We start from the raw sequence: 114,140 nt of genomic DNA, 5'->3' as shown, positions 1-114,140 counted from the left end.
GTACCGGCCGTCGACGCCCCCCGCTACACCGGTCCCATCGCGCTGCTCACCGCCGGCTCCACCGTGAGCGCCGGTGAGACCTTCACCAAGGCACTGGCCGAACGGCCCCTGCCCACCACCCTGATCGGGGAGAACACCCAGGGCATCCTCTCCGACGTCCATGGCCGCACCCTGCCCAACGGCTGGCAACTCGGTCTGTCCAACGAGAAATACACCACCCCTCGGGGAGTCTCCTACGAGGGGCCGGGGATCTCGCCGGACGTGCGCACACCGGTCTTCACCGACGCGGAGTTCGCGGCCGACCGTGACTCGGCGTTCGACCGGGCGAAGGCGCTGCTCACCCGGCGTCGCTGAGCCGGGCGCACGGTCGGGGCAGAGCCACCTGGACCGGAAGCCCCGACCGCTGAACCGCTGAGTAGCCCGTGCGGACACCGGACGGTGCACCGCAGTGGTGCAGGCGCCATGCATCACCAACACCGGGGCCACTGTCCCCTCGCCCGACCACCCCGGTGGTCGCCGGCGGGGCAGTGGTCCCGACCCCGTCGCACGGCGGTTCCGGTGCGCGTTCTCCCGTACGGATCAGGTCCGGATCAGGTCCGGGTCACGCACGGATCAGGCACGGATCAGGCACGGATCAGGAGTCGAATCCCAACCCCAACCGGTCCAGCGTCCGCAGCCACAGATCGCGACGGCCGCCGTTGCGGTCCGACCGGTCCAGGGAGCGACGGGTGAGCTCGACCCCCACGTAGCGCACGGGCTCCGGGGGGAACGGCAGCGGCTTGCTGCGCACCATCTCCAGACGCGTCCGTGCGGTCTCCTCGCCGGAGAGCAGATCGAGCATCACCTGAGCCCCGAACCGGCTGGCCGCCACCCCGAGGCCCGTGTAGCCGAGGGCATAGGCCACCCGACCGCCCATGGCCTTCCCGTAGAACGCCGTGAACCGTGTGCACGTATCGATCGCACCACCCCAGGCGTGGCTGAACTTCACACCCTCCAACTGGGGGAACGTGGTGAAGAAGTGCTCCGCGAGTCGGGCGAAGGTCTCCGGCCGCTGGTCGAGCTCGTCGCGCAGCCCGTTGCCGTAGTGGTAGATCGCGTCGTAGCCGCCCCACAGGATCCGGTGGTCGTCGGTGAGCCGGTAGTAGTGGAACTGGTTCCCCATGTCCGACATGCCCTGCCGGCCCTTCCAACCCAACGAGGCCAACTGGTCGTCGGTCAGGGGCTGGGTGGTCAGGACGTAGTCGTAGACGGGCACCGTGTACAGGCGCAGCCTGCGCAGCAAGGAGGGGAAGACATTGGTCGCCAGTGCCACGCGGCGGGCGCCGATCCGCCCGTACGGAGTGTCGAGGAGCACGCTGAACGACCCCTCGCGCATCGACTGCACCGGTGTGTTCTCGTAGATCCGCACACCGAGACGGAGACAGACCTCCCGCAGCCCCCACACCAACCTGGCCGGGTCGGTGAGTGCGTATCCCTCGCTGTCGTACGCGCCCGCGAGGAACGTGGGGGAGTGCACCTCGGCCCGGATCTCGTCCTGGCTCAGGAAGTCGATCCGACGACCGTGCGCAGCGGCGAGATCGCACATCGACTGGATCTCGTGGACCTGGTGGGGCTCGGTAGCGGCCCACAATTTGCCGTCACGGCGGAAGCCGCAGTCGATGCCGTACCGGCGCAGGGTGTCCTCGATCTCATCGAGGTTGTCCAGGCCCATCCGCTCCAACTCGGCCAACTCCCGCGGCCAGCGTTCGGCACCGTTGCCGATGCCGTGGGTGAGGCTGGACGAGACGAAACCACCGTTGCGACCCGAGGCGGCCCAGCCCGCCGTGCGCGCTTCGACCAGGACGACATCGGACGAGGGGTCTCGCTCCTTGGCGAGCAGAGCGGTCCACAACCCGCTGAAACCACCGCCCACCACCGCGAGATCGCAGGTTGTGTCCTCGGCGAGCGCCGGGGAGGCCGTGGGTGCCTCCTCGCTGTCAAGCCAGTGGCTTCGGGGTGTGGCCTCGGCGAGTGCGCTCGCGTACGGGACGCTCACGGGAATGCCTCCATTCAACGGCGGTGGTGGGGTGAAGGTGGAGAGGTGTGGGGCGGGGGATCGGGCATCGGGGCTCCGACACCCCGCCCCGGTCGCGGGCCGGTCGTCAGTCGGCGATGTGGAGGCCGTGCGACAGCCTCGACATGCTCCGGGCACCGGATTCGGTACACAACACCGTGTCCCCCATCTTGATGCCGAAGCCCTCGTCCGGCAGGTGCAGATTGGGTTCGATGGTGAAGGACATGCCCGGTGCCAGGATGTGGTCGTCGCCTTCGACGAGCGTCATCGGCTCCAGCCAGCCGGGCGGGTAGGCCACGCCGAGGCTGTAGCCGATGCGGTGACAGCGGCGGCGCACCAGGTCGAGTTCGCCGAGGACCGCGTTGCAGGCGTCGTCCGGCGCGGGAGCGGGCGCACCCGGGGTAGATGCGGCAATCGCCGCCTCCGTGGCGCGCCCCACGCACTCCGCCACCTCCCGCACCCGCTCGGTGGGTCGGCCCACGACGGCCGTGCGCATCAGCACGGCGTGATAGCGGTGCACCACGCCGGCGAACTCGATGCACACCACGTCGCCGCGGGACAGGGTCCGCCGCGAAGCCATGCCGTGGACCATGGCACTGCGTTCACCGGACACGACCATCGGCGGGATCGCCGCATACTCACTGCCCGCCTCGCCGAGCGCCCTGCTGGCTATGCCGGCGAGTTCGGTCTCGGAGACACCGGGGCGAATTGCGGCGAAGACCTGCTCCATGGCGTAGTCGGCCATCTCGGCGGCCTGCATCTGGTAGGCGATCTCGGCGGGCGACTTGATGAGCCGCTCCTCCGGTACGAGATCGGTCGCGTCGACCCAACGGACACCCGGCAGCAGCGCGCGCAGTCGGTCCCAGTTGCCCGGCAGGAGGGTGAAGGCCCCCAACTCGATGCCGAGCGTGCCCTGGTCGAGACCGCGCTTGCGCACACTGTCCGCCATCACCTCGATCGAGTCCTCGGTGGCGATGTCGTACACCCGGGGGGAACGCAGCCACGACAGCATGTGCACCCCCGGCTCCTCGGTGGTGCGCGTGATGTACTCCGGCTCCGCATCGCTGGTGTCGATGACCAGGACCTGGGGCCACAGATATCCCACGGAGCTGACGCCGGTCAGCCAGTGGACGACGTCCGGCATGCTGACGAGGAGGCCGTCGAGCCCCTGTTCGGTCATCCGGGCACGGACCCGACGCAGTCGGTCGTCGTACGTGGGCAGGCTGAAGGGGAGTTCCATGGTGGACCTCTCTGTTGTGCGGTGGGGGAGGGGCTTCCGGGGGGCTTTGGCTACAGCGCCCAGTGCGGCGCGAGCACCGCGCGGACCCGGTCGATCGCGGCGTCGCCGCGGGTGATGTCGTCGGGGACGTACGCGATCGGATCGGCGAGCGAGGCTTCCTGGCCGAGCAGTCCTTCCAGCGTGGCGTGCAGACAGTAGGCGGCGTAGCTGCGCGCGTAGCCGCCCTCCTGGGTGAGGACGAGACGTCCGTCCGTCAGCTCCCTGCTGATCTCGCCGAGCAGGCTGCCGATCCGGTGGAACCCGGCCATGGTGACGTTGTGCTGTCCGTTGGCGTCGAAGGTGGCCGCGTCCTGCCCCGACGCTGCCACGATCAACTCCGGTTGGAACTGTCGCAGTATGGGCAGCACGACCCGCTCGAACGCATCCGCGTAGGCCCGGTCACCGGCTCCGACCGGCAGTTCGACGTTGACGTTGTATCCGAGGCCGGTGCCGCGTCCGAGCTCGTCGGGGGAGCCGGTCTGCGGATGGGACGCCCCCCAGGCGCCGTGCGCCATGTGGAGGGAGAACGTCAGCACGTCGGACCGACCGTAGAAGCACTCCTGGGTGCCGTTGCCGTGGTGGACGTCCCAGTCGACGACGGCGACGCGCTCGACACCGCGCTCACGTGCCCGCTGCGCCGCCAGTGCGGCATGGCCGAAGACGCAGTAGCCGTCGGCCTGCGTCGGTTGGGCATGGTGTCCGGGCGGGCGGATCAGCGCGTACGCCATGTCACAGGAACCGTCGAGAACGGCGTCGGTGGCGGCGAGAGCGGTGCCCGCGGCGGCGAGCAGAGGTTCCCATGAACCACCGGTGACGGTGGTCGTGGACGTCAGCCAGGAACGGGTGCCCGCCTCGGCGGCGCAGAACGCGCGCACCCGGTCCACGTACGCCCGGTCGTGGACGGTGGTGAGCTCCGCCTCGGTGGCGAGCCGGCCGGGATGCCAGACGATTCGCTCCGCGATCGGGCCCCGCTCCAGTACGGACTTCATGTTGCGGATGCGGGGCGCGCTCTCGGGGTGCAGTTCGGATTCGGCGAGCAGCGCGGACGGGGCGGCCTCCCAGAAACCCGCGCCTGTGTCGTGGTCCAGGACGCGGGCGTCCCAGAACACGTGAACGGTGTCACTCACGGGCCTACTCCTGAGAAGGGGTCATCGAATAGGTGAAGAAGGCCGGCTCGCTGCCGGTGTTCTCCAGGTGGTAGGTCCAGCCGGGTGCGAGATAGACGCAGTCGTCGGGCCCGAGGTCGAAATGGCCCTCGTCCCAGGTCAGGCGCAGCTGCCCCCGGATGATGAAGTACGTCTCCTCGACCGGCCCGTACCAGTGGTCGCCCTCGGAAACATCGTTGTCACCGCGCGACGACCAGACGTTGGTGCGCTCGCCCGGGTCCATCCAGGCGGCGCCGAGCATCAGATTGGATCCGTTGCGCTGCTTGGTGATGAGTCGGGCGATCCGTACCTTGGTCACGGCCTCGGCCGCCGGGGTCACGGGGACGTCGGAGAGTGCGACGACACTGGGCGGGACCCGGCCGGGCACGTCGGTGGCGGTGGGGGAGTTGCTCATATCGGATTCCTCGTACGTGTGGGTTCTACTGGGTGGTTCGTGCCGGTGGGGTGACCGGCACGAGGGCCGCGTGGTCCACGGGCCAGACGATCCGCGCCGCACCTCCGGGCGCCGCGGCCCCTTCCTGGCCCGCCGGTTCGCGCAGTTGTGCGCGCACGCCGCACTCCAACTCGACGGAGATGCGTCGGTGGGCCCCGAAGTAGACGACCTCGGTGACCGTGCCCTGCAAGGCGTTGTGCGCGGGAGGTACGGGGTCGGTGGCGGCCAGCAGCCGCATCCGCTCCGGGCGTACGACGAGGGCGACCTCCTCCGCGGAGGCATCGGACGCACCGCCCTTCGGCACCGCGAGTTCATAGCCGTCCCCGGTGAGGACGCCCGGCGCGGCGCAACGGCCCGGGAACACATTGGACTCGCCGAGGAACTGCGCCACGAACAGCGTCGCCGGCCGCTCGTACAACTCCTCGGGGGTGCCGACCTGCTCGATCCGGCCGTCGTTGAACACGGCGATCCGGTCCGAGAGGGCGAGCGCCTCCTCCTGGTCGTGGGTGACGAAGACGAAGGTGATGCCCAACTCCCGGTGCATCCGGGAGATCTCCGTCTGGAGCTGCTCGCGCAGCTTCTTGTCCAAGGCGCCCAGCGGCTCGTCCATCAGCAGGACGCGCGGATTGAAGACGACGGCCCGGGCGAGCGCGACCCGCTGCTGCTGGCCGCCGGACAGCCCGCTCGGCAGCCGCTCCGCCATGGCTTCCAACTGCACCATGCGCAGCGCCTCGGTGACCCGGCGTGCGATCTCGGGCTTGGACACCTTGCGCTGCTCCAGCGGGAAGGCGACGTTCTTCGCCACCGTCATATGGGGGAAGAGCGCATAGTGCTGGAAGACCATGCCCAGGTCACGCCGGTGCGGAGGGAGATCGGCGACATTGGTGTCGTCGACCGTGATGGACCCCTCGGTCGCCTTGGTGAAGCCGGCGATCATGTTGAGCGTGGTGGTCTTCCCCGAGCCGGACGGACCGAGGAAGGTCATGAACTCCCCCACCTCGATGTCCAGCGAGACCTCGTCCACGGCGGCACGGCCCGCGTACCGCTTGGTGAGCCCCCGGAGTCGGACCGCTGCGCCAGTACGGGAGGAGACGGGTGGGGTGGACCCGGCGGGGGCGTCGGACGAAGTGGCGGTCGTGCCGGCGGTGTCGGCCATGTCAGCTCTTCCCCTCGCGCTTGCTGCGCCGCAGCAGTTGCGGTAGCAGGATCAGCGCGGTCGTGGCGACGAGCACGATGCTCGACGCGGCGGCGATCGTCGGGTCGGTCTCCACGGTGACGCTGCTGAACATCGTCACCGGGAGGGTGTGGAGGGTGGGGCTCTGGAGGTAGAAGGCGATGACGACCTCGTCGAGTGAGGTGACGAAGGCGAAGACCGCTCCCGAGAGCACACCGGGCGCGATGAGCGGTGCGGTGACCCGTCGGAAGGTGGTGAAGGGTCCGGCACCGAGCATGGCGGCGGCCCGGTCCAAGCCCCGGTCGTAGCCGCGCAGACTGGTGGAGACGGCGACCACCACGAACGGCACGGCCAGCACGGTGTGCGCCACCACGAATCCGATGAGCGTGCCCGACAGGCCCCAGTTCAAGAAGGCCGCGTACACGGCGATGGCGGCCACGATCTGCGGCACCACCATCGGGGCCATCAGCAGCCCCTGGATCAACCCCTTGCCGGGGATGCGACCGCGGTCCAGGGCCATGGCCGCCAGTGTCCCGAGCACCGTGGCCAGCACGGCAACCGCCAGGGCGATCTGGAGCGAGGTGAGCAGGGAGTCGCGCCACAGCGGATTGGAGAAGAAGTTCCGGTACCACTGGAGCGACCACTCCTCGGGGGGAAAGGTGAAGCTGCGCTTTCCGGTGAAGGACAGCGGAATCACGATGAGGGTGGGGGCGACCAGAACGGCGCCCACCATCGCCGCCCAGAGGCGCAGCCCTATCCCACCGCGGAACTGGTGGTTCTCCATCGGTCAGTCCTCCTTCGCGGACAGGCCGAGCGCGGCCCCGGCACGGCTGACCCGGGAGACCAGCACCAGCAGCAGTGCGGTCAGGGCGAGCAGGATCACGGAGAACGCTCCCGCGCCCCCGAAGTCGAGCAGCTTCTCGACTTTGGTGCCGATCACCTGCGCCACCATGGACTCCTTCGGCGAACCGAGGAGCTTGGGAGTGACGTAGAAGCCGAGCGCCAGGACGAACACCAGCGTCGTACCGGAGATCACTCCGGGCATGGACAGCGGCAGGTACACCCGCCGGAAGCAGGTGAAGCGTCCCGCTCCGAGACCCGACGCGGCACTCATCAGACGCCGGTCGATCCCGCTCATCACGCTGTACAGGGGCAGCACCATGTACGGCAGCAGCACCTGAATCATGCCGATGGCCACGCCCGGTGCGGTACCCAACAGCCCGCCGTCCCGTCCGAAGAGCGATCCGAGCATCCCGAGCGGCCCGCCGTCCTGGAGCAGCACGATCCAGGCGAAGTTGCGCGCCATCAGGCTCGTCCAGAAGGGCAGCAGCACCAGTGCCATCAACACGGCCCGTGTCCGCGGCCCCGTCACCGTCATCAGATAGGCGTAGGGGTACGCGAGCAGCAGTGTGGTCACCGCCACCACCAGGGAGGTGAGGAGCGTACGTCCCATCACCCGACCGGTGGTCGGATCGGCCAGCAGATCGGAGAAGTTGCCGAGCCCCGGCTCCGGGTCGGTGAAGGCCCGCCACACGATGTCCGCCAGCGGATAGGCGAAGAACACCAGCAGCATCAGCACGGCAGGTGCCAGCAGGAGCCACTGTCTGCCCTGCCCGCCGAGCGCCCGTTGCAGCAGGCTCTTGGCGGGGCGGTTGCCGCGGTCCGGGGCCGGGCCGGGTGCCCGGGCCGCGGTACCGCTCAGGAGGTCGGTCATGGCTCAGCCCGTCGCCCAGCCGGTCCAGCGCTTCGTCGCTTCGTCCTGGTTCTTGGCCCACCAGGCGACGTCCTGGTAGAAGCCCTTCTCCTGGATGTCGTCCCGAGCGGTGTTCCACTCCTCGGCGAGCGGCTCCAACTGCGGCTTGGCGTCGGAGTTGACGGCCGCGTACGGCTGGTCCTCGGCGAACGCCGCCTGGGACTTGGCGTTGGTGGCGTAGGCGATGAAGTCCATCGCGAGGTCCTTGTTCGGAGCGCCCTTGGGCACCATGAGGACCGCGTACGCCAGCATGTTGTCCTGCCAGATCGGGACGTACTCGGTGCCGTTCTTGGCGGCCATGTACGCACGGCCGGACCAGACGAGGGCCATGTCCGCCTGCTGGGACTCCAGGGCCTGCTGGCTCTGGGCCGAGGTCTCCCAGAAGCTGAGGTTCTTGCCGAGGGTGTCGAGCTTCTTGAAGGCGCGGTCGTAGTCCAGCGGGTACAGCGCGTTCGAGGCGACGCCGTCACCGAGCAGTGCGGCTTCGATCGCACCTCCGGTGGCGAAACCGGGGGCGAGGCGCTTGCCGGGGAACTTCTTGGTGTCGAAGAAGTCCGCGACCGAGGCGGGCTTGGCGTCCGGGTACTTCTTGGGGTTGTAGACGAGGACGAGCGAGTACATCGCGTCCGGTACGGCGCAGTCCGAGACGGTGCCCTCGGGGAACTTCGACTTGTCGATCTTCTTGAAGTCGAGCTTCTCGGCGTACTTGTCGCACGCCCCGACCGGGAAGAACGGCTCGGTGTCCACGACGTCCCAGGTGACGCGCTTCGACTCGACCATCGTCTTGATCTTGGCGTAGTCGGTCGGCTGGTCCTGGACCGCCTTGACCTTCGCTTCTTTGGCCCACGGCGCGAGCCACGCCTTGGCCTGTGCTTCCTGGTAGCCGCTGCCGTAGGAGGTGAAGGTGAGTTCCTTGCCCCCGCCGTCGGAGCCGGAGCCGCTGGAACAGCCTGCGGTGATCATGGTGAGGGCGATGGCGACAGTCGCCGCGCCTAGGCGTCGCGATGGGAAGTGCACGTCCGGTCCTCCATCGAAGTGGCAATAAGCGCTTATTATTGCGATGGAGTTCGGGTTGGCAATACCCTCCACCCAACTCGTGAGATTCGGGAGGACACACAGATGGCTCCACAGAGCGCGCACGTCGAGGGCCGAACAAGCTCCGTACGCGCCCAAGACGCAGCGGCCGAGGTCGACCTCACCGCCCTGCGCAGACTCCAACTCATCGGTGCGGCCAGCGAAGTGATCTGTCGCAACGGTGTGGACGGGGCCAGGTTGAAGGACATCGCCCAGGAGGCGGGCGTCTCCCTCGGGATGGTCCAGCACTACTTCCGGCGTCGGGAAGAACTGATCAGCGAGACGATCAGCGCGATGCTTGAGCTGACCCTCGCCACCTGGCGCTCGGTGTCGGAGCGGGAGCCCGACCCGGTGCGGAGGCTGTTCGCCCTGCTGCGGTTCCAGGTCGCAGGCTGGGCCCCCTTCCCCAAGCGCTGGTCCTTCTGGATCGAGTTCTGGTCGGCAGCCAACCGCGACGCCACCCTGCGCACCTATGCGCAGGATGTCTACCAGCGCTGGGAATTCCCGTTCCGTTCGGCGGTTGACGCCGGGTTGGCCAGTGGCGACTTCACGCCGTCGGTGCCGGTCGACCGGGTCAGCGTCATCCTGATGTCCCTGGCCGACGGGGCGGCCGTGCACGTGCTGATGGCGGGCGACACGCTCGACGACGAGGGCATGTTCGACCTGCTCATCGACATGGCGTGCCGCATCCTCGGCATCAGCGACACGGCCCGCGACCGTGCGCTCCAGGACCTGCCGCGGATCATCAGTCCGCACTATCCCGAGGAGCCCGAACCGAGCGACGGCATTGACTGGAGCCCGCTGATCGGCGAACTGCCCGCCTGACCGCCTTGCCTGCGGCCGTCCGGCAGGGGGCCACCCGGCGGGCCCGGGCTGCCGTGGTGGAGTCTCGGCCGCCCGCCCCGACCGCCCGCCGATCGGCGGTTCCCCGGGTTGACCGTGCCGTGGTTGGCTGCCTGCCATGCGACCGATCGGTGCGGCACTGATGACGCACGGCAGCCGAGCCGTGCACGAGGCGTACGAAGGCGTGGCGGACGAGACGACGGGAGCGGTCTGCGGCCCTGACACCCGCTTTCAGATCGCGTCGCTGAGCAAGCAGTTCGCCGCCGCCGCTGCCCTGCTCCTCGTCGAGGACGGCGTTCTGGCTCTGTCCGATCCGGTGTCCGCCTGGTTGGTCGGTGCTCCGGCACAGTGGGCGGAGATCACCCTGCACCACCTCCTGACCCACACCTCGGGTCTGCCGCACTGGGACGCACTGCCCGAACTCGACCGGGAGGGTCCACCGTCCCGCGAAGAGGTGGTGGCCGCCGTGATGGGACTGCTTCCCCTGCCCGGGGAGCCGACCTGGCACTACAGCAGCCCGGGATACGTCGTGGTCGCCCTGGTGGTCGAACGGGCCGGCGGGTGCGCGTACGCGGACTTCCTGCGTACGCGCATCCTGCTGCCCCTGGGCCTGGCGGCCACGTCCGTCGGGTCGGCTCCTGCCGCGGTCGCGGCCCGCGGCCACCGGGGTCGAGCGCTCCACGGGGCCGAGGACGTGTCCTGGTTGCCCGGCTCCGGAGACCTCTGGTCAACGGTTCGTGACCTGGCCCGCTGGGCGCGTGCCGTGGAGACGGGAGAGGTGGTGCACGGACGGTCGCTGCGAGCCATGGTCACCCGACAGTGCGTGGTGGAGACGTCCCGAGAGCCGCTCGTCGTCACCGGCTACGGCTATGGAGTGTTCCTGGGGGAGTTGGCCGGGACCCCCGCCCGATTCCACGACGGCGACAACCGGGGCTTCCGATCGTTGCTCGTTCGGCTGCCGGAGCACGACACGGGGATCGTGGTGCTCGCCCACGACGAGCTGGCGGATCCGTACGCGACCCTGGCGGAACTGGTCCGCCTGCCGGTGTTTCCTCCCCGGCGCGCTGGGGGGCGACGCCCGTGAGCCGTCACCCACCGTCCGGAGCCGCCGCAGGACCTGCGGCAAGGGCCTCGTCGACCGAGTCATGGAGGTGCAGTACGCAATCCAGGCCGAGGAGGTCCATCAGTCGGCGCAGCGAGGGCGAAGGGGCGGCCAGGTGGAAGCGGGCACCGAGTTCCCGATGCGCTCGAATGAGGAGGTTCACCATGGTGGAGTCGGCGAAGGAGACCCCCGCTAGGTCGACCACCACCAGCCCCGGTTCCGTCGAGGCGCGCTCGAAGGCTGCGGCGACCGGAGCCACGGTGTCCAGGTCGAACTCTCCGCTCAGGGTGAGGATCATGGCTCCGCCGTCCCGTCGGGACATGACATGCGGTTTCTGCTCGGCGCTTTGAGGCACGTACACCTTTCGGTGGATATCTAGCGCCTTGCGGCGTTCGGGCGATACCTCGCGTGGCTCCTGGAGCCGGCGAGGTCCACGCTAAAAGTAACAGTTGCCATTTGACAACATTATCCGTGAGGCAACAATCTGCTGTCATGAGTCACCTGATGACCGACCGCGGCGCACCGAGCGCACGCGGACACCAACGCGCGTGCGGTTACGCGCTGTCCGCGATGGGATGAGGGTCATGTTCCAGCAGTGGACGGCCATCGCTGCCCCGAAGCTCGGCAGCAGCCGCCTCCTGGAAGGCGGCGAGCCCCTCCGAGAGAGCCTTCAGGGACGCCGGTTCCATGACCGCGAGGACCGCGGCGACCTCGTCCATCCGGATCGCGCGATGCTCCTCCAACAGTGCCCGCCCGCGCGGACTCAGCCGCAGTTCGACCTCGCGCCGACTCGTCGGACTGGGGCACCGCTCGACCAGACCCATCGCCTCCATGCGGTCGCACAGCCGACTCACCGAGGGCGGACGCGACCCGATCGCGTCGCCGAGCGCACGCAGATTCGTCCCCTCATGCTTCTCGATGACCAACAGGGCGCGCAGCTGAGAGGGCGAGACCGTCCCCGACGGGGCAGCATCCTGGCCGCGTCCCCACAGGACTTCAAGCAGCTCGGAGGCGGCGCAGACTGCCTCGGACAGTTGCTCGCGCGGACGGGACGGACCGGTGAAACGGGACACCCGCCCACTGTGTCACCCGACAGCCGAGTCTGTCAGCCCAGGATCGCTCCCAACCAAGAACGAAGGATTCCCGAGAGACCGTGACCGAAAGCTCAGAGATCGAGAGAGCGGTGCGCGCCGCAGCGCCGTACGCCCTGGTGGAGACGGTGCGCGGCCAGCTCGCCGCATCCCACGGAGCCACCTCCGTGCGGCTGCTCCTAGCGGACTACGGGCTGACGGTGCTCAATCCGCTGGAGGCTCTCGACCAGGTCGCCGACCCGCCACAGCCGCTGTCGATCCACAACAGCCCCGAAGGCCGGGCCTTCGGCAGCCAAGAACCGCGCGAACGCCAGATCCGCCACCCGGACGCCGTCGACCACCATCTGCCGGTGACGGTCCGCGGTGAGCGTCTCGGCATCCTGACCGTACGACTCCCCGGCGACCGTTCCACCCGACAAGCGGTGGACGAGCTGACCCAGGTGGCCGACCTCCTCGGCCACGAGATCCTCGTCGCCGAACGGGACACCGATCTCTACCGCCGCGCCCGCCGCACCAGCCGGCTCACGCTGGCCGCCGAGATGCAGTGGCAGCTGCTGCCGGCCCGCGCGTGCAGTGCACAGGAGTACGCGATCGGGGCACAGCTGGAGCCCGCCTACGCCATCCACGGCGACAACTACGACTGGGCGGCCGACCGGGACGAGCTCACCCTGGCGCTCACCAACGGAATGGGCGACGGCATCCAGGCATCGCTGCTGACCAATCTCGCGGTCAACGCGCTGCGCAACGCACGACGCGCCGGCATCCCCATCGCCGACCAGGCGGCACTGGCCGACCAGGCGCTCTACGAGCAGTACCGCGGGGCGTCCTACGTCTCCACCCTGCTGCTGCGCTTCGAGTTGGCCACCGGTCGGGTCGAGATCGTGGACGCGGGCTCCCCCCAGCTCTGGCGGCGCCGCGGTAGGACGGTCGAACGGATCGATCTTGAGCCTCAGCTTCCGCTCGGCATGTTCGAGGAGACGCACTACGTCACGCAGGAGCTGCGAGTCCTGCCCGGCGATCGACTGCTCGTCGTGAGCGACGGTGTCTTCGACGCCCCCTCGCCGACCGGAGAGTTCTACGGGGAACGGGCGCTGGCCCTCGCGATCCACGCCACGAGTCTGCTGCCGGCCGCCAACGTCCCGCGAGCCGTGCTGCGCGAGCTGGCGGAGTACCGCGAGACGGACACGACCGACGACGCACTGGTGTTGTGCCTCGACTGGTTCGGCCGGGAGGAAGCCGCGACACCGAGCGAACGCTGACAGAAGACTGAGCGAAGTCTGAGGGGTATCCGACGGAACGGGGACGCGCCCCTGGAGCGCCGTGCCGCTCCCTGTGCTCCAGGGGCGCGCTCCACGGGGTTGCCCTCGGTGACATCCAACGTACGGGGAAGTGCCATCGGGGGCCGAGCACCGCGGCAGAGGCCCCCGGCTGTTCCCCGGACGTATCGCGGTCACATCACACCGAGGCGCTCCAGCAGGGGCTCACGGTTGCTCCGTCGATTCGCATGGCCGCGCCAGCCGGCCAGCAGCACCATGCCCGTCCAGATGTACCCACCCCACAGCAGCATGGTAAGCCGGCCCTCTGCGTCCACCTTCGACGCGTCCTGCAACGGAGCCACCCCTTCGGGGTCGTAGACGACTTCGATGCGGTCGCCCACCGCGTAGTCGGGGGACTGCCCCCGGTACAGCAGCTTCTCCCGCAACTCTCCGTCGCTGCCGAGGAGGGTGAACTCATGGCGTTTGCTCGTGGTGCCGGCCGCGCTGTCGGCGGTGATCGTCACCTGTTCATGGATGCCGCGGCGCTCCAGCGCACTGGAGGGTGCATGGCCGACGGAGCCGATGAGCACCATCAACGCGGGTACCACGGAGAGGGCGGCGAGCCACCACGCCTCGTGGAGTATGCGTAGGGCAACGGCGAACGCAACCCCGAAGAGGACACCGGTGAAGATCGGTATGAAGTCGGTCGTCCCCAACGCGAGGTAGGCGATCAGGGAGTTGGCCCCGATGAAGGCCCAGGCGAGCCCCACCATGAAGAGGGTGTTGCGCAGTGACTTCCACGGGCTCACACGCCCACCGCCATGGCTCTCCGGGCGGTGGGGAGCGACTCGCCCGGGGCTCGGGTGCTGTTCACATCACACATTGGAGCAGCATAGTCCGCATGAACCGGCCGCTTCGGGGCGGGCCATGACGGGCCGTTGAGTGGGGATGGGACGGGCGTCCCGGCCACCGTGGGCGCTTCGGCCGGCGGCGTGTCGGACCCGCAGGCCGGGTCTTCGACGCCTTGGTCAAGTCCTCGCACCTGACTCGCCTCCGCGGACGGGTACCGGAGGAGTGCCACCCGCACGGGCGACTCGCGTGTCCGCACGGCAGGTCCCGTCGTTGGTCGCTTCGACCCCGGGGATCCGCGGCCGGAGTGCCTCCGGCCGCGGCCGGGAACCGAAAGGCGGACGACAATGGCGGGAACAGCGCGAGGAACGATGGAGAGCGGCGCCGCGAGGGTGACAAAGCGCGTGGCCGTGGTCGGCACGGCGCTCGGAGCCGCGCTGGTGCCCGCCGGCGCGGCCCACGCGAGCATCATCGGAATCGGGAACCCGGCCTTCGGCAACTCCTGCGCCAACCAGGGCGGGGCACAGTCGGCGGGTGCCACCATCGCCGGCAGCGGGGCGGCCAGCGGAAACCAGGCCGGTCTGCCACTGAGCCTGCCCCGGAACCAGTGCGGCAACAGCGGCATCATCTGTACCGCCTTGATCCGCGCCAGTGTCTAACAGTCCTCAGGCACCCGCGCTCATCGGGACACATCGGGGCGCCCAGATCGGCGTCACCGGCCGGGAACCGGCGGTGCGGGAACTCCTCGCCCTGAGCGGACGGGCGCTGCCGCTCCTGCGTGCCTGGGTCGACGAGAACCCCCGACTGGGCGTCGCCCGCGCCCTGCTGACCTTGGCGACGGGCGACTCCCTCAGCGATGCCGAGCTCCGGGAGGAGTTGGTCGTCGCCCATCGCGACGCACAGGAGGCGGACCAGCGATCGGTCAGCCTGGTGTACGGGGTCTTCCTCCACACCCACCGCCAGTACCGATTGACCGCCGATCACCTCGTGGAACACTTCGCCCACTGGCCCGGCGACGAGGTGGCTTCGCTGCTGCTCGATGCCTTCGCCGCCTGCGGGGACCCTGCCCAGCGGGCGCACGGCGATGAACTGGTGGAACGCCAGTGCGCCCGCACGGGATCCGACGACTGGCCCTGGCTCGGCCGACTGGCCTGGACCCGAGCGGAACAGGGACGTCAGGAGGAGGCGCTCGAACTCGCGGCGCTGGCCCTGGACCGCCATCCCCGTGCGGGTCTCGCCGCCCACGCACGGGCCCATGCAGAACAGGAAGAAGGAGCGGGCCCCGCCTCCACGGCCTTCCTCGACGACTGGTTGGCCGCAGACCCCCAAGCGGTCCAGTTCAAGCACCTGAACTGGCACGCCGCCTTGCAGTCGATCGCCTGCGGCGACTTCGCGGACGCCCGACGAAGGGCGGACGAGGTCCTGGGGCGCGCCGATGTCGGTATGCGCTCGGCGACCAACTGGCGTCTGCTCCTGGCAGGTCAGCAACCCGCCGGACGCTGCGATCTCGACCACGTCCGCGCGCTGTTGGCCGCCCCCGGCGGCATGGCGGAGGTCTTCCACACCTTCAATCTGGCCCTCGCCCTGGCCGTCGAGGCAGCCACCGACGACCTCGCGGCACTGGCCCGCCGCGCCGCTGACGACGAACGCCCCGCGTACCAGGACGTGCTGGCCCCCGTCGTCCGGTCCCTCGCTGCCATCACGGCAGGCCGTTCCCGTCAGGCGGTGGAACTGCTGACACCTCTCGGCGCTGCGGTGGAGCAACTCGGGGGAGTACGGGTGGAGCGCGAAATCGTCCAGGACACCCTGGCCCGCGCCCTGGCCGACGTGGGGGAACACACCCGCGCGGCCGAGCTTCTGCACCAGCGCGTCACCACCCGGCGCCACCACGTCTACGAGGACCTGCTCCTTGCTTCGGCCAGCTGACCGATCGTCGCCCAGCAGCCCCACGAACCCCCGGAGACCACCCATGGTCAGGCCCCAGGTCGTCGTCGTCTCCCTGCGCGGCAGCGGCACCCAACTCCTCGCCCAGGCCACGACCGCCCTCGGCTACACCCCGTACGGCACCATGGCAGACACCCCGTCCCCACACGACGACCGCCCCGGCCCCGGAGAGGTCCACCCGCTCCTCACGGCCGCCTTCGGACCCGACCGGGCCCACCAACTCCTCCGGGGCCGACACGAGGACCTGTCCACACTGGAGGTCGCCTTCCAAGAGGCCGTCACCGCCCTGTGGCGGGTCTGGTGGCTGCGTCTGGGCCAACCCGTCAGCCTCGCCTCTCCCGTCGACCCCGCTCTGGAGAGTCGCCTCGCCCGGGTCCCCGACGGTGACCTCGTCCGACTGCTCCCCGGCCGCGGCTGCTGGTACGTCAACGGACTGGACCTCCAACGCGTCGACGGGGGCCTGCTGCGCGCATGGCACGCGACCGGGGAGCCGGCACTCGTCTTCCACCACCGCGATGTGCGCGATCGGATCATCAGTCAGATCACGTTGCTCTCCCAACCCACCGGCCGGGTCGGAACCCAGCCCGAACACCTCATCTACCGCGACATCGTGAGCGCCCTGCCCTCCCTGGACGAGCGGATCACCCTCGCTCTGACCGACCCGGACTTCCCCGGGATGCGCGAAGCACGGCAGTGCCGATGGCTGCTGCGCCACCCCGCCGTGCGCGTGATCACCCACGAGGAGTTGGCTGGGCCCGACCACGGCGGCACCGATGGGGGACGGACGGCCGCCTTGACCACCCTGCTGGACGCCCTCGGACATCCCCGCCCCCGCGAGACCCTCGCCGCGATGCCCACGGCGACCCCACCCTACGCAGACGTGGAAGACCTGAGGGTGGGCGCCTGGCGCACCTGTTTCACACCCCACCACGAACGCCTCCTGCGCCAGCACCACGGCGATCTGCTCGACGACGCGTCCACGCCGCTCCCTGCGCCGGCGTAGCCTGCGACGATCGTGCTCCCGGAGGCCGACGGACGCACCCGCGGCCCGCCGGATAGGGGCCGGATGGCTGGCCGCTGACCGGCGCGCACAGCAGTGTCCCGGGGCGCAACGGGCCGGCTCGTACGGTGGGTCCCATGGTCGTTCAGCATCGTGGGAACAGACGGCCCGGCTATCTGCTGGCCGCCGGGGTGTTCGCCGTGGGAATGGCGGGCACCACCTTGCCGACCCCGCTCTACGGGCTCTACCAGGCCGAAATCGGATTCTCCGAGTTGATCGTCACGGTGGTGTTCGCCGTGTACGCGGTCGGGGTCATCGCCGCACTGCTCCTGGCGGGAGACCAGTCCGACCGGGTGGGACGCCGTCCCGTCATCCTGGTTGCGTTGGGGCTGTCCGCGACCAGCGATCTGTGCTTCCTCTTCCAGGACGGACTGCCCCTGCTGTTCGTGGGGCGCCTGGTGTCCGGGCTGTCCGCAGGTCTGCTGAGCGGTGCGGCGACCGCCGCCGTGTTGGAACTCGCGCCCCCGCACCGCAGAACACGCGCAGGCTTCGCGGCCACCGCGGCGAACCTCGGCGGAGTGGGGTGCGGCCCCCTGCTCGCGGGAGTGCTCGCGCAGTACGCGCCCGAGCCGTTGCACCTGCCGTTCGTGGTCCATCTCCTGCTGCTGGCGTTGGCGTGCATCCCGGCCTGGCTGCTGCCGGAGACGGTCGCCCATCCACAACGTCGACCGCGGTGGCACCCGCAGGGCATGGCCGTGCCGCCCGAGGTCCGCGGAGTGTTCCCCTCGGCGGCCGTCGCCGCGTTCGCGGGTTTCGCCCTCCTAGGCCTGTTCACCGCCGTGGCCCCGAGCTTCGTGGCCGAGACCCTCGACATCCACGATCTGGCGCTGTCAGGTGCGGTGACGTTCTCGGCTTTCCTCGCCTCGACCCTGGGGCAGTCCCTGACCAACCGGATCGGTGCCCGTCGATCCCTGCCCGTGGGGTGCCTGACACTCGTGGTGGGGTTCCTGCTGGTGGGTTCGTCCCTCGTCGTGGAGACCCTGGCACTGCTTCTGGCGGGGGCGTTGATCGGCGGACTCGGTCAGGGCCTCGCCTTCCGGGCGGGTCTGACGGCGGTCGGGGAGGCCGCGCCGAGCGAGCACCGAGGCGGAGCCATCTCGGCCTTCTTCGTCGTCGCCTACGCCGGCATCGCGCTGCCCGTCGTCGGGGTGGGAGCGCTCACCCTCGCACTCGGACTGCGCAACGCGGGCCTCGTCTTCACCGTCGTGTTGACCGTCCTCGCCCTGGGCGTGGGGCTGTACCTCCTCTACCGACCGGTCCCCGACGGCAGCACGTCGACGGACGGGAGTGCATAAACCAACCGGGCAGGGGTGGTGCCGCACCCCGAAGGGACATCCCGGCAGCCTCCCCCGGCCACGCGGCCACGCGACTGAGAGGCGGGTCAACGGCATGTCCGTCTCGTTGACCCGTTGTTGATCGAGTGCCGATCCATCTCTGGCAGCCTGATGGTCATCCGCCTCGGAAGTCCCACTCCTCCGCCGAGTCGGAGGTGCGTGGACGGCCCCCAAACCGTCCACGCACCCAACCCCTCTCCGTCCACGTCGCCTCCCGCCCGCAAGTACACGCGCACCAGCCCCGTGCGCCCCGGGACGAACTGCCACGAGGCCCGTCCACGACTGCGCCACCGCCACCCACCTCCGTCCCGTCCCGTCCCGCCCCGCACTGATCCGTCGTCGACTCCCTGCCCGTACACCCGTCGCCGCTCCCAGGAGGTCGCGCGTGGCAGCACCCCCGCAGTCCCCGCCCCAGGCCGTCACCGCCCAGCCCGGCGCCACCTTCGACAGGCTGCGACGCCATCTGTCGCGCAGTGCGGCGCTGACCGCGGAATCGATGGGCAAGGGGGCCGTGGAGACCTCCGCCACCGGGGCTTCCATCACCCTCTCCGACGAGCGCACCGCCCTTGACTTCGGGTCCTACGCGGTCGCCCTCCTCGGACACCGTCACCCCGGTGTCGTCGACGCCGTGCACCGTCAGTTGGCGACGATGCCCACCTCCACCCGGACGCTTGCCAACCCGGTCACCGCAGAGGCAGCGGCCACCCTCGTCGACTACTTCGGCGGCGTTCTGCCCAAGGTCCACTTCGGCCTGAACGGCTCCGACGCCGTGGAAGCAGCCGTCAAACTCGCCCGCCTCGCAACCGGCAGGGACCGGGTACTGGCGGTGCGGGGCGGCTACCACGGCACCTCGCTCGGCGCACTGGCCCTGACGCACCACCCCGGTCTGCGGGCCGGCTTGCGCGGCTGCGCGTCACCGACCGTCCACCTCGACCCGCTGGATCCCACCGCCGTCGTGCAGGAGATCGCCCGGGGACCCGTCGCAGCCCTCGTGTTCGAACCCGTCCAGGGGGAGAACGGTGCCGTTCCCCTGCCGAAGGACGTGCTGCACCGTTGGGCCCTCGACGCCAAAGCCCACGGCGCCTTCGTCATCGCCGACGAGATCCAGAGCGGGCTGCGCCGGTGCGGTGAACGCTCGGTCGCCCTCGCCGATGGCCTTCCCGTGGACGCCGTCCTGACCGGCGGGCCCCTGGGCGGGGGAGTGATGCCCCTGTCCGCCGTGGTCTGCACGGAGGTGCTCTACCGACCGCTCGGGGCGGACCCCCTGTTGCACACCACCACCTTCGGCGGACACCCCCTCAGCTGCGCCGCGCTCCCCGCGGCGCTGGACGCCATCGAAGGGCTCGCTGACCACGGCCGCTCACTGGCCGACGGGTTGGTCAACGGACTGCGCGGACTCCATGACCTCCATCCCCGGCTGCTCAGCGGATTCAGGGGCCGCGGACTGCTCTGGAGCATCGGTTTCACCGCCCCGCAGTTGGCCGGTGAGGTGATGGTGAGGCTGGCCGATGCCGGCCTCCTGGTGTCGCCGTGCCTCAGCGACCCCCGGAGCGTACGACTCCTTCCGCCCCTCACCACCACCCACGCCGAACTCGATCAGGCACTCGGCATCCTCGACGGCGCTCTGACCGAGGTGGCTCGCTGCGGAAGGCTCTGACCGTCACCGTCCGCGGTCACCGTTCGCCCCTCGTTGTCCTCGGTTCACTGCCGCTCGGTCAGCCGCAACAGGGTCTGCTCGACCTTCTCCCCCTCGGCCAGCCCGAGCCTGCCGTACAGCGCCACGGATTCCCGTACGCAGGCGATCGCCCGGTCACGTTGCCCGAGTTCGGCGAGCGCCTCGCCGAGCGTGGCCAGCGCCCGGGCCTCGGCCCTCGTCATCGCCGTCTCCCGACTGATCTCCACGGCCTGCTCGGCGACGCCTGCCGCGGCCTGGGCATCCGCGCACAACAGATGGGTCTCGGCGATCCGGTGCAGGATGTTGGCCTCCAGATACCGCATGTCCAACTCCCGGCTCAGCTCCAGCGTCGCCGCATAGCACCGCATGGCCGCCTCGGTGTCACCGAGCTGTTTCCACGCGGTGCCGCGATGGATCAGTATCTGGGCCTCGCCCATGGGGTCACCGAGCCTTCGGTACAGCGCGAGTCCGTCGTCGCTCGCGGCGATCGCCTCGGCGGGTTCCTCCCTCATGATGTGGGTGAACGTGAGATTCCCGAGCGTGTTCGCCTCCGCCGAGAGATTGCCGGTGGAGTGCTGGCAGGCGCGCGCCTCGGTCAGCACGGCGAGGGTCCGTTCGTCGTGGCCGTCGAGGTTGGCCGCCACCAGCGCCCGTACGGTGAGCACTTCGGCGAGCACGAGGAGGTCGTCATGGTCCCGGCAGATTGCCTCGGCCCGCTCGATGTGGGCCGTGGCCTCGGCGGAGCGGCTGATCTGCCACAGCCCGCCCGCCAGCATGTAGAGCGCGCCCGCCTCCTCCCGGGCCAGGCCGGCACACCGGGCGGCCTCGGCGATCGCCTGGGCCAACTCCACGATGTCGTACCAGGCGTAGGTGCGTTCGAACAGCGGGTCCAGCCCCAGCAGCACGTCCGCGGCGGTACCCACCAGCGAGGGCGCCCGCCGTACGGTCTGTCCCAAGACGCTCAGCAGGAAGTCCCGTTCGCGGTCGAACCAGGCGTGGGCGGCCGGTGCGTCCGGGAACTCGATTCCGGGCGATGCGACGGGGGCCAACCGGTCGGCGATCCGGTGCCCCGGTCTCACCACGCGATAGGCGTTGCGGACGGTGGCCAGCAGGAAGTCCAACAGATTCGCCAGACACCGGGTGGTCTCCTCCTCGGAGTCAACCTCAGCGCTCAGACGGCGTGCGAACAGCCGCAAGAGATCGTGGTAGCGGTAGCTGCCGGATCGCGGTGATTGCACCAGACTGGCGTCGAGGAGCGCGTCGAGCACGTCTTCGGCTTCGTACGCGTCGACTCCGAGCAGCGCGGCGGCGCAGCTCAGCGAGACGGTGGCCGCATCGGGCAGCGCCAGCAGCCGAAACGCCCTCGCCAGTGAGGGATCGAGCTGGTCGTAGCCCAGTCGGAAGCACGCCTGCACATTGAGGTCCCCGGTGCGGAGTTCATCGAGGCCGCGGCGTTCGTCCCCGAGCCTGCGGAGGCACTCGGCGATGCTCGTGCCGGGGCGGGCGAGCAGCCGGCAGGCGATCACACGGACCGCGAGGGGCAGATGACCACAGCTGGCCAGCAACTCCTGGGCGGCCTCCGGCTCGGCGGCCACCCGTTCACGGCCGACCACGGCGGTGAACAACTCCATCGCCTCGGCGGGTGCGAGCGGGTCGAGATCGACCGGATGCGAGGGCACGGCGGTCATCCGGGCGCGGCTGGTGACGATCACCGCGCAGCCCGGATAGCCGGGGAGCAACTGTCTGATCTGTTCCGCGTCCGTCGCGTTGTCCAGCACCACCAGCACCCTGCGGCCGTGGAGCGTGGTGCGGTAGAGCGCAGAGCGGGCCGCCAGACCGTCGGGGACGGCCGTCTCGGGGACACCGAGCGCATGGAGGAACGAAGCCAGCACGGCAGCGGGGTCCGCAGGACTCTCCTGGACGCCGGCGAGGTCCACGAAGAGTTGGCCCGCGGGGAAGAGGGGACGCAACGCATGGGCCACGTGGACCGCGAGCGAGGTCTTGCCCGCCCCGCCGATGCCGGAGATCGCACAGATCCGAACCGCCGGCCCGGACGGTTGGGTGAGGCGGTCCGTCAGTTCGGCGACCAACTCGGTCCGGCCCGTGAAGTCGACGATGTCGGTGGGGAGCTGAGCGGGCACCGAGACGGTCGCGGGGGCGGGCGCCCCGGAGACCACGCCGAGGAGATCCGGGTCCGAGCGGAGGATCCGCTCATGGAGTTCGCCGAGGCGCGGGTCGGGGTCGATGCCCAGTTCGGCGGCGAGCGTCGTCCGGGTGTCAGCGAACACCGCGAGCGCCTCGGCCTGTCTCCCGCACTGGTAGAGCGCCCGCATCAGCAGGAGGCGCAGGCTCTCCCGCAGAGGGTGCCCCGCGATGGCCGCGGTCAGGTCGGCGACCGCGGCGCCGGCATGGCCCAGTTCCAGATCGAGCTCTATCCGCGATTCCAGGAGATCCAGATACCGCTGGGTCAGCCGCTCCCGCTGCGCCACGGCGAACGGCCCGGTCAGCCCGGTCAGCGGCACCCCCTGCCAACGACCGACCGCCCGGCGCAGCAGCCGGTGCGCCACGGCGGCTTCGCCTCCCTGCCGTGCGTCGGCCGCTGCCGCCGCCTCGCGGTCGGCCTCGATCACGTCGGAGGCACCGGGCGGCAACTGGAGCGCGTAGGTGGTACCGACCGAAACCAGCAGGCCGGGGCCTGCCGCGGCGCGGTGTTCCGGGGCCAAGACCGTACGTATGCGCGAGATGTAGGTGCGGACCGTGGTGGCGGCGGCCTTGGGTGCATGATCGCCCCACAGCCCGTCGATGAGTTCCTCGATGGCGACCGGTTGGCCCGCGGCCACCACCAGCATGGCGAGCGTCGCCCGCTGCTGGGGCCCCGCGAGCGCCAACTCCTCGCCGCCGCGCCAGCCGCGTACCGCTCCGAGAAGGGAGAACCGCACCGCGGCGGAGTCGCTCATGCCGATTCCCTCCCCCGGACCGGCGCCCCTGTCCGGGGCGTTCGCGGCCGGAGTCCCCACCGGGGGGCGCCGACCGAGATCGACAGCCGCGACCTCGTGGCCTGCTTCACCGTGCACCGGTCGTCCCCGGAACGCTCATACGACCACCACCCCATTCTCCGCGCATGCAGCACCGGATCATCTCAACGATCAACGGATCGGTGCGGTCGGTTCCACGGGGAATGGCCGGTTGGCGTACGTCGGCACCGGCTGAAGGCGCGCCCAAGTCGCGGCGGACGGACACCTCGTACCCGAGTCCCGGAACACCTCCTCGGAACTCCCCGCCTCGATGGGAAGCGCTCGCTCTCCGTGGCAGCGCCCGAACCCACCACTTCAGCCCCATCCGACGCGCGGTTCCGTGCCGCACTCCCTCGCAACGCGGTGCCAGGTCACATCTTGAGAGCGATGGGGCGACTTGACCCCGCCACGAGCCCCTCGACGTACAGACTGCGCAGCCAGGAGGCCATACTGGAGTGCCGGGGAGGGCGGCAGTGGAGCAACGGGGGCGACAGGACGCGATGGCGGAATCCAGGCTGATCCAAGGCCGGTACCGGCTTCTCGACGTCATCGGGCGCGGGGGCATGGGCGAGGTCTGGCGGGCCGTCGACGAGTCATTGGGCCGACGGGTCGCGGTCAAGTGCCTCAAGCCCATGGGCGCACAGCCCGACACAGGCATTGCACCCGTGCTGAGGGAGCGATTCCGGCGAGAGGCCCGGGTCGCCGCATCCCTCCAGCACCGCGGGGTGACCGTCGTCCACGACTTCGGAGAGTCCGACGGCGTCCTCTACCTCGTCATGGAACTGCTCGAAGGGCGCAACCTCGGCCAGTTGCTGGAGGAGAACAGACAGCGCCCGCTGCCCGTCCACGACGTCGTCGACATCGCGGAGCAGGTGGCCGACGCCCTCGCATACACCCATGAGCGGGGGATCGTCCACCGCGACCTCAAGCCCGCCAACATCATGCGGCTCACCGACGGAGAGGTGAAGATCTGCGACTTCGGCATCGCCCGCCTCGGCGAGAGCATGGGACTGACGTCGCGCCTCACCGGCACCGGCATCGCCATGGGCACCCCGCACTACATGTCACCCGAGCAGATCGGTGGCGGTCCCGTCGACCACCGCAGCGACCTCTACTCGCTGGGCTGCGTCCTCTACGAGATCGCCACGGGTGTGCCCCCCTTCGACCACGAGGACGCCTGGGCCGTTCTGGTGGGGCACCGGGACACCCCGCCCCAGCCCCTGCGCACCCATCGCGACGACATCCCCGACCCCTTGCAGCGCATCGTGCTCGATCTGCTCGCCAAGGCCCCCGACGGGCGCCCCGCGGACGCCAAGGACCTGCGCCGCCGCATCAGCACCTCGATCGATCGAACAGCGCCGTCACTGGCCCACGCGACGCACGCACCACCGCTGGACGGCCGCTTCGACCCGCACTCCGGGGCGCTACCGGCACTGCCGACCTGGACCAGGGGCATGACCGGCGGCCATCGCGCGACCGGTGGGGTGGTGCGCCCCGAGCCCGTGGACCCTTCGGCCGGACTGACGGGTGAGTGGACGACGGGGATCGACAGCCGTCGGGTCACCGCCCCACCGGTACTCACCGCACCGAGGCGTCCCACCCCGTCTCCGGAGGCGCTGGCCGTTCTCGCTAGTCGGCACAGCGCGGGTCTGAGCCTCGGCCGTCTCGGCCGCTGGGAGGAAGCGGGCGAAGTGCACCGGGCTGTCGCCGCCGAGCGCGAACACGCCCTGGGCCCCGACCACCCCGACACGCTCGCCAGCCGCTACGAAGTCGCCTTCACCCTCAGCAGGACGGGACGGGCGGCGGACGCCCTCCGTGAGTTCGAACGGGTGGCCGACGGTCGTACGCAGGTGCTCGGGGCCGACCATGCGGACACCCTGGCGGCGCGTCAGGAAACGGCGTACGTGCTCGGCCAACTCGGCCGCCACTTCGAAGCCCACGAGATCTACACGGCCGTGCTCGCCTCCCGTGAACGCACCATGGGCCCCGACCACCCCGACACCCTGCGCTGTCGTCACAACCTCGCCTTCAGCCTCAGCCGCCTCGGACGGTTGGAGGACTCGTTCACGATGGCCGGCGACGTCGCATCCGCCAGGGCCCGAGTGCTCGGGCCCGACCATCCCGACACCCTGGTCACCCGCTACGAGGTGGCGTACACCCTCGGTCAGCTGGGGCGCTGGCCCGAGGCGTTGGAGAGCTATCGGCAGGTCGCAGCGGCGCGTGCCCGGGCGCTCGGCGCGGACCATCCCGACACGCTCGCCGCCCGCTACGAGGTGGGCATCGGCCTCGGCCGCCTCGGCCACACCGACCAGGCGCTGGAGCTCTACCGGGGCTTGGTCGCGGACCGCAGCCGACTCAGCGGCCCGCACCACCCCGAAACGCTCCGCGCCCGACACGGCCTCGGGGTGAACCTGGGCCGTCTGGGCCGTTGGGAGGAGGCGCTCACTGAGGCCAGGGACGTCAGCTCCCTCCGATCCCGGGCTCTGGGCGCCGACCATCCCGACACCCTGGTGAGCCGCAGGGAGGTCGCCGTCTGTCTCGGCTGGTTGGGCCGCTGGACCGATGCACTGACCGTGTACGAGGGCGTGGCCGGGGCCCGTGAGCGCGTGCTGGGAATCGACCACCCCGAAGCGTTGGCCAGCCGCAACGACGAGGCGCACTGCCTGGAGCAATTGGGGAGGCGCACCGAGGCCGTAGAGCTCTACCGCCGTGTCGCCGCGCTGCGCGAAGGCCGCGGCGGTTAGGCGGCGGCTGCGAAGCCCCCGCCGACCGCCCCCCGCGGGGGAAGTGAGCACCCGTCCGACACACCACCGCAAAGGTGTCGCCGTCCGTTGTGGTTCGACAGCGGCCCCAGCGGTTATGTTCCGGCCATGCCCGCACACACTTCGTACGACGTCGTGATCGTCGGCGGCGGCCACAACGGTCTGGTCGCCGCCGCCTATCTGGCCCGCGCCGGGCGCTCCGTCCTCGTGCTGGAACGCGGCACGCACACCGGAGGCGCCGCGGTCTCCGCCCGCCCCTTCGCCGGAATCGACGCCCGACTGTCCCGCTACTCCTATCTGGTCTCGCTGCTGCCGGAGAAGATCGTGCGTGACCTCGGGCTGCGCTTCTCCGTACGGCGGCGGCGGGTGTCCTCGTACACCCCGAGCGGCAGCAGTGGACTCCTGGTGGGTGCGGGCCGCACCCGGGATTCCTTTGCGCAACTCACCGGCGGTGAGAGGGAATTCGCGGCGTGGCAGGAGTTCTACGGTATGACCGGTCAACTGGCCGCCCGGGTCTTCCCCACCCTGATCGAACCGTTGCCCACCCGCGCCGAACTCAAGGCGCGCATCGACGACGAAGCCGCCTGGCGGATCCTGTTCGAAGAGCCCATCGGCACCGCGATCGAAACGCACTTCCAGCACGACCTGGTGCGGGGCGTGGTGCTCACCGACGCCCTGATCGGCACCTTCGCCGATGCCAATGACCCCGACCTGCTCCAGAACCGCTGTTTCCTCTACCACGTGATCGGCGGTGGCACCGGTGAGTGGGACGTGCCCATCGGTGGCATGGGTGCGCTCACCGATGCGCTCGCCCTCGCGGCCAAGAACGCCGGGGCCACGATCGCGACCCTCCACGAGGCCACCCGCATCGACACGGACGGCGAACGGGCCGAAGTCACGTGCCGTTCCCCCCACGCCGAGGTCACGGTGGCCGCCCGTCACGTCCTGGTGAACGCCTCGCCGCAGGAGTTGGCCGTCTTGCTGGGCCGAGATACCCCGGACCCCGTGGAGGGCGCACAGTTCAAGGTGAACATGGTGTTGCGACGACTGCCGGGGTTGAGGGACCGTACGGTCGACCCCGCCGACGCCTTCGCGGGCACCTTCCACGTCTCCGAGGGATACGGACAGTTGGCAGCGGCCTACCGGCAAGCCGCCTCGGGGACCATGCCCAGCGCGCCCCCGTCCGAGATCTACTGCCACACGCTCACCGACCCCTCGATCCTCAGCTCGGATCTCGCGGCCCGCGGGTATCACACCCTGACCCTCTTCGGACTCCACACGCCGGCGCGGTTGTTCGCCGCCGATCCCGCGCGGGCCCGTGCCGAACTCCTCACGGCGACCCTCGCGGAACTCGACACCCATCTCGACGAGTCCATCCGCGACTGCCTCGCCACCGACGAGCGGGGCGAACCCTGCATCGAGGCCCGCAGCCCCCTCGACCTGGAGCGGGAACTACGCCTGCCGGGCGGGCACATCTTCCACCGCGACCTCAGCTTCCCCTACGCCACCGACACCAGCGGGCGTTGGGGAGTGGAGACCGAGCACCCCAACGTGCTGTTGTGCGGTGCGGGCGCGGTACGCGGCGGGGGAGTCAGCGGAGTGCCCGGACACAACGCGGCCATGGCGGTGCTGGGTCGGTGAGACGCCGTACGGCCCCGACCGTGGGCGGGCCCCACGCGACCCGTCGCCATCCTGGTGCCCACCCCGCCCGACCCGTGCACCCTCAGTCCAACGACGCGATCCAGCCCACGGCCTCGATCCGCGCCAGATCCGTCGAGCGTCGCTCGTCGAAGACCGTACGTCCCCTGTCCTCGACCCTGATCGCATCCACGTACACGCCCCGACCCACCAGCCGCGAATCGGTCGTGTACCGCCACCGCACCCGTACCGTGGTCTCCCGCCACGGCGCGAGATCGGCCGTCAACCGGTGCCACACCCGTTCGGACCAGCCGCCAGCGGAACCGTCCGGATGGTGCCCCGCCGGCTGACGCGCCCCCAGGCGTACGGTGTCGAAGGGCACCGGACGCCAGGTGACGCCGTCGTCGTTCGATGCCTCCAGCAGGAGCCGGTCCGCACCGGGGGCGATGTCCCACCACACGGAACTGACCAACCGTGTCGACGACTCCACGGGCAGCGCGGGCAGGGTCAGCGTGACATCGGACGCGTTCGCCAACCCTGAGAACCAGGCGGTACGGCCCCTTCGGGGACGCACGGCGACCGCCCGCGCCAACCGGTCGGCTGTGGCGACCCGCGGCGCACTGCCCGACCGCCAGGTGCGCACGGGGTGGACGGAGTTGCCCAGGACGATCAGGAACGAGTCGGTACTGGGGTCGAGCACCAGGCTGGTGCCCGTGAACCCGGTGTGCCCGGCGCTGCGCGGTGTCGCCATCGCCCCCATGTACCAGTGCTGGTACAACTCGAATCCCAGGCCGTGCGCATTCCCCGGGAACTCCGTGTTGGCGTCCGTGAACATCAGCTCGACCGATTCCGGTCGAAGGATGCGTGCAGTTCCGTAGCTGCCGCCGTTGAGGAGCGTACGGGCCAGCACCGCCAGGTCCCACGCACAGGAGAACACTCCCGCGTGCCCCGCGACACCGCCGAACGCAAAGGCGTTCTCGTCGTGCACCTCGCCCCAGACCAGCCCCCGGTCCAGGCCGGACCACGGCGGTCGGGAGTCCTCGGTGGCGGCGATCTTCGGCTTCCAGGACGGCGGGGGATTGAACCGCGTGCGCTGCATCCCCAGCGGAGCGGTGATGTCCTCACGGAGGAGGACGTCCAACGAACGGCCGGTGATGCGCTCCAACACCAACTGCAGGGCGATCAGATTCAGATCGGAGTAGAGGTAGGTGACGCCCGGCGGACTCACCGGGGCCTCCTGCCACAGCAGCCGCAACATGCCCTCCCGAGTCGGCTCGCGGTGGAAGGGGATCCAAGGCCGAAGCCCCGAGGTGTGCGTCAGCACCTGGAGCACGGTGATCTCCTGCTTGCCCGCCGCCGCGAACTCCGGCACATGGGATGCGACGGTGTCGTCGAGCTTCAGCTCCCCCCTCTCGATCCGCTGCACCGCCAGCAGAGAGGTGAACAGCTTGGAGACCGAAGCCAGATCGAAGACGGTGTCCTCGGCCATGGGGATCTGCCGTTCGGCGGGCAGTTCGATGCCCGTGTCGGACTTCTCGTCATAACCGGAGTAGCGCACGGCCATTCCGATGGGTCGGTGCAGTGCGACCGTGCCGCCGCGGCCCGCGAGGAGCACCGCTCCCGCATACCAGGGCTTTCGAGGAGAGGGTCGGAGGAACGCCTCGGCTTCGGTGACCAACTGCTCCAGATGCGCGCCGATCAGACCGGCCCGCCCAGGGGTACCGCGACGCAGAGTGGGACCCTGCCCCGGGAGGGCGCCGGGCCCGTCGAGGGGCTCACCCTCCGCTCCCGCACCGCCGACCGTCGCCGCGTCCGCGAAGGAAGCCGGTGACAGGGCGAACGCTCCGCCGAGAGCCAGCGCCCCGCTCCCGAGCCATCGTCTGCTGATCCCCGCGCCTGTCGTGTCCTCGGTCACCCGGAACCCCTCTCCTCTGTGAATCCGCCGAGAATTCGCGGGTCCTCGAATAGCAGTGAAGCTTTCTTGCGGAAGTCGTGCGCTGTCAACACTCCGACCGGTCCGACACCGGCCGTGAGATCGCGGCTCCCGTCGGGTACCGAAGGGCGCAGGCCCCGGGCCGCGACCCGATCTCGCCCGTGGGATCGGGTGCCCCGAGCCGTCCGCGGAAACACGTCCGCACGCCTTTATCGCTCCCGTGGCGGTGGGCGCAACACCGCGTCCCGTTACGGACCGTGCGTATAGCCTGGCGACACAGAGCGGTGCCGCCGATGAGCTGACGGCGGGTAGGGCGGACTCCAGGGGGCGGGGATCGATGGGCAGGGCGACACCAGTCTGCTTCGGGGACAGATTCTTCTGGGCCTACGACGTCGGGCTGGGCGTCCTCTTCGCCGAGGCGATCCACTTCGCCGAAGAGTCCGCCCCGGATCGCCGTCCGCTGTGGTGGAGCGAGTTGGTGCACCAGATGCGGGTGCACGCGGTGGTGGGGGCGAGCATGGCCGTACTGCTGGACGAGTTCAGTGCCGAGGAGCAACGGGCACTCCTGGGCTGGGTGTCGCGAGCGGGCACGCGACTCGCCGAGCGTGGCGGTGTTGACCTCGCCGAGGTCGCCGGGTGGAACGTCCTCGACGGCCAGACCATCGATCTGCGCGGTGCCCGACATGTGGCCGCCGGGCCGCTGGTGGAGTTGGGGCGGGCCATGTCCGATCTGGTGGACGACGTCCTGGACCCACCGCCGCAAGGGCGCCACTGGTACTTCGGCACACCGGCCGGTCGGGTCCTCCACGGGGGGTGAGCGACCCCGTGCGCCCGGTCCCGACCGCGCCCCTGCGACTGATCCGATGCAGGTGGAAACAGTCCTGCATCGACACCGAACGTACATTCGGGCATTTATCCATTATTGCCGTGGTATTGCGGCAGTGTGGCGAAACGGGCGCCACCCTTCCCGCTTTCACTCCGGGTCGTTACGTTGCAGTGGACGATCTCCCGGGGCACCTCGGCCCCGGCAGCGGGAAGGGCACGCGGTTGAACGACGGCACCTCACGACGACGGCGATCCGCGCGCCGGCCCTCCGCACGCGACGGCCCCCTGTCCGCCGGGTTATCCCCGTGCCCGTAGGGGCTTTCACTTCTGCGTCTGACCGGGCGGCCGAGCGGTGGGCTGCGTCCGTCGGCTCGGCCGACGCTTCGAGTCCCGTTTCCAAGCGCCGCCCCGGACGTCCCAGGACCACCCCGCGTCCTTCCGACGCACGGCCCCGCTGTCACCTCCGGTCCACCACGCCCGTTCACCACATCCGGTCCATCACATCCCGTCCATCACATCCGAAGGAAGAACCATGAGCCAGCCCATCGACTCGGTGGCCGCCGGTCACACCCCCGACGACACCGCCTCCGTACCCGGCCCGGGCTGGTCGTTCGAGACCAAGCAGGTCCACGCCGGCACCTCGCCCGACCCCACCACCGGCGCGCGGGCCGTACCGATCTACCAGACGACGTCCTTCGTCTTCCGTGACACCCAGCACGCGGCCGACCTCTTCTCGCTCGCGGAGCCCGGGAACATCTACACCCGGATCCACAACCCCACGCAGGACGCACTGGAGCAGCGGATCGCAGCTCTGGAGGGCGGCGTCGCCGCCGTCGCGCTCGCCTCCGGACAGGCCGCCGAAACCCTGGCCATCCTGACCCTGGCAAGTGCCGGTGACCACATCGTCTCCAGTACCTCCCTCTACGGCGGCACCTACAACCTCTTCCGCCACACCCTGCCCCGCTTCGGCATCGAGGTCTCCTTCGTCGACGACCCGGATGACCTCGACGCCTGGCGCGCCGCCATCCGCCCCAACACCAAGGCGCTCTTCGCCGAAACCCTCGGCAACCCGCGGGGCAACGTCCTCGACGTCCAGGGAGTGGCGGACACCGCCCACGCCGCAGGCGTCCCGCTGATCGTCGACAACACCGTCCCCACGCCCTATCTGCTGCGCCCCATCGAGCACGGCGCCGACATCGTCGTCCACTCGGCGACCAAGTTCCTCGGCGGACACGGCACCACCCTCGGCGGTGTCGTCGTGGACGGCGGCACCTTCGACTTCGGGGCACACGCCGAGCGCTTCCCCGACTTCAACGAGCCCGACCCCAGCTACCACGGCCTGCGCTACTGGCCTGCGCTTGGACCCAGTGCCTTCGCGATCAAGCTCCGCGTCCAACTGCTGCGGGACATCGGCCCCGCCATCGCACCGCACTCCGCGTTCCTCCTGCTCCAGGGCATCGAAACGCTCAGCCTGCGCATCGAGCGACACTCCGCCAACGCCCAGGCGCTCGCCGAATGGCTGTCCCAGCGCGACGAGGTGGCCGCCGTGCACTACCCCGGCCTGCCCGGCAACCGTTGGCACGACGCGGCCCAGCGCTACCTTCCGCGGGGTGCCGGTGCCGTCCTCTCCTTCGAACTGCGTGACGGCGTCGAGGCCGGCAAGCGTTTCGTCGATGCCGTGGAGCTCTTCAGCCACCTCGCCAACATCGGCGACGTGCGCAGCCTGATCATCCACCCGGCGTCCACCACGCACAGTCAGCTCGCGCCCGAACAACTCGCCGCGACCGGAACCTCGCCGGGGCTGGTCCGACTCTCCGTGGGCATCGAGAACCTCGCCGACCTCAAGGCGGATCTGGAAGCAGGGTTCCGCGCGGCGAAGGGCGCGTCCTGAACCCTCAGGCCCACACGGTGTCCCGGGAAGCCCTCCTGCCCCCCGCCACCGGGGCGTGGCAGGAGGGCGACCCGCCCGGCCGGCGCCAGTGGGCCCGATTGCGTTCGGCGCTTCCCCTGGAGAGCGGCGGGGAACTCCCCGGGGTCCGGATGGCGTACGAGACATGGGGGCGGTTGGCGCCCGACGCGTCCAACGCCGTCCTCGTCCTCCATGCGCTGACCGGCGACAGTCACGTCAGCGGCCCGGCCGGTCCCGGCCATGTCACCGCCGGCTGGTGGGACGGGCTGATCGGGCCGGGCCGTGCCCTCGACACCGACCACTGGTTCGTGGTCGCCCCGAACGTGCTCGGGGGCTGCCAGGGCAGTACCGGCCCGTCCTCGCCCCACCCCGAAGGCGGTCGTTGGGGCGGCGCCTTCCCCTTTGTGACCACCCGTGACCAGACTGAGGCCGAGGTGCGCCTCGCCGATCTGCTGGGAATCGACCGCTGGGCCCTCGTGGTCGGCGGCTCGATGGGCGGAATGCGGGCGTTGGAGTGGGCGGTGTCCTGGCCGGAGCGGGTGGACTCGCTCCTCGTGCTCGCCTCCACGGCGGCGGCGAGTGCGGAGCAGATAGCCTGGGCCAGCGTCCAGGTGGGGGCGATCCGTACGGACGCCAACTGGCGTGGCGGCGACTACCACGACGCAGGACCCGGCCGCGGGCCCCACCAGGGCCTGGGACTCGCCCGGCGACTGGCCCATGTGACCTACCGCAGCGAGAGCGAACTCGACCTCAGGTTCGGTCGCTCGGCGCAGGGAGCGGAAGACCCCTGGCGCGGCGGTCGCTATCAGGTGGAGTCCTATCTCGACCACCACGCGGGCAAACTGGTCCACCGCTTCGACGCCGGCAGCTACGTCGTCCTCACCGAGGCGATGAACAGCCATGACCTCGGCCGAGGCCGGGGCGGAACGGCCGCCGCCCTGAGCCGGGTCAGCGCCCGCACCCTGATTGCCGGAGTCGATTCCGACCGGCTCTATCCCCTTGCACAACAGGGCCACCTGGCCGCGCACATCCCCGGGGCCGACCGGGTGCGCACCATAGCCTCCGCCTCCGGCCACGACGGATTCCTCATGGAGGTCGAGCAGGTCGCCGCCTTGGTCGGGGAACTGCTCGACGCCGGGTGACGCCCAGCGCCACCGACCCACACGACGCCCTAGGAAGTGGTAAGGACGGCCCGGGCCCGCGCGTTCTTCCGCGTGCGGGTCAGGGGCTGAAGGAGAGGAAGATAAAGGCGGCGAACAGCACCAGGTGCACTCCGCCCTGGAGCAGGGTCGCCCGCCCCGGCACCACAGTCAGGGCGCTGACCACCGCGGTGAGCACCAGCAGCACCATGTGGGTGGCGTCCTCACCCAGCACCAGTGGACCTTCGAGCCAGATCGTGGCCAGCGCAATGGCGGGAATCGTCAGACCGATGCTGGCGATGGCCGATCCGTAGGCGAGGTTCAGGCTGGTCTGCATCCGGCCCAGCCGGGCCGCTCGTACCGCCGCGAGGGTTTCCGGGGCGAGCACCAACAAAGCGATCACGACACCGACCACCGCCGTGGGCAACCCCGCCGACTCCACACCGTCCTCGATGGCCGGTGAGACCAGCTTCGCATTGCCGACAACGGCCACCAGCGCCAGCAACAACAGCGCGACACTCGACCAGGTCGCACGGTCGCTCGGTAGGGGAGCGTGGTCATCGGGATCGGCGGACTGGTCCTGGGACCGCACCGGGAGGAAGTAGTCCCGGTGCCGGACGGTCTGGACTCCGACGAACAGTGCGTACAGACACAGGGACGCACCGGCGGCGAACGCCAACTGGCTGCCGGTGAACTCGGGGCCAGGCTGGCCCGTCGTGAACGTCGGCAGCACCAGGGTCATGGTGGCGAGCGTGCAGACGGTCGCCAGGGCACCGCCCGAACCCTCCGCATTGAAGACGGCCACACGATTGCGCAGGGCACCGACCAGCACGGAGAAGCCCACGATCCCATTGCACGTGATCATGACGGCGGCGAAGACGGTGTCCCTGGCATAGGTGGATGCCTTGTCCCCGCCACCGGCCATCAGCGTCACGATCAGGCCCACTTCGATGACGGTCACCGCGACGGCGAGCACGAGTGATCCGAACGGCTCACCGACGCGATGGGCCACCACCTCGGCATGGTGCACCGCGGCCAGCACGGCACCGATCAGACACACCCCGATGATCACGACGGCGGCACCGGACAGCTCTCGACCCCAGCCCAACACGAGGGCGATCACCGCAATGGGCGGCACCCACGTGGTCCACTGGGATCTCAGCCGTGGTGCGCCAGTCTTCATGCAGCCAACGCTGCCAGCAGCAGGGGCCGGGCGCGCGGGGTGCTGCGCCAACGGGGTGCGACACGCCACCGACCCACCCGGCCATCTGGAACGTCGGACATGACGTGGCGTTCGCGCACCCGCACCACCCCGTCTCCGCGCCTCGGGCTCTCTCGTCTGAGAACAGCCGACGTGCCGCGTCGGCCGCTTCGGGGGAACGGTCGCCGGGCTGCCCGTGCGCCAGGGCGGCTGCGCCGAGGTGATGCTGTCGACCCGTTGTCCCTGGCCGCCGAGCACGGTGGGTGCATGACCCGGCGGGCGTCGATGATGGACACCGGACGGACCTAGGTAGCGTTCCGGCAGACCGGATCGGTGATCTGACGTTGTATCAGTCATGCGTTGTATCCGACTGCCCAGCCGCGCATCAACTCCTTCGATGCCTTGCCGGGTCCCCGCGGTGCCGGCGCGGCGAGGAGTCCTTCGACCGTGCCGCTGTCGTGCACTCCTCGGAGGTGCAGATCGCTGGAACGCCTGCGCTGAGTGTCCGGAACCCATTGTCCGCGGGCCTCAGGGACCGAGCCGCCGATGCGTTCGCTCGGTTGACGACGCTCCCTTCGATGCACCCGTCGAATCCCCGTTCCCCTCGCTTTCCATGACTCTGGCCCATGGAGTCTCAACCTCAAGTCTAGGGTGAGAGTTATGGTGATGGTTCTCCGCTCGTGTACGCGATGGGACGCATCCCCGCTGCTTGCCCTGGACGCACATCAGGCGCCTTCGTTGCGCTGCCCGTGTCACTGTCGAACGCCAGATCCACTCCCTGTCAGCGCGACCGCAACACTCCCCGGGCGGCGGTTCGTCGGTCCGCTCACCAGCGTGTCGGGACGACTCCGCTGGTAGCCGCGCCGACGACGCAACTGCGGGGCATTCGGCCCGGTGCCGGGCGCGTCGGTGGCCTGTGCGGGAGGGCAACGGGTGGCTACTCTGACTCGGAACCCATGCGGGAGGAGCACGGACGTGGCGGAGAGCACCACAACCACGCAGATGTTTTCGAGTTGGGAGAAGCCCGAGCTCGACCTCAGCAGAGCCGATTGGCGGTCCGGTACCCAGGGGGCGGGGGACGTGCAGATCGCCTTCGTCGAAGGCTTCATCGCCATGCGCAACGGCGGCCGTCCCGAGAGCCCGTCGCTGATCTTCACCCCGGCGGAGTGGCGAGCGTTCGTGTTGAACGCTCGGGAGGGGGAGTTCGACCTCACCTGACCCGCTGCGTCACCCTTCGACCCTCGGGCGCGTTGTCGCTTCGCACGTGGACCGTTGGGCGGAGCGACTGTTCGCCCTGTCGGTGGGACGCGGCCAACAGTCCGCGCCGCCACCAACCAGTGTGATAGGCACGGGCACATGGCGGATCTGATCACCACACGACTGGTTCTCCATCCGTTGGGCATCGAAGAGGCCCGGCGGTTGGTGGCGGGGACACCGCAGGTCGACGACCGTTGGGAGGAGGGGTATCCCACCGACGGCGATGTGACCGGAGCCCGGAAGTTCCTCGACATCTGTGCCAGGGTGGGCGATCCACAACCCTTCGGCCCGTATGAGGTCCGTCGCGGGGACAACGGTCGGGCGATCGGCGGGCTGGGCTTCCACGGACGCCCGAACGCCATCGGTACGGTGACGATCGGCTACGGTCTGATCCCCTCGGCACAAGGCAAGGGATATGCCTCGGAGGCGCTGCGCGGCCTGGTGGCTGCCGCGCGCGACTGGGGTGTGACGGGTGTCGAAGGCGATGCCGATCTGGACAACATCGCATCCCGACGCGTGATGGAAGCCGTCGGGATGCGATGCGTCGCAGAGGACGGACGATGTGCGTACTACCGGATCGACTGGACCGACGGTGCCGGGTGAGGCTCGGGGTGGGCCGTGACCCGCCGAGGCGTTGGCCGCCGGGGGAGGGCCACGGCCCGGTCGTACCCCGGTGAGCGGCCCGCCCGGGTGACGACCTGTACGGGACCGTCAGGCGTCGACGGGAAAGCCGTAGCTGATCACGGTGCTCGGGCTCTTGAGCGCTGACACGTCGTCGAGCGGATCGCGGTCGATGAGCACGGCGTCCCCGCGGAAGCCGCGCGCCAGTCGCCCGGCGCTCCGCGACAGGCCCACGAGCCGTGCCGCACCCGTGGTGGCCGTGCGGATCGCGTCCAGCGCGGGCAGTCCTGCCTCGCGCAGCAATTCGACCTCCCGGCCGATCGGGTCGACCGCACCCGCGGAGGAGTCGGTGCCGGCCGCGATGGGGACCCCCAGCTCATGGGCGCGCAGCGCTGCGCGCTGTGCGATGGGGAGGAAGCGTCTGCCGCGCTCGGCGAGTATCGGGTCGGGATCGGCGGCGAGGCTGGCCATGGCGGCGAGGGTGGGCGTGAAGTACGTACCCCTCTTCCGCATTTCCCGCATGGTGCGCTCGCCTAGGTACACCCCGTGCTCGATGCTGCTGACCCCTGCCATCACCGCGTCGTGGATGCCCTTCTCGCTGTAGCTGTGGCACAGGACGGTCGCACCGCCGCGCCGGGCCGCCGCCACGGTGGTGGAGAGCTGGTCACGGTCGTACACCTGGGTCAGCGGGTCCTCTGTGGGCGATCCGGCCCGCTCGTTGACCCGTGTCTTGATCACGTCGACGCCTCGGGACAGGTTCACCTCCACCACCCGACGCAGCGCCTCGGCCGTGCGCACGCCGTCCTTGAGACGGCTGAGCGGTGCGAGGTCCGGGTCGGCCAGGATCGTGTCCCCGAGCTTGGGCGTGACGAAGACACCGGCCGCCCGTATCCGCGGCACTCGACCCGGCGCCCAGCGCGCCAGCTCCCTCAGGGCGATGTCCTGGTAGAAGCTGGTGCTTCCACTGCGGATGCTCGTCGCTCCGAGCTTGATGGCCCGGTGGGCATCGGTCTGCGTGCTCAAGTGGATGTGGGCGTCGACGAGTCCGGGCAGGATCCAGCGGCCGTTCGCCTTGATGACCCGAGCGACCTTACGGACGGCCGCCACGTCGTTCCTCGTTGCCTTGCGGGTGCCTGCCGCACGGACGGAACCGTCTTCGATGACCACGACGGCGTCCTCGGTGACCCTGCCCGTCAGCGGGTCCAGCAGCGTACCGCCGTCGATGATCAAGGTGCCGCCGCGCGGTGGACGGGACGGCGTGGTCCGAGCGCGGTCCGCTGCCGAGGCGGTCCCCGTGGCCGTTCCCGTCAGTGCCGCCCCTCCTGCGAGCACGGCCGCACCGGCGAGTACGCCGCGCCGGGTGACCCGGGACGGCGGGGGAGGGGTGGTGGGGTCAATGCACATGGACATAGCTCCTTGAGGGTGTGGCTACGGCTCCGCGCTCGCTCTCCTGCTGCGCGATCAGTGCTCGGTGGCCAGGACCCTAGCCGCATGTATACGTGCAGACAACAGTTACTGCATGGACATGTGCATGGAGTCCTCGTCGGCTCAAGTGGCGACGAACCCAGACGTTCCTCGTCGTCCGTCCGCGTGGACCGCAGCCGGTTCACACGGCTCGTGGCCTGCCGGCGCGACGCCTCGGAGCATCCGTACGTCTGGTGATCGAAAGGGCCGACAGTGCGGCGTCGACCGTCAACCCGGTGATGACCTGCACACCTTCCCGCCTGACTCGATCGCACCTTGAAGAATGCACTGTGCATTGTCGTCAAGTGCTCTGTGCACCCCACCTCACTCATGGCAAACTGCATCCCAACGGGCCCATGTGCAAAGGAGTTTGACGGTGTACCGGAGGGTTCGGAGCGCGCGCTCCCCAGGCCATCGACCGGCCGAAGGGCTTGGCGCGATGGATCGCCCGCCGACACCGTGCGCCCCTGTCGCAGGGCGGACCGCAGACCACCCCCCCAGCAAGTTCAGCGATGTCCCGGGGACGGACATCCACAAGGAGATGCAATGACCGCGCGTATCCACCATGTCGACCACGCCGCCGCCGACCTGGGCGATGAGAACTGGAACCGACCGTGGAGCGGACCCAACGGGGCCTCCTGCGTGGAGGCCAAGAAGCTCCCCGGAGGCAGGATCGCCCTGCGCCAGTCCAGCGATCCACACGGCCCGGCCCTGGTCTGCACCACGGAGGAGATGCGGGTCTTCATCCAGTGGGCGAAGGACGGCGGTGCCGACTTCCTGCTCTCCTGAGCCCGTGGCTCAAGAGGACGGCAGCGGCACGAAAAACCATTGGCACGCTCGAAAGGCCACTTGCTAGCGTGCTCACCGCCTCATCAGGCAGCCCGTTCCACCATGTCACCGGACCGCTCGGCCCGAGAAAGTAGTTGATGTATGCCCCGGCCCGTGCCGAGAAGGCCCCGCCGAACCGTGTACCGGTCCGGTCGCTGACCACAGCCTGATCACCGCTCCGACCCCGCCGTCTCCTCGGCGTGCGGTCGGCCGGTCCATCGAGGTCTCCGACACCGCATCCGCACCGGTGCGTCGCTCCGTCGCGCCCCGAGAACCGCGGCTCCCACCGCGCCTCACGGCCACGATTCGCCCAGGGCCGCTCGGCCTCCTCCTGCTGTCATCGCTTCATCACTTCAGCAAGGAGCACCGAGGGTGTCTTCACACAACTCGCATTCCCACGCCTCTGGCGGACCCACTTCCCACCCGAGCCCCGTCCAGCGGACGAAGACGTTCGACTGCGTACGCTGCGGACTTACCGTCAGTGAACTCGGACCCGATGGCACCGGGCGCAACCACTGCCCCAGCTGCCTGCACTCCCGGCACGTGCACGACCACGTCGAAGGCGGCGCTTCCGACTGCCGATCACGGATGACGCCCATCTCCATCGCCGTCCTCAGGAACGGCGACTGGATGGTGATCCACCGCTGCACCCGCTGCGACGAGCTCACCTCCAGCGCCATCTGCACCGACGACAACCAACTGATCCTCATGCGGATGGCCGTCCGACCGCTGGCACAGCCGCCCTTCCCCCTCGAACTCTTCGCCGAGCTGTGAGGGAACCGGAAGGACGGAGGACGACCATGCCACGACGCAAGGCACCGAACCACCGACAGCGCCCTGCACGCGCCCAACGGCACAAAGACGTGCTCCACGGACGCAACGGCAGCCAGGGAGAGGCGTTCAGATGTGTCGGCTGTCGGCTCGACGTGTCCGTGAGCGCGCCCGGAACGGCTCACCGCAACCACTGCCCGCACTGTCTGACCAGCCGCCACGTCGACCGTCGCGTACCCGGCGACCGCGATGCGACGTGCCGAGGACGGATGACGGCGCTGAGCATGGCGACACGGACCGACGGCGAATGGATGATCATCCATCAATGTCTGTCGTGCGGTGAACTCAGCTCCAATCGGATCGCTGGGGATGACAACGCCCTGGCCCTGGTGCGGATCGCGGTACGGCCACTGGCAGACGGCACCGTGCCGCTGCGGGTGCTGCTCACGCTCTGAAGCGCCATGACCTCCGGGTGCGCCGCGCCACCGCGGCCCGACGCGCCCGGAACGCTCGGCTGAGGACGACGCCACCATCGTGCGTACGTCCTCGGCCGAGCCCCATCCGGGAGGCACCCCCTGCCTCCCGGAAGCCCACTGCGGGCAGCTTCTTCCTCCCACCGCGGAATGGCATGACACGGCCCGTCAGGTGGGGGAGAGATCATTCTGTGCGCGAGCCCGGTCGTGACGGCCCGGCCGATGGTGTCGCTCCCGCTCCCTCGTACTGCTGGAAAGAGACTCACGATGACCAACTGGACCACCCATTCCGAAGCCCCCGAGGACAGGGCGGCGATCCACGAGATCAATGCCGCGGCCTTCTCCACCACGGCCGAAGCGGACCTGGTGGACGCACTCCGTGCAGACCCCGACGCATGGATCGACGGGCTGTCCTGGGTGGCCGCCGCCCCCGACGGGACACTTGCGGCACACGCCCTGCTCACGCGCTGTCATGTGGGCGGTCAGCCCGCACTGGCTCTCGCACCCTGTGCCGTGCTGCCCGCCCACCAGCGCAAGGGCGCGGGTTCCGCGGCCATTCGCGCCGCGCTCGCCGCCGCCGTCGAGCAGGGCGAGAGCCTGGTGGTCGTCCTCGGGCACGCCGACTACTATCCGCGCTTCGGATTCCTTCCGGCTTCCCGTTGGGGGATCCGTGCCCCGTTCGAGGTACCGGACGAGGCGATGATGGCGCTCGTCCTGGACTCGGACCGGCCCGTTCCATCCGGTGTGATCCGATACGCCGCGGCGTTCGGCGTGTGAACGACCCGACCCGTCTCCCCGTGCACGGCGGCCATGCACGGTGAGACGGGTCGCTCCCGGGTGTTCCTCGCGCGATGCGATGCCCGGCCGGTCCTCCGAAACAAAGACCCCCGACGCCGGGGCGGTGCCCGGACATCGGAGGTCTCGGCCGTGCTCAGTGCCGCCGAGATCGACGGCTGACCTGATCGGGTCGGCTACGGCTTGGTGGCCACGAAGCCCCACTGCTCCACCGGCTCCCCGGTGGGCGGCTCCTCGGGCCGCCACAGGCTGATCGAGCCGAAGCCCGGCTCCACGAGGTCGAGTCCGTCACTGAAGGAGCGCACCACATCGGCCTGGCGGGACTTGTAGGGCAGCGCCCCGCCGCTTTCGTACTCGTCCGATCCCGCGCTGGTCTCCGGCGTTTCGATCGTGTCGCACAGGATGAGGCAACTGCCGGAGGGGAAGGCTCCGAGATAGCTGTTCAACAAGGCCGCCGCTGCTTCGTCGTCCGTGACGTGGCCGAGGGTCGACAGGAGCATCAGGGCCACGGGCTGCTTGAGGTCGAGGGTCTTCTCCGCCTCGCGCAGCACGGTCTGGGAATCCGTGAGATCGGCGTGGATGTAGTTGGTCGAGCCCTCGGGCTTGCTGACCAACAGGGCACGGGCATGGGCGAGCACGATGGGATCGTTGTCCACATAGACGATGCGTGACTCCGGTGCGGACGCCTGGGCCACTTCGTGAGTGGAGTTGGCGGTGGGCAGCCCCGTACCCAGATCCAGGAACTGTCGTATGCCGCGCTCTTCGGCAACGTACCGCACAGCACGTGCCTGGAAGGCGCGGGAAGCACGGGCGATATCGATGATCTGCGGGAACATCTCCTCCATCCGTGCGCCCAGGGCCTGGTCGACGGGGTAGTTGTCCTTCCCACCCAGCCAGTAGTTCCACACCCGCGCCGAATGCGGCGTACTCGTGTCGATCCGATCTGCCGTGGGCTGAGCCTGCTGCTCCGCGTTCATCGAACTCTCCTTGTGTCAGCCCCCGCAGCACATACGGAGGCAGACCCATGGTTCCCCAGACTTCCTGCATAAGCCAGCGGCAAAGGCACACAACTCCGTTACGACAGCGCTCATCTGAGCTGTCGCAGGGTTCTCAAGGGCTCTGTGGCAAGGGCCTTGGGGCAGGCGGAACGGATCGAGACCGGTACGGGCGACAACCGGAACCCGGGGAGGCGGACGGTCGCTGGTGCCTCAACGGCGTTTGCCGAAGGATGGGCGGCCTCGCTGGCTACACATCGAGACCTTCGGTCAAGCGGGATCCCTGGCGAAAGCGTGGCCGGATCTCCTATCGACGGGGGACGGTAGGGAAGCACCGGGTGGCCACCCGCCCCGGTCCCCTCTACGGCGCTCAGCCATCTCGGGTACGAGGGATTCCACCAGCCCGGGGGATGCCGAACGGCCGAGCGGGGGCACCGCGGAAATCCCGTTCAATTCTGCAATGGTCCGGACCGGGGAAGCCGGGAGCTGGAATGGCAGGGCGCCTCGTCAGCGATCTGGACGAGGGGCCCGCATCCGGTGACGGACTTCTGCCGGGCGTCGGGACGGTTGAGGATGCACGAGCCGATCCGGCCCTGCGGAACGCAGACGCACTACGGCCGTGAATTAGAACGGTGAAGCATGAGCGGTAACCGGCTCCGTGCCGACTTTGAGATCATCGAGGCGAAGGACAATACCAGTCCATTGGACACCCCGAGAGCAACTCGGTCGCGAGAGCCCCGACCGCCACGGAGAGCGCATATGACACAAGGTCAAGTTCCGTCACCCAACGGAGTGTTGGGGCGCTCAGACCGTTCCGTTCGTGCGGGTTTCAAGGGTAGTCTCGTCGTCCCGGGGGCAGCCCCTGGTCTGATGAGGAAGAAAGGCGGAGCACGCAGCCGTGGCCAATGACCAAGGGGTCGAGAAGAACTCCATTCCCTTTGATGTACCCACCTCTGCCCGGGCCTATGGTTGGATGTTGGGCGGCAAGGACAACTACGAAGTAGATCGAAAATTTCTCCTCTCCACGCTTGCGGACTTCCCCGAGTGTGTGGACATCGCTCGCCAGAACCGTGAGTTCCTTTACCGGGCAGTCCGTTATCTGGCCCAAGAGCAGGGAATTCGTCAATTCATCGACATGGGCTGCGGGCTGCCGACCGACAACAACGTGCATCAGGTCGCCCAGAGATTCCAACCGGACGCCAAGGTCGTCTATGTGGACATCGATCCCATCGTCCTGGCCCACGGCCAAGCCCTCCTCGCCGACGACGCGAGCACCACGGTCATCACCGGCGACATGCGGAACCAGCAGACCATTCTTGGCCATCCCGAAGTGAACCGACTGATCGACTTCAAGGAGCCGGTCGCCGTCCTGTTCCTGTCCGTGGTGCACCACCTGGCCGATGTGGACGACCCGCGCAGCGTTCTCCGAACGGTCGTCGACAACGCCGCCCCGGGAAGCTACCTCTGCCTGTCCCAGGTGGTCTGCGACGATCCGGTGGCCGGTGCCGCGATGTCCGCCCACATCTCGGGACTGGGCATCCCCTGGCAGACCCGCACCCCCGGTGAGTTGGACGCCCTGCTGGACGGGCTGGAGCCGGTCGAACCCGGGTTGGTGAACCTGGCCGACTGGCGTCCCGACCCCGACCAGCCGGCGCTCGCCCCCGTACACCCGGCCCTCGCTCCTTACCTGGGTGCGACCTCGTCCACCCAGCGGGTCTATGAGTACGGCGGGGTGCTGCGCAAGGCATAGCCCTCTCGGGCAGCGTTTTCCGTTTGTGCGGCAAGCGGGAAGCGGTGTCCACCGTCGTCCGGACAGGCTGGCCGCCCGGTGTGAGGTGCACCTGACGACGCCCGGTCCACAGGGTGACGTCCGGGGACAGCAGTTCCATCAGGGTGTTGATGTCACCGCCGGTGGTGGCGGCGAAGGACCGCTCGGTGGCCTCGCGCTGGCGGGTCCGGTCGGCTGCTAAGCGCGGGCGCCGGGCCCGCACGTGCTTGCGGGCCCGGTGCGCTGCCTGACGCACCGCAGGTTCGGAACGTTCCACCGCCTCGGCGGATTTCGGCAGGGCTGAAGTCGAAGACCTCCTTGAGCACGAACACCGCGCGCTCCAGCGGGCTGAGCGTCTCCCCAACGCGTAACACGAGTGCACCAGGAGTGGATACCCCGCGTTCTCGGCCACTGTGCACACCCCCTGGCCAGGCGGAACCGGCCCAGGCGTGCCGATGGATCAGGTGGGGAAGGGATCGTCGCGTCCGACTCCGTTCCGTCGCGGGGCATATGGGTGCCACCCGGACGGGGTGCTCCCGGCCCGGGTCGGGCGGAGGCTGCTACCGACGAGAACAGCACCAGCCGTTTCCCGTGAAAGGAACTTCGCCTGTGCACAGGAAGTCGTCCATCGGTGTCGTCGAACCATCGCCCAGTCTGTTGGAGCGGATGCCGATCCTCCGTCGGTCGCTCGACCGGCTGGAGAGCAAGCCCCTCGCCTTCGGCCTGGTGATGTGGGCGTTCGGGCTGGCCCGACCGGTCTTCCTGGACCACGTCATCACTCCGGAGCCGGGCCGTGAGCTCAGCGAGGTACGGGCCCTGTTGGAGAACGGGCGCGAAGGGTACGCCGAACGCCTCACCGGCTTTCTGAAGCACTCCGAGCAGTTGGCGCGCATACCCCTCGACGGAGTGGAGAAGGGAGCCGTTCCGTACTGGGGCAACACCTGGTTGCCACCGCTCGACGCCTTGTCGCTCTACGGCATCCTGGCCGATGAACGCCCGGCCCGCTATCTGGAGATCGGGTCCGGCAACTCCACGAAGTTCGCCCGCCGCGCGATCGAGGACCTGGGGTTGGCCACGCACGTCACCTCCGTCGATCCCCAACCCCGCGCCGCCATCGACCACCTCTGCGACCGGGTCCTGCGCGTTCCCCTCCAGGACGTCGACCTGTCGGTCTTCGACGAACTGGAGGCGGGGGACGTCCTCTTCCTCGACGGCTCGCACCGGCTGCACATGGGATCGGACGTGATGAGGTTCTTCTTCGACGTCCTGCCGCGGCTGGCGCCCGGAGTCATCGTCCAGATCCACGACATCATGCTTCCCGGGGACTATCCGCCGTCGTGGCGTTGGCGCTACTACTCCGAGCAGTATCTGCTCGCGGCGCTCCTCACCGCAGCCCCCGAACGGTTCGACGTCCAACTGCCCAATGCGTTCATCCACACCGATCCCGAACTCAGCCGCATCGCGGAGCCGCTCTGGCGCACCCTGGGGGTGACGGATCACCAGAACCCCGGCTCGTTCTGGTGGCGCCACGCCGGTTGACGCCGGCATCGATCCGGATGCCGCCCGGGCTGCCGCACCTCGTGCGCGCGGTGGCCCGGCAGGCAGCGGCGGTGTCCGCTCCGGCCGGGGCGCGCACCCCTCTGTCCCCGCGCTAGCGCGAGCCGCTCCAGGCGGCCGGTACGAACGTCCAGAGCACTTCCGCCACCGACGCTCCCGTGTTGCGCCAGTTGTGCGGCTCGCGACCGGAGAAGGTGAGCGTGTCCCCTGAGGTCAGGGCGACCGTCCGACTGGTGAAGAAAACCGTGAGTTCCCCACTGATCACATGGAGCACCTCGACCTCGCAGTTGATCGTGTACAGGTCCTCGCCGCCGTCCGCCCCGGGTTCCAGTACGGAGCGCAGTAGCTGCACCCGTGACTGTCCGCGAGGTGTGATCATGCGGTCGACGACGCCACGCCCGCCCATGTTGATGTGGGGAGCGTCCGCCAAACGGACCACTTCGGTCTCCGCGTCCTCGAAGAGCGAACCCACGGGCAAGGAGAGCACCTGGCAGAGGGTGACCAGTGTCGCCACGCTCGGTGATGTCTCATCTCTTTCGACCCGGCTGACGAAACCCCTGGTCAGATTGGTTGCAGCCGCGACCTGCTCAATGGTGAGGCCCTGGGCCTGACGGCAGGCCCGCAGTCGCGCGCCGACGCGGACCGGGAGCGCGGACGGCGTTGGATGCAGCGCTTTCATGAAGTCCTCGCGTCGGTCGATCGATCGTCGACCACCCTTGACAGGGTGATAACCCAGAGCAACACTACCGGAATGTGAGTTGTCTAATAGGCATTCTTTGTTGTCTATGAGTGACTCCCCGTACGTAGAGATCCGAGGCTCCGATGAACGCTCCCGAATCCCCCATCGGCCCACCCGACGCCAGCGTCAATCCCCGCTATGCCGGGATTGCCACGTTTGCTCGGCTACCGCGTCTGGAGGACGTGCCACGGGCGGACATCGCCGTCGTCGGAGTCCCCTTCGACAGCGGGGTGAGCTATCGCCCCGGAGCCCGGTTCGGCCCCGCGCACATCCGCGAAGCGTCCCGACTCCTGCGCCCGTACAACCCGGCACAGGACGTCGAGCCCTTCTCCCAGCAGCAGATCGCCGACGCCGGCGACATCTCCGCCAATCCGTTCAACCTGACGGAGGCCGTCCAGCAGATCGAAGCCGCAGCGGAACAGCTCTCGGCCGACGGCAAGCGACTGCTGACCCTCGGCGGCGACCACACCATCGCGCTTCCGCTGCTGCGCGTCGCCGCCCGTCGCCACGGACCGGTCGCCGTCCTCCACTTCGACGCACACCTCGACACCTGGGACACCTACTTCGGGGCGCCCGTCACCCATGGCACCCCGTTCCGCCGTGCGTCGGAGGAAGGGCTCATCGACCTCACGGCCAGCACCCACGTCGGCATCCGCGGACCGCTGTACTCCCGCGACGACCTGCGGGACGACGAGCGACTCGGCTTCGCCGTCATCTCCAGCGTCGACATCGAGTCCGAAGGGCTTCCCCGAGCCGTCGAGCGTATGCTCGCCCGTCTCGGTGACCGTCCGGTCTACCTCTCCATCGACATCGACGTGCTCGATCCGGCCCATGCGCCCGGCACGGGAACCCCCGAGGCCGGCGGTATGACGAGTCGCGAACTGCTCGCCATGATCCGCGCACTGCGGGCGGTCAACCTCGTCGGTGCCGATGTCGTCGAGGTCGCCCCGGCCTATGACCACGCACAGCTCACGGCCGTAGCCGCCTCGCACGTCGCCTACGAGATCCTCTCGGCCATGACCCCAGCCAGCTCCGTCCACGCCGGCTAGCCGGCCTGTTCACCGGGAGGACAACGATGTCTTCACCAGAGATCGCACCCCAGCGCGACAGCGTGATCGAGCAACACTCGATCGACTACGTACCCAGTTCGGAGCGCCACGGGAAGGTGTGGCACCAGGGCCCCTTCTGGTTCACGGGCAACTTCGTCCTGCCGACCATGGTCGCCGGATTCGTCGGACCCGCCATGGGACTCAGCGTCGGATTCAGCGTGCTCGCCATCGTCCTTGGCGTCGGGTTCGGCACCTTCTTCATGGCCTTCCACGCCAACCAGGGCCCGCGGATGGGCCTGCCGCAGATGATCCAGTCGCGAGCGCAGTTCGGCAGCCGCGGTGCCTCCGTGCCGTTCGCCGCGACCGTGTTCGTCTACGTCGGCTTCCTCGTCTTCGACACCGTCCTCGCGGCCCAGGGCATCGGGCTGCTGCTCCCCGACAACAAACTCTTCTGGTACCCGCTGCTCATCGCGGTCTCCATCGTCATCGCGGTGGTCGGCCACGATCTGCTCCACTTCGTCCAGCGCTGGTTGACCTACGCGCTGATCGTGGTGTTCGCGATCCTCACCGTGGTCGCCATCGTGCACTACTCCTCCAACCCGCTCGTCGAGGGCGCCCCCGCCGCCGACGCGGGATGGGACACCACGGCGTTCCTCGTGCAGATCTCCCTCGCCGCCGGGTACAACATCAGCTACTCGGTGTACGTCTCCGACTACACCCGCTACCTGCCGGCGAAGGTGCCCGCGGGCAAGCTGATCACCGCGGTGTACGCGGGCGCCACCTTCTCCGCGGTCTGGCTGATGTCCCTCGGCTCGATCCTCGCCAGCTACATCCCGAACCCCGACCCGATCCTCGCCCTGCGCGAAGTGGGAGACCTCGTCTTCCCCGGCTTCGGACTGATCGCGGTGATGGTCTCCGTCCTGGCGCTGATCTCCATCATGGGAGTCAACGCCTACGGCGCCATGCTCACGGGAACCAGTGCGGTCGACGGGTTCAAGAAGGTCCGCCCGACGGTAGGCCTGCGGGTCATCGGCCTCACCGTCGTCGGCATCGCCACCCTCATCGTGGCCCTGCTGATCCCCGACGACTACATCGGAAGCTTCAACAACTTCGTCCTGTTGATGCTGTACTTCCTCGTCCCGTGGACCGCGGTCAACCTCGTCGACTTCTACTTCGTACGCCGGGGTGGATACGCCATTGCGGAGATCCTCAAGCCGAACGGCATCTACGGCTACTGGGCGTGGCAAGGCGTCGTCGCGTACATCGTGGGATTCGCGGCGATGATCCCGTTCTTCTCGACCAGCTTCTACGTGGGCCCGGTCGCTGACGCCCTGGGCGGAGCGGACTTCTCGTTCGCCATCGGACTCGTCGTCGCCGGCGGGCTCTACCTCCTCCTGGCGCGCACCATCGACCACGACGCGGAGACCGCGGCGCGCGCCGCCAGCGAGGCCGAACTGGAGGGAACGCACCGATGACCGCGGCATCCGCACCCAGCACCGTCACCGTCGCCTGCTGTCAGCTCGCCCCGGAGGTCGGTCGGACGACTGACAACCGGGCGCGCATCGAGACGGCCGTTCGGGCTGCTGCCGGGAAGGGCGCCGACATCGTCGTCCTTCCCGAGCTCGCCAACTCGGGCTATGTCTTCGAGAGCGCCGACGAACTGCTCTCACTGGCCGAGCCGATCGACGGTCCCACCATCCGGGAGTGGGAAGCACTGGCGAGGGAACTGCGGCTGGTGATCGTCAGTGGCTTCGCCGAACTGGGTGCGGACGGCCGCGCCTACAACAGCGGCGTCCTCATCGACGAGACCGGGCTCCGCGCGGCCTACCGCAAGGCACACCTGTGGAACGCCGAGAAGACCTGGGGCTTCACTCCCGGCGACGGCCTCCCCCCGGTCGTCGACACGCCCTTCGGTCGGATCGGCCTGATGGTCTGCTACGACCTGGAGTTTCCGGAGTGGGTCCGCAAGGTGGCCTTGGCCGGCGCCGAGCTGCTGTGCGGACCGGTGAACTGGCCGCTGTACCCCCGTCCGGAAGGTGAACGTCCCGGTGAGGTCGTCCGGATCCAGGCCGATGCCGCGGTGAACCGGATGTTCGTTGCGGTCGCGGACCGCGTGGGCCCGGAGCGCGGGCAGCACTGGCTCGGCGGCACGGTGATCGTGGACCCGGACGGCTACCCCCTCACCCCACTGCACCTGGGAGAGGAAGCCATCGTCACGGCGTCGGTGGTGCTGACCGAGGCCCGGAACAAGGCCATCAGCGAACGCAACGATGTGCACGGCGACCGGCGTCCGGAACTGTACGAGCAGATCGGATCGGAACCGTCATGACCACCACGACCATCGCCATCGTCCAACAGCCACCCGCACTCCTCGACCTGGACGAGTCACTGCGCCGCGCGGCCGTCCATGTGACGGCCGCCGCGGAGGCGGGTGCGGCACTCGTCGTGTTCCCCGAGACCTGGTTGACCTGCTACCCCGCCTGGGTGTTCGGCCTGGCGGGTTGGCGCGACACCACCGCCCAGCACTGGCACGCGCGACTGCTGGAACAGAGTCCCGTGCTCGACCACACCGGGGGAGTGGACGACGACCTCGCCCCCGTGCGCGCGGCGGCGCGCGATGCCGGTGTGACCGTGGTGCTGGGGCTGAACGAGCGCCCGGCGCGGACCAGCGGCTCGCTCTACAACTCCCTCATCACCATCGGCCCGGACGGCCGCACCCTCAACCTGCACCGCAAGCTCACACCGACCCACACCGAACGCATCGTCTGGGCCCCGGGCGACGGGGCCGGCCTGCAAGTCGTCGAGACCCCGGCGGGGCGGGTCGGCGGACTCATCTGCTGGGAGCACTTCAGCCCGCTGACACGGCAGGCGCTGCACGCACAGAACGAGGAGCTCCACGTCGCGGCCTGGCCGGACATGCCCGACAGCCACACGATCGCAGCCCGCTCGTACGCATTGGAGGGGCGCTGCTTCGTCGTCTCCGCGGGACAGATCCTGTCGACGGACGACCTGCCGGCGGATCTGCTCGACGCCTATCGTGCGGGTGTCGGCCCGGACGCCGTGGACGACGGACTGATCTTCACGGGCGGCTCCAGCGTGGCCGCGCCCGATGGTTCCTGGCTGGTCGAGCCGGTCTTCGACCAGGCACGCATCATCACGGCGACGGTCGAGCTCGACCGCCGGTACCGGGAATCGCTCGATCTCGACGTCGCGGGTCACTACGCACGGCCGGACGTGTTCCAGCTCTCCATCGACCGCCGTAGGCGCGACACCGGAGTCACCTTCACCGACTGACGCCCCGGCGGCCGGCTCCGCACGGAAGGAGGTGGGTCCTGTCCCGACCGGGACGGGCCCCACCCCCATGACGTCGGGCTCGGACAGCCAGCCCGGCGGCGAACGCTGTCGGACGCTCCGGTCCGATGCCGTTCGCTCCGCCCGGGTCAGATCACGCCCTGCGCCAACATAGCCTCCGCGACCCGTTCGAAGCCGGCGATGTTCGCCCCGGTGACGTAGTTGCCGGGCTGCCCGTACCGCTCGGCCGTTTCGTGGCACCCGTCGTGGATGTGCCGCATGATCTCCGCGAGCCGTTCCTCCGTGTGCTCGAACGACCACGAGTCCCGGGACGCGTTCTGCTGCATCTCCAGCGCACTGGTCGCCACCCCGCCAGCGTTGGCCGCCTTGCCGGGACCGAAGGCGATGCCTGCCTGCTGGAGCACCCGCACGCCCTCGGGCGTGGTGGGCATGTTCGCGCCCTCCGCGACGGCCTTGACACCGTTGCGAACCAGGGCCAGCGCATCGGTCTCGTACAGCTCGTTCTGGGTCGCGCACGGCAGGGCGACGTCGCACGGAACCTGCCACACCCCGGCACCCGCGATGAAGCGGGCGCTGGTGCCGCGCCGCTCCGCGTAGTCCGCCACCCGGCCCCGCTCCACGTTCTTGATCTGCTTGAGCAGGTCGAGGTCGATGCCCTTCTCGTCCACCACGAACCCGTCGGAGTCCGAGCACGTGACCACGGTGGCACCCAGCTGCTGGGCCTTCTCGATCGCGTAGACGGCGACGTTGCCCGAACCGGACACCGTGACCCGCTGCCCGTCGAAGTCCTCTCCGAACGTCTGCAACATCTGCTGGGTGAAGAGGACACAGCCGTATCCCGTGGCTTCGGTGCGGGCCTGCGCCCCTCCCCAGCCTGTGCCCTTGCCGGTGAGGACGCCCGACTCGTAGCGGTTGGTGATCCGCTTGTACTGTCCGAACAGATAGCCGATCTCACGCTGGCCCACCCCGATGTCACCCGCCGGCACATCGGTGTACTCGCCGAGATGGCGATGGAGCTCGGTCATCAACGACTGACAGAACCGCATGATCTCGGCGTCCGAGCGGTTCTTGGGGTCGAAGTCGCTGCCGCCCTTGCCGCCGCCGAGGGGCATTCCGGTCAGCGCGTTCTTGAAGATCTGCTCGAAGCCCAGGAACTTGACGATTCCGAGGTTCACCGAAGGGTGGAACCGCAGACCGCCCTTGAAGGGGCCCAGAGCGCTGTTGAACTCGATTCGAAAGCCCCGGTTGACCTGTACCTCGCCGGAGTCGTCCACCCACGGCACCCGGAAGATCAGCTGCCGCTCCGGCTCGCAGATCCGCTCAATGATCTTTGCATCGGCGAACTCCGGGCGTTGGGTGAAAACCGGCCCCAAACTGTCCAGGACCTCCCGCACGGTCTGGTGGAATTCGGCTTCTCCGGGGTTGCGGCTGAGTACCTGCGCATACAGGGGTTCGAGTGCACGGGTCTGTGCTTCGCTCGACGATCCGGCGGGGGAAAGGGGGGATTGCGCCATCGGCTATCGGACTCCTCGGCACGTCAGTGAGGAGAGCCGCGGCTGTGTGGCTCGACCGGTCGTCGTTGACCGGGACCGCCCGTCCGCCCGGTGGACCGGGGCCGACGGCACAGGAGCGGCTCTCCAGAGAAAGGATGTGCGTTGAAACGATACGCGCAGATGTCGCGATTGCAGCGGATGGACGGAGTTTGTGCGATGGCGAACGGAGAGGTCGACCACGGGGGAGAGCCGCCGGACCCGGACGAAGGGTGCCCGGACCGGCGGGGTCGCCGCGGTCAGAGGTTGCGATAGGGCGGGGCGGCCGGTGGCGGTCCCAGAGTGGTGGTGCCGGGTGCCGCGCGATGACCGAGCCCCGTGCGATACACGTCCAGGGCCGCTTCGACGCGTCCGCTGCGGCGTAGGAGGTCGCCGAGCAGCCGGCAGAGATCGGCGAGATCACCGGTGGCACCGCTGCGCTCCAACAGCGCCAGCGCCACGACGTAGTGCTCCTCGGCCTCCTCGATGTCCCCGCGCTCCTCGGCGATCAACCCCAGCAGGCGGCGGGCCCCGCCCGCATGGACCGCCCCGTGCCGGTCGCCGAGTTCCAGCAGCGTCGCCACCAGCTCGGCCGCTTCGTCGTACCGGCCCAAACGGCGCAGGACATCGGCCAGCTCCACCTCCACTTGGGCGGTGTAGAGCGTGGCGCGCTTCTCGGTGAGCATGTCCCTCGCGATGCGCAACTCATGCTCGGCCGGGTCGAGTTCACCGTTCTGGGCGTGGACGTAGCCGCGCATCCAGTGGCAGTGCGCCAGATCGGTGTGCAGTCTCAGTTGGCGGTAGATCGCCTGAGCCTTGGCCAGCGAAGCATCGGCGTCGGCGGTGCGCCCTTCGGCGAGGAAGGTGCGGGCGACCTGTCGGTACATGCCCGCCACGAGCGCCGGGTCGTTGACGTGAGGCGTCAGCGCCAGGGCGAGTTCGGCCGCGTGGGCGGCACGGGCATGGGCGCCCATGTCGATGTAGGGCCCGATGACGGCGGTGTAGAGCAGTACGAGCGCCTCGGGGTCGGCCAGACCGCTCGCACTGAGCTCATCGATGGTGGATTCCAGCAGGTAACAGGCGTACCGCAGTTCACCGGCCAGTAAATGCGCCACGGCCCGGCCACGGATCGCCCGGCATCTGCGCGGCAGCGATTGATCCCCCAGCAGCCGTTCCGCTTCCTCGAAGTGAAGCCGGGCGGCCTCCAGCTCACCGGTCTCCAGCCCGCAGTCACCGAGCCCGAGCAGGGCTTCGGCCTGTTCGGGTACGAGGGCGAGGTGCTCGGCGTCCGTCAGGAGTCGGCGGTAGCGGACGGCGGCCTCGTCGGCGGCGCCGGTGGCGAGTTGCTGCTGTGCGTCCGTCAGGGCGAGGCGCAACTCCGTGGCCAGCCGCGCGGGGCGCCCGGTGGACAGTTCCTCGAATGACGTCCCGAGTCGTTCGGCGAAGAACCTCAGGGCGGTCTCCGACGGTCGGACCTTGCCGGACTCCAGGGTGGAGACGTACGCGGGTGTGTAGGAGGGGTGGGCCAGTTGTCGCTGTGTCAGACCCAGTTCCTTGCGCAGTCGCTGTACGCGGCGACCGATCTCGGCCGGTTCGTCCATGGGGACCCCCTCGTAGCGTGACTGCCCAGTATTCAGGGCTGGCAGACCATTGCGCATGTCCCACCCACCGCCCTAACTTAAGCATCCAGTTCATTTGAGTTAACACGCTACTTAACTTCTTCTTGGGGAGAGGAACCGATGCGCTCAGCTCTGCGCAGAGCCATGACCGCGGCCGGAGTGGTCACCGCGGTCACCGCCGTACTGGCCGCCGTACCCGGTGCGGCGACTGCCGCTCCGACTCCGCCGGCCCCGGCCACCGTCGAGGTGGAGATACCCGGTCCGGAGCACGGCACGGCAGCTGGCTCCGGCCACACTCTCGTCCCCCAAAGTGGCCAGAACCGACCGCAAGCACGTCTCTCCGCTGCCGAGAAGGCGGAGGACGGGCAGATCAGCAAGCTGATGGACAACGGTTCCACGGCCGACCGCCTGGACATCGTCATCGTCGGCGACGGCTACACGGCCGCGGAACTGCCCCAGTTCCACACCGACGCCAAGGAGATCTGGGCCGAGACGGCAGCCGTGGAGCCGTACACGACGTACCGGAACCTCTTCAACATCTGGACGGTGGACGCCGTGTCCAACCAGTCCGGGGTCACCGGTGACCCCGACCGGGGCACGGTCCGAGACACCGCACTCGGCTCGTACTTCTGGTGCGGCGACATCGAGCGGCTGCTCTGCATCGACCAGGAGAAGGTCGACCGGTACGTCGCCAAGGCCCCCGAGGCCGATCTGGTGATCGTCCTCGCCAACAGCACCAAATACGGCGGCGCCGGCTACAACGTGCCCAGCGCAACCCTCGGATACGAAGGCATCTCCACCGCATCGGCCGGCAACGACAAGTCCGGCCAGGTGGCCATCCACGAGACCGGGCACTCGCTTGGCAAGCTCGCCGACGAGTACTTCTACCCCGGTTACCCGGGCTACGAGCGCTACACAGGACCCGAGCCCGCCGACTCCAACATCTCCACGCTCACGGCCGCGGACATCGCAGCCCAGCGCACCAAGTGGCACCGTTGGCTCGGCGAGCCGTCACCGGACGGCGGGACGATCGGCGCCTTCGAAGGCGGCGGCTACTTCGTCCAGGGCCTGTACCGGCCCACGGACAACTCCCTGATGCGCTCGGTCGGCAAGCCGTTCAACCTGCCCGGTGTCGAAGCCATGATCGCCGGCTTCTACCGCCATGCGAAGCCGCTCACCGCCGTGACCCCGACGGACCGCACCCTGCGCTTGCGGCACACCGTCAAGACGACGGTCCCCGCGCTCACAGGAGCGGACGGACGCCAGTTGAAGATCCGCTGGTTCCTCGACGGCAAGGAACTCAAGCGCCTCGCGGGCCGCACCCAGGTACGGGTCTCCGACGTGGCCCTGCGCCTGCTCGACTTGCGTACCCACAAGCTGACGGTCACCGTCGACGACCGCACCCCTGCGGTCCGCGACCCCGAGATCGCGGCGACCATGAAGTCCGCGATCACATGGAAGGTCCGTCTATGACCTCCGCCCACCAACTCGTCGGCCGGTGGCAGCACCGCCACCGGCCGACGGCCTTGCTGTGGGACGCTCGAACCAGCCGACCCGCCCGAGTGCCCGGGAGGCCGCGCATCCGGTCGTCGAGCGGCACCGGCCACGACGTTCGGCGCCCACGGTTCGACCCCCGCGCGGACGCCGATGCCGAAGTGCGGAAACACGCTCGGATGATGGCAGTATCAGGGGATGACTGAGTTGATCGCGGCGTGCGACGGTGCGTCGAAGGGCAACCCCGGCCCCGCCGCCTGGGCATGGGTGATCGCCGACGAGACAGCGCACGCAGTGCACCGCTGGCAGGCGGGGCCGTTGGGGAAGGCCACCAACAACGTGGCGGAGTTGACCGCACTGCGGGAACTGCTCCGGGCGACCGAACCCACGGTGGCACTCCAGGTGCGCATGGACTCGCAGTACGCGATGAAGGCGGTTACCACCTGGCTGCCGGGCTGGCGCCGCAACAACTGGCGCACTTCGTCAGGGAAGCCGGTGGCCAATCAGGAACTGGTCGTCGAGATCGACGCGCTGTTGGCCGGGCGCGAGGTCGACTTCGTCTTCACGCCCGCCCACCAGGTCGACGGCGACCCCCTGAACGCAGCCGCCGACCGCGCTGCCAGCCACTGCGCCCGCACTCAGGAGCCGATCGGATCCGCACTCGGATCTCCGCTGCCGCCACCCGAATCCGCGTCCGCACCTCGTGCGGGGGCTCCTGACGGCGGTGTGCCCCGCCCGGCGCGGTCGCGCCCGGCTCGCTCCGGTGCGTCGTTGAAGGCCAGGTTCGCCGGCCGCTGCCGCTGTGGTCAGCCCTATGCGAAGGGCGAGAGCATCAGCAAGAACCCGGAAGGTTGGGGCCATCCCGCCTGTGCCGCCTCCGGATAGGCGGTACGGGCTCGTCGCCGGCTATGGAGGCCGTACCGTTGCTGCTACCGACCGCCTGACACCTCCAGCACCGTGCCCGTCACGTAGGAGGCACCTTCCGAGAGCAGCCAGGCCACCGCTTCGGCGACTTCCTCCGGACGGCCGGGGCGGCCCATCGGAATGGTCGACGACAGACGTTCGGGCCGCCCGGGCTCCCCGGCGCGGGCGTGGATGGTGGTGTCGATGATCCCGGGGGCGACCACGTTGACGCGGATGTTCTCGCCGGCGAGTTCTTTGGCGAGGCCCACGCTCAACGTTTCTAGGGCGGCCTTGCTCGCCGCGTAGCTGACGTACTCGCCCGGAGAGCCGAGACGGGCGGCGATCGACGAGACATTGACGATGGACGCGCTCCCGGTGCGTCCGGACCACCGCCTGGCGGCCTCGCGACAGAGCCGTACGGGCCCGATCAGGTTGACATCGACGATCCGGCGCAGGTCGACGTCGGTGAGATCCACGAGGGGACCGAGACGTCCGGTGATCCCGGCGTTGTTCACCAATCCGACCACCGACCCCAACCGTTCGGCCGCGTCGAAGATCCGTACGGGCGCGTCGTCATCGGTGACGTCGGCCTTCACCGCGACTGCGGAACGACCGACGGCCGTCAACTCGCGTTCGAAAGACTGGGCCTCGTCATCCGAGGCGGAGTGTGTGAAGGCGACGGCGAGTCCATCGGCACCGAGCCGTTCCACGATGCTGCGTCCGATGCCCCGACTGCCACCCGTGACGATCACGACAGGACTCGGGGTCGCCCCTGGGCTTACGTTCATGGTGGGGACCACTTTCCGTTCGATCCGGCCGTGCAGTCCGGAGCCCGACACATGCACCTTGCGGAATGGATGATGCCGCAGTGGTGGCGACTCACCGCACATGAGGTGGGTGCGGGGGGGCGTTATGTCATGACGCCGACGCGTGTTGATCGCGGATCGATGGGACGGGACGGTCGGAGGCGAACCGTGGGGTCGACGGAAATGTCCCTGCGACAGTGTTCGTACGGTGGGGGCGCACGGGTCCGGCCGCGCGTGCGGCGCGTCCGGACCCGCCCAACTGCTGGCTGTCCGCCCCCGGTGTTCGACGGTTCCTTAGAACTTCACGTCGGAGCAGGAGTAGAAGGCGTTGGCGGTGTCCGCGATGGTCCACACACCGAGGATCAGGTGCCTGCCGGTCTTCTGCGGCAGCGTGCCGGTGTGGGTGACCACCGCGCCGGGCTGACGACCGCCGAAGGGCACGGTCAGGAACGGCTGGGGCTCCAGGTCCGCCCGGGTCAGCTTCTTGTTCGGGTTGAAGCCGTTCTTGGTGATGTAGTAGCTGAAGTTGGTCGTGGCGTGGCGAGCCCTGATGTTCCACTTGAACGTGAGGCTCTGACCACTGCTCAACGAGGTGGTGGGCCAGGCTCCGCCGCGCGGGTCGTCGAGCTCGGAGAAGCGGCCGTTGTCACCCGAGCAGATGCTGCCGTCGGCAGCTCCGCGGGCCGGGAAGCCCTTGGGGCCCTCGACGCTCCACGGCTCCCACTCGATCTGACCGCAGTCCTGCACGACTCCGTCGTAGCAGAGCTGCTGGCGGCTGATGGGCGAGTCGGGGGCGCCGTGGCCCTGCGCACTGCCGGATGCGGCGAGGAGTGAGGCACCGACCATGCCGATGCCGAGCAGTGACGAGGTGATCTTTCTGCGCATACTTCGCTCCTGGTGGAGGTGTGGGGGTGCTGCGAGTCTGGTGGGGCAGACGAGCTCACGCAGTGGGGGCTAGCCCTTCTCAGGTCTAGACCAAGTTCGAGACTATCCACGCCTGTTGGGCGTGTCCACCACAAGTCTCAGGGGTGATGCATCGCTCGGAGACGCTTGCAGGCGGGGGTGAGAGGGGCGCTCCGCGATCCAGAATCAATGATTCCAGTTCGATGGGCGCGAGGTACTCCAAAGGGCGGAACTGCCCGCATGTACCGGGGGCGAATCAGCCTGAGTCAGTGCAAAGAGCCTAGGTGAAAGCCGAGACGGGTGTTCCCTATGAGGCTTCATGGGGGTTCATCGGTCGCCTTCTGTGCGAGCGTGCCGACGCTTCGGAAGACAAATCCACGTACGCTGCGGCACCTTGTCGACAGCCGGACTCCGTAGCCGAACTCAGCCATTCGCGACAGTCGCAGGCAGGAGAAGGGCGACGCGGACCCCGGGCCGAAGGCGACCACCGGAGACGCTGGACCTCCCTGGCTCACCGCGCCCGGTCGCGCCCGGTCGCGCTCGGGGAGGGAGGTGTCTCGGGTCCGCGCTGCGGGCTGCTCAACCGGAGTTCGAGCGCCGCCCGCGTGGTTTGCGAGGGGTTGCCCAGCGGCCGGACGGCCTTTGACGGGTCCTCTCCCGCATCACCTCGTCGTACTCCGCCTTGCTCATGGCCCGATCCGCCGGGGGCTCCAGGACCGCCGTACGAGAGCGCCAAGCGGGTGCGACGGGCCAGCCGATCCGGGCTGCAACGCTGTCGTAGCGCGGACCGAAATCGGCGCACACCAAGGGTTGCATCCGGTAGGAGAGTCCGCGGACACGGTGGAGGAAGGGCAGGGGAAGTAGCACGTGGTGGGATTCCAGATAGTGTGAAAAGTCCTTGCGCCACAACCATGCGCCATCGGTGCAGTGTGATGATCCACCGCCGGAATGACGGTGCGCGATCCCGGTCAGCACATCGACGACGCCCTCGGTGACATCGAGTACGCAGTGCCCGGCGTCCAGATAGGCGACCACTGCGCTCTCGTCCCCCGTGCCCAGGGCACTGACGGCGTCCGACAGTGGCCCGTTCGGCTGGTGGCCGCCCTCGGCGAGTTCGTCGTAGAAGCCCAAGAGCCCCAACACGGAAAGCCTCCTTTCCTGTCCAACGGGCATCGTGGCCCGCTGGTTTCGATGGCTCTTGGACAAACCATGCCCCGGGAGTGCCACACGATGTCGTGTTCCGTCCCGAGATCCTGGGGCTTGTGGCGGGGTGTGCGCGGTGAGAGCCTGCTGAGGTTCAGGGAGATGCACCGGAAGAAGGGGGAAACGATGAACAGGCGAGTGACCACCGTACTGTCCGCCGTCCTCGTGGCGGCCGTCGCCGTCCTGGGGTTGGGCTCACCGGCATGGGCGAAGTCTGCGGGTGACAAGAAGGTGGAAGTCATCAAGGGCGTGGTCACACCGGACGCATGACAAGGTGCTTCCGCCCACCGGAGACAGGGATCGCGGACGCGTTCGACGTGCCGTCCGGAGGCTGGGGGGTCGGGACCCGCGCCGACCGGCCTTCACCGCGGCGATGGTGTGGAGGCAGAACGGCCTACCTCGGCCGGGCTCGCATGCACCGAGGGTCCGGTGTGGACAGAACCGCGCCGGCCGTTGATGTCGGCCGGCGCAGTTCTGTCGGACCGGCGGTCCATGGCGAAGGTTGCATGAGCAGCCGACGCCACGGGACCGGGGGTCAGTTGCCGGAAGCCTGGTAGAGGCCGCGGCCCGCGCGGTGTGCCCGGGACGTGGCGACCAGCCGGTCGAGCGTGCTGCGGACCGTGTTGATGGCTCCGGCGGACTCGTCGCGCCCCAGTGCCTGAGCCACGTCCCTGGCGCGCAGGGGCTTGTCCGCGTGCTGCACCAGGACCGCAATGACCTGGTCGGTCAGACCGCTTGAGTCCTGAAGCGCTGCGGCGGACTCCACTGCCGCTGCCGCGGTCGCCTTCTTGGCCTTTGCGGGCTTCGCTTCGACGACCTTCTTCGCCGTACGACGCTTGGGCGCGGGGGCGACCTTGGTCTCGGTCTTCTTCGTGGCGGGTGCCTTGCGGGACTTGCGGGGGGCCGCCGCCTTCGTGGGTGCTGCGCTCTCCTCCACGACCGGAGCCGCTTCCGGCTCCGAAGGTGCGGAGACCTCGGGTACGGCGACGGGCTCGACGGCCGCGGGCGCAGGCTCAGCAACAACCTCGGCGCGCGGGGCCGGGATGGCGGCGGTGGAGAGGTTCTGGAGCGCGGAGAGCGCACCACGGACCGATTCGAGCCGCTCGGTGACCGCGGCGAGTTCCTTCTCCAAGGACTGCTGCTGCTCTTCCAGCTGCGGCAGTTCGTCCTGGAGCAACGCGGTGGTTGTCTCGATGCTGCCAGTTGCACTGTTCGACGATGTCATGGTGCCTTCCCGTGGGGGTCTTGTAGCGCGTGTTGAGCGAGTTGTGATGCAGAGTAGAGCTGAGGTGTTGTGACCGGCAAACGGCCGGTGCGCCCGATCGTGCCGTGCGGGGCCGCAGTGACTGCCGAAGCGAGCCCCTGTCGGCACACGAGCCGTGCAAGGAGGTGAAGGGGGCGAGTGGATCGTAGCGACACGGAACCGATCCCCATGGGTGGGGACGATGCGCAGCCAGCTTCTCACAGATACCTGCCCACAGTGGCAAGATGCCCCAGCCTCTCGAAAAGCCTCGTTGAGCTGGGGTTTCTCGGAGTGGGTCGGAGACCTTGAGCGGCCCGGCGACGAGTTGAGCCGTTCCACCCGGCCTTCTGTACCTCCCGTCCATGCTCGGGAAATCATGTGACTTGTTGTCTTGGGGGGCGCCGAGATGCCTCCTGGATGACGAACACAGAAGCGAGGGGGATGGGGAATCAGTCGTCCCCCGGTGTGGCGTTCGCACCCACATCCCCTTCGAGTGAACGTGCTGCAACTCACTTCCGGAAGCTGATGTACTGTCAACCGGAAGCTCCCCATCGCGCTCGACGTGAACCTTTTGCGGTGAAGGGCATCGCTCTTCGACCGTAAGTGAAGAACGACAGGGGCGACTCTTGCGGACCGCCGTGCGTCCCGTTCCGAGGGGCGGTACGGAATGTTGCCCCACGCGTTCCGCCATCGGAAATCCGCGGCGCCACAAGGTGAGTCGCCGTGTCCGGCCCGGGTCCGATGGCTTCTTTCACGGTAAGCGTCGGCCCCATCTGGGAAGAGGTGGGGTCGAGGGATCCGCTGCATTCGAGGCATCTGCTCGATGGGTCGCAAGCTGCGTTGGCCATCCCGTCCCCCGTACCGCGTGTGCAGAAGCGGAACGTGCTGTCGGTCGACGATCTGGACACAATGCCCCGGGCGGCCGCATTCACCACACTGCTTCAACACGCAACGAGATGGTTGTAGCGACACCGCACCCGACGCCACCGACGACACGTGGCAGCAGCGGCCGGCGCGCCAGCAGGAACGTGAATGCAACCGGGCACCGGCCGTGCGGACTGCAATGGACCGGGGCACCCGGCTGGGTGCCCACCGGCTCTCAGAAGCCGGCCGGACTACGGCGGGGCGGTCCAACTGGGCTACGACGACGTGGCCCGGCCGGAGTGTGACAACCGAACCCGCCCTCTGGTCGCAGCGAAGCCGCCCAGGACCACCAGCGAGTGAGGCCCGTGACGTCGGGTCCACCCGCACGACTTTGACAGGGAGTTCCCGTGCCCGTCACGTCCACGATCGACCACCACGCCACCGGTCACAGCCCCGCACACGCCTACGCCCTGGTGCAGGTGGCCGCCTTGGCCTACCAGAACGAGTCCGTCGTCGCGGAGCAGGCCGAGGAGTGGGGCTTCCACCACGTGCGGCACCACCGTTCACGGTTCACCCCGCCGTTTCCCCTCACCGACACCCAGGCGTTCACCATGGCCAGCGACCGTATGATCATCACGGCGTTCCGCGGCACGGAGCCCCTACAGATCCGCGACTGGCTGTCGGACGCGACCACCCCGCCGTGGCCGGGGCCGGCGCGTACCGGTTACATCCACTACGGTTTCGGTGAGGCACTCGAATCCGTGTACCCGGTCGTGCGGAGCACCCTCGAAGAGTTCCGCACCGATCGGCAGACGGTGTGGTTCACCGGCCACAGTCTGGGCGGTGCGCTCGCGCTGCTGGCCGGTGCCCGCCTGCACTTGGAAGAACCGAAGCTGACCGCGGACGGCATCTACACCTTCGGCCAACCCCGGGCCTGCGACCGACTCCTGGCCGCGGCCTGCAACCGGGGGTTCGCGCAGCGCCTCCATCGATTCGTCAATAACAACGACATCGTGCCCCACTTGCCGCCCGAGCCGGCATACACCCATACGGCGGGCATCCGGTACATCGACTCCCGCGGTGCGATCCACACTTCGACCTCCCCGCTCGCGAAGATCGCGGACCGGGCCAGAGGGATGACCGCCGACCCCCTGGCCCCGGCCTGTGACGGTGTTCGTGACCATGCCGTGCTCAACTACGTCACGGCGCTCAAGAACAGCATCGGGTGACGGGGCGCAACCCCCTCTCGCTTCTCGGCGCGGTGCGGTCGGCGCGCCGTGCGGGCGTCATCGCAGCAGAACCTTCACCTGCTGCGGGTGTTCTGGTCACCCGGGATCGCCGCGGTCGACGAGCAGGGCACCACGGTTACCGGCGTCACGACGTGGGCAGCGGAGTGTCGATGAGGTCACCCACGAAGGTGCGTAACACGCCGCGTCTGACCGGGGAGACGCCGGAAACCAGCCGGGCCCCATACGCGATGGCCACGCCGGGACCCGCGTAGCAGGTCCACCGGGTGCGGACCAGGGACGGGGTCGCCGAGGGGTCGCTCCCGTACGAGAGCGGCCCCGCCACCGGGCGCCGCGCGACCCGTACCTGTTCCGAGCCGTCCGGATGACCTCCGGCCCGCAGGGCCTCTTCGGTCGGAGGCTCCAGGGAGAACCGGCCGCCTTCGTCCGCCTCGGAGATGACCACACCGATGCGCCCGACCCGGGCGGGAGCCACGGCCGGATCGAGGATGCCGTCGAGGTTCGCGGGTATCTCCTGCCCGGCCGACAGATGCGTGTACGCCCACGAGGCCGCATCCGCGATCGACGGCATCGCCCGTTGGATGGTCGGAAGGGCCCGTGTCATCGCCTGGTTGAGGATGTCCACCGCAAGGGCGGGAGCGGGGAGCACCGCCGCATGGATCTCCGGTTCCCATGCGGCTGCCTCCCCGTCCATGATCTTGTTCAGACGGGAGAGCTCTTCCCCGCCGAGGAAGCCCTCGACGCTCTGTAGAGCGAACATCTCACTGCGGTGGTTCATCAGTCTCCTTCGAACGGCCGGTGGGGCTGTGCATCGCCCCCCTACGATGATGTGACGCAGCCCCGAGGCGGCAGGGCGCACATGGCGGCGTGCGGTGGTGTGTCACGAGCCGCGCAGAGCCCCCGGCACATGTACGGATCCGTCGGCCGCGAGTCACGCAGTGGGATCGCGTCCTCAAGACGGCCGGTACACGTCCTCCTGAACACGCCGTCCGTGCCGGACGCCCGGTGGGCGTACGCCTGCGCGAACTGCTCCGCCCACCGTCGTCCGATGTGATGTCGCCCGCGGAGGCGCGGCCGGGCTCAAGGGCGCGTCGTCGGGGCGCGGGGGACGACGGGGTCGGGCCGCAGCAGGGGCGTGCATATGCCGGCGAGGACGCCACGGCAGGCCATGGCTAGGCCGGCCGCCTGTGCGCGACGACCGGACAGCGGTCCAGCCGTGCACCACGCGAGGAGGCACGCCTCAAGAATGCAACCGCACTGAAGTGCACCGTCCTATCCCAGTGCACCGTCCTATCAGCCGGGAGAGCCGTTGCCCATCGGTGGTGCAGATCGAGAACTCCGTCAGCCTGCGGCAACGAGGAGGGCGACCCTCAGTTCGCCAGGGAAGCCGTGGGGAGGTCTCCGTCATGGGCCTGACGAGCCCGTTTCGTGAACATCTCCGCCAGCGCTGTGAGTTGCTTGTCGGTGTGAGGGGTGTGTGCGACCCCGGTGTTCGTCTTGATCGATAGCAAGGTGGGGCCCACCCGGATCTGGATGTAGGCGCCGAGGCCGCCGTCGTGCTCGCCGCGTTGGGCGCCGCTCTGGTCTCCCAGACGCCCGACCTCGGCCTTCTCCGAAGGAATGATCCATGCCGTGCCGGCGTCCTTCCAGAGGAAGGGATAGGCCTTCGAGGCTGCCTCGGTGTCCCGGTGTGCGAAGACGGTGAAACTGAAGTCACCCTCACCCTCCTTCGTCAGGACGGTGGTTCCCACTCCCTGCGCCGCCACGCACTTCCCCAGCTCACCGCCGGCACACGGCCGCTTGTCCGAGCCCGCACTCAAGTCCAGTACGCCCGAGTTGTTCCTCTTGGAACCCGGAAGGTCGGCCGCTTGGGGCAGCACGGCCTTGATCTCGGCCTGAGTCAGTGTCTTCGCCCGGTCGTAGGGGCTCGAACCCTTCGCGTCGGCGCTCTTCTCCGTGCCACCACAGCCTGTCACCAGCAGCGCCGCCACCAATGCGGCTGCCGCCCCGCGCGGTGCCTCGAGCCTGACCATCATCCGCCCCCTGGGTTGCGTCGTTCGCACATACGGACGCCCCATCATCCTCAGCGGTTGCAGGGGGAACACAGTGGGGCGTCGGTGAGGAGGCATCGGCGTTCGTCCACGGTCGGTGCGTCGCGGCGTTCCGGGTGGCCGCCGACCGTCCGACTTCGCGATCTCGTCCCCTCTCGGCGCGACTGCCGTGGGCATCTGTCATGAATCCGCACTCTTCGTCTGCTGATCCGAACTGCCTAATATGAGAACGGAGTTCGAGAATTTCGTCCAAGGGTGAATGATGTGCCGCAACGGCCCCCGCCCCACCAGGGCCGACCTGTTTGACATGCCCAACGGAAGGATCGACGTCGTGCAGGTAAGACGTATGGCCCCCGCGCTAGCGGTGAGTGTGTTGGCGACACTGGCGCCCGCGCTCGCCTCGGCCCCGGCCTCGGCCGCACCCACTCCGGGCGCGGTCCCCCCACTTGCCCACTCCCCCCAGAAGCTCGTCTGGAAGGGATGCGACCCCGCCCTGCCGGCCTCGCTGGAGTGCGCCACCGTCAAGGTGCCGCTGGACTACCGGCGCCCGAGCGGCAAGAAGCTCGACATAGCGATATCCAGGATCAGCGCGACCGACCCGGCCAAGCGCCGGGGCGTGCTGCTCATCAACCCCGGCGGCCCCGGCACCTGGGGCCTGGACATGCCCGCCTACCTCCAGGGCGCCTTCCCCGCCTCCGTGCTGGAGCGGTACGACCTGATCGGGTTCGATCCCCGCGGCGTCGGCAGCAGCAGCCCCCTCACCTGTGGGCTCTCTCCCGCGGAACTCGACGGAGAACGCGCGTACACACCCGCGACCTTCGACCAGCACATCGCCCTGACCCGCAGCATCGCCGACAAGTGCCGGACCAAGTACGGTTCCGATCACCTCGCGCAGTTCACCACCCGCAACACTGCCCGTGACCTGGAGGTGATCCGGGCCGCCCTGGGCGAGCGCAAGATCAGCCTCCTCGGATACTCGTACGGCACCTACCTCGGCGCGGTCTACGCCCAGATGTTCCCCCGGCGCGTCGACCGGTTCGTCCTCGACAGCGCGGTCAACCCCGCCGACGTGTGGCGCGGCAGCTTCCAGATCTGGGCACCCGCCGTCGAGCAGGCGTTCAAGCGGTGGACCGAATGGACCGCCGCGCGGTCGAGCACCTACGGACTCGGCACCACCCCGGCCGAGGTCTCCCGCAGCTTCTGGAACATCGTCGCCCAGGCCGACCGGGAGCCCATCCGGGTGGGGAGCACCCTCCTCAACGGCACCCAGATCCGCGCCAACACGCGCACCACGTTCTTCAAGCTGCGTGCCGGAGCCGAGGCCGTCGTCAACCTCAAGAAGGCCGCGGCCGGCGAGACCGTACCGGAACTGCCGCCCCTGTATGGGTGGGACGACAACGGCACCACCATGTTCTGGACGGTCGCCTGCGGCGACGTGTCGTGGCAGAAGGACCCCGAGAGCTACCGCAAGGACGCGGTCCGCGATGCGACCCGCTACCCCCTCTACGGGGACTACAACTCCAACATCGCGCCGTGCGCGTTCTGGGGGAAGCCGGCCGAGCCCACCACCGTCATCGACAACGACGTGCCGGCGCTGATCCTTCAGAACGAGTGGGACTCCCAGACCCCCCTGAGCAACGGGCACGGACTGCGTCGGACACTGGACGGCGCGCGCATGGTGACCGTCGACGAGGGCGAGGGCCACGGCGTCTACGGAACGGGTGTCAGCACCTGTGCCGAGGGCATCGCGAACACCTTCCTGGTCACCGGTCAACTGCCGGCGAAGGACACCACCTGCCAGGCGAACCCGGCCCCACAACTGCGCAAGGGTGCGGGCGGGCCGATCCCGCTACCGATCCGCTGACCCACCTGCACCACTCTGACCGCCCGGCCGGCCCGCCTGCACATCAGGGCGCCCAGTGACGAAGGAGCCGGTCGCGAACCTCATCTGAGGCCGTGACCGGCTCCGCTGTGCACCCGGCCCACCGCGCCGGCGAGCCGAACGCCCTCAGGACCGGTCGGCCGGACCTTCGGGGATGCGGTCGCTGACCGCTTCGGCCATGGCGTCCATCCCCGCGTCATTGGGATGCAGGCCGTCTCCGGAGTCGTAGACCGGGGCCAGTTCATCACCGTGCCCCGGACGGGGATCGGTCAGCACCCGGTCCAGGTCCACCACCTCGTCGTACGCCCCGCTGCTCCTGATCCAACGGTTCACGGCGTCGCGGACCTCCTCCTTCTGCGGGGTGTAGTAGCCGGCGTACGCCTTGAACGGTGTGAGCGTGGCGCCGATCACCGTGATTCCGCGTTGCCTGGCCGCCCGGATCAGCGCACGATGACCGTCGATGACCTCGTCCGCGCTGACGACGGGACGGGTTCCGCACCCCCCGTCGGGGAGCCCACCGCCCCCGATGTCGTTGATGCCGATCAGAACGACGGCCGTACGGACCCCGGCCTGCCCCAGCACGTCATGGCGAAATCGAGTGACGCCCTTGTCGCCGTAGCAGAGCGAGTCGGTGAGCAGCATGTTTCCGCTGACGCCCGCATTGACGACACCGAGGCGCCGTCCGTCCGCCAGCAGTCGCTCGCCGAGCCGGTCGGGATAGCGGCGATCGGTGTCGGGAGTGGAACCCCATCCGTCGGTGATGGAGTCCCCGAACGCGACGACACCGCCCTCGTTGCGCACTCCCCGCACCTCGACCCCCGAGACGAGGTAGTGGGACTGGCCCGTGTCGTTGGCGAAGGCCGTGCCCGACGTGTCACGCGTGAGGTTGCCCGCCGCGCGGTAGGAGGTGGCGAGGCCGTCTTCGTGGTAGCTGACGGGGCCGGTGCCACCGGCGAAGTGGAGGGTGATGGTGAGTCTCTCCCGGGGTCGTACCGGCAGCCGTACGGATTCCGAGTACCGTTCGGCCCCGATGGGCACGACTACGTCGTCGCGATGCTCGAACCGCAACGGGCGAACGGTTCCGGGAACCACTGCCGCTCCCTCGGCGGTCCTCGCCACGCTCGCCCCGGTCAGACGGAGCGGCTGCTGTCCAAACCGGTTCGACACCCGGACCCTCACCTCCGAGCCCGCGGCACTGACGCGCACCACCTGGCGGAGGCTCTGGTCGGTGAATCCGTCCCAGGACCAGTTGGGCCAGGACCACGGCAGGGGCGCCAGCGGGCGGTAGAGGCTGGAGCCCCAGGCTCCCGTCCAACTCTGCTGCCGCGTGGCCCTGTCCGCGTCGGACGTGACCGAAGCGGCCGAGGCTGGGGTCGCAGTGACCAGCACGACGAGGGCTGCGGTACCCAGGGCAGAGAGGCGGACGCACCGGTTCGACATGCGCAAGGGGACTCCTTCGGGGGACTGGATGCAGCGAACCTATCGGGCCCGTGTCCGCGAGGGGAACGGTCCACGGCGACGCGTGTACACCGGGCCGTACGCCCGCCACTCATGGGGGAGTTGGTGTGCCCGGAACATCCGGGTCCGGGTTCCCACAGGCCGAGACTCGCTCCTCATGCTCGGAAGGTACCGCCTCCTGTAAAAGCGCGCACAAACACCACCAAACGCTAACTAACACCAGTGAATGCTGACGAAAACCTACGCCGTGGAGCCTTCGCCGTACCGAATCCGCCCCGCGGCACGTCGAGACGCTTCACCCCTCACTCCGCGACCCCACGGGACGTAACCGCGAAGAGCGGACCGACGTTGGCCCTACATGCGTCCACGTCACGCCCCGCTGCCCGTGCCCGGGCCGCGCCGGCCTCCCTCCATGCTGCGCCTCGCGTTCGCCTCGCTCGCGGGTACGGCCATCGAGTTCTACGACTTTTTCGCCTACGGCACGGCCGCCGCCCTCGTACTGGGGCCGTTGTTCTTTCCGTCCTTCTCGCCCTTGGCCGGAACCCTGGCAGCCTTCGGAACCTTCGCCATCGGATTCATCGCCCGCCCCGTCGGCTCCGTACTCTTCGGCCACATCGGCGACCGCTACGGTCGGCGCCCTGTGCTGTTCGCCTCCCTGCTCACCACCGGATGTGCGACCGTGGCCGTGGGATGCGTCCCGTCGTACGCATCCATCGGCCTGGCCGCTCCGATCCTGCTGCTTGCCTTCCGCTTCCTCCAGGGGCTGGGGCTCGGGGGAGAATGGGGCGGAGCGGTGCTCTTGGTGGCCGAACACGCGCCGCCCGGGCGGCGAGCGCTGTGGGGCAGCTTTCCGCAGATGGGACCGCCCCTCGGCTTCCTCCTCGCCAACGGCATGATGCTCACGCTCTCCGCCGTGCTCACCGACCGTCAATTCCTCGAATGGGGTTGGAGGGTTCCGTTCTGGGCCGCAGGTGTCCTGGCCATCGGTGGATTGCTCCTGCGGAGCTCGCTGACCGAAACCCCCCAGTTCCACGAGCTGGCCAAGAGCGGCGCACGGGCGAACGCACCCGTCGCGGAGGTCTTCCGGCACCACCGGAGACTCCTCCTGTTGACTGCGGGTGCACTGTCGATCGGATACGCCGTGTTCTACGCGGTGAGTACCTGGGCGCTGTCCTACGGGACGGAGCAGTTGGGCGTCAGCCGTACGGTGATGTTGCTCCTCGTGATGGTCGCAGTCGCGGTGAAGGGCGCGCTCACACCGGTCGCGGCGCTGCTGGGGGACCGGTTCGGCCGTCGCCCGATGTGCCTGGCGGGAAGCGCCCTCGCGGGCCTGTGGATGTACCCCTTCGTGGGACTGCTCAGCACCGGGGAGCCGGCGTTGATGTTCCTGGGCCTGATGGTGTCACTGCTCGCCTTCATCACCATGTTCGCGGTCGTCGCCGCCTATCTGCCGGAGCTGTACGAGCCGCGGGTGCGGTGCACGGGCGCCGCGGTCGGCTACAACCTGGCCGGTGTCCTCGGCGGTGCGTTGACCCCCATGGTGGCGACCGCGCTGTCAGGCGGATCGCGACCGCCCTGGGGCGTTGCGATGTGGTTGACCGGTGTTGCGGTGCTCAGCACGGCCTGCTTCGCGGCGCTGCCCGAGACCAAGCCGCGGTCCATCGGCACCGATGCACCGGAGCGGTTGGACGAGGGGTCGGTGCCGGCCTGACCGAAGGGGGCGGTCCCACCGGGGCGGTGCCCCTGCTGCGTCCCACGGACCGTCATATCGGGCCCGCTGCACCCTTCCCGAGCATCGAAGGCTTCGGAGGGCCGCACGAACCGCTGTGGTGGTCAGCCGAGACATCGTGTCTGTTCCGGCGGTTTGTGACGAGAATGTAGCAAACCGGTGGTCAGGCAACCTTTCGGGCTCCCATGCCCTCTCTCCGAACGATTCCCGATCGCTCGGAGGTACGAACCATGGTCAGCACGCAGCAGCGCTTCGCCCCGCGCCGCAGCACACCGGAGCCCGGCCGCACGTCTTCGGGCCGCGATCGCCGACTGTCTGCGATAGCCACCGCCAGCCTGGCGGCACTGCTGCTCGGCGCCTGTTCGGGCAACGGGGCGCAGGACGATTCCCGCAACGGTGGCAAGAGCGTGGAGGAGGCCGCGGCGCGACCGGAGATCTCGGTGAACCTCCAGGGCCGAGCGGCGGCTCCGGGCAAGCCCGTCACGGTCAAGCTGGCCCGTGGCGAACTGAAGGACGTCAAGGTCACCACCGGCAAGGGGGCCGTACTCGGCGGTGCGGTGTCGAACGACGGCCGCACCTGGACCTCTCGTCGCGCCGCCGCGCCCGGTACCGCCTACACGGTACGGGCGACCACCGCGGACGGAGGCTCCACGCAGGCGAGCTTCGCCACCGCCGCCGCCGACAAGGTCAACAAGCTGGAACTCGCGCCCGGCAAGGGCAGTACGGTCGGCATCGCCCAGCCCGTCTCCATCGTCTTCGACCATCCGGTGAAGAACCGCGCAGCCGTGGAGCGCGCACTCAAGGTGACCACGTCGAACAAGACCGTCGGTTCCTGGGGGTGGATGGAGCACTACGACGGCAGGTCCCGCATCGACTGGCGCCCCAAGGACTACTGGGCGGCGGGCACCAAGGTGAGGCTTCAGGCAGAGCTCAACGGCATCGACTCGGGTGCGGGGGGCGGCTGGTTCGTCCGGGACTACGACATGGACTTCACCATCGGCAGCTCCCAGGTGGTCAAGGTCGACCTCGGCTCGAAGAAGCTGACGCTGTTGCGCAACGGTGAGGTCGTCCGTTCGATCCCGGTGTCAGCGGGCACCCCCGGGGGCAAGAAGCGTTCCTGGGGCGGGACGTCCGTGCTGATGGCCAAGGAGGGCACCATCAACATGAACTCGGAGACGGTCGGCCTCGGGGACGCGTACAACAAGATGGTCGACTACTCGATGCGGTTGACCTGGTCGGGGATGTACGCCCATGCCGCCCCGTGGAACAGCGCGCACTTCGGGAACGCGAACCGCAGCTCCGGGTGCATAGGGATGAGCACGTCGAACGCATCCTGGCTGTACTCACAGGTCCGAGCGGGCGACCCGTTCGAGATGTCGGGCCCCGGTCACAAGGGCGACCCGGCACCGGGCAACGGCTACGGCGAGTGGAACCTGTCCTGGCAGGAGTGGCAGGGCAAGAGCGCCCTGGCCTGATCGCCCGGCCGACGATACGAGGGGGCGGTCGTCTCCGCGCGGAAGTTCAGGGCCTGCTGTGGGTGTGCTCACGGCGGGCCTGCGCACGCGCCTGGCGGTCTGCCGCGACGACCTTGAGCCCGGCTTCGCGCAAACGCCCGTATCCGGCGGGTTCTACGACGTACCAGCAACGGCCGCACACATAGCCGCCTTCCGGCCCGGCCAGGCCGGTGAGGTGGCCGCAGGTGTCACATCGAACGCGTTGCGTGCTCATGAGCGACCGCTTCCGCGATCACCGCAGGACCGCCTGTCCTCAAGGCCCTGCACCGCTACGGTGCGTCGGCGTGGACGACTCATCAGCCGGGTCTCCTGAACTGGCGTCGGTGCTCCCCCAGGGGGCGACCTTACAGCGGTACCCGGGCTCCCGACAGGAACTCCGGCCAGGAACATCGCCCGGGCCCTCCAGGAGCGCTGCGGTCGGTGCCGGGTAAGAGCCGATTACCCACCGGTGGTTCAAGATGAGAAACCGTCGATCCCACGCAACCAACCGGTCGGCCTCGCCGGCCCAGCACCGGACACGGGCTTCCGACACGCCCTCCTCGGGCACCTGACCTGCCAACATAAAGCTACGAGGGGACTGGAGATCGAACGTCTTCGATCTTGCGCTAGCGTCCCCCGCATGATGAGTCGAACATGGGCCGCCGCGGCTGTCGCTCTCCTCAGCGTCGCAGGCGCAGCCCCCACTGCCGCTCACGCCTCAGCCCCCTCCGCCAACGAGTCCTGGCAACGCGTCGGAACCGGAATGACCGGAGGCGTCAGCGGACTCGCAGTGATCGAGAACGGTACGAGTACCGAGGACTCACTCGACCTCGTGATGGTGCGCGACAACAAGAACCCCGGCGAGAACCGGATCGCCACCGTGCAGTACCGACCCACCGGTGTTCCCGTCGTCAGGGAACTCCCCTGGCGGGGATTGGAGGAACCGAGGGATCTCGAAGCGATCGACGCCGTTCCCGGACAACCGGGTGACTTCGTCGCCCTCTCCAGCGACGGCACCGCCTACCACCTCACACTCGATCCCAACGCCGCCATGGTGTGGGGGAGTTCACCCGTTCCCGGCCGAGCGCCGGGAGACAACTACGAGAGCTTCGCCCTGACCCGTCAGCAAGGCCGCACCGTCGCGGTGTGGGCGACCCGAGGTTCGAGCGACGCCCACCCCGCACAGGTGCGCGCCGCCGCCTACGATCCCAACAGCGGAGTGTTCGGCCCGGCGACCGGACCGGTCGCCTTCAGCGTGCCGGACCCCTTGCCGGTGGACGGACAAGAGGTACGGCACGCCAGCGACATCAAGGTCCACCAGGACGGAACGGTGCTCCTGACCGCGGCATCGGACCCGAACATCAACTCCGGACCGTTCGCCTCCGCCGTCTACCGCGCGGGCAGGGTGACGGTCGACGCCGCCGGCCGCATCGGCGTGAGCCTGAGGCCGAAGGGACAACTCGTGCCCCTCGTGTCCTTCGACAAGGAGACCGACAACCGCAAAATCGAAGCGGTCGCGTGTGCCAGCAACTCCAGTGTGGGCATCGTGGGTACGGACGACGAGGAACAGGGCGGCTCACTGCTGCCACTCGACATCTGTCCCCAAGCGCGGTTCTGACCGGACGGAACACATCGCGCACGGTAGCGCCGCAGGAGCCGTAGAGCCACCCGTGGTCCGTTCGTCCCACGCGAACGCGTGGGACGAACGGACAAAACCCACCGACGACTTCCGATGCCCACGACTACGGCAGTGGTCGGGCCCAGGGCCCGTGCTGCTCGATGTGGTGTCGTGGAGAAGACCGTTCGCCTTGGGAGGGGGATCGTGGGGAGAACCCGGCGCGCCCCACCGCGACCCGGTGATCGGACAGCGCCCTCGGCCACTGCACATCACCCGAACGGGTGGGCGCATCAGGCGACCTGGGTTCGCAGCCGGTCCAACGGCCGTGGGGGACGTTGCGGAACCACCCGAGAAAGTAGAACAGAACAGCGGACTCCCGCCGCCTCAGAGTCGGCGTGCAGCCTCGCGACGCTGCCTCTTGCCCAGCGGCGCCAGGGACAGATCCTCCGCCTGGGCCCTGAGATTCTTGTAGCCGTAGCCGCGCTCGTCCAGCCAGGCCCGGGCAGCGACTTCCGCCCGCTCCGTGGCCGCCACGATGTCCTCCTCCCGCTCGCCCGTCGCCTGGAAACGGAATGTGAAGGCGGGGCGGACGGCGATGTCATAGCTGAGGTGCCCCTCGGGCGTGAACGCCGCACGCAGGACGCTGTGCTCGCCCGCACGATCGAGGAGCGCGGTGCGCTGCTCACCATCGAGCCCGGAAAAGACGCCGCGCACGGTCACGCGGAACACACGAGTGGTCATCCGGGCACGCTATCGCGGCGACGACACGGCGCTCCACTGCATTCCGCCGGGCAGAGCCACGAGGACGACCACCAGGGGTCCCGTCCCCGCCCGCCATGGTGGATCACAGCGCAGACCAGCCGGCTGACCTGGGGATGTTCGCTACGGATGTGATGCAGGCGATCCTCCCGACTCTCAGGCGCTACCTCCTTCCAGGGACTCGTTTCCAGGGACTCCTTCCAGGGGCACTAGGACAAGGCGATGGCGCGGCTGCGCAGCGGACTGGAGTAGACGACGCTGGTGGTCACGGACCCGAGACCGGCGATGCGCCCCGTGGTCGTTTCCAGATGGCGCATGGACCGGGCGAGGACCTTGAGCACGAAGCAGTCCTCACCCGTCACATGGTGGGCCTCCAGGATCTCAGGGGTGGTCGCGAGCAGGTCGTGGAACGGCTTGTAGTTGCCCGTCGGATAGCGGAGGCGGACGAAAGCCAGGATGCCGAGCCCCAGTCGCTCCGGCTCCACGACGGCCGAGTAGCCGCTGATCACGCCGCTCTCCTCCAAGCGGCGCACCCGTTCGGTGACGGCACTCGCCGACATGGCGACGGCCCGTGCCAACTCCGCGTAGCTCGCCCGCCCGTCCTTCTGGAGGGCCTCCAGGATGCGCATATCTGTTTCGTCAAGGGAATCATCGGCCATGCGCCACTTCTACCATGAATTCCGCGGCGGATAGGTGGCCAGGCCGGTGATCATCAGTTCCGTACGAGGGGTGAGGACCGTAGCGTCATACCCATGAACGACACCGCTCCCAGTCCCGTACTCCGCACAGCACCCGCGGCTCCCGCCGAAGCTGTTGCCTTCTTCGCTGCCCGACTCACGTTCCAGACGGATGTTGCCGATGTCCATGCGTCGATCCGGTCGACCCACCCGGGCTTCATTCTGGTCGACTCACGGGGAGTTGCGGGCTGGGAGCAGGGGCATGTCCCGGGCGCGGTCCATCTGCCCACCGCCGACATCCCTGCCCGTGCCGCAGACCTACTGGACCCCGCGCTGCCCGTGGTCACCTACTGCTGGGGGCCCGGCTGTGACGGCGCGACCCGTGCGGCGCTCGCACTCGCGCAACTCGGCTACCAGGTCAAGGAAATGATCGGTGGTATCGAGTACTGGATCCGGGAGGGCTTCCCTACCACGAGTGCCACCGGTACTGAGCGAAGGGCGGTCGACCCGTTGACCTCCCCGGTCAACTCCGCCTCCTGCGCATGTTGAGACACGACTCGGGGTCTGTCCGACCGGATGGGGGAGTGCCAACCTCATGTCCGTCGCCCCCGTCTCCCCTCAGCAAAACGCCCCGGCTCCGCCGTGTTGTGACCGGCCTGCGCACCATGTGGCGAGCGTGGTCAAACAAGGGATGAGCTCGTTCTGGACCGGCACGCGCATACGTCTCCGAGGCATCGAGCCCGAGGACTGGGCCTGATGGCAATCCGCAAAGGAGCGGGAAGGCACCCCGCCGGCGTTGCCGTAGGACCCGTGTTACAGGGCCCACCAACAATACATACGGTGCCCAGTCGATCCGGCACGGCCGGCCAGCGCCGACAGCAGGACCAGTACTTCCAGGGCGGCTTCGGCATCCATGCCGGACGTTTGGAGCTCGTCGGTCTCGGACCACGGCCCGGCGGCCTCGATGAGTGCCGCGGGCGTGGCCGTTGCCAGTGCCTCCTGCACGGTGTCGGACACGCTCACGATGAACGCGCTCTCGGCGTCCGGGGACGACAGCAGCTTCCCCGCCCGGGGACGCCGGGCTGCTTCGTCATAGGTGCATCCGGTCAAGATCGCTTCGAGTTGGGCCACCACGACGACCGGATCTACCCCCTTCAGCGACACCACGTCGAACACCGAGGTGTCCGGTCCGCCGAACTGGTCGAGAACACCAACGGCCGCATCATCGCTGGACGCCGAGAAGTAGTCACACATCACCATGGAGTGGATCCTCTCACCGACGACTGACATCCCACGATCGCGGAAACCGGTCCGGCATTCCGTGCACTCCTGCCCGGCCGCGCTCCTCGATGTGCGTGCCCGCCCGGTGGGCCCTGACACGCGAAGGGGCCGCACGGTGACCATGCCGGCCGCACCACGATGTTCTAGGGTTTCGCCATCAACGCTTCGACGGGGAGCGTGAGGGGAGGGAAGCGTCCGACATGGCCTTTCGCAAGCTTCTGAGTTCACTCGGCATTCATGCGCCGAGCGTCGAGACCGTACTCGGCGCCGTGTCCGCAAGGCCGGGTGACCGGCTCTCCGCCAAGGTCACCTTGCAGGGTGGCGGCGCGGATGTGGAGATCGAGCAGCTCAAGGTCGATGTGGTGACCCGGTTCGAGGACCGTGAACCCACTGAGGGCTGGAACCACCCGGGCATCCTGCTGTCGTGGCAGCCCAACGAGTCCTCCTTCCTCTTGCGGGCGGGTGAGACCAGGAGCTGGGACGTCTCATTCGAGCTGCCGTGGGAAATGCCGCTCACCCATGCCCGTGGTAGTGCGGTGAAGGGCGGCAAGGCGGCCCTGCGTACCGAGGTGTCCATCGACAACGCCCTCGACAAGGGTGACTTCGACCCCTTCCAGGTCCATGCCCTGCCCGCTCAGGACGCCATCCTCCAGGGCTTTGACGACCTGGGGTTCCGTCTGGACGAAGCAGAGGTGAAGGACGGCACTCCCAAGGGGGCCCACAACTCCACGGCACGGCACTGGCAGGAGTTCGAGTACTGGTTCCCCCGGCCGTCCCCGGTCACCCGCCAGTTGGAGTGCGTCTTCGTGGCCCGCCGGGATTCCCTCGATCTGATTCTCGGCTCCACGGGCCCCTTCCCGTTCTCCTACGAACAGTTGGGCAGCCAGCCGGACGTGACCGCTTGGCTGGAAGCACAACTGCGCAGCCAGTCCTTCCTCTGACCGGTCGGCCGCGCTCGTTCCGGGCCGGCCCTCACCACGGGCGGGAGGAGAGGGGAGTCCCGCATCTCGTCACACCGGGTTCGGACGGAGTTCCGATGGTGCGGTCCGTTCGGTCACGGCGGTAAGGAGCCGGTCGATGCGCAGTGCGGCGGCCGTGGGGTCCACACCGGTCACGGCCATCATTCCCCAGCGTTCCGGCACACAGGCAACAGCCCTCGCCAGACTGCCGGGCGAGGTCATCGCGGCGGCTGCCGCTTCTAGTTGGGCGAGTGTTCGATCAGCCGACGGCCTGAAGACCCTGGTGGCTGCGTACCGTTCGGTGATGCCCTGGCGGCGTGCGACGTCCTGGAAGGCGCGCAGGTACTCGGCCCCGTGTGAGGAGAGGTTGAAGTCGATCGCCCCCACGACCAGTCGATCACCGAAACGGCCGCCCAACCGGCCGACGGCGAAGTCGACACCTCCCGTGGCCAGTCCTTCATGGCTGCCGTCCAGGACACTCTGCGGCCCCAGGAAGGCCGCTCTGATGGCTTCCAACGCACCACGGATGGTCCGGTACGCCTCGTCCGGCAGGCCGAGGGATGTCCAGGCCCCCTCGTCGAGGTAGCTGTTGCCCATCCACGAGTATCCGTCCAGGACCTGGAGGGTGACACCGTCCGCGACGCGTCCATGGCGGAAGTGCCCCGAGGGGATGACCGGCAGCACCGTGTCCCCGAGCCGAACGGAGAGGAAGTCGACCCATGCCTCCAGCAGGTAGTCATCGCCGAGGGGATGGGCGGCGCGTGCTTCCGCGGTGAGGCGTTCTGCGTCGCTGAGGTCCAGGTTGCCGACGATCCGGGCTCCGTCCCCCGCCTCGCTCGGCTTGAGCGCCGCCCTGCTCAGGCCGTAGCGGGTGCGCAGCAGCGCAGCGGCGTCGAGCACGCCGGAGACAAAGGCGTTCACGCCGACGTTGGTGCGCAGCACGGTGTATCCCGGGAGGACGGGCAGTTCCAGTCCGAGTCGGACGTGTGCCTCGCCGAGGCGTTGCTCGGCCCTGAGCAGTGCGTCGGCCGGCAGCGCGTCCGCATCGAGGGTCCGAGCGGCCTCGACGGTGGGGTGGAGGTGGCGCTTGCGGTTCCACCGGGTGGCGACGGCCGGACTGTTGGCGTCCGTGAGCAAGCGGGTGAGCCCGGTCCTGCGGCGCAACCACAAGAGGAAGACCTGCATCTCCACGTCGAGTGCGTAGAGCCGGATCAATGCGTCAGGCCGGTCGCGCAACCAGCTGATGATTCGGTCGAGTGGTGTGTCGACGCCCCGTTCGTGGGCGTCGGCCAGCAGGAGGAGTCCGTGGGAGAGGTAGTAGTGGTCCCGGTCGCCCACGTCGACGGCGGGAACGTTCCAGTGGCCGACCGCCTCCGCCCAGGGAGCGGTCCTGCCGACGGTCAGGTCCGTCGGTGCTCCGAGGAAGACGGATCGGGCCTCCACATAGGTCGCCACGTCGTGGGGGACGCGGCTGCTCCGGAGTGCTGCCAGGTCGCCGGCGAGCGCACGCAGCGTGGGAGTCGCGGAGTGGAGGAGCAGCGCGGGACGGTCTTCGCCGGCGTCCGCGTAGTACGGAGCCAACTCGCTCCGCGCCAACTCCGCGACGGCCGTGTGGTCCACTCCCAGGAGTCGCCTGGCCAACTCGGCCACCTGTTCCTCGTCGAGGACGCGATGGCCGGTGAAGAAGCCCTCCCAGCGGGTCTCGCTGCCGTCCCCTGACCTGTACGTGGACGGTGGGACGGGAGTGAGCACGGGGGGCTCCTTCGCTGGCGGGCGGATACCGCTAGGACGTGAGACCGGCTTTGAAGACGACCGTCACATACGGTAGGTCAAACTCCCGTTGCCCTGCGAGGTCCGGGTGCGTGGCGGCGAGTTGCCTGATCTGCTGCTTCAGTTCTTCCTGCCGCTCGGCGGTGGCGTTCAGATAGTAGGAACGTGAGGTGACGAGCCCGATGAGGGTCTCCACCGTCTGGGGCGAGGCGTGCTCGAAGTACCCGCGTTCGATGGCGCCGAACCGGGCGCCGAAACTAGGGTTCCGTAGCCATCCCGACAACCGGCCCGGATCGTCGGCGCGCAGTGCGGCGAGCGTGCCGTGCAGGAGGATCGCCGCGGACGTCTCCGGGTCCGTTCCGGTGTCCTCGTCGGCCAGGATCCGGGACAGCTCGGCCGACCAGGGGACCTCTTCGTCGCGGAGGTTCCACAGGGCCGCGAGGGTTCCGCCCGGGCGGAGCACCCGGGCCATCTCGGCGTGCGCCGAGTCGGGGTCGAACCAGTGGTAGGCATGGCTGACCAGGATCGTATCGACGCTTGCCGATGCCAGGGGAATCGCTTCCGCGTTGCCACCGAGCACGGTCGCCGATGGCGCCGTGTCACTGATCACCTTCCGCATCTCGTCGTCCGGTTCGACGGCCGTCACCCGGTGGCCGTCCGCGAGGAGGGCCCGGGTGAGGATGCCCGTCCCGGCGCCGAGATCGAGCACGGTCCGTGGTTTCTCGCCCAGGACCCATCGAAAGCTGGACGTCGGGTAGTGGGGGCGCGTCCTGTCGTACTGTTCGGCGCCCCGGCCGAAGGAGGTGCCGCGCTTGTGCCAGTCGTCCGTACCGGTCATGAGTGATGCCTCTTCCTCATCGCTGGCGATGGAACATGCGGAGTCGATCGGGGTGGTAGCGGATGTGGACGGGGTGCGGTTCACCGCGCAGTGCGGCGGCCACGGCCTCGGCGGCCACGGGGGCTTGGGCGAACCCCCCGGTGTTGTGACCGCCGCTCACCACCACCAGACCGCCGTGGGCATTCGGTGCGATCTCCAGGACCGGCACGCTGGATGCGGTCCACGGGCGTACGCAGTGCCTTCTGCTCTCCTTCAACACTCCGGTCGTGCGTGCCTCCTCGTACGCGTCGGGAAAGAAGGACGCGGCGGTGTCCTCGACCGCGGTGTGGAGGGCGTCGAGTTGGGTGGGGTCGATGTGCGCGGGGTCTGCTCCCGTCCATCCGTAGCCCGAACCCACCACGAGCAGCGGTTCGCCGTCGGGTCCGGTGGTGACGGTGACGTTGGAGTCCTCCGCGAGGTGGCCGGATCTGCTGATCTTCAGCGAGTTCGCCAGTTGGGGCGCGGTGTTCGGCAGGGTGAGCCAGACCCCGATGACTCCGTGGATGAGTCCGTGGCTGGCGGTGCCGCGGAGCAGTTCGCCGCCGTGGGCGCCGGGGGAGAGCACGTAGTGGTCGGAGCGGATGACCTCTCCCGCACACCGCAGGCCGTTCGGGATTCCGTGTGTGTCGGTGTGCAGGCCCTCGACGGGCATCTCCCAGTGGAACAAGACGCCCGCCTCCTCCAGGAGGTCGGCCAGCCGGGTGAGGAAGCCGTGTATCTGGACGGTGAAGCCGGCCACTTCGATGCCACCTGCCAGAGCTCCCGCGGTGTGAGCGCCGGCCAGAGCCGGATGTCGCTTGGCCACCTCCGCGGGGGAGAGCACGGTGCGCACCGCTCCGAGCGCCTGCTGCCGCGCGATCTGGGCTGACAGCCGGACGGGGTCGCTGTAGAGCCGAAGGATGCCGTCCCGTAAGCCAACGTCCTGGGAGAGCACCGGTTCCGTGCCGAGGAGTTCCGTCCACGACCTCTGGGCGAACTGATTGAAGAGCAGTACGTCGTCGGTGTAGGCGCGAGCGAGCCAGGGGGGTATCCGGGCGTTGTCGTGAACCCAGTCGAGTTCTTCCGTGCGCAGCGCGGACGGCTCCGCCAGGCACCAGCCGTTCTCGACCAGCGGTATCAGGAAGGGGACCGGCCCTGTCCGGGCATTGCCGTGGTAACCGTCGGTCTCGGTGAGGGTGAACATACGCCCGTCCCCGCCCCCACGGCTGGTTCCGTACACGGTCCAGTGGGCCTCTGCCCTCGGGTCCGGTGCGCGGTCGTACACGGTGACCTCGTGCCCCGCGCGCACCAGCCGTAGGGCGGTGATCAGGTTCACCACTCCCGCGCCGACCAGCGCCACCGAGCCGCGACGGGGCCGAACCGCTGCCAGCCGGGCGGCGAGTGTCGGGCCCGTCACCGCCGTGAGCCACAGGCGCTCCGCGAGTGCCAGGGCCCGTGCGTACAGCTCGTGTTCCGTGTCGTCGTGGTCCTTCAGACGGTGAACGGTCAGCCGTGGACGTCCTGCTCGCCGCGGTGACGGCCCGCCCTCCTCCGGCGCGCCCCCGCCACCGGCGCCGATGAGGACGACCACGAGCGGTGCGTCGGCTTCGGTCGCCCGGCACCAGGCCTTCGCTTCGGCCGCATCGAGGGTGGTGCGGGTCAGCAGGACGTCCGGGCGATGGCAGCCGAGTGCGGCGGCTCGCTCTCCGCTCGGTGCGGTGGACAGTCCGGGGCGGTGGATCAGTCCCGGACCGCGGACGAGGGGCAGTACGTCGGCGGGCAGCGCGTGGTCCAGAAGTGTCAACAACAGCCGCTCCCGATGGTGTGGGGGCGAGACAGGGGCGTCCTGGCGGCCCCGTCCCGTACCGCCGTGCGCGTGCGGGCTGATTTGCCGGAGGAGTTCGGCAACTTGGTCTGCTGTCGGTGTCTGTCCGGACCCGAGCGTGAGGAAACGGCGACATTCGGCCCAAGGTGTTGGGTTCGGGTCGGGGATCGATCGGGTTGGCGGGTGTCGTCCCCGTCAGTTGGGTTGCGCTTGCGGTTCGGCGGCACGGTGGTTGCGGGTGTTCTTCGACGCCGTCTCTGCACTCCGCCGTCCGTGATTTAGACGACCTCATACGGATGATGTAGGCGTGTGCACGATCGACGGTGTTCCGCCCACCGTCTGCTCACCCGGACATGCAGTCGAGGGTCTCCCTTCCGGCTCTCCTGGGGCGTTTGGCTCCTCGGCCACCATGCAAGACCAACCGGGCGGAGGTAAGGGAGCGTTCCGGCCGTACCGACACTGGCCGGATCGAGCGCCCGACGGCGTTCGTCGCCGAGACTCCCGGCCCGGTGAGCGCGTACGCGTGACGGGGTTCGCGGTCGGACCCCGGACCGGGCCCTGCGGAGGGTGTGTCTCCCCGCTCCGATGGTGTTGAGCAGCAAGCCGGGGCCCTGCGTGGTGGAGGAGGGCGGCGTGGGGGTCAAGGGGTACGCGGGGACGCACGGATGAGTTGGGCGAGATGCACCGCGGCGTCCTGGAGGGGAGTGTCGTCGGCGGTCACGCGGCTCAGCAGTTCGGCCCCTTCCAGGGTGCTGACGACCGTACCGGCGAGGGAGCGGGCCGCGGACGGCGCGATGCCACTGGCTTCGAGTTTGGCGGCCACGAGGTCCTGCCAGTGGGTGAGGGCCTGGATGGCTGCTTCTTGGAGGCCGGGGACGCGACCGACGGTCTCCAGCGCGGTGACGGCCACGGGGCAGCCGTCGGCCCAGTCCGACTGCTTCAGGCTGTCGGCGATGATCAGGGCACACGAGGCCGTCGCTTCGGCGGGGTCCGCGGAGGAGGCGAGCCCCTCCGTGAGCAGGTCGGCGAACTCCTGCGCGCCGTGACGCATCGCCTCGATCGCCAGTTGCTGCTTGCCGCCGGGGAAGAAGTGGTAGACGGAGCTCGGTGAGGCCGCCGCGGCAGCGGCAATGCTCTTGACCGATGTGCTCTCGTACCCCTGCTGCTGGAGCAGCCCTGCCGTGGCACTGATGATCCTGCGGCGGGTGTCCGCTTCGGAGCGGTCGGCAGGTCGTGGTCTCGATTCCCGGGCGTTCATGACACTCACCCTACCTGGTTGGAACGTTCGATCCAATGTGCCTATAGTCTGGACTGAACGTTCCAACCAGAGAGCGGATGAGAGATCGATGACCAGCACACCAACGGCTTCCCCATGGGTGGGTCACCCCGGATACGGGCGCATGTTCGCGCCCGGAGAGCTCACAGTGGGCCTGTTCCTGCCCGTGCGGCCGTACGCGGGGGACATGGCGGCGATGCGTGGCCACACCGCGGTCGTCCAACAGGCGGACCGGGCGGGATTCGCGGCGGCCTGGGTGCGCGACGTACCCCTTGCCGATCCCGCCTTCGGTGACGTAGGGCAGGTGTACGACCCGTGGACGGCACTGACCTGGCTCGCAGCGCACACCTCTCGGATAGCCCTCGCGACCGGCAGCGTCGTCTTTCCGCTACGACACCCCATCGATCTGGCCAAGCAGGCCGCGTCGCTCGACCACCTCAGCGGCGGGCGGCTCGTACTCGGAGCCGCCTCGGGTGACCGCCCGACCGAGTTCCCGGCGTACGGCATCGATCACGCCACGCGCGGAGCACGGTATCGCGAGACGGTCGACGCCTTTCGTGACCTGCTCGGGCCCGATGGCCCCAAGGAGCGGGCCCATGACGCGGACCTCCTGCCCAAGCCCGTGCACGGACGGATCCCCCTGCTGGTCACCGGCTCCTCCCAGCAGTCCCCCGAGTGGATAGCGGAGAACGCCGACGGATGGCTCGTCTATCCGATGGCGACCGCCACCGCCGAAGGCCCCCGCGCTCTGGGGCGCAAGATCGCCACCTGGCGGAAACTGCTGCCCGAAGGCGCCTTCAGCCCGGTGGCGACCAACGAGTGGATCGATCTGGTGGAGGACCCCCGACACCCGCCGACCCCGCTGCGCGGCGGCTTCGTCCTGCGTACCGGTACGGAGGGACTCCTCGAACTCCTCGGTCGCTGGAGGGACGCCGGCGTCAACCACGGCGCGCTCGGCGTCCAGCACGGCAGTCGGCCGGCCGCCGAGGTGGTGGCACAGCTCGGCGAAGAGGTCGTGCCCCACTTCCCCGCCCTGTCGGGCCCCGAGCCGCTGGCGCCCTCGTGGTGACCCCTTCGCCCGCGCGGAACCAGGCCGGTCGCCCGGCCGACGAGCGCTTCCAGGACGCCATGCGCCTCTGGGCGACGGGCGTCGCCGTCGTCACCACCGAAGGTCCCGACGGTCCGCACGGCAGTACCGTGAACTCCTTGCTCTCCGTATCGCTGGACCCGCCCACCCTGTTGATCTCCCTGAAGCAGGGAAGTCGCACCCGGCGCATCCTCGTCGAGCACACCAGCGCCTTCACCGTCAACGTCCTCGGCGGTGAACAGCGCTGGCTCGCCGACCGCTTCAGCGGGCGCCGTGACATGGGGGAAGGCCAGTTCGTCGGCCCTCGCCACAGCGCCTCACCACACGGGGGAGGCCCGGAGCTGGAAGGCAGCCTCGCCGTGCTGACGTGCCGTACGACCGAACGCATCGACATCGCCGATCACACACTGATCATCGCTTCGGTCACCGGCATCCGCCTGCCGGCCACCATCGGTCCGAACAGCCCGCTGATCTACACGGGCCGCCGCTATCACACCGTCCCCGGCTCCCCGGAGCCGTCCCGACGGCCGTAGGGCGCGATACCGCTGGGCCTCAGTCCGTGTCCGAGGTGGGCTCGGTGGCGGTCTGCTTGAGTGCCATCCGAGCCTGGACCAGGTCGGGTCCGCGTAGTGCGTCCCAGTGGGGGTGCGTCGACACGGTGATCGAGAGTTCGAGGAGAAGGCTGCGGAGCCTTTCCTCCTCCCGTCTCTGATGTTCCGTGTAGCCGGGGCTGGCCGGCATACCCGACACCCGGTCGCTGTGGAGTTGCTTGTCGCCTTCCCAGCCCGGTGCGGGCTCGACCGACCACGGCAGTTGTCGGCACAGGGCCGCATAGGCGACTCGGGTTTGGTGGAGTCGCAGCTGCGCGTCACGAAGGTCGGCGGGGAAGTCGTATTCGGCCATGGCTGAAATGATACGCCTGTTCGATTTTCGGCTTCGGAGGGAAACCCCGGAGGTGCCGTCGATGCAGAACGCGCGCTTGAAGCACGCCAACGGCGGGTGGACGGGCTCGCTGAGCGAACCGGCGCCGTTGGAGGTCGAGCCCGCGCCCCCATCCGTGCGGGCATGCGGCCAACCGGCTGACGACCGTCCCGCTGCATCATCAGGGGCAGCACCGCTCCGGCCCGGGGCTCCACGTGCAGGCGAGCAGCCGGACGAGCCAGGCGCTCCGCGGGGAGACGCACGTCACATCCAGCCCTGTCACATCCTGCCGGGCTGTTCCGTCAGAGAGGTGTAACCACCCACCACGGCAATGGAGTGCACGATGGACGCTCGCATGAATCTTCTCGGAAACCCGGTCGCGGCCAAGGTCCTGAGGCACGTGATCTCGGCGGGAAAGGTCGTATCGGACTCGACACTGCCGGCCGCCACCCAGGAGTTGGTGAAGATCCGCGCCAGCCAGATCAACGGCTGTGGCTTCTGCACCGACATGCATACCAAGGAGGCCGCGCACGCCGGGGAGACCTCGACGCGTCTGCATCTGATCGCGGCCTGGCGGGAGGCGAAGGTGTTCACCGATGCCGAACGCGCTGCTCTGGAGTTGACCGAGCAGGGCACCCGCATCGCCGATGCGGCCGGAGGCGTCACGGACCAGGCTTGGGCGGATGCGGCCAAGCACTATGACGAGGACCAACTCGCAGCCCTGCTGTCGCTCATCGCCCTGATCAACGCATTCAACCGGGTCAACGTCATCATTCAGCAGCCCGCCGGCGACTACCAGCCCGGTCAGTTCGGATAGCGAGAGCGGCAGCCGATTCCCTCGGTGCCCTCTTCCCTGGCACCACACGCCTCGGGCGCTCCGCAGCGGAGCGCCCGAGGCGTACGTGTGGCGTGACGTACTGCTGCAACCCGGGAGGGGCGTGCCCTGTGTGGGGTGCCACCGGATCCGTGCGTGGTGCCACCGGACATCGAAGTCGGCGGGGGGCGATGGTGTCGATCGGAGCCGGACGGGGCAGGGCTGAGGGGGACGCCGTAAGGGGGACGATGAAACTCGCGTCGGGTGCGCTGTTCGTCTTCTGCTTCCTTGACGTGTTCGTCGTGCTCTCGATGATGGACGTGGTCCAGGATGCCTGGCCGGCTGCCTTCGTCGGGAGTCTCATCGCCTTCGCCCTGGGTCTGTGCGCGCCGACGGTGCATTCCTTCGTCGTACGGAAGGACCAACAGTGAAATCCTCTTCCCCGCAGTGAGGTGCACCACCCCTCACAACGACGCATCGATGGCCGGCAGCCGTCGTCAGACCAGACGGGGAAGCAGGCGGTCAACGTCCTCGTCATCGGCGCCTTGCACATCGACATCGCCGTTCACCTGCAGATCGAGATGCGCGAACCCGGGCGCCAGGCCGGCCAGCGCGGCGAGCGGCTCTCCCTCGCAGTCCCCCTCGGCGATCGTCAGGTCCCTGATGGACAGGGAACTGAGCTGGGGCAGGACCGAAGAAGCCGCGAGGGCCGACAGCACATCGAAAGAAGTGGCGTCCCACTCCGCCTTGCTGAGGTCAAGATGTCGCAGATGGGGGTACCGGGACGCCTGGAGCTCGTCGAGTTGTTCGACCGGGCAGCAACAACCGAAGATGTCACTGCCGATCGTCAACTCCAAGGAGACCACGCCGGGGGTCAACCCGAGGTCCAGGAGTGAGCCGTCGGAGATGACCGGGCCCCGTACCCGCACATGCTCCAACCCGTCGTGGTTCACGCAGTGGAACAGAAACGCACCTTCGGCTTCCAGAGTGCGCAGGGCCGGGAGCGAGCCCCACACATCGGTCTGCACGAGCCCTCGATCATGGAACTCCAACGGATTGATGCGACCGCCCGTCGACGTCTGGCTGGGTTCGTAGAGGTACTGGAAGTCGTAGCCGAAGTACAGGTGCTCCAGCCGGGTGCGTTGCCGGCCGGCCAGTGATATCGCCGAGTGCTCGGCGGAGTGGTGGTAGTCGGTGAGGTGCAGTTCGAGTGCGCGCAGCCGGTGGGCTGCGGGGTGGGAGAGAAGGACGTCGATCAGTGCGCCTTCCCATTGTTCGGGGTCGGCCAGGTCGACGGGCGCGGTGTGCGGCTGCTCTTTCAGTAGCCGTTCCACGAGGTGCCCGCGTGGTGATCCGGTGTCCTTGACCAGATGAAAGCGTGCCTCGTCGAGGAAGCCGCGGATCCAGGTGAACTGCCAGGAGCCGTCCTTGCGCAGCCCGTCCAGTCCCGCTTCCCGCTCCACTTCTTCATAGGCCGCTGCCAGCCGCACTGGGTCTTCGCCCGAGACCTCGTAGTCGTGCTCCAGCCGGATCGCCTGCCCCCTGGCATCGCCCGCTGCGGTCAACACGTCCGCGTAGGCGAGCCACGCCTCCCAGTCGTCCGTCTCCGGAACGGCTGCCATTGCAGTAGCGGAGGAATCCATCTGTCACTCTCCAGGTGCTCGGAACGCCCGCACGGACCCGCGCGTCATGATCGACCGCACTGTAGTGGCCGACTCCGACAGCCGGGACCGACCTCCCTCCACGAGGGCGCCGATCGCCCCGCACGACGGCATCACACCCTCCGTACGCACTGAGCGTTTCGACCGATCAGTGTGAACAGTCGGTTCATCTACCTGGAATGACACCGGCTGGATCGACGAGCGGGCGGTTCGCAGCGAATGGAGTGCTTGGTCGGCCGCGCCTCCCCCCTCCTGTCTTCCGGGTGGGCCACCATGAGGCCCCGATGCCGTCGTCGGTCCTGTGGGCGTCGGCTCGCTGGCGTAAGAGCGTGACGGCCGAAGAGAGCTGGAGTGTCGGTGTGTTGACTGCATGGCCGCCGATTCTGTTGCTCCTCGGGGTGGCATTGGCCGGGCTCGCAGTGGTCTATGCACTGTCCATGTGGCTTGCGCCCGCCCGCTCCACGCCGGAGGCCGAACCGTTCAGCGGAGGCTGCCCTCCCTACCAACACGCCTTCTCACGGTTTCATGTGCGCTGGTATCCGATCACCATGATCTTTCTCGCGTTCGACATGGAAATGCTCTTCATGTACCCGTGGGTGACGGTGGTCTCGGAGATCGGGGTCGCCGCGGTCGTTGAGATGTTCCTGTTCCTCGGGATCCTGTTCGCCGGTGTCCTGTACGCGGCGCGTGAGGGGGCGTTTCGGTGGACCTGAGGGATCGACTGTGGCGTACGGCGGTGAAGGTCCCGGTCGTCCTGGTGGCGGCCCTGCCCGGCGCGACGGAAGTGCGCCTCGAAGCCGAGGCGGAGCTGCGCCGACGGGGCTGGCCCAGCGCGGACGCCCCTGCGGGCGCGAACCTGCTGGTGGTGTGCGGAAACCCATTCCCGGACCGGGATCGACAACTGGACACCGTACAGAGGAACATGCCGCAACCCGCGGTCCGAGTCGTCGTACCGCGGCCGGGCGACACCCCGCAGGCGTTGGACGCCGGTCTCGCCCGGCTCCGAGCGTCAGGAAACGTACCCTCCGGCGGTGAGCCCAGGCACGGAGATGGCGGTGGGCACGGAAGTCCCTCCGGGCACCGTGGTGCGGGCGATGCAGCGTCCGAAGGACCCTCAGACAGCGGGTCCACCCCCGCTGCGCACGATCACTCGCCACACCACGACGGCGAGCACACTGAACACGACGCACACGGTGGCCATGCCGACCACCACGCCCATGCGATGTCAACCGTGGCAGGTCTGCCCATGGCCGATCGCGCTGACGACCGCGACGGACTTCGACTCGATCAACTGCACCTCCCCATCGGCCCGATGCTGGCCGACTGGCCCGCCGGGCTGATCCTGCGCTGCGCCTTGCAGGGCGACATCGTGCAAGAAGTCCACGTGGACCGCCTTCCCCCACCACCGGGCACGACCTCCTTCTGGAACGAACCGTGGCTGCGCGCCTCACACGGCGAGCCGGTCACCCTCGGCATCGGATCACGCCGGCGCTGCGCGGCTCATCTGGACAGTCTCGGCCGGCTGCTCGCGGTCGCGGGCTGGGCCGATCCGGCAGTGCGACTACGACGGCTACGGGACGACGTGCTCGCCGGCGCCCCCGGTGTGCCGTGCGGTGAACGCCTACGGGCCCTCGCACGTCGGATCCAACGTTCGCGCACCCTGCACTGGAGTCTCACGGGTCTCGGAAGGCTGCCTGCGGAACGGGCCCGCCCGTGGGGGGTGACCGGGCCCGCACTGGTGGCGGACGGTGATGTCCACGACCGCCTCCTCGTGTGGTTGCGGGAGGCCGAACGGGCGACCCGAGACTTCGACGACGTGCGACTGATGGAAGCCGGGCAGTCGATGGGACCCCGAGGCGCGGTCGGGGGAGCGGGGCTTCCGTCACAGGCCCTGCTCGACGTGCTTCCCGGACTGTTGACCGGCGCTGAGTTCGGCGGTGCGCGACTCGTCGTGGCCAGCTTGGACCCCGATCTCGACGAACCCGTCGCCGTATCCGCTGCGGAGGGTGCACATGGCTGAGGCCGCACCCCTGTGGGCCACGGTGGTCCTGCCGATCGCCCTCCTTTTCGTCGCGGCCGTCGCGGCCGGCTTCGACGCGGTGCTCTCCGCCGCAGCCGCCCGAGGCCCCTCGGGATCGGTGCGCGAACTGGGCGCACGGGCGACGGCTCCGCTGCGCGAGGTGCTGCGGCTGCTCGTGCAACAGCCCCGCAGAACCATTGCGGCCGACACCGGGTTGGGCCGGACCGGAGTGGTGCTGGTCCCCGTTGCGGCCGTACTGGCGGGAGCCGTACTGCCGTTGGGGTTCAGCTCCGTCAGCGACCCCGTCGTCGGCATCGTGTGGTTCAACGCCATGGAGGCGTTGGCCTGGGCGGCGGTGTGGCTCACGGGATGGGGGCCGAACTCGGCACTGTCGCTGATCGGCGGCTACCGGTTCCTCGCGCAGGGACTCGCCTACGAACTGCCGCACATGTTCGCGATCACCACCGCGGCCCTGGGGGCCGAGTCGCTCCGGGTCGGGGAAGTCGTCGCCGCGCAGGACGGACTGTGGTTCGCCGTGTGGATGCCGGTCGCGTTCGTCGTCTATCTGCTCAGCGCGATGGCCATGTCCTTCTGGGGGCCGTTCGACCATCCCGTGGGTCGCGATGCAGCCGGCGGTGCGACCGCGGAACTGTCCGGTGTCGACCGGCTGGTGTTCCTGGGCGGCCGATGGCTGTTGATGGTCGTGACCGCCGGCGTCAGCGTGCCGCTGTTCCTCGGCGGTGGCCACGGTCCGCTCCTGCCCGCCTGGGCCTGGACCTTGGTGAAGACCGCACTGGTCCTGGCGGCGCTGGTCGCCGGGCGCAGACTCCTCCCCACCCTGCGGATGGAGCGCTACACGGAGTTCGCCTGGCTGGTACTGGTGCCGGCGACGCTGTTGCAGGCCCTCGTCGTCGCCGTCGTCGTACTGAATCGCTGAGAGGAAGTGTCACCGGTGTCCGAGGACATCGTCTTCTGGGTGCTGGCGGTCCTGGCTGTGACCGCCGGTGTCATGGTGTTCCGGTTCGACTCGATGGCTCGTGCCACCTACGCGCTGCTGTTGTCGCTGCTCTGCGTCGGTGGCGAAGTCCTGCTGCTCGGACTCGACTACCTCGGTGTCGTCGTCGTGCTGATGATGACCATCGAAATGGCCATCATGGCCGTTTTCATGGTGATGTACATGATGAATCCGGCCGGTCTGATGCCGATGTCGATGTTGCACAACAAGAAGGGCGCGGCCGTCATCTGCGCCGTGGTGTTCGCCGCACTCGCCACCGGGGTCCTCCTCGCCCGGTGGCCGGCCCGGCGCGGCAGACCGCCCACCGACCCCACGATGTCGCTCGGTCTCTCCCTCATGGGGCCGCAGATGCTCACGATGGTGACCCTGGGCATGGCACTCTTCGCCACCATCGTTTCGACCGTCGTCCTCGCCACCCGCCGCGGCCGATACGACCGGTTCGGAGACGATCTGCGCACCCGCCCCGCCGACGACCCCGTCCCGGGAGGTGGCGGCCGATGAGCCTGGACCTGCTTCTGCTGCTTGCCGCGGCCCTGTTCAGCATCGGGTTGTTCGGAGCGCTGACCCAGCAGTCCATCGTGATGCTAATGATGGGACTGGAGTTGATGTTGGGCGGAATCATCGTCGGTGCGTCCGCGGTCTGGCACTACATCGCTCCCGACACCGCCGACGCCCAGGTCCTGGTGGTCCTGGCGGTGACCGTGATGGCAGTGGAAATGGCCGTCGGCTTCGCAGTGGTCACCGCGCTGTTCCGGACACGCGAGGTCGACATGACCGACATGGCGGCGGAGCTCAAGGAGTGAGCGTGCTGCTGTGGGCCCTGATCGCCCTGCCCCTGACGGTCGGGGTACTGCTGACCGCAGCGGGACGGTACGCCGATTGCGCCGCCCCGGCGGTCGCCGTCGGCTGCGCCACCACGACCCTCGGCCTCGCGGTCACCGCTGCCTTCCAGCACCCGACCGCCGAAGCGCCCCTGCTGGCCGACCTACCCGTACGGCTGGCAGTGGACGGCTTGTCCGGCCTGATGGCGGTGACCGTGGCGGCCATCACCACGGTCGTCCTGCTCTACAGCGTCGGGGACATCGGCCGTGGGGAATCCCGTGGCCGGTTCTTCGGACTGATGCTCCTCTTCAGCGGCTCGATGCTCACCACCGTCACGGCCGCCACCCTGCCCGTCCTCCTGATGGCATGGGAGGTGATGGGAGCGACCTCCTGGGCCCTCATCGGCTACTGGTGGCGGGACCCGGCGCGCGGACGCGCCGCCAACACCGCCTTCCTCACCACGCGTGCGACCGATCTCGGCCTCTATCTGGCCGCAGGCGCCGCCCTGGCGAGCGGACAGGCCAACAACCTCTCCCTCGACGAACTCGCCGACACCGCCGACCCCTGGCTCTCCACCATCACCGCAGGAGTGATCCTGGCGGCACTGGGCAAGTCCGCACAACTTCCCTTCAGCTTCTGGCTCTCGCGCGCCATGCAAGGCCCCACCCCGGTCTCGGCGCTCTTGCACTCGGCGACCATGGTGGTCGCCGGGGCCTACCTGTTGCTGCGCCTGCAACCGCTGCTCGCCGAATCGGGCTGGGGCGGCCCGGTCCTCGCCTGGACCGGCGCCGTCACGGCAGTGCTGCTCGGGCTGGTCGCCGTGGCACAGACCGACCTCAAACAGCTCCTCGCCGCCTCCAGCTGCGCCCAGATCGGCTTCATGGTGCTGGCCGCAGGGGCGGGGGCGGTGACCGGCGGGACCGCGCAACTCATGGCCCACGCCGCAGCCAAGAGCCTGGCGTTCCTCGTGGCCGGCACCTGGCTGAACACCCTCGACGCCAAGACCCTGCCGGCCCTGCGCGGTGCCGCCCATCGATACCGCACCGTCGGCATCGCCTTCACCGTGTCCGCGCTGACGCTCGCCGGGGTCCCCCCGCTCTCCCTCTGGGCGGCCAAGGACCTCCTCCTGGCCGGTGCGCTGAAGGAGGGCGTCTGGCTGTACGCGGTGGGACTGGCCGCCGGGGTGATCTCCGCGGTCTACGCGGTGAAGGCGCTGCGGTTCGCCTGGCTTCCGGCCGCGTTGTCCGGCGGAGGCCGCCCACCGTCCGCAGCGACACCGCCACTGGTTCTGCTCGCAGCGGCGTGTGTCGGCCTCGCGGTCCCGGCCGTCCCTCCGGTCCGGGAAGCGCTCGCCCGAGTCCTCGGAACCAGCGCGGAACCGGCGCCCGTCGCCTGGGAGTTCATCCTCTCCGCCGCCCTTGCCCTCATGGCCTCGGCCGTGGTCTGGGTCTGCGGTGCGCCCACCGTCGGAGCCCTCTGGACCGACTGGCTCCGTCTGGAAGCAGGGGTACGACTGCTCCTCGTACACCCGACGTACCAGGTCGCCCGTGTGTTGGCCGTCTTCGACGACCGGGTGGTGGACCGGGCCGTCGACAGCGCGGCGCACGGCGTCCTCGCTGTCGCCCGCTGGACCGGTCGCCGCATCGAAACGAGGGTCGACGGGGCGGTCGAAGGCATCGCGTCCACCGCACGCACGCTGGGCCGATGGTCCCGCCGACCACAGAGCGGACAGCTCCACCAGTACCTCGCCCAGGCGGTCGCCGCCTTCACCGCCCTCGCCATCGCACTCGTCTTCGTGAGGTAACCGCATTGCTCACGGCCCTGATCCTGCTGCCCACCGCCGTCGCGGCGCTGCTGCTGTGCCTGCCGCGCACTGTTCCGCGCCAACTGTTCCTCGCCCTGTGGGTGGTGACGACGGTGATCGAACTCGTTCTCACCATGACCATGTGGTCGGGATACCGGCCTGACGACGGAATGCAGTACGAGACGCACGTCGAGTGGATCCCCAGTGCCGGGGTGAGCTACCACATCGGCCTCGATGGACTCTCCCTGCCCCTCCTGGCCATGACCTGCGTGCTGTTCCTCGCATGTGCCGTCTACGCCCTGCGGGAGACCCGACGGGTACGCGAGTTCGCCGCGCTCTTCCTCTTCCTCCAGACGACCTGCGTCGGTCTGTTCGCCGCCCTCGACCTGATCCTCTTCTTCGTCTTCTTTGACCTGTCCATCGTGGCGATGTACTTCATCATCGCCGGCTGGGGCCACGCCGCGGCGTCCAGAGCCGCCCTCAAGTTCTTCCTCTACACCTTCCTCGGTTCCCTCGCCCTACTGCTCGGATTCATCGGCCTCTACCTCGCCGCCGATCCGCACACCTTCGACATCGTCGAGCTGACCGAGAGCAACCCCCTTGCGAACCGCACCTTGTACGGCGCCCTGGTGCTGCTCGCCATCTGCGTGGGCCTGGCGGTGAAGACCCCCACCGTCCCCTTCCACACCTGGCTACCGCCCGCACACACCGAGGCCCCCACCGCCGGATCGGTCGTCCTCGCCGGCGTACTGCTGAAGATGGGCACCTACGGGTTCCTACGGATCGCGATGCCCGTACTCCCCGGCGCCTGGCGGCAGTACGCCCTGGTCTTCGTCGTCGTCGGCGTGGTCTCCGTCGTGTACGGGGCACTGGTCGCCATGGCCCAGACCGACTTCAAACGGATGGTCGCCTACACCTCCGTCAACCACATGGGCTACATCCTTCTTGCGATCGGTGCGGCAGCCGCCCTGGGCGCAGGTGAACAGGCCCGCCAACTCGCTTTGACCGGAGCCGTGTTCCAAATGGTTAGCCACGGCCTGCTCACGGGAGCGCTCTTCCTGCTCTCCGGAGTTCTGTACGAACGCGGGCGCACCTACGAGATGTCCCAGTACTCCGGAGTCGCGGATCGCGCACCCGCCTTCGCCGCACTGACCGGAGTGGCCGCGTTCGCATCACTGGGACTGCCCGGCTTCTCCGGATTCATCGCCGAGTTCCAGATCCTTGCGGGAAGCCTCGGCCCGCGCCCCGTGGCGACCGGGCTGGCGCTCCTGGGCATCCTGATCACCGCCGCACTCCTTCTGCGCGCGGTGCAACAGATCTTCCTCGGCCCGACACGACTGCCCGCACTCGCCCCCGGCGCCGCCAGAGCCTTCCCCGACCTCCGCCCGCACGAGAGCACCGCCATCGTCCCCCTTCTCGTCCTGGCCATTGTTCTGGGCCTCATGCCCCGATTCGTCCTGGACGTCATCGAACCCACCTCCCGCACCCTGCTGGAGCTGCTGGCGCGATGAACGAGATGACCGGCATGAACGAGAACCCCCTCGATCTCCTCCCCGAGGTGTTGCTCGCCGCGTCCGCAGTCATCGGCCTGCTCATCGGAGCCTGGCTGCCCCGACAACGACAGTGGATGATCGGCGCCCTCGCCGCCGCGGCCTGTACGGCTGGCATCGCGGCAGCCGCGGTGGCCGCGGCCGACCCGATCACCACCGCGTTCGGCGACTCGTTCACCATCGACCCCGTCACCGGTGCGAGCAGGATCATCATCCTCGCCGGCACCCTCCTCGTGCTCGCCCTGGCCGGCGGGCCGCTCAGAGCGAACCCTCGCGAGTGCGAGTTCTACGTCCTCGTCCAACTCGCCGCGCTCGGAACCCTCATGCTCGCGGGAGCCCAGGACCTGCTGCTCGTCGCGGCCGGCTATCTGCTGGCGAGCGTCCCCGCCTACACGCTCGCGGGATTCCGCAAGGACGCCGCGGGGACCGAAGCAGCCCTCAAGTACTACGTCGTGGGCGCCCTCCTCGGAGTGGTGATGCTCGGTGGAATCACCGTGCTGCTCGCTGCCGGTCGCACCACCGCGTACCCCATGCTGCGCATGGAACTGCCGGGGGCATCCACCGGACTCGTGATGGCCGGAACGGTCGCTCTGGTGGCCGGCATCCTCTTCAAGATCGGGGGAGTGCCGGCCCACTTCTGGGTTCCCGACGCAGTACAGGGCAGCACGGCAACCGTGGCGGCGTTCCTGACCACCGTGCCCAAGATCGGTGCACTCGCAGCCCTCTACCGACTCGTGGCGGTTCCACTTGCCGATACGTCGATTCCCTGGCCGGAGTTGACCGCGGTGATCTCAGCTGCGTCGATGACCCTCGGAAACCTGGCGGCGTTCTTCCAGAAGGACGTCACACGCCTGCTCGCGTACTCGACCATCAGCCAGGTCGGGTACCTCCTGATGCCCATCGTGGTCGTCGGCGCCACGGACCTCGACCAGCGGGCGCTCCTCTTCTACCTGGCCGGATACACCGTCACCAACCTCGGCGCGTTCGCCGTCGTCTGCGCCCTTCCCCACGCACCCGACATCGACGACTACCGAGGGCTGGCCCGAGAAAGGCCCGTGCTCATCGCCTCCCTCGTCGTCTGCCTGCTCGGACTGGTCGGTACGCCCCCCACCGCCGTGTTCCTCGGCAAGCTCCAGGTGTTCAGTGCGGCATTCGACGGCGGGTACGCATGGCTCGTGGTCCTCGCCGCCGTCAACACGGTCGCCTCACTCTTCTACTACCTGCGCTGGATCGCCCCGACCGTCTCCCACCGATCTCCCCGACCCACCGCCGCCGGCCCCAGGACGGCTGCTGGCGTCGCCTGCGTGGCGGCTGTCTCCTCCATCGCCCTCGGCGTACTGGCCGACCCCCTCCTGGACGTCCTCGGCACACCCATCGCACCCTGACACCACACACCGACGCTCAGCTGAATCGGCAGGTCCGCTTTCGCCTGTGGCCCGGATGGCCCGTCCTGCGACCGTCGGATCTTTGCGAAGTGCGGTGAATCGCGAATGAACCGGGCGTATGGTCGGTCCGCGGTGCTTCCGCGGGCGGGTCGCCCGGAGGAGCGGCCCGTGTTGACCGTTGTGTCGGCCTGGGTGCGAGAGGGCCAACCGAAACCGTGGCGGCACTGAGTGGGAGGCGACGCCGGTGGAAGGTCTGCTGACGGACATTGCGGTTGTGCTGGCACTGATGCTGCTGATCGCCGTACCCATTGCCTTCGTCTACGGAGCGCGGCGGCTGATCGAGGCAGGCCGCCGTAGGGGCGAACTCCCCGTTCGTCCACCTGAGTTACCCCTCTCCCACCCCTGGCCGGGCGAGATCTGGTGGGCGATGGTCCCCTTCGCCGATGGCTCCGGCGCCAAGGACCGCCCCTGTCTGGTGCTTTCCGTCACCGACCGTTCGGCAGTGGTCGTACAGATCACCAGCAAGTACCACCCCCGAGCCCAGGACGCGATCGAGTTGCCACCGGGCAGTGTGGACGATCGACAGGGCCGCGTGAGCTACGTCCGGGCCGCACAACGCCGGGAAATCCACCCCACTGCGTTTCGGCGCAGGGTCGGACCGGTGGATCCGTACGTGTGGCACGTGATGCGCTGGCGATCGCCCTGACCCATGACTTGCGCAGTCGTTCCTCGCTCGGCGTTCCGCAGATCCCGGCCTCATCTGGCCCTTGCGTTCACTCCCGGACCGTCGCCGATCCAGGCCCCCGGCCGCATTGTCATACCTCCGTCGTACGCTTCCGTCATGAGCGTCTCTCTCTACTACAGCGCGCACCGCACGACACCGCTGACCGAGGTCGAGGCGGCCTTCGTCGCGCGCATCGTCACAGCGCACACGACGTCCTTCCCATACGACGACGAGGAAAGCCTGTATCTGTACGACCGGGGTGACGTCGATCCGCAGGAGGTCGTTGCGGGGTCCACCAAAATGCCGTTCCAGCCGGATCGATTGATGCCGGTGGTCGTCCACGTACTGGACTCCGTCACGGAGCTGCGCCGGGCCGTGCCGGATGCCGAATGGCGCGTGCACATGGATGACCTCGACATACCGTGGGACGACACCGAGGGGTACGCACTGCCCGGAATGCGCGATGCGGGCCTGATCCACGGCTTCTAGTCGGGGGAGACACCCCCCGGCTCGGTCGACAGTCAGTCGAGGCAGAACTCGTTGCCCTCGATGTCCTGCATCACAATGCACGAATCGCTGCCGTCATACAGCAGTCGCAGGCGTACGGCACCGAGCGCCACGAGTCGTGTGCACTCGGCTTCGAGCGTGGCCAGGCGCTCCTCACCGACGAGCCCGGTGCCGACCCTGACGTCAAGGTGCACCCGATTCTTGGCGACCTTGCCTTCGGGAACGCGCTGGAAGAACAGCCGTGGACCCACACCTGTGGGATCACTACAGGCGAACCATGACCCCTGCTCCTCAGCCGACCGGGTGCGGTCGAAGTCGCCCCACGTGGCGAACCCGTTCGGCGGCGGGGCGACGACATACCCCAACACCTCGCACCAGAAGCGAGCGACGCGCTCGGGTTCGGCGCAGTCGAAGGTGACTTGGAACTGCTTGATCGATGTCACAGGCGCACCATAACAGGGGGTCTCACCGGCCTCATTCACGCTGGGGGACGGAACGTTGACAGGGCGCGCGGGAGGAGGGTGCTTGCGAGCCGGGGTGGTGGGGCCGCCTCGGGGCGGCGGCGACGCACGGCCGTCAGCGGATGGGGCAACCCACGGCGCCCGGTCGTGGGTCCGCGCCTGCGGATGAGCGGACCCGACGGCGCGCGCCCTTCATGAGGGATCATGCACCCCATGGCACTCATGGACACGCTCGCTCGCGTCAACGCAGACCTGGCCGCAGGTCGGGTCCCCATCGCGCGGCAGCGTCTGCGGGGTCTGGTGAGTTCCTTCCCCGAGGATCTGGCACTCCGCCGGCGATTGGGCGAGGTCTATCGCCTGTACGGCGAGCCGGCGGAAGCCGGTCGGTGGATGTATCTCGAAGAGGATCGGGACCCGGCGGAGACAGCGGCATTTGAGAAGCGGTACTCCACTCCGCTCGTACGCATGAGGGCGTTGGCTTGGCGCGCGCCCGAGTCCCTCGCTGACACCGCATTCGCGGTAGGTCAGTTGACCGCCGTCCGGGAAGCCGGCTCGGGGCAAGCCGGCCGCGCGGTCGAATGGACCGCGATACCCCTCCACCGCGACGAGCACCCAGAGGCCGAGGAGAGCTCGACCACAGATGCGCTGATCAGCATCGGTCTGCTTCTGATGGTCCTGGGGTTCTTCGCGATCTGGGCGATCGGCTTCATCGCCTTCGTCCGCTGGCTCTGGGCGTAGAGAGGACGAACGCCAGATGACATGGCTTCACCACGGGCACCCCTCCACAACGGTGCCCTGGGCGACTTCGACTCCCTACCCGGCTCTGTCCACACGGAAAGCTCGCCGGTAGGCAGCAGGGGTCGTCCGAAGGGCCTCGTGAAAACGGCGCCGCAGGTTGACGGCCGACGAAAGGCCGACCCGGTGAGCGATGGTCTCCACCGGCAAATCGGTTTCCTCCAACAACGCCCGGGTGGCGGCGAGGCGTCGGTCCAACAGCCAGCGGCCGGGACTGATGCCCAGTTGTTCGGTGAAACGCCGTGTCAGCGTGCGGGGCGAGACCTGGGAACGGGCCGCCATCTCGGCGACGCTGATCGGCTGGTCCAACCGGCCGGACGCCCACTCCAACAGGGGGGCCAGCGAATCCGGGACCGGCCCTGACGTGGGCAACTCGGCGTACTGCAACTGGCAGCCCTCGCGGTGCGGCGGCATCACCATCTGCCGGGCGATCCGCATCGCGTACGCGGCACCCTGGTCGGCCCGCACGAGGTGCAGGCAGAGGTCCACGCCGGCCGCCGAGCCGGCGCTGGTGGCAACGTCACCGTGGTCCACATAGAGCACCGCGGGATCGACATGGACCCGTGGGAACCGTCCGGACAACTCGGCGGCCTGGGCCCAGTGGGTGGCTGCCCGTCGCCCGTCCAACAGTCCGGCGGCGGCGAGCACGAAGGCGCCCGAGCAGATGCCGACGATCCGCGCGCCGCGCTGGTGCGCCCGACTGATCCCAGCCACCACTGCCGGTGGTATCTCGGTGTCGGACGCCTGCTGCCAGCCGGGCACCAGTACGGTGTCCGCCCGCTCCAATGCATCCAGGCCCGCCGAGACCAACAGGTCGTAGCCGGCCCGGGTGCGCACCGGGCCGGGGTACTCGGTGCAGACTTCGAAGGAGTAGCGCGCGGGTATCGCGGGGCCGTGGTCGGCGAACACCTCGGCCGCACACGCCAGCGTGAAGGTCGACTGCGGGGGCTGCACCAGGGCCACCACCCGGTGGAGCGCGGGAGGACTCGGCAGTGAACGGAGTGTCATGGCGCGAAAGTACCCCATCATGTCATTCAGGACACTGGGTTGACCGATGGGGCCAAACCAGTATCGGGGAGGTGACCACCTCGCAGACACAGCCGCACACCCGAACCACCCCATCCGATCCGCCGGCCTCCCGGCCGCCGGCCCGTCCTCCTCTGTGGGACCGGCGCTTCACGCTCTTCTTCGCCGCCCGCACGGTCTCGCTGTTCGGCGACGCGATGATGCCCGTGGCCGCCGCGCTCGCAGTCGGCGCGCTGTACGGAATCTCCGGAGTCGGCTTCGTCCTCGGCACCTGGACGGGGACGTTCGTCCTCCTGGTCCTGTTCGGCGGGGTGCTCGCCGACCGGTTCGGCGCACGCCGGATGATGGTCATCGCGGATGTCGTCCGAGTGATCACCCAGGGGGTGCTGGCGGCTGCCTTCTTCGCCGGACCACCGCCGTTCTGGCTGCTGGTGACCATGGCGGCACTGGCCGGTGCGGCCGTTGCGATGTTCCTGCCGGGGGCGAACGGAATGGTCCCGCTGGTCGCACGCGAGCCGCAGCGCGCCAACGCCACGCTCAAGGTGGCCGACGCGCTCGCCCATCTGCTCGGCCCCGCCTTCGCCGGGCTGCTGATGGCACTGACCAATGCCGGGACCCTGTACGCGCTGGACGCCGGCACCTTCCTCCTCAGCGCCCTGTGCCTGGCGCTCATTCGCCTCGCTCCGGCCGTCGGGTCCACGGACAGCACGCCCGACACCCCCGCCCGCACCGCTGGTTCACTCCGTCATGACCTGCGCCAGGGCTGGCAGGAGTTCCGCGCACGCACCTGGATGTGGGCGGTGATCCTGATCTGGATGGGCTACGGCGTACTCGTCTTCGGCCCGTTGGTACCGCTCAGTTCCGCGCTGGTCGGCACACGTCTCGGCCCGCACGCCTACGGTCTGACGGTCTCCTTCCTCGGCCTCGGAGCGGTGCTCGGCGGTCTGCTGGCGCTGCGGCTGCGCCCGGTCCGCCCACTGGCCGCGGGTGCGGTGGCGATGGCCCTGTACACCGTGTTGCCGCTCTGCGTGGCACTGGGCGCCGGATTGCCGGTGTTGCTGGCGTGCCATGTCCTCGGTGGTGGAGCCTTGGCGTTCTGGTCGGTGATGTGGGCGACCAGCGTGCAGACCCACACTCCGCCCGCGGTGCTCAACCGGGTCTCCGCGTACGAGTTGGCCGGCTCGGTGTCCGGCATCGCACTCGGCCAGATACTGGCGGGCCCGGCCCTCACACTGGCCTCCGCGGACCGGCTGCTCCTGGTGTCGGCGGGTACCTGCCTGGTGGGCTGCGTGGTGCTGTTCGCGATTCCTGCGATCCGCACGTTGCGCCGTGCCGCCTCCACCGAAGGAGACAAGCGGGTGGCACCGAGTACTCCGTAGGAAGGACAAGCGGACGGACGGCCGTACCGTCACCTCACGGGAGCTCCACACCGTGCGCCCCCATCGGCTGGAACGCGAAGACCACCACGTACGTCCTGAACCGAGCCGCCGGCCGAATCGCCGGTTGGGCGGCGGAGCCGGGCGAGTCAGAGCTTGCCCGGCCCGGCGCCGATTCCCAGGGTTCCGGAGCGGTCAGAACGGCTTGGTGGGAAGGTACTTGCCGTCCATCGTGATCACTGCGCGCTCGCCGCCGTCCGGGTCGGCCACCTTGCGGACATCGAGCTTGAAGTTGATGGCACTGATGATCCCGTCGCCGAACTGCTCGTGGACCAGGGCTTTGAGGGTGGTCCCGTAGACCTGGAGCATCTCGTAGAAGCGGTAGATCGTGGGGTCCGTCGGTATGCCACCGTCGATGGAACCACGCATCGGGATGGTCTGGAGCAGGAGTACCGCATCGTCGTCCAGATCCAACGCTTCGCCGACGGAGAGCGCGGCGTCCTTGGGCAGGGGGTGCTGGCCGAGCAACGCGGCCGTAACGAAGGCGACCGACAGACCAGTGGTGTCAGCGATCTGCTGCCAGGAGAGGTCCTTGCGGGTCTTCGCCTCGACGGCGGAGATCGTGAGCTGCTGACGAGCGGTGGGGTCGAACTGTGCGTGGATCATGGAAGGCTCCTTCGGAGGGTGGTCCGTTCCGGGATGCCCGGGACGGAACGGGGTGAACGGCCAGCTGGCCGGGGGCCAGGCAGGCGGGATCGTCAGACGGCTGCGAGGGCGGTGGGGAGTCGCACGCCGGGGGAGAGTTCGTCGACGGTGCCGGTGGCGATGTCGAAGCTCCAGCCGTGCAGGCGGATGGTCCCCCGAGCCAGCGCACTCGCCACCGATGGGTGCGTGGCGAGGTTCGCCAGCTGGGCGAGGACGTTTTCATGTATCAGCGCGGTGACATCGCCCTGTGCGTCCGTGGTGCCCACGCGGGCCCGGGATGCGTCGGCGTGCCGCAGCCAGCCGGCCACGGAGGGCAGTGCGGTGAGGTCGTGGCGCTCGGCAAGGGCGGTCATGGCACCGCAGGCGGAGTGACCGCAGACGATGATGTCGCTGACCGCCAGCACGGCGACGGCGTACTCGATGCTTGCCGCGACACCGTCCGCACCGGAGGCGTACGCGGGCACCAGGTTGCCGGCGGTGCGGATGACGAACAGTTCCCCCGGATCCTGCTGCGTGATCAGCTCCGGTACGACCCGGGCATCGGAGCATCCGATGAACAGCGTGCTGGGCCGATGGGTGGTGGCAAGGTGTCGGAACAGTTCTGCGTGGGTGGGAAAGACATCGTGGTGAAAGCGGCGGATTCCTTCGGCGAGATGGCGCATGGCCCTTTCTTCCTTCGGTCGGTGTGTCGACGGGCTTCGACGTGTTCAACCATGCGTGGCCTGCACCTATAGTGTCCAATATGTACAATGGATATCTTCTATAGATGTCATCTATGGGAAATCTCCGGAGGGGCTCGCATGGGTCCTGAACTGCGTCACCTTCGCTATCTCCTGGCCGTCGCCGAACAGGGCAGCTTCACTCGCGCCGCCGAGGAGCTGCATGTCTCGCAGCCCACCCTGTCCCAGCAGATCAAGCAGTTGGAGAAGGCGCTGGGTGCCCAACTCCTCGACCGCACCGGGCGGACCGTGCGACTGACCGATGCCGGAGAGACCTACCTCCGGTACGCGCGCAGCGCCCTGCGTGACCTCGCTGCCGGCAGCCGGGCCGTGCTCGACGTCCAGGACCTCACCCGCGGTCGGCTACGCCTGGCGATGACCCCCACCTTCACGGCGTACCTCATCGGTCCGCTCGTCGCCGCGTTCCACACCCAACACCCGTCGCTCACCATCGAGGTGCGAGAGATGGCCCAGGACCGCATCGAAAGCGGACTGCTGGCCGATGACATCGACCTCGGTATCGCCTTCGGCACCGACCATCCCCCGGGCATCGAGAGCACGGTGCTGTTCACCGAGAGGCTCAGTCTGGTGGTCGGACCCGACTACCTCGACACGGGCCGCACCGAGCCCTTGCCCGTCGTGGCGCTGGCCGGCCGACCGCTCGCCCTCCTGAGTGGCGACTTCGCCACCCGTGGACACATCGACGGCCATTTCGGTGCAGCGGGCGTCCACCCGGTGATCTCGGTGGAGGCGAACTCCATCAGTGCACTCACCGAGATCGTGCGGCGAACCGACCTGGCGACCGTCCTGCCCGACGCGATCACGCGCGATCACCCCGCCCTTCATCCGATCGCTCTGACTCCGCCCCTTCCGGAGCGCACGGTCAGCCTTCTGCACCGCGAGAGCGCGTACATCAGCGCCGCCGCACGCGCCTTCACCACTCTGACCCGCCGATGGACCGCGAAACACTACCCACAGATACGCACCCAGATCGGCGACTGAACAGGAGCGAGGGGCACGAGAACGCAACCATCGGCGTAGGTACGGCCACGAGCGGTCGGCGTCCTTGACCTGGGGTTCCGGGTGAACGATGTTCGGTGCATATCTCGTGCCCTGGCTGAACCAGCCGCGCGGTCCCGGCGCATCTGCATCGGTCCGTACCGCCTCCGGCCGTCACTCCTCCAACTCGCCGGATTCCTCGGCTTCCCAACGCAGCAGGTCTCCGGGCTGGCATTCGAGCACCTCGCAGAGCGCGGCGAGCGTGGTGAAGCGCACGGCCTTGGCGCGGCCGTTCTTGAGCACTGCCAGATTGGCGGGCGTGATGCCGACGCGCTCCGCGAGTTCGCCCACGGACATCTTCCGTTTGGCCAACATCACATCGATGTCAACGGCGATCGGCATCAGATCACCTCGGACAGTTCGGCCTGCAACTGGGCTGCCTCGACGTCACGTGCGACGGCTTGGGCGAGCAGCATCCGTAGGACGAGCACGATCAGTGCGATCCCTTGGAGCGCCAAGGCGGCTCCGCACACCAGGAGAACCATGCCAGGGGGGACGGCCTCGCCCGGTGCCAAGAGGACCGCGAGCGCACACAGCAGGAGGGAGGCCATCACGAACGCGCCGATCACCCCGTGTACGTAGCGGAAAGCGGCGGGGGAGAAGACGGTGCCATGGCGCACCATCGTCACCAGTCGCCACACGCAGACGATGACGACTTGGACGGTCGTCACACCGAGGACGGCGATCACCAGGCACGGGATGCGCAGATGGGCGAGATCGGCATCGAGTTCCTCCAGATCAACGGCCAACAGCGGCACCATCACCGTTTCCACGAACACTGAGCCGGCGAGCAGCGTCACGAGCACGACGCGCAGCGCAAGCACGGTCAGCTTCCCCATCGTCTCTCCTTCAATTGAGCAACGATAGAAATCTATCGATTAACGATATGCATGGCAAGGGGGGGCGGAGCCATCGCTCCGGGCCAGCTACGGGGTGGCACGACCTGCCGTGCGTCACGCTGCGGGAGCCCCCGCAATGCCCTTCTTCGTAGACGAGGGCCTCCAACCAGCTGGGGGGCCCGAGCCTTCCCACGCGCCGGACTGGCCTGTCATGCCGGGTTGGCGGATCGAGCCGGGGGATGTTGTTCCCAAGGTGAAAAGACCGTGCCGCGCGAGGTTGACGATTCTGACTTGTCAGTGGCGGAGCCTAGGGTCGTTCCATGAGTTCCTCTTTGAGTGTCTACCTCCTCGATGTGGCTGCGACGCGCGCACTGGTCGGATCGTGCGACGAGCAGTTGCTTGAGACCGTCCGCAGGAGTTTCGGGGACGATCTGGCCCGCGACGACGACTACTTCAGCAGCGAGATCGAGCAGGGCGCTCCGACGGCGTACGAGGCACTGAGGGCGGTCGTCCACGGCGGCCCGTTCAGCGACGACAAGAACCATGCGTTCCAGTACGGCTACGCCTATCGGCGGCTGTGTGAACTCACCGGCTCCTTCCTGGACAACTCATCGTTCACACCGCACCGCGGCGATTGGCTCTCGACGGTTGACCAGGGCCTGGCGGCCCTCGGGGTCACCGCCGTTTCCGTGGAAGAATTCAGCTACGGCAGCGGTCTCCCGACACCCGTTCCCCGTGCGTACACACCGGGCTGTGGTGAATGGACTCCTGATCGCATCGCAGAGGCACTGGGGCAGTTCGATGCCACCAAGCGTGCGGTCGACGCATCGGGGCAGGCCCCGCCGCTGGAGCCCGAGGTCGTTGACGCGGTGATGATGTGCTTCGCATGGATGCGGCGCGCGCAAGCACGGTCCGGGTTCGGAGTCATAGGGTTCCGTTCCTGACACCACATGGCTGTGGATCGCAGGAAGCTCTGCGGGTCGGCGTCTACGATCTCAAGGCGATGTGGGGCATGGGCCTTGCTTTGACGCAGTGCATGGATGACACCGTGTCAGCGGCTCGTGAGAGATGCCATGCGTCACCAACACCGCGGGTCCGGGCGACGACTCGGTCCGGACCCGCCTGCGCGTCGATCAGTACCGGTAGTTGTTCGCATTGCTGAACGAGAAGCCGAGCGCACTGAGTGGAGCCGCGGACGTCCCGAGGGAACCGTGGCCGAACGACGTCGCCCCGCGTGCGGTGGGACCGGACTTCGTCCCCTTCAGCACCCAGACCGATCCTGCGCCCTGGTCCTCACCCGTCCCGCCGACGACCAGCTCGGGGCGGGCGTCTCCGTTCAGGTCGACCAACGCGGTGGCGAAGCCGAAGGTGTCCTTCGTCTCCGAGGTCCCCGGCACCCCCGTAGTGCTCTGGGTGAAGAGCTTCGCCCCCGTGGAGCGGGGGCCCGTTGCGCCACCGCGCAGGACCACGACGGCTCCTGCTTCCCGAACGGTACCCACCTTCTTGCCCGGAAGGCCCGTTGCGATGTCCGCGTAGCCGTCACCGTCGACATCGGACACGGACACCCCGGAGCCGAAGTAGTCACCGTACTCGGCCGTACCGGGCACCCCCTTGCTCCCCTGGTTGAGGACCACGACCTTCGACACGACCGGGCCGTTCTTCGAGCCGGGGAAGAAGACGATCCTGCCTCCCTTGCCCGCGCCCATGTCGGTCTCTCGGAAGTCGTCCCGTCCAACGACGATGTCCGCGTAGCCATCCCGGTTCACGTCTCCGACGTCGACGTTGTCGCCGCCCGGTGTGGTTCGGTCGTTCACATCCTTCCTGAGGACCCGGGCGACGGGGGCGAGCCCCCTGGTCGTGCCCGTCCACACGGCCGTCTCCGGGTGCTCGTACAGATCGGGGTTGTAGCGTGCGGCAACGAGGTCCGTGCGGCCGTCGCGGTTGAGGTCCCCGGCGGCCAGATCAGTGATCCGCTCGCCGTCGTTCACGATGTTCGTGCTCGCCGTGGGGGAGCCGTTCCTCGTGAACGGCCCCGAGAGCAGGCGCAGTTCGCTCTGGCCACTGGTGGTGGCCACGTCCGGGTCACCGTCCCCGTCGAAGTCGGCCACCGCCAGCGACTTGCCGAGCAGGGCATGGGACTCGGACCCGTTCAGCAGGGTGGCACCGCCGGACAGGCCCTTTGGTCCACCCCAGATCACGGAGAGCGAACCGGCCTCCTTCTGTCCCGCGCCCAGGCTGTCCTTGAAGGCTCCCACCAGGAGGTCGGCATGACCGTCCCGGTCGAGGTCTCCGCTCGCCAACGCCGCACCGAACTGGTCACCAGACGCAGCGGTACCGGGGATGCCGGGCGAGTCCTGGTGGACCACCTGCCGGTGTGCCGTCAGCGGCTTGGTCTTCGATCCGTACAGCACCGCCACAAGACCGGCCTTGGCCCGCTTGCCCGCGGTTCCGCCGGGTGCTGCGACGGCGAGGTCACGGATGCCGTCGCCGTTGAAGTCGTTCGCGCCGACCTTCTTCGCGGTCACCCTCTCCGGTGCCGCAGATCGGGCTTCGGTGGGAGCGGCGATCACCAGCGGCGCGGTCAGGGCCGCGACGGCCATGACCGCGGCGGCGAGCACCGGGCCACGGCTGAGTCGATGGGGGGTCATGATCAACCTCTCGGACGTGCGGTCCGGCAAGCGTGGAGCGGCCGGCGCGTCCGACGGGATCCGCCGGCGCAATCGGTGGGACTCGTGGACCATAGAAAGGGTTGTGCTCCGACGCGAGCCGAACGGCGTTAAGAGAAGCAGGAGTTCGGTGCACGAAGCCATCGACCTGCTCGGGAGCGACCCGGGGCTCAGCCGGGGTCCGCGCTCTCCGCATGCGTGTGCAGGAGCGATCGACAAGGCTCGTACGTGGTGTTCAGCACGCCTGCCAGCATGGGCCAAGCCAGTGATGCCGTGGGATCCCTACTGGCCCGGGGTGTCGCGTGGGTTTCCAGCGGCGTCGATGACCTCGTTCAGGACGCCCCGGGACAACGCCAACTCGGCGATCAGACGGTCGATACGGTCCCGTTCCGCGACCAGTTCGCTGACCAGACGGTTTGTCGCGTGTTCGTTGGGACCGCCGTCGACATCCCGCATGCACGGCAACAGTTGCGCGATCTTCTTGCTGTTCAGGCCCGCGGCGTACAGCGCCTGGATGCGCACGACGCGGTCGACAGCACCATCGTCGTACTCCCGGTGGCCACCCGGCGTCCGCTCCGCGCGGAGCAGCCCCTGTTGTTCGTAGTAGCGCAGAGAGCGCTCGCTCACACCGCTTCGGCGCGCCAACTCACCGATCCGCATCCCGCCCCCATCGCACCGGGCTTGAACCTGACACCGGTGTCACTTTCTACCGTACCGGCATGACTCATGCACCCGTGCCTTCCGGGCTCTTCGAACCGGTCCGACTCGGCCGGCTGGACCTCCCGAACCGTCTGGTGATGGCGCCGTTGACGCGCAACCGGGCCGGTGCCGACGGGGTTCCCGGCACCCTCATGTCCACGTACTACGCGCAGCGCGCCACCGCCGGACTGATCATTGCCGAGGCTGCCGCCCCGAACCCCGTCGGCCAGACCTACCCGAACATCCCCGCGATCCACAACGCCGCCCAAGTCGCCGGGTGGCAGCGCGTCACCGAGGCGGTCCGGGACGCCGGTGGCCGGATGTTCCTCCAACTCCAACACGGTGGGCGAGTGGGACATCCTCACACCAGCGGACTGATCCCCATCGCTCCGTCCCCGATCCCACTGCCCGATACCATTCACACCCCGAGCGGCCGACGGCCGTCGGTAGCGCCGCGCGAAATGACCGCGCACGACATCAGGACGACCGTCGCTGACTTTGCCGCCGCCGCACGCAACGCCCTGGCCGCGGGGTTCGAAGGGGTCGAGGTCCACGCGGCCAACGGGCACTTGTTGCACCAGTTCATGGCGTCCAACAGCAACCGGCGCACGGACCTGTACGGCGGCCCTGTTGAGAATCGCGTACGCTTCGCCGTCGAGGTGGTCAGGGCGGTCGCCCAGGCCATCGGGCCGGAGCGAGTAGGGGTGCGGATCTCTCCCGGAGGCATCTTCAACGGTGTGCGGGAGGACGACACCGAGACGCTCTACCCGGCCCTGGTCCACGCGCTGGCCGGAATCGGTTGGGAGTTGGGTGGCCCCGCCCGGACCGGGGGCCGCCCGGGTGACGCCGGGACCGGCCTCGCTTATCTGCACATCGTGTTCGCCGATCCGGACCAGCCCCTGTTCTCGCAGATACGGGCAGCCTGGCCTGGCAGGTTGATCGCCAACCCGAAGCTCGGCTGGGGTGGGCCGCTCCCGGCGGACGGCGGTCGCGCATCGGGCGAACGCCTTCTGGCGGCAGGCGCGGACATCATTGCGCTGGGCCGCGCCTTCCTCGCCAATCCCGACCTGGTCGAGCGACTGCGATCCGGGGCGCCACTGAATCCGCCGCGCGACGAGTACTTCATGTACACGGGTGGGGCAACCGGGTACATCGACTATCCGACTTTGAAGGCCGCTGCACAGCACGGGCAGGCATTGGAGGCCTTCCGACGGCCGTACACCAGTGGGCACACCGGGCAGCAGGCCGGCTGACCGCGTGAGGCCCCTCGACCGTCGTTCGACGTGGCACCAGCAGAGCAAGACCCGTTCACCGGATCCGGCACTCCCCACCACCTCGCTTGTGGTGCAGTGTCACTCAGATGTCGAGGGGACGGGCTGGGCGGCCGAGGCGGACGGGAACGCCCGGGGAGTAGAGCACGCTGACGGGCTCTTCGCGCGGTGCGGGCAGTCCCGCCGCCGCGACCAGTTCATCCCGGCATTCGATGAGCTCCGCTCGGTACAGCGGCCAGCGCGGATGGTCGTTCGGTAGAAAGGCGACGCCGCCGGGAAAGGGGTTGTGCATCCCCCATCGAGCGGTCAGGAACTGCTCCAGTTCCGTTGGCTCCTCGATGCGTTCGCCCTTGCGTATCGTCATGCTGCTGCTCGTACCGCGAGGTCCGGGCCAACGCCGACGACTGGTGTAGGCGAGGGTGTCACCTTCGGAGCGGACCGACATGCGTGACCAGAGATAGGGCAGTCGGAAGCCGATCCGCCCCATGACCACGGGGACCAGCCTGGACGCGTCCATCGAGCGGAACACCACTCCGCGCCGGCCGTGTGCGTCGACCGAGTACAGGCGCACGTTCGTTTCCGGGAAGGCGCCGAAGTAGGGGATGCCGGGCAGTCGGAACCAGCCCACTCGATCCATGCGAAAGGCCACCAATCCGACGTACGTGGTCCCGTGGAGCGTGTCGGGCACGGTGCCGGTCGGCATCAGCCCGGCAACGAGCGCCGGATCCACCGCCCAATGGACGAAGGCGAGGTCCAGCCACGACTGGGTGAGCAGTGGCTTCGTTATGACCGCGGGGGCGTCCGGGCTGACGGGATCTGGGCGGCGCTCTGTGCTCGGCATGGGCTCAGCATCGCAGAGCAGCGAGCCCGGCATCGCAGAGCAACGGCGCCGCCCGGGGAGCAGCGCGACCCTTGCTCGTACGACGGAGGAAGGACGGTCGCCCGTCTTGGTCGTGGTCCCTTGGGTGCTCAGGAACAGAAGGATCAATGACCATTTGGTGTGAAGTAGTGGGTGGATATGCGGCGGGTGGGAAAGCCGAACTGGACATCGGTGAGCATTCGCACAAGGAACTCGCCCATGCCGCAGTCGTACCGCTCCCATTCATCGAAGTGGAACTCCACCAACACCCGCCAGTCGTCCGGATCGGGCGCGCCCGTCTGCCAGACGAAGGTGATCTCCTGCTCCGATGCTCCCCAGCGCAGCAACCCACCGGGAGTCGGGTAGACCGAGTACGGCTCCCACAGTTCAGCGGCGTGCACTGCATCGTTCTGGAACCATAGGAGGATGTTGCTGCTGCGGGTGCCGGGGACGAGGAGGTCGAGGTAGTCGTCGAAGCAGCCCGGGCCGAACACCTCGACGATCTCCTTGTAGTCGCTCGGCAGCGGTGTCCCGAGGGCGGCCTCGGTAGCCGGCCAGTCGACGACGGTTCGGTCCGTCGATTCCCAGCCGACGAGGATGCGCAGCTTCTCGGCCCAAGAAGCGCCTTCGGGGAAGCCGACGACCGCAGGGTCACGGCGATCGGCGACCACGACGATCGTGCGCGCCTCCCCTGAGCGGGCTATCCGCCCGCATCCGATCCAGTGTGACTTGTACGCCCACCCCCGCATCTCTTCCAGTTCCCCACCGAACTGCTCGACGAGCGGTGCCCCGGTGCTCTCGACGAGCGATGGGTCGGTGAATCCCCCCATGGCGAGGTTTCGGGGCTGCCCGGCCCAGAGACGAACTGCGGTAATGAGCTCCGCCAGGCTCGTCCCGTCCGGGAGTTCGTAGACGATCGGTGCATCGAGGGCGGATGATGGCTGCTCAACCATCTTCCGTACTCTGGCGACGAGTTCGACGTGGCTCATGGTCGGTAGTCAATCCCATGGCACTGACAGCGCCGGACCCCGCGTTGTGGAGCAACGCGGGGTCCGGGTGTCCTGGGGCACGACAGGCCGGCGGGACGTTGGAGACACGACCTATCCCGCAGCCTTCTTCAGTGCGGGTCCCAGCTTCGCCAGGAGGGCATCCGTGACTGCCGGGTTGGGGCCCAGCAGCATGCCGGACTCATTGAAGTCGAGGAAGTGGAGATTGCCGCCGGTCGTCAGCTTGAGGGAGGACACCACGGGCCGCTTGACGAAGTCCTCCCGCGCCTTCTGACCTGCGACACCGAAGAAGGCGACGTTCGCACTGTCCAGCAGGTCCAGGTTCTCTTGGGAGAGCTGTGTGGTTCCGGCGGACTCGATCCGCAGCTTCGTCAGCGGTCCCGGCAGCCGCATGCCGAGCGTTCCGAAGAAGCGGGCGGTGGGCCCGTCCGTCGCAATGACCGTGTGCACCGTACCGGCGGACTCCTGCCCGAACGCGTACGTCTTGCCCTTCAGCCCCGGATGTGCGGCGGCGAAGTCGGCGAGCGTCTTGTGCGACTTCTCGATGAGTTGCTCAGCCTTCGCTTCCTCACCGAGCGCCTGCCCGATGAGCCTGGTCAACTCGTCGCCCGAGTCCTGGAGCAGCTTCGTCTTGTAGGAGATCACGGGCGCGACGGCCGACAGCTTCGCGTAGGCGTTGCCGTACGAGGGTTGTGCGGTGGTCATCAGGATGAGATCCGGCTTCAGCGCAAGGATCTTCTCCAGGTTCGGGTTCAGTGCGTCGAGCGTCAGCACCTTCTGTGAGAAGGCGGGTGAGACACCCAGCCAGTTTCCGTCGGACGAGGAGGTGTTGCGGGATGCACCGACCACCGGGGCTCCCAGGGCTGCGGCTATTTGGGCGTCGGCGAACCCCAGCACCACGACGCGCTGGGGCTTGCGAGGGATGGTGGCCTTGCCCTGGCCATGGGTCAGGGTCAACGGGAATGCACCCTGCTGGCCCGGGGAGTTCGAGGCACCCGTCTCCCGGGGGCTGGCGTTGTCGCTGTCGGAACAGCCAGTGAGGACGAGCCCTGCCACGGCGAAGGCCATGGCAGCGCGCAGCATGCGGGGGAGTGGGGACATGGAAGTGCCTCGTTTCGTGCGAATGGTGGTTCCCGGTGGTACCGGTGGTGATGTGGAATGTCTCGGTGACCGGCGATTCGGACCGGGGCTATGTGCGCTGGCGCGGTCCGGGTGGCACGACAGCCAGGGTCGTTGTGTTGCCGGGGTGCGGCGGACGGTAGGTGGGCGTTGACGGGGCTGCGGCGTACGGCGACTCTCGCGACGGCCTTGCGTCGGCGTCGGGCACATCTTGGGAGGAGTGGACGGCGAGATTCGGAGTCGGCGGTCGACCTCCGGAGTGCCGCGTGCCGACCCGAGCCGGCCGGTGGAACCACCGTCCCGCGCGGGCAACTCCCAAGGAGCCGCCGCGTCCGCCGCGAGGGAGGAGCGGCCTCCCGTGCCGCTCGGGAGCAGCCGGAAGCAGGTCGAGCGGTGAGTTGCCGTCGAAGGTGATCTGCCGCAGGCCCAGCGTGACGTCGCGTACGGTGCCGACGCACAACTCGCCGTAGATCATGGTCGTGCACCTTCCTGTTCGCGGCACGCACGATGCGCTCGTGGTCGCAGCGGATTCCGTTCTCCAGCCACTGCTCGCGGGGTTGGACAGATACGGATCCGGCCAACAAACTTAGGCACACCTTACTTAATAGTGAACTCGATTCGCAATTGCTCGTCTTCGCCGGATCGGCGACGGGGACCGCGGTTCGTCCGGGCCGCGCATGACATCCGGCGTGTCCCTGTACCTGGCCGAGACCATCTGGTCAGACGTTCCGGGTTGGTGCTGTTGGCCGTGCTCACACCGGCCGACTCGAGCCGCTCTGCGGCCGAAGGATCCCTCTGCCGACTCCGGCTCCTGCACGGCGAGATGGCCGCCGTCTGGCGCGAAACCCTGGTGCACCGCCGGCAATGCGCGACCCAGGGGGAGGCACGCTGAAATCCAACCACCGAAGCTGATCGACCCTAATGAACTGCGTTTTTCCATGGCAGCGGATGGCTCTCGCACGGCTTTGACGTACGGCGAAGTTCAGCACGCTCGCCTTGAGGGGCACCTGTGCCGCGCTTCGATCCCCGTATCCGACTCGCAGGCCGTGGGGACCATCGGCCTCGTGCGTGGGGATGCGCCAAGCGTCGGGTTCAGCCGTGGGGGAGGATGACTGCGCGGCCCGTGATGTCGCCGGCGTGCAGTCGTCTGTAAGCAAGTGGCGCCTCGTCGATGCTGAATGTTTCGGTGTGTACGGAGAGCACATCGGCCTGGGCGAGGGCGACGACGTCGGCCAGTTCGGTACGACCGCCCCAGTAGGGTGCCGTGACGGACGTGCCGTACGGAACCCGAGCAAATCCCACCGGGAGGGTGCCGCCCCCGAGACCGACGAGTTGGATGTCGGAATCCATGCCGGCCATGTCGGCGGCCATGCGACCGGTGAGGTCGATTCCGACGAAGTCGAAGACGGCCTGGGCGCCATGACCGTCGGTGAGTTCACGCACCCGTGGGGCGGCGTTCGCATCCGAAGGGAGAGCCTCGTGCGCACCGACGCTGAGGGCCAGTTGCCGTTTGTCCTCGGACACGTCGAGGGCGACGACCCGGGCCGGGGTGAGGACTCTCAGCAGTTGGATGGCGAGGTGACCGAGTCCGCCCGTGCCGATGACGACGGCCGTGGACCCCGGCACAAGTTTCGGCAGTGCACGACGGATCGCATGGTAGGGCGTCAGGCCGGCATCGGTGAGCGGCACCGTGGCCACCGGATCCAATCCGCCGATCGGCACCAGATGACGTACGTCGTCGACCACCATGTACTCCGCCATCGCGCCCGGTGTGCCGAGACCCGGAGGGTGGATGCCGAGGGTGCGTGCATGGGGACAGTAGTTCTCCCGGCCGGAAGCACAGACCGGACAGACACCGCACCCCCATGGTCCGTACACCACGACGGCATCCCCGATCGCCACACCGGACACCCCGCTGCCGAGCCCGGTGACCACACCCGCGCCCTCGTGCCCGAGGGTGAGCGGTAGCGGGAAGACGATCTGCTCCGCGGGCAATGCCATCACCGCGATATCGGAGTGGCACACACCGGCTGCGGTGACCTTCAACAGAATCTGACCGGGGCCCGGCTCGGGGGCCGGAATGTCGACGACCTCCGGATCCGAGCCGATGGCACGGTACTGGACTGCCTTCACGACGGTTCTCCCCTGCTCGGGGGCAGATCTCAGGCCGATGACCGGGTGCAAGACGTCCGTGCCCCGTGCCGGTGGCCCGTACCGAACGACGGTACGCCGGCTCCCGCCCACCGGCCATCGGAGCCGGCACCCTCACAATGCCACTGCCCGAGGCGTAGCGTGCCGTCCAATGGGTTGCCGAACCATCCGGACCGGCGACCAGCGATGAGTTTCTCCCCTGGTACGAGTCTCAGCTCGCGGGCCATGGGGCCTGCGAGAAGGAGGAGCCGTGAAGAACGACGTCTGGTCGATGGTGCATGCGGAGCGTGCGGCGCTGATCGATGACCTCAGCAACCTCGACGACGAGCAGTGGGAGGAGCCGTCCCTGTGTGACGGGTGGACCGTGCATGACGTGGTCGCGCATCTCGTCGACTCCGCTCGAACGACGCGCCTCGGCTTCGTCACGGGCCTTGCCCGGGCGCGGTTCGACTTCGACCGGCAGAACGCACGCGGTGTGCAACGCGAGCGCGGTGCTTCACCACGGGAGACCTTGGAACGACTTCGCCAGGTTGCCTCCCGGAAGTCGTCCCCGCCTGCGCCGCTCGACAGCCGACTCGTCGAAGAGGTCGTCCACGGCGAGGACATTCGCCGACCCCTGGGCATCGCTCATGCCTATGCGCAGGAGGCCGTGGTCAGATCGCTCCACCTGCAGACTCGCACCCCGGCTTCCTTCGGCGGAGCCAAGGAACTCGTGACGCGCGTTCGCCTCACGGCTGTGGACGTCGATGTGTCGATCGGAGATGGTCCGGACGTGAGCGGAACCGCGCTTTCACTCCTTCTGTCCGTCTCCGGGCGACGGATCGAACCGGACGAGCTCACCGGACCTGGAGCCTCCCTCTTGGTCACTCCTGTCTGACGAACCTCCGCCGAAGCGGCTGTGGCGGTTCAATCGCACTGGCACCGAACGTGTGTGCCACACGCCCGGGACAAACGGAGCCGCTCGCCCGGCTCACCGAGGCCGGTCGGGCGGAGTGTGCCCGTGCTCAACGGCACCGGCGATGCTTGGGCGGCTTCGCTCGCGGAGCACTGAACCCATCGACACCGCTTGCCCCACGGCCTCAGTTCCTGACCGCCCGCTGCCACGGAGAGCCGGTCGGCTGTGCCGGTCTGAAGTCGTTGGGCACACTCACCAGAACGCACGGGGCGGGGCGCGAATCCTCGCCCCCTCGTACCGGATCTGGCCTATGGGAGGTGCGGGGGCCCGAGGGGGAGTGTGGTCGCATGCGAACTCGTCCTCGCCTACGTGCGAGCCTGCAACGCCGACCAAAACAGAGCCCTCGACCTCTGGAAGCAAGCACGCTGTACCGAAGAAGAACACCAACGCGGAGAAGACACCCTCAAGACCTCCACGATCTCGCCGCCAACGCCGGCCGCGCCCTCACCCCCATTACCTTTTTGGTGGTCCCGCAATGGGGCTCCCGGCCTCCGGGCCCGGCATGACTGCTCCCCCCTGTTGAAGGTATGGCCCGGGGGGTG

At 68.7% G+C, this 114,140-nt stretch carries 104 protein-coding genes and 1 pseudogene (1 of these 105 running past the window's edge); 56 read left to right on the top strand and 49 right to left on the bottom strand.

Annotated features, from left to right (window positions below; all coding sequences use genetic code 11):
* Positions 1-354, top strand: the 3' portion of a protein-coding gene (locus ABZ348_RS23790; protein WP_358936176.1) for a S41 family peptidase. 1,170 nt of this gene lie to the left of the window's left edge; only the last 354 of its 1,524 coding nucleotides appear in the window; its start codon lies off the left edge, out of view; the stop codon is at positions 352-354.
* Between the two features lie 280 nt (positions 355-634).
* Here the strand turns inward: ABZ348_RS23790 and ABZ348_RS23785 are convergent, their stop codons facing one another.
* The 8 genes from ABZ348_RS23785 to ABZ348_RS23750 all read right to left on the bottom strand — a co-directional run bounded on the left by ABZ348_RS23785 (position 635) and on the right by ABZ348_RS23750 (position 8,875).
* A complete protein-coding gene (locus tag ABZ348_RS23785; protein WP_358936174.1) occupies positions 635-2,035 on the bottom strand; it encodes an FAD-dependent oxidoreductase in 1,401 nt (466 codons plus the stop codon).
* A gap of 106 nt (positions 2,036-2,141) precedes the next feature.
* Positions 2,142-3,293, bottom strand: coding sequence for a Xaa-Pro peptidase family protein (locus ABZ348_RS23780; RefSeq protein WP_358936172.1), 1,152 nt, complete (start codon positions 3,291-3,293; stop codon positions 2,142-2,144).
* A gap of 50 nt (positions 3,294-3,343) precedes the next feature.
* Positions 3,344-4,459 (bottom strand): hypothetical protein, encoded by a 1,116-nt coding sequence (locus ABZ348_RS23775; RefSeq protein WP_358936170.1) that lies wholly within the window; start codon positions 4,457-4,459, stop codon positions 3,344-3,346.
* 4 nt (positions 4,460-4,463) lie between these two features.
* Positions 4,464-4,892: a cupin domain-containing protein gene (locus tag ABZ348_RS23770; RefSeq protein WP_358936168.1), complete on the bottom strand. Its 429-nt coding sequence runs from the start codon at positions 4,890-4,892 to the stop codon at positions 4,464-4,466.
* A gap of 25 nt (positions 4,893-4,917) precedes the next feature.
* Complete coding sequence (locus ABZ348_RS23765) at positions 4,918-6,087, bottom strand: ABC transporter ATP-binding protein (RefSeq protein WP_358936166.1); 1,170 nt, start codon at positions 6,085-6,087, stop codon at positions 4,918-4,920.
* 1 nt (position 6,088) lies between these two features.
* A complete protein-coding gene (locus ABZ348_RS23760; protein WP_358936164.1) occupies positions 6,089-6,889 on the bottom strand; it encodes an ABC transporter permease in 801 nt (266 codons plus the stop codon).
* 3 nt (positions 6,890-6,892) lie between these two features.
* A complete protein-coding gene (locus ABZ348_RS23755; RefSeq protein WP_358936162.1) occupies positions 6,893-7,819 on the bottom strand; it encodes an ABC transporter permease in 927 nt (308 codons plus the stop codon).
* 3 nt (positions 7,820-7,822) lie between these two features.
* A complete protein-coding gene (locus ABZ348_RS23750) occupies positions 7,823-8,875 on the bottom strand; it encodes an ABC transporter substrate-binding protein (protein ID WP_358936160.1) in 1,053 nt (350 codons plus the stop codon).
* Positions 8,876-8,977: 102 nt separating this feature from the next.
* Between ABZ348_RS23750 and ABZ348_RS23745 the strand changes: the two genes are divergently transcribed.
* Positions 8,978-9,757: a TetR/AcrR family transcriptional regulator gene (locus ABZ348_RS23745; RefSeq protein WP_358936158.1), complete on the top strand. Its 780-nt coding sequence runs from the start codon at positions 8,978-8,980 to the stop codon at positions 9,755-9,757.
* Between the two features lie 136 nt (positions 9,758-9,893).
* A complete protein-coding gene (locus ABZ348_RS23740) occupies positions 9,894-10,859 on the top strand; it encodes a serine hydrolase domain-containing protein (protein ID WP_358936156.1) in 966 nt (321 codons plus the stop codon).
* Between the two features lie 4 nt (positions 10,860-10,863).
* On the opposite strand, the gene ABZ348_RS23735 is transcribed toward ABZ348_RS23740, so the two are convergent.
* Together ABZ348_RS23735 and ABZ348_RS23730 are read right to left on the bottom strand one after the other, a co-directional pair.
* The gene (locus tag ABZ348_RS23735) at positions 10,864-11,199 is read right to left on the bottom strand and encodes an STAS domain-containing protein (protein WP_358936154.1); all 336 of its coding nucleotides are present in this window, start codon (positions 11,197-11,199) and stop codon (positions 10,864-10,866) included.
* Between the two features lie 232 nt (positions 11,200-11,431).
* On the bottom strand, positions 11,432-11,950 hold the full coding sequence (locus ABZ348_RS23730; RefSeq protein WP_358936152.1) for a MarR family transcriptional regulator: 519 nt from the start codon (positions 11,948-11,950) through the stop codon (positions 11,432-11,434).
* An 80-nt stretch (positions 11,951-12,030) separates the two neighbouring features.
* On the opposite strand from ABZ348_RS23730, the gene ABZ348_RS23725 reads away from it, so the two are divergent.
* Positions 12,031-13,227, top strand: coding sequence for a PP2C family protein-serine/threonine phosphatase (locus ABZ348_RS23725; protein WP_358936150.1), 1,197 nt, complete (start codon positions 12,031-12,033; stop codon positions 13,225-13,227).
* 191 nt (positions 13,228-13,418) lie between these two features.
* Here the strand turns inward: ABZ348_RS23725 and ABZ348_RS23720 are convergent, their stop codons facing one another.
* Positions 13,419-14,033: a hypothetical protein gene (locus ABZ348_RS23720; RefSeq protein ID WP_358936148.1), complete on the bottom strand. Its 615-nt coding sequence runs from the start codon at positions 14,031-14,033 to the stop codon at positions 13,419-13,421.
* A gap of 432 nt (positions 14,034-14,465) precedes the next feature.
* On the opposite strand from ABZ348_RS23720, the gene ABZ348_RS23715 reads away from it, so the two are divergent.
* The 5 genes from ABZ348_RS23715 to ABZ348_RS23695 all read left to right on the top strand — a co-directional run bounded on the left by ABZ348_RS23715 (position 14,466) and on the right by ABZ348_RS23695 (position 20,068).
* Positions 14,466-14,732 (top strand): chaplin family protein, encoded by a 267-nt coding sequence (locus tag ABZ348_RS23715; protein ID WP_358936146.1) that lies wholly within the window; start codon positions 14,466-14,468, stop codon positions 14,730-14,732.
* Complete coding sequence (locus ABZ348_RS23710) at positions 14,725-15,999, top strand: hypothetical protein (protein ID WP_358936144.1); 1,275 nt, start codon at positions 14,725-14,727, stop codon at positions 15,997-15,999. Before ABZ348_RS23715 ends, ABZ348_RS23710 begins: the two co-directional genes overlap by 8 nt.
* Before the next feature lie 43 nt (positions 16,000-16,042).
* The gene (locus ABZ348_RS23705; protein WP_358936142.1) at positions 16,043-17,020 is read left to right on the top strand and encodes a hypothetical protein; all 978 of its coding nucleotides are present in this window, start codon (positions 16,043-16,045) and stop codon (positions 17,018-17,020) included.
* 134 nt (positions 17,021-17,154) lie between these two features.
* Positions 17,155-18,372, top strand: a complete 1,218-nt coding sequence (locus ABZ348_RS23700) for an MFS transporter (RefSeq protein WP_358936140.1) — start codon at positions 17,155-17,157, stop codon at positions 18,370-18,372.
* 424 nt (positions 18,373-18,796) lie between these two features.
* Positions 18,797-20,068, top strand: a complete 1,272-nt coding sequence (locus ABZ348_RS23695) for an aspartate aminotransferase family protein (protein ID WP_358936138.1) — start codon at positions 18,797-18,799, stop codon at positions 20,066-20,068.
* Positions 20,069-20,112: 44 nt separating this feature from the next.
* On the opposite strand, the gene ABZ348_RS23690 is transcribed toward ABZ348_RS23695, so the two are convergent.
* Positions 20,113-23,043: a BTAD domain-containing putative transcriptional regulator gene (locus ABZ348_RS23690; protein WP_358936136.1), complete on the bottom strand. Its 2,931-nt coding sequence runs from the start codon at positions 23,041-23,043 to the stop codon at positions 20,113-20,115.
* Between the two features lie 557 nt (positions 23,044-23,600).
* Between ABZ348_RS23690 and ABZ348_RS23685 the strand changes: the two genes are divergently transcribed.
* On the top strand, positions 23,601-25,844 hold the full coding sequence (locus tag ABZ348_RS23685) for a serine/threonine-protein kinase (protein ID WP_358936134.1): 2,244 nt from the start codon (positions 23,601-23,603) through the stop codon (positions 25,842-25,844).
* 126 nt (positions 25,845-25,970) lie between these two features.
* Positions 25,971-27,503: an NAD(P)/FAD-dependent oxidoreductase gene (locus ABZ348_RS23680; protein ID WP_358936132.1), complete on the top strand. Its 1,533-nt coding sequence runs from the start codon at positions 25,971-25,973 to the stop codon at positions 27,501-27,503.
* A gap of 82 nt (positions 27,504-27,585) precedes the next feature.
* On the opposite strand, the gene ABZ348_RS23675 is transcribed toward ABZ348_RS23680, so the two are convergent.
* A complete protein-coding gene (locus ABZ348_RS23675; protein WP_358936130.1) occupies positions 27,586-29,415 on the bottom strand; it encodes a serine hydrolase in 1,830 nt (609 codons plus the stop codon).
* Positions 29,416-29,770: 355 nt separating this feature from the next.
* On the opposite strand from ABZ348_RS23675, the gene ABZ348_RS23670 reads away from it, so the two are divergent.
* The 3 genes from ABZ348_RS23670 (at position 29,771) to ABZ348_RS23660 (ending at position 33,309) form a co-directional block, all read left to right on the top strand.
* Positions 29,771-30,250 carry a hypothetical protein gene (locus ABZ348_RS23670; protein WP_358936128.1) on the top strand — a complete coding sequence of 160 codons (480 nt, stop codon included), beginning with the start codon at positions 29,771-29,773 and terminating at the stop codon, positions 30,248-30,250.
* 540 nt (positions 30,251-30,790) lie between these two features.
* Positions 30,791-32,149 carry a bifunctional o-acetylhomoserine/o-acetylserine sulfhydrylase gene (locus ABZ348_RS23665; protein WP_358936126.1) on the top strand — a complete coding sequence of 453 codons (1,359 nt, stop codon included), beginning with the start codon at positions 30,791-30,793 and terminating at the stop codon, positions 32,147-32,149.
* 17 nt (positions 32,150-32,166) lie between these two features.
* On the top strand, positions 32,167-33,309 hold the full coding sequence (locus ABZ348_RS23660; protein WP_358936124.1) for a homoserine O-acetyltransferase: 1,143 nt from the start codon (positions 32,167-32,169) through the stop codon (positions 33,307-33,309).
* Between the two features lie 79 nt (positions 33,310-33,388).
* Here the strand turns inward: ABZ348_RS23660 and ABZ348_RS23655 are convergent, their stop codons facing one another.
* Positions 33,389-34,489: a calcium:proton antiporter gene (locus tag ABZ348_RS23655; RefSeq protein WP_358936122.1), complete on the bottom strand. Its 1,101-nt coding sequence runs from the start codon at positions 34,487-34,489 to the stop codon at positions 33,389-33,391.
* Between the two features lie 993 nt (positions 34,490-35,482).
* Between ABZ348_RS23655 and ABZ348_RS23650 the strand changes: the two genes are divergently transcribed.
* Positions 35,483-35,725: a DUF397 domain-containing protein gene (locus ABZ348_RS23650; RefSeq protein ID WP_358936120.1), complete on the top strand. Its 243-nt coding sequence runs from the start codon at positions 35,483-35,485 to the stop codon at positions 35,723-35,725.
* 138 nt (positions 35,726-35,863) lie between these two features.
* Positions 35,864-36,367 (top strand): GNAT family N-acetyltransferase, encoded by a 504-nt coding sequence (locus ABZ348_RS23645; protein WP_358936118.1) that lies wholly within the window; start codon positions 35,864-35,866, stop codon positions 36,365-36,367.
* Positions 36,368-36,475: 108 nt separating this feature from the next.
* On the opposite strand, the gene ABZ348_RS23640 is transcribed toward ABZ348_RS23645, so the two are convergent.
* Positions 36,476-37,789, bottom strand: coding sequence for an amidohydrolase family protein (locus ABZ348_RS23640; protein ID WP_358936116.1), 1,314 nt, complete (start codon positions 37,787-37,789; stop codon positions 36,476-36,478).
* A 606-nt stretch (positions 37,790-38,395) separates the two neighbouring features.
* Between ABZ348_RS23640 and ABZ348_RS23635 the strand changes: the two genes are divergently transcribed.
* From ABZ348_RS23635 to ABZ348_RS23620, 4 genes are all read left to right on the top strand, one after another.
* Positions 38,396-38,638 carry a DUF397 domain-containing protein gene (locus ABZ348_RS23635; protein WP_358936114.1) on the top strand — a complete coding sequence of 81 codons (243 nt, stop codon included), beginning with the start codon at positions 38,396-38,398 and terminating at the stop codon, positions 38,636-38,638.
* Between the two features lie 411 nt (positions 38,639-39,049).
* Complete coding sequence (locus tag ABZ348_RS23630) at positions 39,050-39,451, top strand: RNHCP domain-containing protein (RefSeq protein WP_358936112.1); 402 nt, start codon at positions 39,050-39,052, stop codon at positions 39,449-39,451.
* 26 nt (positions 39,452-39,477) lie between these two features.
* Positions 39,478-39,903 (top strand): RNHCP domain-containing protein, encoded by a 426-nt coding sequence (locus ABZ348_RS23625; protein ID WP_358936110.1) that lies wholly within the window; start codon positions 39,478-39,480, stop codon positions 39,901-39,903.
* A gap of 285 nt (positions 39,904-40,188) precedes the next feature.
* Positions 40,189-40,698 carry an N-acetyltransferase gene (locus ABZ348_RS23620; RefSeq protein ID WP_358936108.1) on the top strand — a complete coding sequence of 170 codons (510 nt, stop codon included), beginning with the start codon at positions 40,189-40,191 and terminating at the stop codon, positions 40,696-40,698.
* Positions 40,699-40,892: 194 nt separating this feature from the next.
* Here ABZ348_RS23620 and ABZ348_RS23615 read toward each other — a convergent pair whose 3' ends face one another.
* Positions 40,893-41,693 (bottom strand): SAM-dependent methyltransferase, encoded by an 801-nt coding sequence (locus ABZ348_RS23615; protein ID WP_358936106.1) that lies wholly within the window; start codon positions 41,691-41,693, stop codon positions 40,893-40,895.
* Positions 41,694-42,609: 916 nt separating this feature from the next.
* On the opposite strand from ABZ348_RS23615, the gene ABZ348_RS23610 reads away from it, so the two are divergent.
* Positions 42,610-43,461 carry an SAM-dependent methyltransferase gene (locus ABZ348_RS23610; protein WP_358936104.1) on the top strand — a complete coding sequence of 284 codons (852 nt, stop codon included), beginning with the start codon at positions 42,610-42,612 and terminating at the stop codon, positions 43,459-43,461.
* Between the two features lie 103 nt (positions 43,462-43,564).
* Here ABZ348_RS23610 and ABZ348_RS23605 read toward each other — a convergent pair.
* Positions 43,565-43,853, bottom strand: a pseudogene (locus tag ABZ348_RS23605) (sigma factor-like helix-turn-helix DNA-binding protein); the annotation flags it as partial.
* A gap of 235 nt (positions 43,854-44,088) precedes the next feature.
* Here ABZ348_RS23605 and ABZ348_RS23600 point away from each other — a divergent pair.
* Complete coding sequence (locus ABZ348_RS23600) at positions 44,089-45,018, top strand: class I SAM-dependent methyltransferase (protein ID WP_358936102.1); 930 nt, start codon at positions 44,089-44,091, stop codon at positions 45,016-45,018.
* Between the two features lie 112 nt (positions 45,019-45,130).
* Here ABZ348_RS23600 and ABZ348_RS23595 read toward each other — a convergent pair whose 3' ends face one another.
* A complete protein-coding gene (locus ABZ348_RS23595) occupies positions 45,131-45,715 on the bottom strand; it encodes a helix-turn-helix domain-containing protein (RefSeq protein WP_358936100.1) in 585 nt (194 codons plus the stop codon).
* A gap of 143 nt (positions 45,716-45,858) precedes the next feature.
* Here ABZ348_RS23595 and speB point away from each other — a divergent pair, with 143 nt between their 5' ends.
* From speB to ABZ348_RS23575, 4 genes are read left to right on the top strand one after another with little or no spacing between them, the layout of a single operon-like run.
* Entirely contained in the window at positions 45,859-46,824 is a 966-nt protein-coding gene (gene speB, locus ABZ348_RS23590; protein WP_358936098.1) for an agmatinase, read from the top strand.
* Between the two features lie 26 nt (positions 46,825-46,850).
* The gene (locus ABZ348_RS23585) at positions 46,851-48,299 is read left to right on the top strand and encodes a cytosine permease (protein ID WP_358936096.1); all 1,449 of its coding nucleotides are present in this window, start codon (positions 46,851-46,853) and stop codon (positions 48,297-48,299) included.
* Complete coding sequence (locus ABZ348_RS23580) at positions 48,296-49,153, top strand: nitrilase family protein (RefSeq protein ID WP_358936094.1); 858 nt, start codon at positions 48,296-48,298, stop codon at positions 49,151-49,153. The genes ABZ348_RS23585 and ABZ348_RS23580 overlap by 4 nt, the downstream gene beginning before the upstream one ends.
* Complete coding sequence (locus tag ABZ348_RS23575) at positions 49,150-50,118, top strand: carbon-nitrogen hydrolase family protein (protein WP_358936092.1); 969 nt, start codon at positions 49,150-49,152, stop codon at positions 50,116-50,118. Before ABZ348_RS23580 ends, ABZ348_RS23575 begins: the two co-directional genes overlap by 4 nt.
* Before the next feature lie 146 nt (positions 50,119-50,264).
* On the opposite strand, the gene gdhA is transcribed toward ABZ348_RS23575, so the two are convergent.
* Positions 50,265-51,650 (bottom strand): NADP-specific glutamate dehydrogenase, encoded by a 1,386-nt coding sequence (gene gdhA / locus ABZ348_RS23570; RefSeq protein WP_358936090.1) that lies wholly within the window; start codon positions 51,648-51,650, stop codon positions 50,265-50,267.
* 275 nt (positions 51,651-51,925) lie between these two features.
* A complete protein-coding gene (locus tag ABZ348_RS23565; RefSeq protein WP_358936089.1) occupies positions 51,926-53,266 on the bottom strand; it encodes a helix-turn-helix transcriptional regulator in 1,341 nt (446 codons plus the stop codon).
* Positions 53,267-53,404: 138 nt separating this feature from the next.
* On the opposite strand from ABZ348_RS23565, the gene ABZ348_RS23560 reads away from it, so the two are divergent.
* Positions 53,405-54,757 (top strand): M64 family metallopeptidase, encoded by a 1,353-nt coding sequence (locus tag ABZ348_RS23560; RefSeq protein ID WP_358936087.1) that lies wholly within the window; start codon positions 53,405-53,407, stop codon positions 54,755-54,757.
* Between the two features lie 219 nt (positions 54,758-54,976).
* Positions 54,977-55,663: a ribonuclease H gene (locus ABZ348_RS23555; protein WP_358936085.1), complete on the top strand. Its 687-nt coding sequence runs from the start codon at positions 54,977-54,979 to the stop codon at positions 55,661-55,663.
* Positions 55,664-55,707: 44 nt separating this feature from the next.
* Here ABZ348_RS23555 and ABZ348_RS23550 read toward each other — a convergent pair whose 3' ends face one another.
* The 3 genes from ABZ348_RS23550 to ABZ348_RS23540 all read right to left on the bottom strand — a co-directional run bounded on the left by ABZ348_RS23550 (position 55,708) and on the right by ABZ348_RS23540 (position 58,533).
* Entirely contained in the window at positions 55,708-56,469 is a 762-nt protein-coding gene (locus tag ABZ348_RS23550; protein WP_358936083.1) for an SDR family oxidoreductase, read from the bottom strand.
* 312 nt (positions 56,470-56,781) lie between these two features.
* Positions 56,782-57,372 (bottom strand): lytic polysaccharide monooxygenase auxiliary activity family 9 protein, encoded by a 591-nt coding sequence (locus ABZ348_RS23545; protein ID WP_358936082.1) that lies wholly within the window; start codon positions 57,370-57,372, stop codon positions 56,782-56,784.
* A gap of 597 nt (positions 57,373-57,969) precedes the next feature.
* Positions 57,970-58,533 carry a hypothetical protein gene (locus ABZ348_RS23540; RefSeq protein WP_358936081.1) on the bottom strand — a complete coding sequence of 188 codons (564 nt, stop codon included), beginning with the start codon at positions 58,531-58,533 and terminating at the stop codon, positions 57,970-57,972.
* A 186-nt stretch (positions 58,534-58,719) separates the two neighbouring features.
* Here ABZ348_RS23540 and ABZ348_RS23535 point away from each other — a divergent pair, with 186 nt between their 5' ends.
* The gene (locus ABZ348_RS23535) at positions 58,720-58,863 is read left to right on the top strand and encodes a hypothetical protein (protein WP_358936080.1); all 144 of its coding nucleotides are present in this window, start codon (positions 58,720-58,722) and stop codon (positions 58,861-58,863) included.
* Between the two features lie 265 nt (positions 58,864-59,128).
* Here the strand turns inward: ABZ348_RS23535 and ABZ348_RS23530 are convergent, their stop codons facing one another.
* A complete protein-coding gene (locus tag ABZ348_RS23530) occupies positions 59,129-59,818 on the bottom strand; it encodes a hypothetical protein (RefSeq protein ID WP_358936078.1) in 690 nt (229 codons plus the stop codon).
* Positions 59,819-61,107: 1,289 nt separating this feature from the next.
* Here ABZ348_RS23530 and ABZ348_RS23525 point away from each other — a divergent pair.
* A complete protein-coding gene (locus ABZ348_RS23525) occupies positions 61,108-61,929 on the top strand; it encodes a lipase family protein (protein WP_358936076.1) in 822 nt (273 codons plus the stop codon).
* Positions 61,930-62,074: 145 nt separating this feature from the next.
* On the opposite strand, the gene ABZ348_RS23520 is transcribed toward ABZ348_RS23525, so the two are convergent.
* Positions 62,075-62,725, bottom strand: a complete 651-nt coding sequence (locus ABZ348_RS23520; protein ID WP_358936074.1) for a hypothetical protein — start codon at positions 62,723-62,725, stop codon at positions 62,075-62,077.
* 592 nt (positions 62,726-63,317) lie between these two features.
* Positions 63,318-63,983 carry a hypothetical protein gene (locus ABZ348_RS23515; RefSeq protein ID WP_358936072.1) on the bottom strand — a complete coding sequence of 222 codons (666 nt, stop codon included), beginning with the start codon at positions 63,981-63,983 and terminating at the stop codon, positions 63,318-63,320.
* A gap of 346 nt (positions 63,984-64,329) precedes the next feature.
* Here ABZ348_RS23515 and ABZ348_RS23510 point away from each other — a divergent pair, with 346 nt between their 5' ends.
* Positions 64,330-65,862, top strand: coding sequence for an alpha/beta hydrolase (locus ABZ348_RS23510; protein WP_358936071.1), 1,533 nt, complete (start codon positions 64,330-64,332; stop codon positions 65,860-65,862).
* Between the two features lie 144 nt (positions 65,863-66,006).
* Here ABZ348_RS23510 and ABZ348_RS23505 read toward each other — a convergent pair whose 3' ends face one another.
* Positions 66,007-67,320 (bottom strand): SGNH/GDSL hydrolase family protein, encoded by a 1,314-nt coding sequence (locus ABZ348_RS23505; protein WP_358936069.1) that lies wholly within the window; start codon positions 67,318-67,320, stop codon positions 66,007-66,009.
* Between the two features lie 430 nt (positions 67,321-67,750).
* Here ABZ348_RS23505 and ABZ348_RS23500 point away from each other — a divergent pair, with 430 nt between their 5' ends.
* Both ABZ348_RS23500 and ABZ348_RS23495 read left to right on the top strand, forming a co-directional pair.
* Positions 67,751-69,049: an MFS transporter gene (locus ABZ348_RS23500; protein WP_358936238.1), complete on the top strand. Its 1,299-nt coding sequence runs from the start codon at positions 67,751-67,753 to the stop codon at positions 69,047-69,049.
* Positions 69,050-69,297: 248 nt separating this feature from the next.
* A complete protein-coding gene (locus ABZ348_RS23495) occupies positions 69,298-70,542 on the top strand; it encodes an Ig-like domain-containing protein (protein ID WP_358936067.1) in 1,245 nt (414 codons plus the stop codon).
* A gap of 46 nt (positions 70,543-70,588) precedes the next feature.
* Here the strand turns inward: ABZ348_RS23495 and ABZ348_RS23490 are convergent, their stop codons facing one another.
* On the bottom strand, positions 70,589-70,795 hold the full coding sequence (locus ABZ348_RS23490) for a hypothetical protein (protein ID WP_358936065.1): 207 nt from the start codon (positions 70,793-70,795) through the stop codon (positions 70,589-70,591).
* 405 nt (positions 70,796-71,200) lie between these two features.
* On the opposite strand from ABZ348_RS23490, the gene ABZ348_RS23485 reads away from it, so the two are divergent.
* On the top strand, positions 71,201-72,178 hold the full coding sequence (locus ABZ348_RS23485; RefSeq protein ID WP_358936063.1) for a hypothetical protein: 978 nt from the start codon (positions 71,201-71,203) through the stop codon (positions 72,176-72,178).
* A 384-nt stretch (positions 72,179-72,562) separates the two neighbouring features.
* Here ABZ348_RS23485 and ABZ348_RS23480 read toward each other — a convergent pair whose 3' ends face one another.
* Both ABZ348_RS23480 and ABZ348_RS23475 read right to left on the bottom strand, forming a co-directional pair.
* Positions 72,563-72,919 carry a DUF6204 family protein gene (locus tag ABZ348_RS23480; RefSeq protein ID WP_358936061.1) on the bottom strand — a complete coding sequence of 119 codons (357 nt, stop codon included), beginning with the start codon at positions 72,917-72,919 and terminating at the stop codon, positions 72,563-72,565.
* A 227-nt stretch (positions 72,920-73,146) separates the two neighbouring features.
* Complete coding sequence (locus ABZ348_RS23475) at positions 73,147-73,596, bottom strand: Lrp/AsnC family transcriptional regulator (protein ID WP_358936059.1); 450 nt, start codon at positions 73,594-73,596, stop codon at positions 73,147-73,149.
* Positions 73,597-73,689: 93 nt separating this feature from the next.
* On the opposite strand from ABZ348_RS23475, the gene ABZ348_RS23470 reads away from it, so the two are divergent.
* A complete protein-coding gene (locus tag ABZ348_RS23470) occupies positions 73,690-74,163 on the top strand; it encodes a rhodanese-like domain-containing protein (protein ID WP_358936057.1) in 474 nt (157 codons plus the stop codon).
* A 264-nt stretch (positions 74,164-74,427) separates the two neighbouring features.
* On the opposite strand, the gene ABZ348_RS23465 is transcribed toward ABZ348_RS23470, so the two are convergent.
* Entirely contained in the window at positions 74,428-74,874 is a 447-nt protein-coding gene (locus tag ABZ348_RS23465; protein ID WP_358936056.1) for a hypothetical protein, read from the bottom strand.
* 221 nt (positions 74,875-75,095) lie between these two features.
* Between ABZ348_RS23465 and ABZ348_RS23460 the strand changes: the two genes are divergently transcribed.
* Positions 75,096-75,836, top strand: coding sequence for a sporulation protein (locus tag ABZ348_RS23460; protein WP_358936054.1), 741 nt, complete (start codon positions 75,096-75,098; stop codon positions 75,834-75,836).
* 69 nt (positions 75,837-75,905) lie between these two features.
* Here ABZ348_RS23460 and ABZ348_RS23455 read toward each other — a convergent pair whose 3' ends face one another.
* The 4 genes from ABZ348_RS23455 to ABZ348_RS23440 all read right to left on the bottom strand — a co-directional run bounded on the left by ABZ348_RS23455 (position 75,906) and on the right by ABZ348_RS23440 (position 81,563).
* Complete coding sequence (locus ABZ348_RS23455) at positions 75,906-77,606, bottom strand: hypothetical protein (RefSeq protein ID WP_358936052.1); 1,701 nt, start codon at positions 77,604-77,606, stop codon at positions 75,906-75,908.
* A 31-nt stretch (positions 77,607-77,637) separates the two neighbouring features.
* Positions 77,638-78,462 carry a class I SAM-dependent methyltransferase gene (locus ABZ348_RS23450; RefSeq protein WP_358936050.1) on the bottom strand — a complete coding sequence of 275 codons (825 nt, stop codon included), beginning with the start codon at positions 78,460-78,462 and terminating at the stop codon, positions 77,638-77,640.
* A 16-nt stretch (positions 78,463-78,478) separates the two neighbouring features.
* The gene (locus ABZ348_RS23445) at positions 78,479-80,287 is read right to left on the bottom strand and encodes an FAD-dependent oxidoreductase (protein WP_358936048.1); all 1,809 of its coding nucleotides are present in this window, start codon (positions 80,285-80,287) and stop codon (positions 78,479-78,481) included.
* Between the two features lie 658 nt (positions 80,288-80,945).
* Positions 80,946-81,563, bottom strand: a complete 618-nt coding sequence (locus ABZ348_RS23440; RefSeq protein ID WP_358936046.1) for a TetR/AcrR family transcriptional regulator — start codon at positions 81,561-81,563, stop codon at positions 80,946-80,948.
* 88 nt (positions 81,564-81,651) lie between these two features.
* Here ABZ348_RS23440 and ABZ348_RS23435 point away from each other — a divergent pair, with 88 nt between their 5' ends.
* Positions 81,652-82,650, top strand: a complete 999-nt coding sequence (locus tag ABZ348_RS23435) for an LLM class oxidoreductase (protein ID WP_358936044.1) — start codon at positions 81,652-81,654, stop codon at positions 82,648-82,650.
* Complete coding sequence (locus ABZ348_RS23430) at positions 82,647-83,201, top strand: flavin reductase family protein (protein ID WP_358936042.1); 555 nt, start codon at positions 82,647-82,649, stop codon at positions 83,199-83,201. The genes ABZ348_RS23435 and ABZ348_RS23430 overlap by 4 nt, the downstream gene beginning before the upstream one ends.
* A 19-nt stretch (positions 83,202-83,220) precedes the next feature.
* Here the strand turns inward: ABZ348_RS23430 and ABZ348_RS23425 are convergent, their stop codons facing one another.
* Positions 83,221-83,571, bottom strand: a complete 351-nt coding sequence (locus ABZ348_RS23425; protein ID WP_358936040.1) for a hypothetical protein — start codon at positions 83,569-83,571, stop codon at positions 83,221-83,223.
* A gap of 361 nt (positions 83,572-83,932) precedes the next feature.
* On the opposite strand from ABZ348_RS23425, the gene ABZ348_RS23420 reads away from it, so the two are divergent.
* Together ABZ348_RS23420 and ABZ348_RS23415 are read left to right on the top strand one after the other, a co-directional pair.
* Positions 83,933-84,406, top strand: a complete 474-nt coding sequence (locus ABZ348_RS23420) for a carboxymuconolactone decarboxylase family protein (protein WP_358936038.1) — start codon at positions 83,933-83,935, stop codon at positions 84,404-84,406.
* 245 nt (positions 84,407-84,651) lie between these two features.
* The gene (locus ABZ348_RS23415) at positions 84,652-84,834 is read left to right on the top strand and encodes a hypothetical protein (protein WP_358936036.1); all 183 of its coding nucleotides are present in this window, start codon (positions 84,652-84,654) and stop codon (positions 84,832-84,834) included.
* A gap of 66 nt (positions 84,835-84,900) precedes the next feature.
* On the opposite strand, the gene ABZ348_RS23410 is transcribed toward ABZ348_RS23415, so the two are convergent.
* Positions 84,901-86,025 carry a hypothetical protein gene (locus ABZ348_RS23410; RefSeq protein ID WP_358936034.1) on the bottom strand — a complete coding sequence of 375 codons (1,125 nt, stop codon included), beginning with the start codon at positions 86,023-86,025 and terminating at the stop codon, positions 84,901-84,903.
* A 419-nt stretch (positions 86,026-86,444) separates the two neighbouring features.
* Here ABZ348_RS23410 and ABZ348_RS23405 point away from each other — a divergent pair, with 419 nt between their 5' ends.
* The 10 genes from ABZ348_RS23405 (at position 86,445) to ABZ348_RS23360 (ending at position 95,873) form a co-directional block, all read left to right on the top strand.
* Positions 86,445-86,777: an NADH-quinone oxidoreductase subunit A gene (locus ABZ348_RS23405; RefSeq protein ID WP_358936236.1), complete on the top strand. Its 333-nt coding sequence runs from the start codon at positions 86,445-86,447 to the stop codon at positions 86,775-86,777.
* Positions 86,768-88,084 carry a hypothetical protein gene (locus tag ABZ348_RS23400; RefSeq protein WP_358936032.1) on the top strand — a complete coding sequence of 439 codons (1,317 nt, stop codon included), beginning with the start codon at positions 86,768-86,770 and terminating at the stop codon, positions 88,082-88,084. Before ABZ348_RS23405 ends, ABZ348_RS23400 begins: the two co-directional genes overlap by 10 nt.
* Complete coding sequence (locus tag ABZ348_RS23395) at positions 88,077-89,021, top strand: NADH-quinone oxidoreductase subunit H (protein ID WP_358936030.1); 945 nt, start codon at positions 88,077-88,079, stop codon at positions 89,019-89,021. The genes ABZ348_RS23400 and ABZ348_RS23395 overlap by 8 nt, the downstream gene beginning before the upstream one ends.
* Positions 89,022-89,036: 15 nt before the next feature.
* The gene (locus ABZ348_RS23390) at positions 89,037-89,600 is read left to right on the top strand and encodes an NADH-quinone oxidoreductase subunit J (RefSeq protein WP_358936028.1); all 564 of its coding nucleotides are present in this window, start codon (positions 89,037-89,039) and stop codon (positions 89,598-89,600) included.
* A complete protein-coding gene (nuoK, locus tag ABZ348_RS23385; RefSeq protein ID WP_358936026.1) occupies positions 89,597-89,902 on the top strand; it encodes an NADH-quinone oxidoreductase subunit NuoK in 306 nt (101 codons plus the stop codon). The genes ABZ348_RS23390 and nuoK overlap by 4 nt, the downstream gene beginning before the upstream one ends.
* On the top strand, positions 89,899-91,725 hold the full coding sequence (locus tag ABZ348_RS23380; protein ID WP_358936024.1) for a proton-conducting transporter membrane subunit: 1,827 nt from the start codon (positions 89,899-89,901) through the stop codon (positions 91,723-91,725). Before nuoK ends, ABZ348_RS23380 begins: the two co-directional genes overlap by 4 nt.
* A gap of 5 nt (positions 91,726-91,730) precedes the next feature.
* Entirely contained in the window at positions 91,731-93,236 is a 1,506-nt protein-coding gene (locus tag ABZ348_RS23375) for an NADH-quinone oxidoreductase subunit M (RefSeq protein WP_358936022.1), read from the top strand.
* A 5-nt stretch (positions 93,237-93,241) separates the two neighbouring features.
* Entirely contained in the window at positions 93,242-94,660 is a 1,419-nt protein-coding gene (locus ABZ348_RS23370) for an NADH-quinone oxidoreductase subunit N (RefSeq protein ID WP_358936234.1), read from the top strand.
* A 244-nt stretch (positions 94,661-94,904) separates the two neighbouring features.
* Positions 94,905-95,366 carry a type II toxin-antitoxin system PemK/MazF family toxin gene (locus tag ABZ348_RS23365; protein ID WP_358936020.1) on the top strand — a complete coding sequence of 154 codons (462 nt, stop codon included), beginning with the start codon at positions 94,905-94,907 and terminating at the stop codon, positions 95,364-95,366.
* 135 nt (positions 95,367-95,501) lie between these two features.
* Complete coding sequence (locus ABZ348_RS23360; RefSeq protein WP_358936018.1) at positions 95,502-95,873, top strand: hypothetical protein; 372 nt, start codon at positions 95,502-95,504, stop codon at positions 95,871-95,873.
* 32 nt (positions 95,874-95,905) lie between these two features.
* On the opposite strand, the gene ABZ348_RS23355 is transcribed toward ABZ348_RS23360, so the two are convergent.
* Positions 95,906-96,334: a VOC family protein gene (locus ABZ348_RS23355; protein ID WP_358936016.1), complete on the bottom strand. Its 429-nt coding sequence runs from the start codon at positions 96,332-96,334 to the stop codon at positions 95,906-95,908.
* A gap of 231 nt (positions 96,335-96,565) precedes the next feature.
* On the opposite strand from ABZ348_RS23355, the gene ABZ348_RS23350 reads away from it, so the two are divergent.
* A complete protein-coding gene (locus tag ABZ348_RS23350; RefSeq protein ID WP_358936014.1) occupies positions 96,566-97,090 on the top strand; it encodes a DUF6584 family protein in 525 nt (174 codons plus the stop codon).
* 75 nt (positions 97,091-97,165) lie between these two features.
* Here the strand turns inward: ABZ348_RS23350 and ABZ348_RS23345 are convergent, their stop codons facing one another.
* A complete protein-coding gene (locus ABZ348_RS23345) occupies positions 97,166-98,155 on the bottom strand; it encodes a helix-turn-helix domain-containing protein (protein ID WP_358936012.1) in 990 nt (329 codons plus the stop codon).
* A 71-nt stretch (positions 98,156-98,226) separates the two neighbouring features.
* Between ABZ348_RS23345 and ABZ348_RS23340 the strand changes: the two genes are divergently transcribed.
* On the top strand, positions 98,227-99,552 hold the full coding sequence (locus ABZ348_RS23340; RefSeq protein WP_358936010.1) for an MFS transporter: 1,326 nt from the start codon (positions 98,227-98,229) through the stop codon (positions 99,550-99,552).
* A 192-nt stretch (positions 99,553-99,744) separates the two neighbouring features.
* Here the strand turns inward: ABZ348_RS23340 and cynS are convergent, their stop codons facing one another.
* Both cynS and ABZ348_RS23330 read right to left on the bottom strand, forming a co-directional pair.
* Positions 99,745-100,215 (bottom strand): cyanase, encoded by a 471-nt coding sequence (cynS, locus tag ABZ348_RS23335; RefSeq protein WP_358936008.1) that lies wholly within the window; start codon positions 100,213-100,215, stop codon positions 99,745-99,747.
* 92 nt (positions 100,216-100,307) lie between these two features.
* Positions 100,308-100,916 (bottom strand): carbonic anhydrase, encoded by a 609-nt coding sequence (locus tag ABZ348_RS23330; RefSeq protein ID WP_358936006.1) that lies wholly within the window; start codon positions 100,914-100,916, stop codon positions 100,308-100,310.
* Positions 100,917-101,054: 138 nt separating this feature from the next.
* Here ABZ348_RS23330 and cynR point away from each other — a divergent pair, with 138 nt between their 5' ends.
* Positions 101,055-101,975: a transcriptional regulator CynR gene (gene cynR / locus ABZ348_RS23325; RefSeq protein ID WP_358936004.1), complete on the top strand. Its 921-nt coding sequence runs from the start codon at positions 101,055-101,057 to the stop codon at positions 101,973-101,975.
* 171 nt (positions 101,976-102,146) lie between these two features.
* Here the strand turns inward: cynR and ABZ348_RS23320 are convergent, their stop codons facing one another.
* Together ABZ348_RS23320 and ABZ348_RS23315 are read right to left on the bottom strand one after the other, a co-directional pair.
* A complete protein-coding gene (locus tag ABZ348_RS23320) occupies positions 102,147-102,374 on the bottom strand; it encodes a helix-turn-helix transcriptional regulator (protein ID WP_358936002.1) in 228 nt (75 codons plus the stop codon).
* A complete protein-coding gene (locus tag ABZ348_RS23315) occupies positions 102,374-102,871 on the bottom strand; it encodes a DUF2975 domain-containing protein (protein WP_358936000.1) in 498 nt (165 codons plus the stop codon). Before ABZ348_RS23315 ends, ABZ348_RS23320 begins: the two co-directional genes overlap by 1 nt.
* 320 nt (positions 102,872-103,191) lie before the next feature.
* On the opposite strand from ABZ348_RS23315, the gene ABZ348_RS23310 reads away from it, so the two are divergent.
* Complete coding sequence (locus ABZ348_RS23310) at positions 103,192-103,815, top strand: hypothetical protein (protein WP_358935998.1); 624 nt, start codon at positions 103,192-103,194, stop codon at positions 103,813-103,815.
* 189 nt (positions 103,816-104,004) lie between these two features.
* Here the strand turns inward: ABZ348_RS23310 and ABZ348_RS23305 are convergent, their stop codons facing one another.
* Together ABZ348_RS23305 and ABZ348_RS23300 are read right to left on the bottom strand one after the other, a co-directional pair.
* On the bottom strand, positions 104,005-105,519 hold the full coding sequence (locus ABZ348_RS23305) for an FG-GAP-like repeat-containing protein (RefSeq protein ID WP_358935996.1): 1,515 nt from the start codon (positions 105,517-105,519) through the stop codon (positions 104,005-104,007).
* 300 nt (positions 105,520-105,819) lie between these two features.
* Complete coding sequence (locus tag ABZ348_RS23300; protein WP_358935994.1) at positions 105,820-106,197, bottom strand: MerR family transcriptional regulator; 378 nt, start codon at positions 106,195-106,197, stop codon at positions 105,820-105,822.
* Between the two features lie 59 nt (positions 106,198-106,256).
* Here ABZ348_RS23300 and ABZ348_RS23295 point away from each other — a divergent pair, with 59 nt between their 5' ends.
* Complete coding sequence (locus ABZ348_RS23295; protein ID WP_358935992.1) at positions 106,257-107,489, top strand: alkene reductase; 1,233 nt, start codon at positions 106,257-106,259, stop codon at positions 107,487-107,489.
* A 103-nt stretch (positions 107,490-107,592) separates the two neighbouring features.
* Here ABZ348_RS23295 and ABZ348_RS23290 read toward each other — a convergent pair whose 3' ends face one another.
* The 4 genes from ABZ348_RS23290 to ABZ348_RS23275 all read right to left on the bottom strand — a co-directional run bounded on the left by ABZ348_RS23290 (position 107,593) and on the right by ABZ348_RS23275 (position 112,625).
* Positions 107,593-108,348 carry a DUF2071 domain-containing protein gene (locus ABZ348_RS23290; RefSeq protein ID WP_358935990.1) on the bottom strand — a complete coding sequence of 252 codons (756 nt, stop codon included), beginning with the start codon at positions 108,346-108,348 and terminating at the stop codon, positions 107,593-107,595.
* A 143-nt stretch (positions 108,349-108,491) separates the two neighbouring features.
* Positions 108,492-109,355 carry a hypothetical protein gene (locus ABZ348_RS23285; RefSeq protein ID WP_358935988.1) on the bottom strand — a complete coding sequence of 288 codons (864 nt, stop codon included), beginning with the start codon at positions 109,353-109,355 and terminating at the stop codon, positions 108,492-108,494.
* Positions 109,356-109,466: 111 nt separating this feature from the next.
* The gene (locus ABZ348_RS23280) at positions 109,467-110,474 is read right to left on the bottom strand and encodes an ABC transporter substrate-binding protein (RefSeq protein WP_358935986.1); all 1,008 of its coding nucleotides are present in this window, start codon (positions 110,472-110,474) and stop codon (positions 109,467-109,469) included.
* Between the two features lie 1,110 nt (positions 110,475-111,584).
* Complete coding sequence (locus tag ABZ348_RS23275) at positions 111,585-112,625, bottom strand: NAD(P)-dependent alcohol dehydrogenase (RefSeq protein ID WP_358935985.1); 1,041 nt, start codon at positions 112,623-112,625, stop codon at positions 111,585-111,587.
* A gap of 289 nt (positions 112,626-112,914) precedes the next feature.
* Here ABZ348_RS23275 and ABZ348_RS23270 point away from each other — a divergent pair, with 289 nt between their 5' ends.
* Positions 112,915-113,520, top strand: a complete 606-nt coding sequence (locus ABZ348_RS23270; protein WP_358936232.1) for a maleylpyruvate isomerase family mycothiol-dependent enzyme — start codon at positions 112,915-112,917, stop codon at positions 113,518-113,520.
* Positions 113,521-114,140: the final 620 nt, after the last annotated feature.

Source organism: Streptomyces sp. NPDC005963, assembly GCF_040638655.1.
Classification (GTDB): Bacteria; Actinomycetota; Actinomycetes; order Streptomycetales; family Streptomycetaceae; genus Streptomyces.
This window is presented reverse-complemented; position numbering and strand designations above follow the sequence as displayed.

Excerpts from the sequence above, each read along its gene's own strand:
- ABZ348_RS23780 (WP_358936172.1), bottom strand. The coding sequence starts at position 3,293 with ATGGAACTCCCCTTCAGCCTGCCCACGTACGACGACCGACTGCGTCGG.
- ABZ348_RS23770 (WP_358936168.1), bottom strand. The coding sequence starts at position 4,892 with ATGAGCAACTCCCCCACCGCCACCGACGTGCCCGGCCGGGTCCCGCCC.
- ABZ348_RS23765 (WP_358936166.1), bottom strand. The coding sequence starts at position 6,087 with ATGGCCGACACCGCCGGCACGACCGCCACTTCGTCCGACGCCCCCGCC.
- ABZ348_RS23760 (WP_358936164.1), bottom strand. The coding sequence starts at position 6,889 with ATGGAGAACCACCAGTTCCGCGGTGGGATAGGGCTGCGCCTCTGGGCG.
- ABZ348_RS23755 (WP_358936162.1), bottom strand. The coding sequence starts at position 7,819 with ATGACCGACCTCCTGAGCGGTACCGCGGCCCGGGCACCCGGCCCGGCC.
- ABZ348_RS23745 (WP_358936158.1), top strand. The coding sequence starts at position 8,978 with ATGGCTCCACAGAGCGCGCACGTCGAGGGCCGAACAAGCTCCGTACGC.
- ABZ348_RS23740 (WP_358936156.1), top strand. The coding sequence starts at position 9,894 with ATGCGACCGATCGGTGCGGCACTGATGACGCACGGCAGCCGAGCCGTG.
- ABZ348_RS23735 (WP_358936154.1), bottom strand. The coding sequence starts at position 11,199 with ATGTCCCGACGGGACGGCGGAGCCATGATCCTCACCCTGAGCGGAGAG.
- ABZ348_RS23705 (WP_358936142.1), top strand. The coding sequence starts at position 16,043 with ATGGTCAGGCCCCAGGTCGTCGTCGTCTCCCTGCGCGGCAGCGGCACC.
- ABZ348_RS23700 (WP_358936140.1), top strand. The coding sequence starts at position 17,155 with ATGGTCGTTCAGCATCGTGGGAACAGACGGCCCGGCTATCTGCTGGCC.
- ABZ348_RS23690 (WP_358936136.1), bottom strand. The coding sequence starts at position 23,043 with ATGAGCGACTCCGCCGCGGTGCGGTTCTCCCTTCTCGGAGCGGTACGC.
- ABZ348_RS23685 (WP_358936134.1), top strand. The coding sequence starts at position 23,601 with ATGGCGGAATCCAGGCTGATCCAAGGCCGGTACCGGCTTCTCGACGTC.
- ABZ348_RS23680 (WP_358936132.1), top strand. The coding sequence starts at position 25,971 with ATGCCCGCACACACTTCGTACGACGTCGTGATCGTCGGCGGCGGCCAC.
- ABZ348_RS23670 (WP_358936128.1), top strand. The coding sequence starts at position 29,771 with ATGGGCAGGGCGACACCAGTCTGCTTCGGGGACAGATTCTTCTGGGCC.
- ABZ348_RS23665 (WP_358936126.1), top strand. The coding sequence starts at position 30,791 with ATGAGCCAGCCCATCGACTCGGTGGCCGCCGGTCACACCCCCGACGAC.
- ABZ348_RS23655 (WP_358936122.1), bottom strand. The coding sequence starts at position 34,489 with ATGAAGACTGGCGCACCACGGCTGAGATCCCAGTGGACCACGTGGGTG.
- ABZ348_RS23645 (WP_358936118.1), top strand. The coding sequence starts at position 35,864 with ATGGCGGATCTGATCACCACACGACTGGTTCTCCATCCGTTGGGCATC.
- ABZ348_RS23640 (WP_358936116.1), bottom strand. The coding sequence starts at position 37,789 with ATGTGCATTGACCCCACCACCCCTCCCCCGCCGTCCCGGGTCACCCGG.
- ABZ348_RS23635 (WP_358936114.1), top strand. The coding sequence starts at position 38,396 with ATGACCGCGCGTATCCACCATGTCGACCACGCCGCCGCCGACCTGGGC.
- ABZ348_RS23625 (WP_358936110.1), top strand. The coding sequence starts at position 39,478 with ATGCCACGACGCAAGGCACCGAACCACCGACAGCGCCCTGCACGCGCC.
- ABZ348_RS23620 (WP_358936108.1), top strand. The coding sequence starts at position 40,189 with ATGACCAACTGGACCACCCATTCCGAAGCCCCCGAGGACAGGGCGGCG.
- ABZ348_RS23615 (WP_358936106.1), bottom strand. The coding sequence starts at position 41,693 with ATGAACGCGGAGCAGCAGGCTCAGCCCACGGCAGATCGGATCGACACG.
- ABZ348_RS23595 (WP_358936100.1), bottom strand. The coding sequence starts at position 45,715 with ATGAAAGCGCTGCATCCAACGCCGTCCGCGCTCCCGGTCCGCGTCGGC.
- speB (WP_358936098.1), top strand. The coding sequence starts at position 45,859 with ATGAACGCTCCCGAATCCCCCATCGGCCCACCCGACGCCAGCGTCAAT.
- ABZ348_RS23585 (WP_358936096.1), top strand. The coding sequence starts at position 46,851 with ATGTCTTCACCAGAGATCGCACCCCAGCGCGACAGCGTGATCGAGCAA.
- ABZ348_RS23580 (WP_358936094.1), top strand. The coding sequence starts at position 48,296 with ATGACCGCGGCATCCGCACCCAGCACCGTCACCGTCGCCTGCTGTCAG.
- ABZ348_RS23575 (WP_358936092.1), top strand. The coding sequence starts at position 49,150 with ATGACCACCACGACCATCGCCATCGTCCAACAGCCACCCGCACTCCTC.
- gdhA (WP_358936090.1), bottom strand. The coding sequence starts at position 51,650 with ATGGCGCAATCCCCCCTTTCCCCCGCCGGATCGTCGAGCGAAGCACAG.
- ABZ348_RS23565 (WP_358936089.1), bottom strand. The coding sequence starts at position 53,266 with ATGGACGAACCGGCCGAGATCGGTCGCCGCGTACAGCGACTGCGCAAG.
- ABZ348_RS23560 (WP_358936087.1), top strand. The coding sequence starts at position 53,405 with ATGCGCTCAGCTCTGCGCAGAGCCATGACCGCGGCCGGAGTGGTCACC.
- ABZ348_RS23555 (WP_358936085.1), top strand. The coding sequence starts at position 54,977 with ATGACTGAGTTGATCGCGGCGTGCGACGGTGCGTCGAAGGGCAACCCC.
- ABZ348_RS23550 (WP_358936083.1), bottom strand. The coding sequence starts at position 56,469 with ATGAACGTAAGCCCAGGGGCGACCCCGAGTCCTGTCGTGATCGTCACG.
- ABZ348_RS23545 (WP_358936082.1), bottom strand. The coding sequence starts at position 57,372 with ATGCGCAGAAAGATCACCTCGTCACTGCTCGGCATCGGCATGGTCGGT.
- ABZ348_RS23535 (WP_358936080.1), top strand. The coding sequence starts at position 58,720 with ATGAACAGGCGAGTGACCACCGTACTGTCCGCCGTCCTCGTGGCGGCC.
- ABZ348_RS23530 (WP_358936078.1), bottom strand. The coding sequence starts at position 59,818 with ATGACATCGTCGAACAGTGCAACTGGCAGCATCGAGACAACCACCGCG.
- ABZ348_RS23520 (WP_358936074.1), bottom strand. The coding sequence starts at position 62,725 with ATGAACCACCGCAGTGAGATGTTCGCTCTACAGAGCGTCGAGGGCTTC.
- ABZ348_RS23515 (WP_358936072.1), bottom strand. The coding sequence starts at position 63,983 with ATGATGGTCAGGCTCGAGGCACCGCGCGGGGCGGCAGCCGCATTGGTG.
- ABZ348_RS23505 (WP_358936069.1), bottom strand. The coding sequence starts at position 67,320 with ATGTCGAACCGGTGCGTCCGCCTCTCTGCCCTGGGTACCGCAGCCCTC.
- ABZ348_RS23500 (WP_358936238.1), top strand. The coding sequence starts at position 67,751 with ATGCTGCGCCTCGCGTTCGCCTCGCTCGCGGGTACGGCCATCGAGTTC.
- ABZ348_RS23495 (WP_358936067.1), top strand. The coding sequence starts at position 69,298 with ATGGTCAGCACGCAGCAGCGCTTCGCCCCGCGCCGCAGCACACCGGAG.
- ABZ348_RS23490 (WP_358936065.1), bottom strand. The coding sequence starts at position 70,795 with ATGAGCACGCAACGCGTTCGATGTGACACCTGCGGCCACCTCACCGGC.
- ABZ348_RS23485 (WP_358936063.1), top strand. The coding sequence starts at position 71,201 with ATGATGAGTCGAACATGGGCCGCCGCGGCTGTCGCTCTCCTCAGCGTC.
- ABZ348_RS23480 (WP_358936061.1), bottom strand. The coding sequence starts at position 72,919 with ATGACCACTCGTGTGTTCCGCGTGACCGTGCGCGGCGTCTTTTCCGGG.
- ABZ348_RS23475 (WP_358936059.1), bottom strand. The coding sequence starts at position 73,596 with ATGGCCGATGATTCCCTTGACGAAACAGATATGCGCATCCTGGAGGCC.
- ABZ348_RS23470 (WP_358936057.1), top strand. The coding sequence starts at position 73,690 with ATGAACGACACCGCTCCCAGTCCCGTACTCCGCACAGCACCCGCGGCT.
- ABZ348_RS23465 (WP_358936056.1), bottom strand. The coding sequence starts at position 74,874 with ATGGTGATGTGTGACTACTTCTCGGCGTCCAGCGATGATGCGGCCGTT.
- ABZ348_RS23460 (WP_358936054.1), top strand. The coding sequence starts at position 75,096 with ATGGCCTTTCGCAAGCTTCTGAGTTCACTCGGCATTCATGCGCCGAGC.
- ABZ348_RS23450 (WP_358936050.1), bottom strand. The coding sequence starts at position 78,462 with ATGACCGGTACGGACGACTGGCACAAGCGCGGCACCTCCTTCGGCCGG.
- ABZ348_RS23440 (WP_358936046.1), bottom strand. The coding sequence starts at position 81,563 with ATGAACGCCCGGGAATCGAGACCACGACCTGCCGACCGCTCCGAAGCG.
- ABZ348_RS23435 (WP_358936044.1), top strand. The coding sequence starts at position 81,652 with ATGACCAGCACACCAACGGCTTCCCCATGGGTGGGTCACCCCGGATAC.
- ABZ348_RS23425 (WP_358936040.1), bottom strand. The coding sequence starts at position 83,571 with ATGGCCGAATACGACTTCCCCGCCGACCTTCGTGACGCGCAGCTGCGA.
- ABZ348_RS23420 (WP_358936038.1), top strand. The coding sequence starts at position 83,933 with ATGGACGCTCGCATGAATCTTCTCGGAAACCCGGTCGCGGCCAAGGTC.
- ABZ348_RS23415 (WP_358936036.1), top strand. The coding sequence starts at position 84,652 with ATGAAACTCGCGTCGGGTGCGCTGTTCGTCTTCTGCTTCCTTGACGTG.
- ABZ348_RS23410 (WP_358936034.1), bottom strand. The coding sequence starts at position 86,025 with ATGGCAGCCGTTCCGGAGACGGACGACTGGGAGGCGTGGCTCGCCTAC.
- ABZ348_RS23395 (WP_358936030.1), top strand. The coding sequence starts at position 88,077 with ATGGCTGAGGCCGCACCCCTGTGGGCCACGGTGGTCCTGCCGATCGCC.
- nuoK (WP_358936026.1), top strand. The coding sequence starts at position 89,597 with ATGAGCCTGGACCTGCTTCTGCTGCTTGCCGCGGCCCTGTTCAGCATC.
- ABZ348_RS23370 (WP_358936234.1), top strand. The coding sequence starts at position 93,242 with ATGACCGGCATGAACGAGAACCCCCTCGATCTCCTCCCCGAGGTGTTG.
- ABZ348_RS23360 (WP_358936018.1), top strand. The coding sequence starts at position 95,502 with ATGAGCGTCTCTCTCTACTACAGCGCGCACCGCACGACACCGCTGACC.
- ABZ348_RS23350 (WP_358936014.1), top strand. The coding sequence starts at position 96,566 with ATGGCACTCATGGACACGCTCGCTCGCGTCAACGCAGACCTGGCCGCA.
- ABZ348_RS23345 (WP_358936012.1), bottom strand. The coding sequence starts at position 98,155 with ATGACACTCCGTTCACTGCCGAGTCCTCCCGCGCTCCACCGGGTGGTG.
- cynS (WP_358936008.1), bottom strand. The coding sequence starts at position 100,215 with ATGATCCACGCACAGTTCGACCCCACCGCTCGTCAGCAGCTCACGATC.
- ABZ348_RS23330 (WP_358936006.1), bottom strand. The coding sequence starts at position 100,916 with ATGCGCCATCTCGCCGAAGGAATCCGCCGCTTTCACCACGATGTCTTT.
- cynR (WP_358936004.1), top strand. The coding sequence starts at position 101,055 with ATGGGTCCTGAACTGCGTCACCTTCGCTATCTCCTGGCCGTCGCCGAA.
- ABZ348_RS23320 (WP_358936002.1), bottom strand. The coding sequence starts at position 102,374 with ATGCCGATCGCCGTTGACATCGATGTGATGTTGGCCAAACGGAAGATG.
- ABZ348_RS23315 (WP_358936000.1), bottom strand. The coding sequence starts at position 102,871 with ATGGGGAAGCTGACCGTGCTTGCGCTGCGCGTCGTGCTCGTGACGCTG.
- ABZ348_RS23310 (WP_358935998.1), top strand. The coding sequence starts at position 103,192 with ATGAGTTCCTCTTTGAGTGTCTACCTCCTCGATGTGGCTGCGACGCGC.
- ABZ348_RS23305 (WP_358935996.1), bottom strand. The coding sequence starts at position 105,519 with ATGACCCCCCATCGACTCAGCCGTGGCCCGGTGCTCGCCGCCGCGGTC.
- ABZ348_RS23300 (WP_358935994.1), bottom strand. The coding sequence starts at position 106,197 with ATGCGGATCGGTGAGTTGGCGCGCCGAAGCGGTGTGAGCGAGCGCTCT.
- ABZ348_RS23295 (WP_358935992.1), top strand. The coding sequence starts at position 106,257 with ATGACTCATGCACCCGTGCCTTCCGGGCTCTTCGAACCGGTCCGACTC.
- ABZ348_RS23290 (WP_358935990.1), bottom strand. The coding sequence starts at position 108,348 with ATGCCGAGCACAGAGCGCCGCCCAGATCCCGTCAGCCCGGACGCCCCC.
- ABZ348_RS23285 (WP_358935988.1), bottom strand. The coding sequence starts at position 109,355 with ATGAGCCACGTCGAACTCGTCGCCAGAGTACGGAAGATGGTTGAGCAG.
- ABZ348_RS23280 (WP_358935986.1), bottom strand. The coding sequence starts at position 110,474 with ATGTCCCCACTCCCCCGCATGCTGCGCGCTGCCATGGCCTTCGCCGTG.
- ABZ348_RS23270 (WP_358936232.1), top strand. The coding sequence starts at position 112,915 with ATGGTGCATGCGGAGCGTGCGGCGCTGATCGATGACCTCAGCAACCTC.